Genomic DNA, 96,693 nt, shown 5'->3' with positions numbered 1-96,693 from the left:
CCGGCGACCAGGGTGTAGGTGGCCGTCCAGGTACCACCGCTGTTGGTGGCGGCCACGGCGCTACCGCCGCCGAAGGCGCTGAAGTCGAAGGTGACGGCGCTGATGGTGTCGGCATTGTTGTCGCCGCCGGCGGTGTTGTTCCAAGTGGCGGTGACGGTGTCGCCGATCTTGTAGGCGCCGCCGCTACCCGTGCCCCCACTGATGCTGATGTTGCCGTCGGTGGCGGTAGGGACAATGTTGTCCACCGAGAGGCCGGTGGTATCAGCCGTGGTACGGGTCCCGGTGCCATCGGTGGCACTGACCTTGACGTTGCGCGCGGTGGCGTCCACCGATCCCGCAGTGATGGTGTAGCTAGCCGTCCAGATGTTGCCGCTGTTGCTGGCCGTTACGGCGGTGCCGCCGCCGAATTGGCTGAAATCCATGGTCACGCCGGTGACGCCCGCATTGTTGTCGCCGGCGGCGGTGTTGTTCCAGGTGGCGGTAACAGTATCGCCAATCCTGTAGGTACCACCGGTGCCGCTACCGGTGGAGGTGATGTTGATTTTGGCGTCGGTCACCGAGGGGCCGACGACGGCCACGTCGGCAAGGGTGACGCTGCTGAAGGCGGCGCCAAAACCAGTGTCAAGGTATTTGGCGCTTCCATCTTTGGTGTTGATATAGACGGAGCCAGGATAGGCATAGCCAGTCACACGGATCATGTCGACGTTGGTGAATTTGCTGCCGGCAGCGCTGATTTCGGTGGCGAAATTCTTTGTGGCGTTGGAAGCACTGGGGACCGTGTAGGTGATGGAACCAGTGGATACGCCCCCACTCATGCCTTCAATTTGCAGCGTCATTCCGTCTCCGCCCAACCAGGTCATGGCCAGATCCTGGAGCGCAAAGCTGCTGCCATCCTGGCGGCGAATGACCAGATACTCCGTTTCTCGCGAATCGTCATCCAAGCGGCCGTCGCCGTTGGCATCCTTGCCTTCGCTATAGTTTTGACCAGAGTTATCGAGCGCGTGGTAGGCAGAGATGCCTCCGCCAGCGTAGCCCGCAGCAGGTGGGTTGAGCAGATAGACGAGACCGGCCTTGCTATGAGTGACCCGGTCCGTAAAGTAAACCTCAATGTTTCCGGCGCTACTGGCGGCTTCACCGCTAAGCAACTCCGCGCCAAGGCTAGGGCCAGTACCGCCGCTGTCCACCGTGGCGCCGACAACACTCAAGGTTTCGGTCGCCAGCCGGTGGTCGTAGCCATTGACGGCCAGGCTCTCGCCCACCAGTCCGGTGGTGGCTTCCAGAATCCAGTTGCCTTCGCCTTTCCAGAGGCCGGTGGTGTCCCGGGAGGCCGCCACGTCGGCGGCGGTGAGTTGGGCCAGGCGTTCGATGAAGGCTCCCCCCTTGGTTCCCTGGGCGACATCGCAACCGTAGAGCAGTAAATCGCCATCGGCCGTCAGGGCTTTGCCCAATTGGGCCAGCTCACGCCGCACCCCCTCGTCCTGTAATCGGGTGAGGTCAAGGTGCTCGCTGCCCAGGCTCAGTCGCCCTGCCTCGCCGTGGCTGAAGAGGTGGATGGCATCGTAGCCCTGGTGTCGGCTGGCCCACGCCGCCATCTGTGCCAGCCCGTCCTGGCCCGGGGCCAGAAGCACGACTTCCACCCCGGAGCGCACGCCTTGCACCAGGCTTTGGTAGTCGGGCAATCCGCTGTCGATGAACACCACTTCCCGGCGACCGCCGTTGAGGAGCGGCGCTGCCTCCCGGATCACCTGGGGGTCCAGCCCCGGGGCATGGGCTGCCTGCATGGCGTGGAGGGCATCGAGGGTTGGCAGGATCTTGCCGGCTGCTGCCTGGGCCGCTTCCGCTCCGGCGGCGCCGTCGAACATGAAACGCTGCTCCAGGGCCAGGGGCCGCAGGATGCTGCGGGGGGGGCGGCTGGCGGTTTCTGGCCTTGGGCTGGCGGGTTGGCCGCCATCCGGCGATGCGGCAGCGCGGCGGAACAGGGAAGGCAGGAGGGCGCGGGACAGGCGTTTCATGGGATATCTCCTGGGGAGATTAGCGGGGGTTGGCAGCAGGTGGCGTGATAAGCACTTTGCCGCTCATGCCGGCGACGAGGTCGTTGAACTTGCCGTCGATCACGGCATTGAGCTTGATGGACTGGCTGACCGGGTCCACCCGGGCGCCGATCCGCTGTACACGGGCCGGGTAGCTGCGCCCGGTTTCGTCAACACGAATTTCAAAGGCCGTGTCGGGCTTGAGCCAGGCCATCCAGCGGGAGGGCACCAGGAACTCCAGTTCCAGGGCGCCGTCGTCGATGATGTCCAGCAAGGCTTGGCCCGGTTGCACGAAGGTTTGCTCCCGCACTTTCTGTTCGGCGACGCGGCCAGCGTAGGGGGCCGTAACGTTGCATTTGCTCAGAATGGCCTGGCTGGCGCTGACTTCGGCCCGGGCCTTGGTCAGCTCAGCTTCCGACGTTTCCAGTTCGACCTTGCTGACGGAGTACAACTCGGCCAGACGGCGGTTGGCCTGCCATGCCGTATTGGCCGCGGCCAGGGCGCCCTTGGCCTTGCTCAGCTGGGCCTGTTGCAGGGTGCAGTCGAACTGGATGAGCAACTGCCCCGCCTTGAACGGGCTGCCTTCGGCGACGGGCAGGCGGTTGATCTTGGCGCCGATTTCCGCCGCCAGGGTGGTGTAGCGACGAGGCGTCAGACGGGCGCGAATGTCCCGCTTTTCCAGCACGCTGGCCTCAACCGCATCCCGGATCGGGGGGGCGGCGGCCGGCCGTGGCAGCTCGTTGGCCAGGGCCTGGCTAAGGCAGCCGCCCAGTAGCAGCGCCAGGAGCAGTGCCGGACGCCAGGATCGCCCGGCCGGGTCGATGGTTGGAGCGGCGGGACCAGGCATCGTCACTCCGCCTTGGCCTGGGCCGGCGCGTCCGGCAGGGGAGGCAGCTCCCCCGCCTGCCATTGCTTCAGGGCTTCGCCCACTGCCTGGGTAAGATCGGCCAGGGGCATGGCGTCGCTGCCTTCCACCCGGGGTTCCAGGCCCAGGGTGGCCTGGAGGCGGGAGGCGGCGGTGTTGGCGTCGGAGAGCGCCTGGTAGCGGCGCAGGGTGGAAAGGATGGCAGCCGTCTGATGCGCCACCCGCTCGAGGCGGGTCTGCTTGTCGGCTTTTTCCTGGTAGGCGATGTGTTCAGCGATGCGGCCATCCACCTGAGCCAGGTTGTCGGCCCGCTCGAATTGCAGGGCAGCGTTGGCGTAATGCAGGCGGGCGATGTGCAGCTGGGTCAGCACGGCGATCTGGGTGGCCATGCGCTTCTGGTCGGCCAGGGCGACGCCGGCATCAGCCAGCCGCATCTGGGCCGGGGCGGCCAGGAGTCCCAGCAGGTTGAGGGACACCTGCGCCCCGGCTTCACGCCAGACGTCGTTGATCAGATAGTCGTCGTCGCTGCGCTTGAGGGCGTAGGTGAAGGAAATGCCGGGGAAAAGCTTGAGCATGGTCCGGCGGGTTTCCTCCTGAGCGATACGGGCGTTGTAGAGGCTTTCGCGCAGGTCCGGATTGAGCATCAGGGCCTGGGCCTCCAGTTTTTCCACCGGCACCTGAAGCCAGGCCGTGCTGAGATTGCCGCTCGGTTCCACCACCTTGATCTGCTGCGCCAGGGGCAGGTTGGTCAGGGAGGCCAGTTCCACCCGGGCGGTGGCCAGTTCCTGCTGGATGACGCCGAGCATGCGCAGGTTTTCCAGCAGTTGCCGCTGGTAGCGCAGGGACTCCAGGGGCGGCCGCAGGTTTTCCTTTTCCGCCTTGCGGGCCAGGGCGATGGCGCTGTCGGCTTCCTTGATGGTTTCCCGCAGGGTGCCCTCCAGCTTGTCGGCGGCGACGACGCGCCAGTAGGCGGTGCGGACATCCTGTACCAGGTTGTGCAGGGCTTTGCGGCGGCGCTCGGTGGCCACCAGCACCCGGTCGGCATTCTGCTTGGCAGCGTAGTAGCTCTGGCCGAAGTCCAGCAGGCTCCAGGAGAAGCCGAGGTCGGTGGAGGTGGCTTCACGGCTGCTTGAAATGTAGGGATGGGCCAGGGAGGGCAGTCCGGTGACCGAGTCCTCGCTACGGGTGATCAGGTCCTTGTTGCGGTAGCGGTAGCCGGCGGAGGCCACCAGCTTGGGCAGCATGTCGAAGCGGCCGGCTTCGAAGGTGCCGTAGGCGACGGCTTCCTCCATGGCCTTGAGGCGACGTTCGGCGTTGTACTTGATGGCTCGGGCAATGGCTTCCTCGAGGCTGAGGGCGCCGGTGAGAGGCTCCACATCCTGGGCCAGACGCGCCTTGTCCGCCTGGGTGGTGGCCTGGATCTGGGCGGGTTCCAGGACCTGGGGCTCCAGGGTGGCGCAGCCGGTGAGGCCCAGGGCCAGGGTCAGGGCGAGCAGTGGCTTGGCCTGGCGGGGGAGGGCCGGCGTGATGGCGGAATGATTGGGCATGGTGGCGGGCTGGGAAGTTGAGGAGGTGTCCAAGGCCGGCCCGGCCGTGCTGCTAGAGTCAGCAATACGGCTGGTTTTTCACCAGGCGGCGGCAATGAAAGGAGGGGCTGCGGCGGCGGTCCGGAGATTCGATCCGGCCTATGCCAAACGATGAAAGCCGGCCTGAAACACGGTTTTCAGTGTATTCGACCGTGGATGGCCGAAATAGCTATCAGAAATGACAGTGTGGAGTAGCGCAACGCCCCAAAATGGGGCGCTGCACCACGGAAGTTTCGAGCGAGGAAGGGCAGTTCAGATGAGGATCAGGCCGCTCTGGATGGCAGCGGCGATGGCGGCCTGGCGGGTCGGCGCCCCCAGCTTCTTGCGGGCGTTGGTGAGGTGAAAATTGACTGTCGGCTCGGCACAGCCCAGGACCTGGGCAATGCTCTTGGAGCTTTTTCCGGCGGCGGCCCAGCGCAGGCATTCCTCTTCCCGCGTGGTCAGCTTGCGGGCTTTCTCCTGCTGGAGGGGGAAGGCAAAGCGCTTGGCGCTTTGGGAGACCACATCGCGCAGCAGCAGGATCTCCGGCAACAGGCCCAGGATGTGTTGCTGGAAGGTCGAGTCAGGTTCGGTATCGTGAGACAGGCACATTTGCCCATACGTCCCCTCCGGGCCGTGGGCCGGCACGCTGATGCCGGCACGCAGACCGAAGGCACAGCCCTCCTGGTACACCCGCCGCTGTTCCGGGCCGGCAAAGGCCTCGGGGCTCCAGAGCAGGGGAATGGTGTTGTTCATGCAATGCACCACCTTGTAGTCGAAGGCCACATAGCCCCGGCCGAAGTAGCGCTCCAGCCAGGGAGCCGGAAAGGAGCTGCGGACCCAGGCTGTGGACAGGGCGGACTTGGCGTGAGGGATGGTGCCGTAGAGGCAGTACTCGAAGCCCAGGCGGCGGCTGTGGGCGAAAAAGGCGGCCACCCAGGCTGCTTCATCAGCAGCTTCGAGGAGGTCGGCGTAGCGTTCCAGGGAATCCATTGGGGGGCTCAAACTAAGGAGTGGGCCGTCAGGGATGCAACAGGGCCAAGGCATCATTAAAGCGCAAAACGATAAGTTAAACGACCTTGGAATTCTTACAGCTTGCCGCCGGGGCTTTTGTTTGATCCATGGAAAGTACCGCCCCTTGGGTCTTTCCGCCGCCGCTGTGAAGGGTGAAGATGCTCCTTGCAAACTGTCGTATTGATAACGCAACGCTCCCTTTTCAGGGTGGGGGCCTTTCTGTTAGCTCCCTACTTCCCTGTATGCGTGCTGCGTACGCTATGTGTGTTACGGGTAAAAAAGGCCCGGCCAGGGGCGCCCTATTGGGCACCTCTGGCCGGGCCTTTTTGGGCTGTTGCCGGACCGCTTCGACTTACTTGGACTTGCTCAGCTGGCCCAGGTCGCGCACGGCGCCCTTGTCGGCGGAGGTGGCCATCAGGGCATAGGCCTGCAGGGCCTTGGAAACGACGCGGCCGCGCTCTTCCGTGGGCTTCCAGGCCTTGTCGCCCTTGGCATTTTCCTCGGCGCGACGGGCTTCCAGTTCGGCATCGGAAATGGCCAGGTGGATGCGACGGCCGGGGATGTCGATCTCGATGGTATCGCCACTGCGTACCAGGCCGATGGCGCCGCCCTCGGCCGCCTCCGGGGAAGCGTGGCCGATGGAGAGGCCGGAGGTGCCGCCGGAGAAGCGACCGTCGGTGAGCAGGGCGCAATCCTTGCCCAGGCCGCGGGACTTCAGGTACGAAGTGGGGTAGAGCATTTCCTGCATGCCGGGGCCGCCCTTGGGGCCTTCGTAGCGGATCACCACCACGTCGCCGGCCACCACTTCGCCGCCGAGGATGGCAGTGACGGCGGAATCCTGGCTCTCGTAGACCTTGGCCTTGCCGGTGAATTTCCAGATGGATTCATCGACGCCGGCAGTCTTGACGATGCAGCCGTCGAGGGCGATGTTGCCGTGCAGGACGGCCAGGCCACCTTCCTTGCTATAGGCGTGGGCCACGTTGCGGATGCAGCCGTTGCTGCGGTCCTGGTCCAGCTCGGTGTAGCGGCGGTCTTGGCTGAAGGCGGTCTGGGTGGGAATGCCACCGGGGGCGGCGCGGAAGAATTCCAGGGTGCGCTGGGAGCCGGCCCGCTGCACGTCGTAGGTGTCGATGGCTTCACCCAGGGTGTGGCAATGCACGGTGGGGGTGTCGCGGTGGATCAGGCCGCCGCGGGACAGTTCGCCCAGGATGGCCATGATGCCGCCGGCGCGATGCACGTCCTCGATGTGGTAGTCCTGGGTGGCGGGAGCCACCTTGCACAGGCAGGGCACCTTGCGGGAGATGGCGTCGATGTCGGCCATGGTGAAGGTAACGCCGGCTTCCTGGGCGGTAGCCAGAAGGTGCAGCACGGTGTTGGTGGAACCGCCCATGGCTACGTCCAGGGCGAAGGCATTCTCGAAGGCCTTGTGGTTGGCGATGGCACGGGGCAGCACGGAGGCGTCGTTCTCTTCATACCAACGCTGGGCCAGGCGCACGATGCGGCGGCCGGCTTCGAGGAAGAGACCCTTGCGGTCGGCGTGGGTGGCTACCAGGGTGCCGTTGCCGGGCAGGGAAAGGCCCAGGGCTTCGGTCAGGCAGTTCATGGAATTGGCGGTGAACATGCCGGAACAGGAGCCGCAGGTGGGGCAGGCGGAACGCTCGAATTCTTCGACTTCCGCATCGGAGCAGTTGGTATCACCGGCCTTGATCATGGCGTCGATCAGATCGACGGCGATGGTCTTGCCTTCCCACTTCACCTTGCCGGCTTCCATGGGGCCGCCGGAAACGAAGATGGTGGGGATGTTGACCCGCATGGCGGCCATCAGCATGCCCGGGGTGATCTTGTCGCAGTTGGAGATGCACACCATGGCGTCGGCACAGTGCGCATTCACCATGTATTCCACGGAGTCGGCGATGAGGTCGCGGGAGGGCAGGCTGTAGAGCATGCCGTCGTGGCCCATGGCGATGCCATCGTCGATGGCGATGGTGTTGAATTCCTTGGCGATGCCGCCGGCGGCTTCAATCTCCCGGGCGACCAGCTGGCCCATGTCCTTCAGGTGCACGTGGCCGGGCACGAACTGAGTGAAGGAATTCACCACGGCAATGATGGGCTTGCCGAAATCGCCGTCCTTCATGCCGGTGGCGCGCCACAGGGCGCGGGCGCCGGCCATGTTGCGGCCGTGGGTGGAGGTGCGGGAACGATAGTCGGGCATGAGGAGGCTCCTGGAAAACAAACCGCGCCGAAAACTCCGGGCGCGGCGGGGTCGATACGGGTTGATACAAGCCGAGGCAATATAATGCCGATTTTAGCCCATCCCATCAGACCATGCTGGTACATCCCCAGTTCGATCCCATTGCCCTTTCCTTTGGCCCCCTGGCCGTGCGCTGGTATGGCCTTATGTACCTGGTGGCCTTTGCCGCCTTCTACACCCTCGGCCGGCGGCGTATTCAGCAGCGGCCCACAGCCGGGTGGAGCCTGGAGCAGCTGGACGATCTGCTCTTCTGGGGTGTGCTGGGCGTGGTGCTGGGCGGGCGCCTGGGCCAGGTGCTCTTCTACGAACCGGGCTACTACTTCGCCAATCCGGGGGAGATCCTCGCGGTGTGGAAGGGCGGCATGTCTTTCCACGGCGGCTTCCTGGGGGTGCTGGTAGCCATGGCCTGGTGGGGGCGTAAAAATGGCAAGTCCTTCTTCACCGTCACCGATTTCATCGCCCCCCTGGTGCCCCTCGGCCTGGCTGCCGGACGTATCGGCAACTTCATCAATGGCGAACTGTGGGGCCGGGTGGCCGATGTCGGCCTGCCCTGGGCCATGGTTTTTCCCCAGGTGGATGGCCAGCCGCGCCATCCTTCCCAGCTCTACCAGGCCGGCCTGGAAGGGTTGGCCCTGTTTGCCCTGCTCTGGTTCTACTCTGCCAAGCCCCGGCCGACCGGCGCCGTCTCCGGCGTCTTCCTTATCGGCTACGGCGCCTTCCGCTTCATCGCCGAATTCTTCCGCGAGCCGGATGCAGGCATCTTTGGTCATAGCTACGCCATCAGCATGGGGCAGTGGTTGTCCCTGCCCATGGTGCTGATCGGCGTCTTCTTCCTGCTGCGGGCCCGGCGCCAGCCTTGACTTGCCCGAGGGCTTCTCTACCATCGGGGCATCAGGCAACCCTGCCGCCCCGAGAAGAAGGAGAAGCCCCATGGCCACCGCCCCCAGCAAATCCTCCCCGGCCCTGCCGACCAAGCAACTGGCCCGCTTGCGCGAGCAGCTGAAGGAATGTGCCGCCGGCCTCGGCGGTGAAGTTTCTGCCCGCACCCGGGCCGCCCAGCTGGCGGAAACCTATCTCGGCCTCAGCGACGCTGGCCGCCACGAGTTCCTGCGCCTCATTGCCCTGGAGTTCGGGCCCGATCCAAAGCGCGTGGCCACTGCCCACGCCGCCTACCAGCAGGCCGTCGGCACGCCCGGCCAATGGGATGCGGAAGCCGCCCTGCGGGGCGCCATGCGCTCCTCCCGCATCCGCATCCTCACCCAGTTCAATGCCATCCCTCAGGGCGTGAAATTCCTGGTGGACCTGCGGGCCGACCTGCTGCGCTACCTGGATAAAGACGCTGATCTCAAGGCTCTCGACCGGGAGCTGGAGAACCGTCTCACCTCCTGGTTCGACGTGGGCTTCCTGGAAATTTCCCGCCTCACTTGGCAGGCCCCGGCGGCCCTGCTGGAAAAGCTCATCCAGTACGAAGCGGTGCACGAAATCCGCTCCTGGAAAGACCTGAAAAACCGCCTCGATTCTGACCGCCGCTGCTACGCCTTCTTCCACCCGCGCATGCCTGCCGAGCCCCTCATCTTCGTCGAGGTGGCATTGGTCAATAAGCTCTCCGACTCGGTACAGCACCTGCTGGATGAAGACGCCCCCACCGCCGACCCCCACCGGGCCGACACCGCCATCTTCTATTCCATCTCCAACACCCAGGTGGGCCTGCGCGGTGTTTCCTTCGGCAATTTCCTGCTGAAGCGGGTGATTGAGGACTTGCAGCGGGACTTCCCCCGCCTCAAGACCTTCGCCACCCTCTCGCCCCTGCCCACCCTCCGCCTGTGGGCCGACCGTAATCCGGATATCTTCGCCGCCTGTTTTGCGCCGGACCTGGCCAAGCTCGCCAAACAGGCCGGCATCGCCGACGCCGAAGCCCTGCGGGCCCTGCTACCCAAGGGGGAATGGGCTGAAGATGCCCGTCTGGCGCGGCTCATCGAGCCGGGGTTGATCCGCCTGGCGGCCCGCTATCTCGTCACTGCCAAATCCGGTGAAAAGCCTCTCGACCCGGTAGCCCGCTTCCACCTGGGCAACGGTGCCCGCATCGAGCGCCTCAACTTCCTCGCCGACACCGCCCCCAAGGGCTTCAAACAGTCCTACGGGATGATGGTGAACTACCTCTATGAACCGGGCGACCTGGAAGAAAACGTCGAAGCCTTCATGCGCGAAGGCCGGGTAGTGGCGGTGGCCGCAGTGCGGCACGCGGCGAAGGGGTAGTTTTTCTTAGGCAGCGGCGGTTTGTTGATTAGTACATTGATGGGAGTGCCCAGTGAAAAAGACCCCAGATATTCATCATCAAGGGCATACGTATTCAGGAACCTATCAAATACGGGGGGAAGAACTTGTGGTTTTCCATAACGGAGTCACTAAGACGGCAATGCTTCACGGGGCTAATCCAGCTTCATTCTCTGGACAACTGCTGTATGAAATTGTTGTGCGTGATGGAAACGGAAAACCGAACTGAAAGACGGCAAGTGCCAGAAAAGGCTGTCCATACATAGTCGTTCTGCGCAGAATTTAGCCTCAAACGTTCTAAACAAAAGCCCCGCACTGTTTCCACTGCGGGGCTTTTTTCTCTGTATCTTGTGTGGCAAAAAATCAGCGCCGCCGGCTGCCACTCCCCCCCAGAATCGACCCCAGCACTCCGCGAATGATCTCCCGTCCGATCTGGGAGCCGATGGCGCGGGCGGCGCTTTTGGCGACGGTGGTGATGACCGAATCGGATTGCCGGCCCCGGCTGCTGGTCTGTCCACCACCGAGGATGTCGCCCAGGCTGCCGAAGATGCCGCCGCCGGCCTGGGGCGGTTGCGCCGGGATGTTTTCAGAGGCGGGTGGTGCGGCCTGGGGGCTGCTCTGGGCGGTGCGGCCCTTGAGGATTTCGTAGGCCGATTCCCGATCCACAGTTTCTTCGTAGTGACCGTACAGCACCGAGCTGCGGATGGCCTGCTGGCGCTCTTCGACGGTGAGGGGGCCGATGCGGGAGGCGGGGGGCAGGATGAAGGCCCGTTCCACCACGTTGGGCCGGCCCTTTTCGTCGAGGCAGGAGACCAGGGCTTCGCCGACACCCAGTTCGGTGATGGCCGCTTCGGCGTCGAAGGCCGGGTTGGCGCGCAGGGTCTGGGCGGCGGATTTGACGGCCTTCTGGTCCCGCGGGGTGAAGGCGCGCAGGGCGTGCTGCACCCGGTTGCCGAGTTGGCCGAGGACGGTGTCGGGAATGTCCAGGGGATTCTGGGTGACGAAGTACACGCCGACGCCCTTGGAACGGATCAGGCGCACCACTTGCTCCACCTTTTCCAGCAGGGCCGGCGGGGCTTCGTTGAAGAGCAGGTGGGCTTCGTCGAAGAAGAAGACCAGCTTGGGCTTTTCCAGGTCCCCCACTTCCGGCAGGTGCTCGAACAGTTCGGCCAGCAGCCACAGCAGGAAGGTGGCGTAGAGGCGAGGCGCGCCCATCAGCTTGTCCGCCGCCAGGACGTTGACCACGCCTTTGCCGTTGTCGGTTTGCATGAGGTCGGCGATGTCCAGCATGGGTTCGCCGAAGAAGCTGTCGCCGCCCTGTTCGCCGAGGCTGAGGAGGGAGCGCTGGATGGCGCCGATGGAGGCGGCGGAGACGTTGCCGTATTCACTGGTGAATTCCTTGGCGTGCTCGCCCACGTGCTGCACCATGGCCCGCAGGTCCTTCAGATCGAGCAGCATCAGGCCCTGGTCGTCGGCGATCTTGAAGACCAGTTGCAGCACCCCGGTCTGGGTATCGTTGAGGTTGAGCAGGCGGGCCAACAGCAGGGGGCCCATGTCGGAAATGGTGGCCCGCACCGGGTGGCCTTGCTGGCCGAAGACGTCCCAGAAGACGGTGGGGAAGGCAGTCGGGCTCCAGTCGGTCACGCCCAGGCCGTGTAGCCGCTCTTCCAGCTTGGGCGAGGTCTTGCCGGCGGCGGCCAGGCCCGAGAGGTCGCCCTTGGCATCGGCCAGGAAAACGGGCACGCCGATGCTGGAGAAACGCTCCGCCAGCACCTGCAGGGTGATGGTCTTGCCGGTGCCGGTGGCGCCGGTGATGAGGCCGTGGCGGTTGGCCAGGGCGGGCAGGAGGGCCAGGTCGGTAGTGGCGTGGCGGGCAATGACTAGGGGTTGGGCCATGGGTTTGGGTCCGGGGGCTATGCTAGAATTCTCCGATTCTATCAACAGTTTTTCGCTACGAGGTTAGCCATGGCCGGACACTCCAAATGGGCCAATATCCAGCACCGCAAGGGCCGTCAGGACGCCAAGCGGGGCAAGGTCTTCACCAAGCTGATCAAGGAAATCACCGTCGCCGCCAAGATGGGCGGGGGCGATCCGGCCATGAATCCGCGCCTGCGCCTGGCCATGGAAAAGGCCAAGGGCGAATCCATGCCCAAGGACAACATCGACAACGCCATCAAGCGCGGCACCGGTCAGCTGGAAGGCGTCAGCTACGAGGAAATCCGCTACGAAGGCTATGGCATCGGCGGCGCTGCGGTAATGGTGGACTGTCTCACCGACAACCGGGTGCGTACCGTGGCCGATGTGCGCCATGCCTTCAACAAGTACGGCGGCAACATGGGCACCGAGGGCTGCGTTTCCTTCCAGTTCAAGCACTGCGGCCAGATGCTGTTCGCTCCGGGCGCTGATGAGGCGGCCATCATGGATGCAGCCATCGAGGCCGGTGCCGACGACATCGTCACCAACGACGACGGCTCCATCGAAGTGCTGACGCCGCCCAACGACCTGCTGAATGTCCAGGAAGCCCTGGAGAAGGCCGGCTTCAAGCCCGAAATGGCGGAAGTGACGATGAAGTCCCTGAACGAATCAGAGCTGACCGGGGAAGACGCCGAGCGCATGCAGAAGCTGCTGGACGCCCTGGAATCCCTGGATGATGTGCAGGAGGTTTACACCTCTGCGGTGATGGGCGAATAATCGGCCTCGTCTGCGGGTATCCCCCTGAAAAAGCGGCGCCAGGCGCCGCTTTTTCTTTGCCCCCCGATTTTGTTTCGTTCCCCTTTCCGGCCATGTCACCGGAGGGGCTTTCGGTCATTGTCGCTACCTTTCGCGAGGCGTTGCGTGCGCAAGTTCCTGCCCTTCCTCTTTGTCCTGCTGTGGAGCACCGGCTTCATCGGTGCCAAGTACGGCCTGCCCTATGCGGAACCCCTGACTTTCCTCGGTGCGCGCTACCTCCTGGTGCTGGCCCTCATGCTTTCCGTTGCCCTGCTTTTTCGGGCCCCCTGGCCGGCGCAGCGGCAGGACTGGCTGCATATCGGCTTTTCCGGCGTGCTGCTGCATGGGGTCTATCTCGGCGGCGTCTTCATGGCCATCCAGCGCGGGCTGCCGGCGGGCATCACGGCCCTGGTGGTGGGCATGCAGCCCCTGCTGACGGCCCTGGGGGCCGGCTGGCTGCTGGGGGAGCGGGTCAGCCGGCGCCAGTGGCTGGGCCTGGCCCTGGGGCTGGGCGGCGTTGCCCTGGTGGTTTCCGGCAAGTTCGGCGCGGCGGCGGGCGGGCCGTTGGCCTCCGCCCTCTTGCCGGCGCTTGCGGCCCTGTGCGGCATTACCGTCGGCACCCTGTACCAGAAGCGCTTCTGCCCCAGTTTCGACCTGCGCTCCGGGGCGGTCATCCAGTTCCTGCCGACGGCTCTGCTGACCCTGCTGGTGGCGGGCGCCACCGAACAGCAGGAGATCGTCTGGAGCGGCACCTTCATCTTTGCCCTGTTATGGCTGGTGCTGGTGTTGTCGGTGGGGGCCATCAGCCTGCTCAACCTGCTCATCCGCAGCGGTAGTGCCGTGAATGTGGCCAGCCTGTTCTATCTCACCCCGCCTACCACCGCCCTTATCGCCTGGGCCGCCTTCGGCGAAACCCTGTCGGGAGCGGCGTTGCTTGGCATGGCCCTGGCCGTGGCCGGGGTTTATCTGGCCCGGGCAGCCCCACGTCAGTAAGCATCGGGTACACTTCGGGCAACGTCCGGGGGGGCGGATTTCGTATCTAGGGGGCGTTTTATGGACGAGGGGCGACAGGGACGCGATTTCGCGCACGCTTTCCGCTTCGCTTGCTATGTGGTGGCCGGCCTCGGCGTGTTGTCTGCGCCGGCCCGGGGGGAGGAGGAGGTCTTCTTTGCCGACCTGCCGGTGGTACTCAGTGTTTCCCGCCTGGCCCAGCCCCTGGCGGAGGCGCCGGGGGCGGTGACGGTGATCGACCAGGAACTGATCCGCGCCTCCGGTGCGCGCCAGCTCTCCGACGTCATGCGCCTGGTGCCCGGCATGCAGGTGACACCGCGCAGTCGCGATGCCGGTCGGGTCACCTACCACGGACTTTCCGAAGAATTCCCCTCCCGCCTGCAGGTGCTGGTGGATGGGCGCTCCCAGTATTCCCCCTTGTACCAGGGCGGGGTGAACTGGAACCTGATTCCCGTGGCCCTGGAGGACATCGAGCGCATTGAGGTGCTGCGGGGCTCCAATTCGGCGGCCTACGGCGCCAATGCCTTCCTCGGTGTTATCAACATCATCACCCTCTCCGCCAGCCAGGCGCGGGGCGCCAGCGCCTCCGTGAGCAGTGGTAGCGGTGGCCTGCACGACACCTTCGTACGCTGGGGCGGCGGTACGCCCGGAGCAGATTTCCGCATGACCTTCCGGGAGCAGCAGGACAACGGCCTGGATAAGGTATTTGACGACCGGCGCAACCAGGTCTTCGACCTGCGGGCCGACCTGCACGTCTCCGACCGGGACGAGGTCCAGCTCAACTTCGGCAACACCCGCAACGTATCCGGCAGCGGCAAGATCCCCGACCCCTGTGATCCGGCCCACGAATTCCACATGCGCAACACCGCCCTGTCGGCGGGCTGGCGCCGGGCTATTTCGGCGGACAGCGAACTCAAGGCCGATTACACCTTCACCGATGAATCGGCGGACGACAGCCATCTGGAGATCTGCGGCAGCGACCGCTTCAACGTCAATTACGGCGGCCGTGCCCGCCGCCACGACCTGGAAGTGCAGCACATCCTGGCCCCGGCCCCCGATATGCGCCTGGCCTGGGGCGGCGGCCTCCATGCCGAATCCGTGCGCATGCCCTTCTTCTTCTACGGCAACGTCAGCCACAGCCGCCAGTCCCAGCGCCTCTTCGCCAACCTGGAGTGGCAGGTGGCCCCCCGCTGGCTGCTCAACCTGGGCGGCACCCTGGAGCGGGACAGCTTGGCGGGCTCCATGCTGGCGCCCCGGGCGGTGCTGCATCGCCACCTGGATGAGCAGAACACCGTGCGGGTCGGCGTTTCCCGGGCCTTCCGCCCGCCCTCCCTGTTCGAGGCCAAGGGCGACTGGCGCTGGGTGCCCCTGGGGGGCGGCGCCACCGACTACGATTTCATGGCCCGGCAGGGCCTGCGGGCCGAGCGGGTGGATAGCCGGGAAATCGGCTATATCGGCGAGTTCCGCCCCTATCGCCTGTCCCTAGACGTGCGCGCCTTCGAGGAGCGCATTCCCAACCGTATCCAGGTGCTGCCCCGCTATCTGGAAGCGCCCTGGTGCACCAACCCGGACCCGACCCAGTGCGATCGGGCCGATTACGCCGCCAACGGCGAAGCGGTGAAGATTCGCGGCATCGAGTACCAGCTGCGTTGGCAGCCCCTCAACAACACCCGCTTGCTGCTGAACCAGGCTTTCGTCCAGGTCCGGGCCCATTTGCTGGATGTGGAGGTGGATGACGATCCTTCCAACTTGGCCAAGATTTCCCGTCACACCCAGGCGTCGGCTCCCAGCCACAATACGACCCTGATGCTGATGCAGAAACTGCCCTATGACCTGGAACTGGCGGTCAGCCACTACTACGTTGGCGACATGCGCTGGACCCGCAATACCCATGTGGCCTCCTACCACCGGGCTGATTGGCGCCTGGCGCGGCGCTTCCAGGCCGGTGGGCAGAGCATTGAAGTGGCCTACACCGGGCGCTCCAGCATCGACAGCCACCCGGAATTCCGCGATTCCCAGGTGGTGACGCCCCGGCATTTCGTTTCCATGCGGCTGGATTTCTGAACCCATGGTCCGTATTCTCGGCATCGACCCCGGCCTGCGCTGCACCGGCTTTGGTCTCATCGACAAGCAGGGCAGCCAGCTGATCTACGTCAGCAGCGGCTGCATCCGCACTGACGAGAAGACCACCCTGCCGGAGCGCCTGGCCGTTATCTACCGCGGCATCCGGGAGATCGTGGAAACCTACGCTCCCCAGCAGGCGGCGGTGGAAAAGGTGTTCGTCAACGTCAATCCCCAGTCCACCCTGCTCCTCGGCCAGGCCCGGGGGGCAGCCATTACTGCCCTGGTCTCCACTGATCTGCCGGTGGGCGAATACACCGCCCTGCAGGTCAAGCAGGCGGTGGTGGGTAACGGCAAGGCGGCCAAGGAGCAGGTGCAGCACATGGTGCGACGCCTGCTCAGCCTGCCCGGCGACCCGTCGCCGGATGCGGCGGATGCCCTGGCCTGCGCCATTGCCCACGCCCACGGCGGCCAGGGCCTGGGCGGCATCGCCACGGTGGGCCTGCGGGTACGCGGTGGCCGCCTGATGGAGGCGCCCCGCACGGCGGCGTCGACCTCCCCTCCCATTGCGAGAAAGAAGACATGATCGGAAGACTCACCGGCCTGCTGGCCGAAAAGAATCCCCCCCAGGTGGTCCTGGACGTGCAGGGTGTCGGCTACGAGGTGGATGTGCCCATGAGCACCTTCTACAACCTCCCCGGCAACGGCGACAAGGTGACCCTGCTGACCCACTTCGTGGTGCGGGAGGACGGCCATTTCCTCTTCGGTTTCCTCACCGAAGCGGAGCGTTTCGCCTTCCGCCAGTTGATCAAGATTTCCGGCGTCGGCCCGCGCATGGCGCTGTCCATCCTCTCCGGCCTGTCGGTGAACGACCTGGCCGGCGCCGTGGCCCGCCAGGAGGCCGGCCGCCTGACCAAGGTGCCGGGCATCGGCAAGAAGACGGCGGAGCGCCTGCTACTGGAACTGAAGGACAAGCTGGCCCCGGTGGTGGGCGGCGGTGCCGCGGCCAGCCTGGTGGTGCACGATGACCAGGCCGACATTCTCAATGCCCTGCTGGCCCTGGGTTACAACGAGCGGGAGGCTGGGGCTGCCCTCAAGCAGTTGCCGGCGGGTGCCGGTGTTTCCGACGGTATCCGCCAGGCCCTCAAGCTGCTGGCCAAGCCCTGAGGGGGCGGCGGGGTTAGAATGCTGCCTTCCGGGCTTTTGGCCCCAGTGCCTTTCCGACTCCAGCCATGATCGAAACCGACGCCTTTGATTCCTCCTTCGACGCCGAACAGGGCGGCCTTTCCGGCCGTCTCATCGGCGCCGAAAGCAAGTCTTCCCAGGAGGAGGCCATCGAGCGCGCCCTGCGGCCCAAGCGCCTGGCCGACTACGTGGGCCAGGCCAAGATTCGGGAACAGCTCTCCATCTTCATTCACGCCGCCAAGCGGCGTAGCGAGGCCCTGGACCATGTGCTGCTGTTCGGCCCGCCGGGCCTGGGCAAGACCACCCTGGCCCACATCGTTGCCGCCGAAATGGGGGTGAACCTGCGCCAGACCTCCGGCCCCGTGCTGGAGCGGGCCGGCGACCTGGCCGCCATCCTGACCAACCTGGAACCGCACGACGTGCTGTTCATCGACGAAATCCACCGTCTCAGCCCGGTGGTGGAGGAAATCCTCTATCCGGCCCTGGAAGACTTCCAGATCGACATCATGATCGGTGAAGGACCGGCGGCCCGTTCGGTGAAGCTGGACCTGCCGCCCTTCACCCTGGTGGGCGCCACCACCCGGGCCGGCATGCTGACCAACCCCCTGCGGGACCGTTTCGGCATCGTCGCCCGCCTGGAGTTCTACAACGCCCAGGAGCTGACCCATATCGTTACCCGCTCGGCCCAGCTGCTCAACGTGGCCATCGAGCCGGAAGGCGCCCTGGAAATCGCCCGCCGCTCCCGCGGCACGCCCCGTATCGCCAACCGCCTGCTGCGCCGGGTGCGGGATTACGCTGAGGTCAAGTCCGACGGTATCATCACCCGGGAAGTGGCCGACGCCGCCCTCTCCATGCTGGACGTGGACCACGGCGGCCTCGACCTGATGGACCGCAAGCTGCTCTCCGCCGTGATCGACAAGTTCGCCGGCGGCCCCGTCGGTGTGGACAACCTGGCCGCCGCCATCGGCGAGGCCCGGGATACCATCGAGGATGTGCTGGAGCCCTACCTGATCCAGCAGGGTTACCTGCAGCGCACCCCCCGGGGCCGCATCGCCACACCGGCCATCTATCGCCACCTGGGCCTGGAAGCGCCGGGCCAGCCCGCCCCGACGCCGGACCTGTGGGCGCCCAAGGGGTCGTGAGAGCCGCTGTTACAGACTGTCATCGTGCCCTTGCCCCGAGCCCCCTAAAATATCGCCCATGAGTGCGTCTGCCACCGAACTGACTTCAGCCACCGATGGTGCCTTCACCATTCCGGTCCGCGTCTATTACGAGGATACGGATGCCGGCGGCGTCGTCTATTACGCCAACTACCTGCGTTTTTTTGAGCGCTGCCGTACCGAATGGCTGCGCAGCATCGGCCATCACCAGGCCGACCTGCTGGCCGACCAGGGCATTGCCTTCGTCGTCCGTGCCGTGGCCTGCGACTACCAGCGTCCCGCCCGCCTGGACGACCTGCTGACCATCGGCCTGCAGGTGGAAAAGCTCGGCCGGGCCCAGATCGTCTTTCGCCAGTTCGCCCGCCGCGCCGAAGGCGGCGACGACCTGGTCACCGCTACCGTCCAGATTGTCTGCGTCAAGCTGGACGCCATGAAAACCACTCCCATCCCCGAATTCCTGCGCGAGAAACTGGAAGCCCTGCAATGAACGTCACTCAAGACCTCTCCATCCTCTCCCTCATCACTCAGGCCAGCGCCGTTGTCCAGATCGTCATGGCCCTGCTGGCCGGTGTCTCCTTCATGTCCTGGTACTACATCTTCCGCAAGGTCTACGCGGTGAAGAACGCCCGGGCCCAGACCGAGCAGTTCGAGCGGGATTTCTGGAGCGGCGGCGACCTCAATCGTCTTTATCAGAACGCCGCCGAGCAGCGCCACGAGACCGGCGCCATGGAGCGGGTGTTCGAGGCCGGCTTCCGGGAATTCACCAAGCTGCGTAACCAGAAGAACCTGGAAGCCAAAGATGTGGTGGACGGTTCCCGCCGCGCCATGCGCGCCACCTACCAGCGGGAAATCGACGACCTGGAATCCCACCTGGCCTTCCTCGCTTCCGTCGGCTCCGTCTCCCCCTACATCGGCCTCTTCGGCACGGTCTGGGGCATCATGCACGCCTTCCGTGGCCTCTCCAACGTGGGCCAGGCCACCCTGGCCTCCGTCGCCCCCGGTATTGCCGAAGCCCTGGTGGCCACGGCCATCGGCCTCTTCGCCGCCATTCCCGCGGTGCTGGCCTACAACCGCTTCGCCCACGACATCGACCGCCTCTCCACCCGCTTCGAGAGCTTCATGGAGGAGTTCTCCAACATCCTGCAACGCCAGATGCGCTAAGGGGCTGGAGTCATGCGTCCCCGTCGTCTGAAAAACGAAATCAACGTCGTTCCCTACATCGACGTCATGCTGGTGCTGCTGGTCATCTTCATGGTGGCCACCCCCATGATGCAGACCGGCTCCGTGGATTTGCCCAGCACGGGCAAGTCTTCCGCCGTACCCACCAACCCCTACCGGGTGATCGTCAAGGCCGATGGCGCCCTCGCCGTACAGGACCCGAAGGGCAAGGAAAAGGCCGTCGAGCGGCGCCAGCTCAATGAACTGCTGGCCGATGCCCTGGCGGCCGACCCGGAGCTACCGGTGCTGGTGGTGGGCGACAAGGCCGCCCGCTACGACGCGGTGCTGGAGGTGCTGGACCAGATCAAGCAGCAGAACGTGAAGCGGGTCGGCCTGGAGACGGTGCGCAAGTGAGTACCCGAATGAACGCCGACACGGACATGCCCTTCGAACGGCGGGAGGAGCCGGGCAAGCGCAAGGCCCTGATCCTGGCTGTCCTGGTCCATGCCCTGCTGGCCGGCTTTCTCTTCTTCGGTATCCGCTGGCAGACCAAACATGAGGCCGTGGAGGTGGAGCTGTGGAGCGACGTGCCCCAGGGCGCCTACAAGCCGCCTGCTCCGGCTCCCGAGCCGAAACCCGAGCCTCGCCCTGAACCGAAGCCGGAGCCGCGGCCGGAACCCAAGCCCGAGGTAAAGCCGGAGCCCAAGCCGCTGCCCAAGCCGGATATCGCGGTGAAGGAAGAAAAGAAAAAGCCCGAGCCCAAAAAGGAAGAGCCGAAGCCCGAGCCCAAGCCGGAGCCGAAGAAGGAAGAAAAGAAGCCTGATCCCCGGGATCTGATGAAGGAGCAGCTTGAGCGGGAAGAGCGGGAGCAGAAGCAGCGTCAGCGTGAACAGGCACTGAAGGACCAGCTCAACCGTGAAATGTCCTTGCAGCAGGCCGCTGGCAAAGAGTCGGCCGCCGCTTCCGCCCGCAGCAAGGGTCTGGCCTCCTATGTGGACAAGATTCGCGCCAAGGTGCGGGGCAATCTGGGTTTTGTCAGCGTCAATGGCAATCCCACGGCCAAGTTCAGCGTTACCCAACTGCCCAGCGGCGAAATCATCAATGTCCGCATGACCCGCTCCAGCGGTGTGCCGACCTACGACAGCGCCGTGGAGCGCGCCATCCTCAAGTCGTCGCCCCTGCCCCTGCCGGATGACAAGTCCGCCTTTCACCGGGAGCTGGAGCTGACCTTCTGCCCCCAGGAAGCCTCCGGCGGCTGTCCCCAGTAACGGAGCCGGCGGGTTGGCCCCGTACGGTTTCGTTACCTTTCGTTACGCGGTGTTTCCATGGGCTTTGGGTATAATCGGCCCTTTTTCCGGCCAGGTTTTAGCCCGATGACCGTGACTGCGCGCCTCTTTGCCCGAGTTTTCCTGGGGATTTCCCTGCTGTTGGCCCTGGGCGCTGCCCGCGCCCAGCTCTCCATCGAGATTACCGGCGCCGGCGCCCACCGCCTGCCCATTGCCATTGCCGATTTTGCCGGTGAGCCTGGGTATTCCCGAGCCCTGACCTCGGTGATCCGCGCCGATCTGGAGCGCAGCGGCCTGTTCCGCCTGGTGGAGCCGGGGGCCGTGCCCATCAGTGAAAACGACGCCGTGGATTTCAACGGCTGGAAGAGCAAGGGCGCCGATACCTTTGTCGGCGGCAGCCTGGTGGCCGAAAGCGCTGGTCGCTTCGAGGCCCGCTTCCGCCTCTACGACGTTTCCAAACAGGCTTCCCTGGGCGGCGTGGCCTTTGTCACCACCCCCAACATGCTGCGCGCCGCCGGCCACCGCATCGCCGACTATATCTACGAAAAGCTGATCGGCGAGAAGGGCTACTTCTCCACTCGCATCGCCTACGTGGTCAAGCACGCCGGTCGCTACGAGCTGCAGATTGCCGATGCCGACGGCCAAAATGCCCAGCCGGCCCTGGTTTCCAAGGAACCGATCATTTCCCCCGCCTGGTCTCCCGATGGCGGCCGCCTGGCTTATGTGTCCTTCGAGAACAAGAAGCCGGTGGTCTACGTGCACACCCTGGCCACCGGCCGGCGCACCGTGGTGGCCAACTTCAAGGGCTCCAACTCCGCTCCGGCCTGGTCGCCTGACGGCCGTCGCCTGGCGATTGTCCTTTCCAAGGATGGCGGTTCCCAGATTTACCTCATCAATGCCGACGGCTCCGGTGCCCAGCGCCTGATGAGTTCCTCCGCCATCGATACCGAGCCTCAGTTCTCCCCGGATGGCGAATCGGTGTATTTCACCTCCGACCGTGGCGGTGCCCCCCAGATTTACAAGGTTTCCGTGGGCGGCGGCGCCGCCCAGCGCGTTACCTTCGAAGGCGGCTACAACGTGACGCCCCGCCTCTCGCCGGATGGCCGCAACATGGCCTTCATTTCCCGTAATGGCGGCCGCTTCCAGCTGGCCATCATGGATCTGGCGAGCAAGCAGGTGCAGATCCTCACCGACTCCCACAAGGATGAGTCCCCCAGTTTTGCCTCCAATGGCCGCATGATCCTGTTCGCCACCGAAATGGGCGGCCGGGGCGTGCTTTCCGCTGTTTCGTCCGATGGTCGGGTCAAGCAGCGCCTTTCGGTCTCCGCCGGCGATGTTCGCGAACCGGCGTGGGGCCCTTATCTGAAGTAACGCGACGCAGCATCTGACGCAGTACCCTTTACCCCCTAGGAGTTCCGAAACATGCGTAAACTGGCCCTTCCCGCCCTCATCGCTTCCCTCTTCGTCCTGGCCGGCTGCGGCAGCCAGCCCGCTGCTCCCGAGCAGTCCGGCGCCGGCGTCGAAAACCGCAGCGCCACCTCCGTCGGTGTCGGCAGCGGCGATGTGGGCATGAAGCCCTACAACGACCCGAAGAACGTGCTCTACAAGCGCAGCGTTTACTTCGACTACGACAAGTTCGACATCAAGCCCGAATACAAGGATCTGGTGGCTGCTCACGCCAAGTACCTGGCCGCCAACAAGGGCACCAAGGTGCTGATCCAGGGCAACACCGACGAACGCGGCTCCCGCGAATACAACCTGGCCCTCGGCCAGAAGCGTTCCGACGCCGTGAAGAAGGCCTTCTCCCTGCTGGGCGTCAGCGAAGACCAGCTGGAATCCGTGAGCCTGGGCGAAGAGAAGCCGAAGGCTGAAGGCAACGACGAAGCGGCTTACGCCGAAAACCGTCGCGCCGACATCCTGTACAGCGGCGAGTTCTGAGCATGATGCGCCGGCTCCTGCCCTCGGTGGCGCTCCTGGCTGCCCTCTGGGGGGCCGGGCCGGCTCAGGCCGGGCTTTTCGATGACGATGAAGCCCGGCGCCAGATCAACGATCTGAAGGCCCAGACGACGGAGCGCCTGGATGCGGCTTCCCGGGCCCAGATCGAGCTGTCCAACCAGATCGAGGCGATGCGCGCCGAACTGGCCAAGCTGCGCGGCCAGGCCGAAGTGCTGACCTACGAACTGGAAGCCGCCCAGAAGCGCCAGAAGGATTTCTACATCGACCTGGATACCCGCCTGCGCAAACTCGAAGGCCCCGCGGCCCCCGGGGCGGCGACGCCGCCCGCCGGCGAGGAAGCGCCTGCCGCTGCCGCTCCGGCGCCGGTGAAGGCCGACCCGGCCCAGGAATCCCGGGATTACGAAGCCGCCCTGAACCACTTCAAGGCAGGCAAGTACAAGGAATCCGCAGTGGCCCTGGAGGCCTTCGTGAAGACCCATCCGAGCAGTTCCCTGGCCCCTTCCGCCCAATACTGGCTGGGTAACAGCCACTACGCCCTGCGCGACTGCAAGAAGGCGGTGGAGGTGCAGAACGCCCTGGTGGCCAAGTGGCCCGATAGTGCCAAGGCGCCGGATGCCCTGCTCAGTGCAGCCGCCTGCCAGCAGGAGCTGGGGGATGCCAAGGGGGCGAAGAAGAGTCTGGAAGCCCTGGTGGCCAAGTACCCGAGCAGCCAGGCAGCCGAACAGGCGCGCCAACGGCTGAAGAAGAAGTAAGCCGGATCGTTCCGGCCGCATCGCAGTCCCACGCGGGGAACGGTTGCCGTTCCCCGCGGTCTTTTCCGCAGTCCCTTTGTGCCCTCCCTTCCGCCGTGCGCCAACATGACGGGTTTTTGCCGGATTCGCCCATGAGTACCACCACGCTGAAGATCAGCGAAATCTTTTACTCCCTGCAAGGGGAAACCTCCCGCACCGGCCTGCCGACGGTCTTTGTGCGCCTGACCGGCTGCCCCCTGCGCTGCACCTGGTGCGATACGGAATATTCCTTTTCCGGTGGCACGGTCATGGCGCTGGACGACATCCTGGCCGAGGTGGCGCGCCATCCCACCCGCCGGGTCTGCGTCACCGGTGGCGAGCCCCTGGCTCAGAAGAACTGCCTGCCCCTGTTGGCGGCCCTGTGCGATGCCGGCTGCGACGTGTCCCTGGAAACCAGCGGTGCCCTGGATGTGTCGGGCGTGGATGTCCGGATATCGAAGATCGTGGATCTGAAAGCCCCCGGTTCCGGCGAGGTGGAGCGCAATCTCTGGTCCAACCTGCAGTACCTGACGCCCCATGACGAGCTGAAGCTGGTGCTGGCCGACCGGGCCGATTACGACTGGGCCGTGGCCCGCATTGCCGAGCACGGCCTGGCTGGCCATTGCCCCATTCTCATGGCGCCGGTGCAGGGCCGCCTGGAACCCGGGCAACTGGCCGACTGGATACTGGCGGACGGCCTGGAGGTGCGGCTCCAGGTGCAACTGCACAAGCTGCTTTGGGGTAACATGCGAGGGAAATAAGGGGGGGCTTGGCCCCTCGCCAGGAGACCGCCATGAGCCAGGAACGCCGCCACTTCAGCCGCATCCACTTCCTCAGCAATGCCCATCTGACCACCGCCGGGGGCGGTCGCCATATCGGCCAGATTCGCGACCTCTCCCTCAAGGGGGCCCTGGTCGCCATGGCCGAGGGTTGGCAGGGCCGTTCGGGAGAGGGCTGCAAGCTGGAGATTCCCCTCAACCACAGCGACGTGGTGGTGGTCATGGAGGGCTATCTGGCCCATGTGGAAGGCAATGTGGCAGGGGTACACTGCGAGAGCATCGACCTGGACAGCATCAGCCACCTGCGCCGCCTGGTGGAACTCAACCTGGGCGATGCCGCCCTGCTGGACCGGGAGCTTTCTTCCCTGGTCAGCCACGACTGAGCGTAACCGGCCAGGGCGCAGCATCACATTTACGCCAGCCGGCCGAAATACCCGGAAATGAAAAAGGCCGACGCCCCTGGGGCGTCGGCCTTTTGTTTTGCTGTAGCCGGATTCGCGGACCGAGTTACTCGCCGCGTACCAACAGCACGGAGCAGGTGGCGCGGCGGACGACACGCTCGGCCACGCTGCCGACGAACAGGCGTTCCAGGCCGCGGCGGCCATGGGTGCCGAGGATCAGCAGGTCGGCCTGCCAGGCTTCGGCGGTGTCGGCAAGAATTTCGGAAACGTGCTTCTTTTCCGAATCCACTACCTTCAGTTCCGGAGTGAGGCCCTGGGCGCGGACGCTTTCCGCCGCCTTTTCGAGGAAGGCGCCAGCCGCCTGGCGCAGATGGGACTCCACCTCGCCGATGGGCGTGGGGGCCAGGCTTTCCACGTTGGAGTGGGCCAGGATGGTTTCGTCGATGGCGTGGGCAATGCACAGGGCGGCGCCGTGGGCTTTGGCCAGGGCCGTGGCTTCGGCCAGGACCCGCTGGGTCATGAAGCTGTCGTCGATGGCGACCAGGATGCGCTTGTACATGGAATGTCTCCGCTGGTTGGGTCGGCGCTAGGGCTGAAGTCCGCTAGTGGGCCGAGGGGCGTACGTGTCGTGCGGCACGATACACCGGCCCGGGGACTGCCCGAAACGGGGATTTTCCCTAATCAGGCAGCGTCGCGGGGGGCGTCTTGAGCGCCAGCGGCAGACCGGCGGCTACCAGGGTGACCTGCTCGCAGCAGGCGGCGACCTGTTGGTTGAGGCGGCCCTGTTCGTCGCTGAACAGGCGCGATACGGGGTGCATGGGCACGATGCCCCAGCCCACCTCGTTGGAGACCAGAATGATGTGGCCGGGCAGGGTGGGCAGGGTCTCCGCCAGGGTTTGCAGGCCGCCCCGCAGGATCGGGCAGTCCACCGCCTGGCCGGCTTCGGCCTGGGCAGCCGCCTGGCCGGCGAAGAGTAGGTTGGTCAGCCACAGGGTGAGGCAGTCCACCAGCAGGCAGCGCCCCGGCGAGGCCTCCCGGGCCAAAGCGTCGGCCAGGGCCAGGGGTTCTTCCACCAGGCCCCAATGGGCCGGGCGGCGCTCCCGATGGTGGGCGATGCGGCGGTCCATTTCGCCATCCAGGGCCTGGGCCGTGGCCAGGTAAACCACTTCCAGGCCGCTGGCGGCGGCCCGCTGCTCGGCCAGGGCGCTCTTGCCGGAGCGGGCGCCGCCGATGATCAGTTCGCGCAGTGCTTTTTCCATGGCGCGAAGGGTAGCACAGGGCCGGGAGTGGTCAGGGGCGGGGGGTATAATCCTCGGTTTCCCGTTCTCCCTCTCGCCCTCTTCCGCCATGTCCCTGCCCGCCTTTGCCATTGCCGCTCCCGACGTCGACCTGATGCCCGCCCTGCGCCGCAAGATCGACACCAAGACCAAGCCCCTGGGCGCCCTGGGCCTGCTGGAGAACCTGGCCCTGCTCACCGGCCTGATCCAGCAGAGCCTGAGCCCCGAGGTGCGGCAGCCGGAAGTGCTGGTGTTTGCCGGCGACCACGGGGCCGCCAAGGCCGGAATTTCCGCCTATCCCCAGGACGTGACCTGGCAGATGGTGGAGAACTTCCTCGCCGGCGGCGCCGCCATCAACGTCTTCGCCCGCCTCAACGGCATCGGCCTGACGGTGGTGGATGCAGGCGTGGCCCATGACTTCGCCCCCCGGCCCGGCCTGGTGACGGCCAAAATTGGCCCGGGCACCGCCAACTACCTGGAAATGCCGGCCATGAGCGCCGCCCAGCGGGACGAGGCGATCGCCGCCGGCGCTGCTGTGGTGCGCCAGGCCGCTTCTCGGGGCTGCAACGTCATCGGCTTCGGCGAAATGGGCATCGGCAACACCGCCGCCGCCTCCCTCATCACCCATTGCCTGACCGGCGCCAGCCTGCCCGAGTGCGTGGGTCGCGGCACCGGCCTGGACGATGCCGGCCTCTCCCGCAAGCGCAACCTGCTGGCCCAGGCCTTGACCCGCTACCGCCACGAAGGCGGCGGCGACGACGCCCTGGAAGTGCTGGCCCAGTTCGGCGGCTTCGAGATCGCCCAGATGGTTGGGGCCTTCCTGGCCGCTGCCGAGGCCAAAATGCTGATCCTGGTGGATGGCTTTATCGTCACCTCGGCCCTGCTGGTGGCAGCCCGCCTGCATCCGGAAGTGCTGGCCTACTGCGCCTTCTGCCATAACTCCGCCGAACCCGGCCACCGTGCCCAGCTCGACCACTTCGGCGCCACCGCCCTGCTGGACCTGGGCCTGCGCCTGGGCGAAGGCACCGGTGCCGCCCTGGCCCTGCCGCTGGTGCGGGCTGCCGTGGCCTTCCTCAACGAGATGGCCAGCTTCGACTCCGCCGGCGTCAGCGGCCAGGAGGCCTGATTCCGTGGCAGCCCTGAAGCGGGAAATCGGCTATTTTTTCACCGCCCTGGGCTTCTTCACCCGCCTGCCGGTGCCCGCCTGGGTGGGCCATTCCGGCGAAGGGCTGCAGCAGGCAGCCCGCCACCTGCCCAGCGTGGGCCTCCTGGTGGGCGCCCTGGCGGCGCTCGCCGGCATGGCTGCGGCCCTGCTGTGGCCGCAGCCCCTGGCCGTGCTGGCGGCCATGGCCACCAGCCTCTACGTCACCGGCGCTTTCCACGAAGACGGCCTGTCCGACATGGCCGACGGCTTTGGTGGCGGCTGGACCCGGGAACAGGTGCTGGCCATCATGAAGGACTCCCGGGTCGGCAGCTACGGCGTCATTGCCCTGGTGCTGGCCCTGCTCGGCAAGTTCCTGGCCCTGCTGGAACTGCCTGCCGTCGCGCTGCCGGCGGCCTTGGTAGCCGGGCACGCCGTCTCCCGCAGCTGTGCTGCCAGCCTGCTCAAGACGCTGGATTACGCCCGGGACGAAGGTGCTTCCAAAGCCCGGCCCGTCGCCACCTGCCTGTCCTGGAGCGAACTGCTGTGGGTCGCCCTGGTCGGCTTGCTTGGCGCCGCCCTGCTGCTGCCTTTCCTTTCCCCGGCCGCCATCGGCCTGGGCCTGCTCCTGGCTCTCCTGGCCACCCTGTGGCTGGCCCGGCAGATGGCCCGCCGTCTGGGGGGCTATACCGGCGACTGCCTGGGGGCCACCCAGCAGGTGAGTGAGCTGGCCTTCTACCTGGGGCTGCTGTGCAGTCTCTAGACCTCTTCCTGATCCGCCACCCCTTACCCCGGGTGGCCGAAGGCATCTGCTACGGCCGTGCTGACCTGGATCTGGCGGAGCCGGTGGCGCCCCACGGTGCCCGCCTAGCAGGGCTGCTGCCGGCGGATGCCTCCCTCCACAGCAGCCCCCTGCGCCGCTGCCGCCAGCTGGCCGAAGCCCTGGGGCCTGCGCCCCGGCTCGATGCCCGCTTGCAGGAGCTGGACTTCGGCCGCTGGGAAGGCCAGGCTTGGGATGACATTCACCGCCAGGAGCCGGACGCCCTCGACCGTTGGGCCCAGGATACGGCGGGGGCCGCACCCCACGGCGGCGAGACGGCCCTGGCCCTGCAGACCCGGGTGCTGGACTGGCTGGCGGAATTGCAGGCCGCCCACGACAACGCCGGCGCCGCCGTCGTTGTGACCCATAGCGGTGTGCTCAAGGCCCTTTTCGGCCATTGGCTGGACTTGGCACCGGCGGACTGGCACCGCCTGCATTTTGATTTCGCCACCGTCAGCCAGGTGCGCCTCGGCAGTTACGGGCCACGGATTCTCGGCCTGAACCGGTAGAATTGCCCCCTTTACGGCGCCCCAGCCCCGGAGCGCCCGCTTCAACACGGATTGCACACCCCATGACGCCACAATCGAGTCGGGACATCTATCTGCGCCTGTTGCGCCACGTGCGCCCCTACTGGCGTGTCTTTGCCCTTTCCCTGCTGACCATGGCGGCGGCCGCTGCCACCGAGCCCCTCTTCCCCATGCTGATGAAGCCCCTGCTGGACACCGGGTTTGGCAGCGCGGCCGATGGCAAGGGTAGCTGGCTGCCCTATGCCATCGTCGCCATCTTTCTGACCCGGGGCCTGCTGGGCCTGGTGGCCGACTATTCCCTGGCCTGGGTGGGCCACAAGGTGGTGATGGATTTGCGCAACGCCATGTTCGACCGCCTGGTGCGCCTGCCGACCAGCTATTTCGAGAACCAGTCCTCCGGCGCCCTGATGTCCCGCATCGCCTACGACGTGGTGGGCGTTACCAGTGCCGCCACCACGGTGCTGACGGTGATGGTGCGGGATTCCCTCACCGTGGTCTGCCTGCTGGCCTGGATGGTCTATCTCAACTGGCAACTGACCCTCATCGCCCTGTGCATGATCCCCGCCGTGGGCTTTACCGTTGGCCGCCTTTCCAAGCGTCTGCGCAAGATGAGCCACGGCAGCCAGAACGCCATGGGTGGCATCCTGCACATCCTGGAAGAGGCCGTTTCGGCCCACAAGGTGGTCAAGGTCTTCGGCGGCCAGCGCCATGAGATCGCGCGCTTCCACCGCATCAATGCCGAGCAGCGCAGCTACAACATGAAGAGCACCCTGGCGGCGGCCGTGTTGGGGCCGGTGGTGCAGGTCTCCGCCGCCATTGTCCTGGCCATTATCGTCGGCATGGGGGTGCAGCAGGCCCAGAGCGACCAGGCCACGGTGGGGGGCTTCGTCTCCTTCATCACCACGATGCTGCTGCTGATCCCGCCCCTGAAGCGCCTCACCGACGTCAATGCCCAGCTGCAGAAGGGCCTGGCGGCGGCTGAATCAGTGTTCCTGATGATGGACGTGCCGGTGGAGGACAAGGGCGGTGCCCAGGCTCTGCCCCGGGCCAAGGGCGACCTGCACTTCGAGCAGATCACCTTCCAGTATGGCGGTGCCGAACGGCCGGCCCTGGACGGGGTGGATTTGCAGGTCAAAGCAGGGGAAATCATCGCCCTGGTGGGGGGCTCCGGCGGCGGCAAGACCACCCTGGCCAACCTCCTGCCCCGTTTCTACGACCCCAGCGCCGGGCGCATCCTGCTCGATGGCCGGGACCTGCGGGACTACGCCCTGGCCGATCTGCGCTCCCAGATCGCCCTGGTCAGCCAGGATGTGGTGCTGTTCAACGATACGGTGGCGGCCAACATTGCCTACGGCCAACTCGCCGAAGTGCCGCGGGAGCGCATCATCGCCGCCGCCGAAGCGGCCCATGCACGGGAATTCATCGAGGCCATGCCAGAGGGCTTCGACACCGTGGTGGGCACCAACGGCGGCAAGCTTTCCGGCGGCCAGCGCCAGCGCCTGGCCATCGCCCGGGCCATCTTCAAGGATGCGCCCATCCTCATTCTCGATGAGGCCACCTCGGCCCTCGACACTCAGTCCGAGCGGGCGGTGCAGGAGGCCCTGGAAAACCTCATGCAGAACCGCACCACCCTGGTCATCGCCCACCGCCTGTCCACCATCGAAAAGGCGGATCGCATCGTGGTGCTCAACCGGGGCCGCATCGTCGAAAGCGGCACCCACGCCGAACTGCTGGCCAAGGACGGCGCCTACCTGCGCCTGGCCCAGCTGCAAAGCCAGGGCGGGGAAGCCTAGCCACCACTGCCTGCCTGGAGAGGCAAGCTAGTCGCGGTTATTGCTGGCATTGCCGCTGGAAGCCAACAGGGGCGCGGATCTTCAATGAGGTCCGCGCCCCTGTTGGCTTTGCGGGGTGTCGGGGGCGCAGGGTGTGGCGTGCCGGTGATCCGATGAATGGCTGGGGAAGGGGAGGGTGGGCGAGGCAGGATTGGCCCGGCTTGATGGGCCCCAGCCATTCTTCGGCGGCTGGCGCGGTTTGCAGCGTGGCTCGCAAAAAATGGGGGGTACGGGGGGTAATGCCCGAAGGTACCGAATTGCTCGAAGGTACCGATTCGGCGGCCCGGCGAAGGGTGCCGAACCGCCGCTGCTGCCGCGTGAGGTGCAGAGGCCGTAGCTAGCCCGCCCCCGGCCGCGGTGCTGCGTCGGGGGGCGGGGCTTGGGAAGGGGATTAGTCCCGCTCGGCCTTCGGATCCCGGGCCAGGAGTTGCTCCACGGCCTCGGCGGCCGGCAGATCGTGGTGCAGAACGGCATCCACGGCCAGGGTGATGGGCATGTCGATATCCCGCTGGCGGGCCAGCTGTGCCACTTCCCGGGCGGTACTGACGCCCTCTGCCACATGACCCAGTTCGCCGAGAATCTGGCTCAGGGTCTTGCCCTGGCCGAGGCCCAGGCCGACCCGGCGATTGCGGGAGAGGTCGCCGGTGCAGGTGAGGATCAGATCCCCCATGCCGGCCAGGCCCATGAAGGTTTCCCGCCGTCCGCCCAGGGCTTCACCGAGGCGGGCGATTTCGGCCAGACCCCGGGTGACCAGGGCAGCCCGGGCATTGAGGCCCAGATTGAGGCCGTCGGCGATGCCGGTGGCGATGGCCAGCACGTTCTTCACGGCGCCGCCCACTTCCACCCCCACCACGTCGTCGTGGGCGTAGATGCGCAGGCGCGGCGTGTGCAGCTGGCGCGCCAGCTCGGCGGCCAGCTCGGCATCGAGGGAGGCTAGGGTGATGGCGGTGGGCTGCTGCCGGGCTACTTCATCGGCGAAGCTGGGGCCGGAAAGGGCGCCGCAGGGATAGGCCGTGCCCAACTCCTCGGCCACGATCTGGTGGGGCAGCTTGCCGCTCCCGGCCTCGAGGCCCTTGCACGCCCACAGCAGGGGAATCGGCCGGGCGGCGGAGACGGCCCCCAGGTCCTTGAGGCTGAGCAGGGACGGACGCAGGCCGGCCAGGGGCGTGGCCACCAGCAGCAGGTCGGCATCGGCGACGGCCCGGGACAGGTCGGAGGTGACTTCCAGCTCGCTCGGCAGGGCGGCCCCCGGCAAGTAGCGGGGATTTGCGCGCAGGCGGGACATTTCCTCGCCCTGGGCAGCATCCCAGGACCACAGGCGGACCCGGTGGGCCGCGGCAAAGGCGATGGCGAGGGCGGTGCCCCAGGCGCCAGCGCCGAGAACGGCAATATTCATAGGTATTCGATCACAGGAGGATCACGGCGCGGAGCGCGGGAATGACGGAGAAGGCAGGGCAGACGGGAGGCGCAAGGCAGCGGCAGGCCAAGGGCCCAGTGCCCTACAGGCCCCAGACTTGGTTGGCCCGCAGATAGCCGCTCTGGCCGTCCCGGTGCTTCACCTTGGCCCAGCCGGCCGGCCCGGTTTCCAGCAGTTCCAGGGCGACGCCCTTTTCTGCCTGGAACACCAGGGGAGCGGCGGCATCTGCCGACTGGCGCACTTCGGCCCGTTCCACCGTCACCTGCAGGGTGCGGCGTTCAGCCAGGGCGGCCCGCTCGATCCAGGCCAGGCCCCCGCCGGCATCCCGTACCTTGGCCCAGCCTTCGAGGCTGACCACCACTTCCACCGGGGTGTAGCGGCGGATGATGAACTGGGGCACACCCTTTTTCGACGGCGAGTCGTAGAGGATGGCTGCGGGGCCTTCCGCCGGTTCGACGGAGCGGAAGTCGGCCGCCAGGGCGCTGCCGGCCGACAGCCCGAAGGCCAGGGTGCAGACCAGGAATGCGCCGCGAACGGTGCAATGTTTGCTCATGGCAGGCCTCCGGGGCAAAAAGTCGCGCAACGGCAACGCAACGACAGGGCGGATCGGGTGGGTTACTGAATGGGGACTTCGCCGGCGCCACCGCTCTGCTCGGCTTCGGCCAGGCGGGCCATGTAGAGGGCCTCGAAGTTCACCGGCTGCAGCACTACGGGGGCGAAGCCGGCACGGGCGATGGCGCTGGAGATGACTTCCCGGGCGTAGGGGAAGAGCACGTTGGGGCAGGCGATGGCCAGCAGGGGCTCGAGGTTTTCATCGGGCACGTTACGAATCTGGAACACGCCAGCCTGGCCGGCTTCCACCAGGAACACGGTCTTTTCGTCTTCCAGTTTGGCGGTGACGGTGACGGTCAGCACCACTTCGAACATGCCGTCGCCCAGGCCCTGGCCTTCGCTGCGCAGCTGGATGTCCACCTGGGGAGATTCCGGCTCGAGGAAAATCTGAGGGGCATTCGGCACTTCAACGGAGAGGTCCTTGATGTACAGCTTTTCAATGGCGAAAACGGGGGCTTCGGCTTGGCTCATGGTGTGTGTTTCCAGTCGTTAATTTGAGGGAATTCCAGGGTGTTCAGGCTTCATCGGCCAGCAGGGGCAGCAGGCCGCCCGCCCGGTCGAGGGCATACAGGTCGTCGCAGCCGCCCACGTGGGTGTCACCGATGAAAATCTGGGGCACAGTACGCTTGCCGCCGGTCTTGGCCATCATTTCTTCGCGGCGCTCCGGCTCCAGGTCCACCCGGACCTTTTCGATGTCGGCGACGCCCTTGCTCTTGAGCAGCTGTTCGGCGCGGATGCAGTAGGGACAGACGGCGGTGGAGTACATCAAAACACGTTTCATGGCAGATTCCTCATGCTTCTTTCTTGGCGCGCTCGAGGGGCAGGCCTGCCCGCTCCCAGGCGCCGACACCGTCGGCCAGGCTGACGGTCTTGGTGAAACCAGCCTTCAGCAACAGATCCCGGGCCTTGGCGGAGCGTACGCCGGAGGCGCAGCAGGCGACGATGGGGCGATCCTTGAAGCCTTCCAGTTCGGCCAGGCGTTCCGACAGCTTGGCCAGGGGCAGGTGGTGGGCATCGGGCAGGTGGCCCGTGGCAAATTCGGCGGCATCCCGCACGTCGATCACTACGGCGTCCTGGCGGTTGATCAGCAGGGTGGCGTCCGTCACGCTGACGGACTTGCCGCCGCCCCGCAGGAAGGAAGCCAGCAGGGCCATGGCGCTGGCGAAGGCCAGGGCGACGATGAAAATGTTCTGCTTGATGAAATCCAAACGAAACTCCGTGGAAGGATGGATAAAAGCCGGGGAAGATTACCGCAAAGGGCTGCCCAAGGGGGCATTCTAGCGATCCGGCGACTCCGACGGGCCGCAAAACACCTCCCGCATCATGCCGATGAGCTGCAGGATGCGGCCGTCACCCACCCGGTAATAGACCCGGTTGGCGTCCTTGCGGGTGAGCAGCACGCCCTTTTCCCGGAGGATGGCCAGATGCTGGGAAATGTTGCTCTGGGAGGTACCCACGGCATCGACGATTTCCTGCACGCAGGCTTCCTGGTCGCCGACCACGCAGAGAATCTTCAGCCGTAGCGGATGGGCGATGGACTTCAGCGCCCGGGCGGCCAGTTCGATGTGTTCCTGCTTGTCGATCAGATTGACGGGGGCTTCCAACGTGGTGACTCTCCTGTGCGCCCGCCCGGGTCTGGCCGCTTTCCGGCACTAGGCAAACTCGGGGCAAACTCGTGGCAAGGGGCGAATTCATTATAAAATAAGCGGAGAAATCTAGCCTATCGGGCCCCGGGGCACTTTAATCCACGTCAACGGGGAACCTCGCCAGCCCACCCAGCCACCCGACGCCCCGCACACATGCCCCCAATCATCGCCCGCCGGCCCCGCTCCCGGAGAATCGGGTGAAATCCAGCCGTCGCCCGATGCCGCTGTCAGCGGCGATGCTGCTCTGCATGCCCCTCGTCCTGCTGTCGGTCACTGGCGGCCAGGCCCTGGCCGCCGGCAAGCCCCGGGAGGCTGCAGCCGCCAAGCCGGCAAGCAAGCCCGCGAGTAAAGCTACCCCCACCAAAACGCCCGCCAAGGCCGCCGTGAAAGCCGCGCCGCCGGCCAAGGGGATGGCCAAGCCTGTGCCCCACAAGGCGGCCGGCCCCAGCTCGGCGGCCAAGGCGGCGCCGGCACGCAGCGAAAATCGTAGCGAGCCCCGCAACGAACCCCGGCGCAAGGGGGCTGCCGTGGCCGGAGCCGCGGTGGCGGCCGGTGCCGGCGTCGCCGTAGGGGCCAAGCTGGCGGGGGGGGGCAATCCCGAACACCAGGCGGAATCCTCCAAGGCCGACCTCAAGGAGCTGCAGGGGCGTATCGACAGCCTGCGCAAGGAGGTGGCCAGTGCCGAGGAATCCCGTGCTGATGTGGCCGACCAGCTGAAGGATGCGGAAAAAGGCATCTCCAACCTTTCCCGGGATCTGCGTCAGTTGGCCGGGCAGCGTGGTGATTTGCAGGCCAGCCTGCGCCAATTGGCCAGCCAGGCCCGTGAGATGGAGGGCACCCTGGCCGGCCAGCGCAGCCAGCTGGAGCAGCTGCTCATCCGCCAGTACATGGATGGGGGCGACGGTTCCGACCCCTTGCGCCTGCTGCTTAACGGCAGCGACCCTAACCAGACTGCCCGGGATCTCTACTACCTTTCCGCCGTGGCCCGGGCCCGTAGCGAATTGCTGCAGCAGATTGGCAGCAGCCTGCGGCAGAAGAAGGCACTGGCGGAAGACACCCGCAACCGGGAGAACGAGCTGGCCGAAGTGGAAAATCGCCAGAAAGAACAGCATCAGCAGTTGTTGAGCCAGAAAAACCAGCGCCAGGCCACCCTGAGCAAGATTTCCCAGCAGATTGAGGCTCGGCGCAAGGAAATCGGTGCGCTGCAGCAGGATGAAAAGCGCCTCACCCGCCTGATCGATGGCCTCTCCCGCATCATCGCCCAGCAGGCGGCGCAGCAAGCGGCCCAGCAGGCCGCCCGGGCCCGGGCTGAAGCCAAGGCCAAAGCGGCCGCGGAGCGCCCTGGCCAGGCCGCTCCTGCCCCCAGTCAGTCCGCCGGGGTGGCCAACGAGAAGACGCCGGAGGCGGGCCTGCCGCGCTTCAATGGTGACTTTGCCCGCCTCAAGGGCAGCCTGCGCCTGCCGGTACGCGGCACCGTCAGCAATCGCTTCGGTTCCGCTCGCCAGGAGGGCAGCTCCTGGAAGGGGCTCTTCATCCGCGCCGCTGGCGGTAGCGATGTCCATGCCGTGGCGCCGGGCCGGGTGGTCTTCGCCGACTGGATGCGGGGCTTCGGCAACCTGCTGATTCTCGACCATGGCGATGGCTATCTGACCATCTACGGCAACAACGAATCCTTGTACAAACACGTCGGCGAAACGGTGAAGCCGGGGGACGTGGTGGCCGTCGTGGGCAACAGCGGTGGCAACCCGGAATCCGGTTTATACTTTGAGCTTCGCCATCAAGGCCAGCCGCTCGACCCGCTGAAATGGGCGAGCTTGAAGTAGGAGACTTTTCGTGAAGATGGGCAAGCCGTTCAAGCAGGTGGGATTGATCGGTGTCGGCATGGTGGCCGGCATCCTTCTGTCCGTGCAGATTTCCGCCATGGCCGAGAAGGACACCCGGGCCGGCCTCCCCGTGGAAGAGCTGCGCACCTTTGCCGAAGTCTTCAATGCCATCAAGCAGGGCTACGTGGAGCCGGTGGAGGACAAGAAGCTCATCACCAATGCCATCTCCGGCATGCTGGGCAACCTGGATCCCCACTCCTCCTATCTGGATGCCGACTCCTTCAAGGAACTGCAGGTCGGTACCCAGGGCGAGTTCGGCGGTCTGGGCATTGAAGTCGGCATGGAAGACGGCTTCGTCAAGGTCGTCTCCCCCATCGAAGATACCCCCGCCTTCCGCGCCGGCCTCAAGGCCGGCGACCTGATCGTCAAGCTGGACGATACCCCGGTCAAGGGCATGACCCTTTCCGACGCCGTCAAGCGCATGCGCGGCAAGCCCAAGACCCCCATCACCCTGACCATCGTGCGCAAGGGCGAGCAGAAGCCCATCGTCGTTACCCTGAACCGGGAAGTGATCAAGGTGCAGAGCGTCAAGTCCAAGCTGGCTGAGCCCGGCTACGGCTACGTGCGCATCACCCAGTTCCAGGAAAACACCGGCCCGGCCCTGGTCAAGCACCTTGCCGACCTCTACAAGGAAGGCGCCCTGAAGGGCCTGGTGCTGGACCTGCGCAACGACCCGGGTGGCCTGCTCAACGGTGCCGTCGGCGTTTCCGCCGCCTTCCTGCCGGCCAAGGCCCTGGTGGTGGCCACCGATGGCCGCACCCCGGATGCCAAGCATCAGTACTTCGCCAGTGCCGACGATTACCTGCGGGGCAACAAGGACGACTACCTGAAGAACCTGCCCGCCGAAGTGAAGAAGGTGCCCATGGTGGTGCTGGTGAACGGCGGCTCCGCGTCTGCCTCCGAAATCGTTGCCGGCGCCCTGCAGGATCACAAGCGGGCCATCGTCCTGGGCACCCAGACCTTCGGCAAGGGCTCCGTGCAGACCGTGCTGCCCCTGCCCGGCAACACCGCCATCAAGCTCACCACCGCCCGCTACTACACGCCCAATGGCCGCTCCATCCAGGCCAAGGGCATCGTACCGGACATCACCGTGGAAGAGAGCGCCAACGGCGCCTCTGCCGAGCGCCTGCGGGAAGCTGATCTGGAACGCCACCTGATCAACGACAAGGAAAAGGAAGCCTCGCCCCGCAGCAGCCTGAAGGATACCAAGGACAGCAAAGACAGTAAGTCCAACGGCAAGAAGGGCAAGGACGAGGAAGACAAGGCCGACACCCCGCCGCCGGTGGAGCTGGCTTCCAAGAGCGACTACCAGCTGAACCAGGCCCTCAACCTTCTCAAGGGTCTGCAGATCATGCAGAATAAGCCGTAAAGCAATACACCTCGGGGAGAGGGCCATGAAACGAGTCGCCGCCACGCTGTCGCGCCGTCTGGAAACCCAAAAGAAGCGGGAAATCCTCTTTTCCCGCTTCCCCCCCGGCCAGGTGCCTGAAGCCGCCGATCTGCTGACTGGCCTGGAGAAGCTGGAAGCCGCCCCCGAGCTGGAAAAGCGGGCTGTGGCCGTGGAATACGACCTCACCGACTACACCCTGGAAGGCCTGGAAGCCGGCTTGGTGGACCAAGGCTTTCACCTGGACAACACCCTGATGAGCAAGCTCATGCGGGCCCTCATCTACTACGTGGAAGAAACCCAGCTGCACAACCTGGAAGCGCCGGAGCGGCCCATCAAGTCCTCCTCCGAAGCCTACGCTCAGGCCTGGGAGCGCCACCCCCACGGCGACCACGACGATACCCCGCCCGAATGGCGGGAATACAAGTAAGCCAGATACCTCCCACCCCAGGGCCGCCCCATGCGGCCCTTTTATTTTGCCCGCCATGAACGACCAGCAACTACTCCGCTACAGCCGCCACATCCTCCTTGACCCCATCGGTATCGAGGGGCAGGAGAAATTCCTGGCCGCCCGGGTCTTGATCGTCGGTGCCGGTGGACTGGGTTCCCCGGCCGCCCTTTACCTGGCCGCGGCCGGTGTGGGCACCCTGGCCCTGGCGGATGGCGACACGGTGGACCTGACCAACCTGCAACGCCAGATTCTCCACACGGAAGCCGCCGTGGGACTCCCCAAGGCCGAATCCGGGCGGGACAGCCTGCAGCGCCTCAACCCGGAAGCCCGGGTCGAGGTCATCGCCCGTCGTCTCGAGGGCGAGGATTTGGAAGCCGAGGTGGCCCGTGCCGACGTGGTGCTCGATTGCTGCGACAACTTTGCCACCCGCCATGCGGTGAACCGGGCCTGCGTCAAGCTGGGCAAGCCCCTGGTCTCCGGCGCCGCGGTGCGTTTCGACGGCCAGATCAGCGTCTTCGACCCACGCCAGCCGGCGGCCCCCTGCTACCACTGCCTCTTCCCCGAAGGGGAGGATGTGGAGGAAGTGCGTTGCGCCACCATGGGGGTTTTTGCCCCCCTCACCGGCATCATCGGTACCCTGCAGGCCGCTGAGGCCCTCAAGGTGCTGGCGGGCTGCGGCCAGACCCTGGGCGGGCGTCTGCTGCTGCTCGATGCCCTAACCATGGAATGGCGTACCGTGCGCCTGCAGCGGGACCCGGGCTGCCCGGTGTGCGGCGGCCAGGCGGGCTAGGGGAAGACAGAAGGAAGGCGGCCGGCTGCTCGCCACCTGATCCACGGCGGGGCGCAGGAGAGGCGCTTGGCGTGTGGCGGCTAGCTCCGCAAAACCACCTGGGGAGGCAGAAGGCACGCGCCCATGCCTGGAGCGCCGCGCCCAGCTTGGGTTGCCAGGGCGATGCAAGGAAGAATGGCGTCCCTATTGCCTCTTCGGGGTGTTCTTACAGGGATGCTTGTGGGAATGCTGGCTTGGCATGCCGCCAGGCCAATGGGCTGTCGATCTACGGCTTCGTCACGAGATCAATCCGTCCGTTCCGGCGCCCGGGGGCGCTATCAGGCCAGACGGGCGAGAATGCGCAGATCGTCGCCGACCTGGCGTACATCGTGCCAGACCAGGCGTTGCTGCTGTTCCAGGGAGGTCAGTTCGGGCAGGCCGAAGAGGCCTAGGGCTGGATTGCCCAGCAGGGTCGGCGCCAGATAGAGCAGCAGTTCATCCACCAGGCCGGCGGCCAACAGGGCGCCATTGAGGCCGGCGCCGCCTTCCCCGTGCAGTTCGTTGATGCCCCGTCGGCCGAGTTCCGCCAGCAGTGCAGGTAGATCGACCCGGCCAGCGGCATCGGGCAGGTGCAGCACCTCGGCACCCCGCGCGGCTAAGGCAGCGGCCTTGGCCGCGTCGGCATTGGCGGTGGCGATGAGCACCGGCCGGCCATCCAGCAGGTGGGCGCCGGGGGGCGTTTCCAGGCGGCTATCCACCACCACCGGGATGGGCTGGCGTTCCGTGGTCACGCCCCGCACGTTAAGTTGGGGGTCATCCGCCAGCACGGTGCCGCTGCCGGTGAGGATGGCGCAGGCCCGGGCGCGCCAGCGGTGGCCGTCCTGCCGGGCGGCGGCGCCGGTGATCCACTGGCTCTGGCCATTGGCCAGAGCGGTACGGCCATCCAGGCTGGCTGCCGCTTTCAAGCGCAGCCAGGGGCGCCCCCGGGTCATGCGGGAGACGAAGCCGAGATTGAGTTCCCGGGCCTCCTTTTCGAGGATGCCGGAGAGGACGTTGATACCCGCCTGGCGCAGGATTTCCAGGCCGCGACCGGCCACCAGGGGATTGGGATCGGGCATGGCTGCCACCACCCGGCTGATGCCGGCGGCCACCAGGCCTTCGGCGCAGGGTGGGGTGCGGCCGTGGTGGCTACAGGGCTCCAGGGTGACGTAGGCGGTGGCGCCCCGGGCAGCCTCGCCAGCCGCCCGCAGGGCGTGGACTTCGGCATGGGGTTCGCCGGCCCGCACATGCCAGCCTTCCCCAACCACTTGCCCGTCCTTGACCAGGACGCAGCCGACCCGGGGATTGGGCGCGGTGGAATGGAGTCCCCGGGCAGCCAGGGCTAGGGCCCGGGCCATGTGGGCGTAGTCGGCAGCAGTGCCGTGGGCGGGCATGGGCGGAGCGGGGAGCGGTGGCGGGGGGATTATTCGTCGCGGGGGCGACGGCCGGGCTTGGCCGGGGTGACTTCGCGGATGGCGTGGGAGAACTCGTCCACATCCTCGAAGTTGCGATAGACCGAGGCGAAGCGCACGTAGGCGATCTTGTCGAGCTTCTTCAGTTCCCGCATGACCATCTCGCCGACCTTCTCGGAGGGGATTTCCCGTTCGCCGAGGGCCAGCAGCTTTTCTTCGATGCGGGTGATGGCCCCGTCCACCGCTTCGGTGGTGACGGGGCGCTTGCGCAGGGCCAGCCACAGGCTGGCGGAGAGCTTGTCCCGGTTGTAATCCACCCGGGAACCGTTTTTCTTGACCACCTGGGGCAGGCGGATTTCCGCCCGCTCGTAGGTGGTGAAGCGCTTGTCGCAGTGCGTACAGCGGCGGCGGCGGCGGACGATGTCGCCGTCTTCATTGATGCGGGTGTCGACAACGGTGGTGTCGTCGGCGCCGCAGAAGGGACATTTCATCGCCCGGCCGCCTGTGGGGGCTTACTTACCGTAGACCGGGAACTTGCTGCAGAGCGCCGCCACCTTGGCGCGCACGGCGGCCAGGTTGGCTTCGTCGTTGGGCGCGTCGAGCACGTCGGCCACCAGGTGGGCGATCTGCTCGGCTTCGATCTCGGTGAAACCACGCGTGGTCATGGCCGGGGAACCGATACGGATGCCGGAGGTGACGAAGGGCTTTTCCGGGTCGTTGGGGATACCGTTCTTGTTCACCGTGATGTGGGCACGGCCCAGAGCGGCTTCGGCGTCCTTGCCGGTGATCTTCTTGGCGCGCAGGTCGATCAGGAAGACGTGGGATTCGGTACGGCCGGAGACGATGCGCAGGCCGCGCTCTTCACCCAGCACCTTGGCCATGACGCGGGCGTTGTTGATCACCTGCTCCTGGTAGGCCTTGAACTCGGGGGATGCGGCTTCCTTGAAGGCCACGGCCTTGGCGGCGATGACATGCATCAGCGGGCCGCCTTGCAGGCCGGGGAAGATGGCGGAGTTGAGGGCCTTCTCGTGCTCGGCCTTCATCAGGATCACACCGCCGCGGGGGCCGCGCAGGGTCTTGTGGGTGGTGGAGGTCACCACGTCGGCGTGGGGCACCGGGTTGGGGTAGAAACCGGCGGCGATGAGGCCGGCGTAGTGGGCCATGTCCACCCAGAAAATGGCGCCGACTTCCTTGGCGATCTTGGCGAAGCGCTCGAAGTCGATGCGCAGGGCGTAGGCGGAGGCGCCGGCGACGATGATCTTCGGCTTGTGCTCGCGGGCCAGGGCTTCCATCTTGTCGTAGTCGATCTCTTCCTTTTCGTTGAGACCGTAAGAGACGACGTTGAACCACTTGCCGGACATGTTCAGGGCCATGCCGTGGGTGAGGTGGCCGCCTTCGGCCAGGCTCATGCCCATAATGGTGTCGCCGGGCTTGGCGAAGGCCATCAGCACGGCCTGGTTGGCCTGGGAACCGGAGTTGGGCTGCACGTTGGCGGCTTCGGCACCGAACAGCTTCTTCAGGCGCTCGATGGCCAGTTGCTCGGCCACGTCCACGTATTCGCAACCGCCGTAGTAGCGCTTGCCGGGGTAGCCTTCGGCGTACTTGTTGGTCAGCTGGGAGCCTTGGGCTTCCATGACCGCGTTGGAGACGTAGTTTTCAGAGGCGATCAGCTCGATATGGTCCTCTTGGCGACGATTCTCGTCTTCGATCGCCTTCCAGAGTTCGGGGTCGACTTTCGCCAGGGTATCGTTTGCGGAAAACATCGGTGCTGCCTCTCAAGCCGTTGAAAAAGGCGAAAATTGTACCATGGGCGGAAGGTGTCCAGCCCCCGGGGGAAATCCCCCACCCGGCTCAGGCCGGCAGTTCGTCCAGGGCGCCGCCGGCTTCCAGGTGCCGGGTACAGCCCCAGAGGACGATGCGCCAGGTGCCATCGGTGCCCTTCTCTAGCCAGGTGATGCCGGCGTTGGGAATGGTGAAGTCCCGCGGTGCCGCCAGGGGCAAGCCCCGCACGTGGCGGTTGATTACATCCAGCACGCCGCCGTGGCAGACCAGTAGCAGGGTTTCGCCGCCATGGCTGGCGGCCAGGGCCTCCAGGCAACCGGTGACCCGGGCCGAGAATTCGCTCAGGCTCTCGCCGCCGGGGATCGGCGCAGCCGGCTGCCGCGCCTCGAAGGCGGCGTAGGCTTCCGGGTGGCGCTGGCTGGCCTCGGTGTAGGTCAGCCCTTCGAACAGGCCGTAACGCCGCTCCCGCAGGGCCGGCCGCAGGCGCACCGGGCGCCCCAGATGGGCAGCGATGGCTTCGGCCGTGACCCGGGCTCGGGAAAGATCGCTGCTATACACCGCGGCAAAGGCCCCTTCCTCCTCCAGGCGACGGGCTGTCGCCCGGGCCTGGCGCAGGCCGGTGGGGTTGAGGTCGATATCAATATGGCCCTGGATGCGCCGTTCGGCATTCCAGAAGGTTTCGCCGTGGCGAACGACGCAGATACGGGTAGGGGACATGGCATTCCTCGGCGACGCCTTGCCGGCGTCCGGACAGTGGAAAAAACCCTCATGGCGAAGCAGTCATTGCCAGGGGAATACGGCTGAAAAGCCCCGGCCGGCTAGGGTTTCCACCAATGCCCCGGACTTTCCCCCTGTGCCATACTCGCCGCGCATTTTGCACGACTCCGTACGCGGCCGCCTGGGCGGCCCGCGCTGCGGTAAAAGCGTTCAGGCGAAGCCGCAGGAGGACTTTGCCCGGCCACAAGCCGCACATGACGCAACGGGGCCCAAGAAGCCCGGCATTTTAAGACATCTCTGGAGGAACCCATCGTGACCTTTCTGCTCAGCGTCTCCCGCGGGATCGACGCCCTCAATGAGCGTGTTGGTAAAGCCGTGATCTGGTTGGTGCTGGTCATGACCATCATCAGTGCCGGCAACGCTGTCATGCGCTACACCATCAATTACAGCTCCAACGGCCTGCTGGAAATCCAGTGGTACCTGTTTGCCGTGATTTTCCTTTTCAGTGCCGGCTACACCCTGCTGCGCAACGAACACGTGCGCATCGACGTGGTGGCGGGCAAGCTCTCCCCCCGCGGCCAGGCCTGGATCGACATCATCGGCACCCTGCTATTCCTGATGCCCATGGCCATCCTCATCATGTACCTGTCTTGGCCCATTTTCATGAATGCCTGGGATTCCGGAGAAATGTCCTCCAATCCCGGCGGCCTGATCCGCTGGCCGGCTCGTCTGATGATTCCCGTCGGCTTCCTGTTGCTGGTGCTGCAGGGCTTCTCCGAACTGATCAAGCGCTTCGCCTTCCTCAAGGGGCTGATTGCCAACCCCATGGAAAAGCATAAGGGCCCCTCCGCCGAGGAAGAACTGGCGGCCGCCATCCAGGCACGCAAAGAGGAGGCCAAATAATGGAATTCCTGATTAACAACATGGCGCCGATCATGTTCGGCGCCCTGGTCCTGTTCCTGTTGTTCGGCTATCCAGTGGCTTTTGCCCTGGCCGCCAACGGCATGGTCTTCGGCTTCATCGGCATGGAACTGGGCCTGCTCCACCCCGCCCTCTTCCAGGCCCTGCCGGAACGGGTCTTCGGCATCATGGCCAACGACACCCTGCTGGCCATTCCCTTCTTCACCTTCATGGGCCTGGTGCTGGAACGATCAGGCATGGCGGAGGATTTGCTCGACACCATCGGCCAGCTCTTCGGCCCCATGCGCGGTGGCCTGGCCTACGCGGTGATTTTCGTCGGCGCCCTGCTGGCGGCGACCACCGGAGTGGTGGCGGCCTCGGTGATCTCCATGGGCCTGATTTCCCTGCCCATCATGCTGCGCTACGGCTACGACAAGCGCCTGGCCTCCGGCGTCATCGCTGCCTCGGGCACCCTGGCCCAGATCATTCCGCCGTCCCTGGTGCTGATCATCATGGCCGACCAGTTGGGCAAGTCCGTGGGCGACATGTACGAAGGCGCCATGGTGCCGGGTCTGGTACTCACCAGCCTGTATGTCGGCTACGTGGCTCTGCTCACCATCATCAAGCCCAATGCCGCCCCGGCCCTGCCCCTGGAAGCCCGCTCCTTGCGTGGCGCCAAGCTGCTCGTGCGCGTACTCACCACGCTGGTGCCGCCGCTGGTGCTGATCTTCCTGGTGCTGGGTACCATCTTCCTGGGTATTGCCACGCCCACCGAAGGCGGCGCCATGGGGGCTGCCGGCGCCCTGATCCTGGCCCTGATGCGCCGTCGCCTGTCCGTCTCCCTGCTCAAGCAGGCCATGGATACCACCGCCAAGCTGTCTTCCTTCGTGGTCTTCATCCTGGTGGGTTCCACGGTGTTCGGCCTGGTCTTCCGCGCGGTGAACGGCGACCTGTGGGTGGAGCACCTGCTGACTTCCCTGCCGGGTGGCCAGCTGGGCTTCCTCATCGTGGTGAATATCCTGGTCTTCGTGCTGGCCTTCTTCCTGGACTTCTTCGAACTGTCCTTCATCATCGTGCCCCTGTTGGGACCGGTGGCGGAAAAGCTGGGCATCGACCTGATCTGGTTCGGCGTGCTGCTCGGGGTGAACATGCAGACCTCCTTCATGCACCCGCCCTTCGGCTTCGCCCTGTTCTACCTGCGTTCCGTGGCGCCGGCCTCGATCAAGACGACGGACATCTACTGGGGCGCCGTGCCGTTCGTCTGCATCCAGATCATCATGGTGGCCTTGATCATCATCTTCCCCGGCATGATCAGCTACGGTGACCCGGCCCACCACACGCCCACCCAGCAGGAGTCCGAGGCCATGGACCTCAACTCCCTGATGCAGCAGCAGGAAGGCGGTAGCGCTGAATCGGGCGAGGAGCCCCAGAACGAACTGCTCAAGCAGCTGCAGCAGAACAACAACTAAGCGACCGAATCATCCCTAATTGGCCCGCCGGCAACCCCGGCGGGCTTTTTTTCGTCTGAGGAATGGGGGGTAGATCGGAACTAGGCCCCCATGGTTAGGAGAGAAGTGCTGGGCAGAAGAAGGGGGCAGCCGATCAGTCAACTCCCTGATATTGATTGATGAAAGTCCTACCGAGCCGTCTTTTGCGACTGCTAACCTAGCTTTCATCCAATAACGATGGATTTATCGTGGAACTTCCGAATCCCACCGACTCCCTCCGCAGCCGCTTGATTCAGGCGGCGCTTGATTGCTTTCTGGCAGACGACTATCACCATGTCACCACCCGACGCATTGCCGAATGTGCCGGGGCCAACGTCTCGATGATCCGCTACTACTTCGGCAGTAAAGAGGGGCTGTACGAAGAAATGATTCGCGAGACATTGAGCCCGTTGCTTGAGGTGCTGGACGGTCCGTTGCTGGCTTCCACTGCCGGATTTTCAGAATTCCTCGGCCTGTACTATCGGACGATGTTAGCCCGCCCAGAGTTTCCCAAACTGATCCTTAAGGTACTGGCGCTCCGGCATGGCCCAGGTCGTCGGTTTATTCAGCAGTTGCTGGAGCGTGGCCGTAGCCGTGGTGCGCGCAAGGTTGCCGACCTGAAAGCACAGGGAGCGGTTGCGCCGGCCATCGATCCCGACATTCTGCGGCTGGCATTCGTGAGCCTGGCGATGACCCCCATGTTGCTCAAAGATATTTTTGAGGAGCAGATGGAGCGCCCCATGAATGCGGCGTTCCTGGAGAAATTGGCTGCGTTCAATGGCCACCTGTTCGCAGCCGGTTTGGCGCCAGCAATTTCAGTGGAGAAAGGAGAGGGTGTATGACGCTCCAGTTGCATTCAGGCGCCGTGCGCCGATTCGCCAAGGCCATGAAATTCGGCAACTGGCTACAGTCGCTGCCCAACAAGGTGATACCGGCGCCATTCCGCTTGATCCAGATTGGCTCAGCCTACTGGCAATCGAAAGCCCTCGCCGTGGCTGCCCGGCTGGATATTGCTACCGTGCTGGGGGCGGATACCCTGGAGGCATCGGTGCTGGCACGGCGTGTCGACGCGAATGCTGATGCGCTTGGGCGTCTCATGCGGATGCTGGCAGCCATGGGCGTTTTTGAGGAGGTTGGTCCCATGGCATTTCGTAACAACAAGCTTTCCCGCTGCCTTGCCAGGAGCCACCCGCAAAGTGTTCGTGCCATGATTCTGATGCATAACTCAGATGCAATGAGCTGCCCGTGGTTTGAGCAGCTGGAAGCAGGGATTCGTAGTGGTACGCCTCCGTTCCAACTGAGTCACGGGGAGGAGTTGTTTGATTACCTGGATCATCATCCTGACCTTGACCAGCTCTTTTCTGAAGCGATGGATAGCGTCGAGTCCTTGGCAGGAGATGGCTTTGCCACTGACCTGGATTGGGGGCAGTTTGATCGCGTCATCGATGTCGGTGGGTCTCGCGGGACCAAGGCCCTGGCCATCCTGAAACAACACCCAAATCTTCGCGCACTGATCGTCGATCGTCCCCAGGTGGTAGCAGAAGCGCAACGCTATTGGGCATCTCACCCTACGACGGGAGTAGAACGTCTTCGCTTTCAGGTCGGGGATCTGTTCGAGGCCATTCCTGCAGCCACCGGACCGAAGGACATCTATTTGCTTTCGGCGGTCCTGCATAGTTTCGACAACGGCACCTGCATCAGGGCACTGAAGAAACTGGGCGAGGCCATGGGGAGCAGCTCAGCCCGAGCAGCGGTGCTAGAAATGGTGCTTCCGGAAACTGGGGCCGACATCGCTAGCGCCTCCTTCGATATGCAGATGTTTGCGGGCTGTCGCGGGCGCGAACGGACTATGACCGAGTGGCACTCCGTTATTAAGGGGGCGGGCCTGGTGCTGGAAGAGGTCGTACGCTTACGCTCCCTTGGCAGCATCCTGGTGCTGCGCAGACCGTGAGGTGCTATGCGGGCAAACCCAGCTGCTTGTGCCGCACCGCAACACCTCACCGCCGGCTCGACGTTGGCAGGCGAATCAGGCAATTCGATGCCCCTCGTGAAAAGACGCAGCACTACATCAAAACAATGTCGTACTGCTCCTGGGTGTAGCTTGCTTCGGCCTGGAGGGAGATGGCCTTGCCGATGAAATCCGAGAGCATGGCCAGGGACTGGGATTCTTCGTCCAGATACAGGTCGATCACCGGCGGGGCTGCCAGAATGCGGTATTCCCGGGCATTGAACTGGCGTGCTTCGCGCAGCAGCTCGCGCAGGATTTCGTAGCAGACGGTACGGGCGGTCTTTACCTCGCCACGGCCGCCACAGGTCGGACAGGGCTCGCACAGCACGTGGGCCAGGGATTCCCGGGTGCGCTTGCGGGTCATCTCCACCAAGCCAAGGGCGGTGAAGCCGTTCACCGTCATCTTGGTGTGGTCCCGGGCGAGAGCCTTGTTGAATTCGGCCAGCACCGCATCCCGGTGTTCCGTGTTCTCCATGTCGATGAAGTCTACGATGATGATGCCGCCCAGGTTGCGCAGGCGCAGCTGGCGGGCGATGGTCTGGGCCGCTTCCAGGTTGGTCTTGAAGATGGTGTCGTCGAAGTTGCGCACACCGACGAAGCCGCCGGTGTTCACGTCGATGGTGGTCATGGCCTCAGTCTGATCGATGATCAGGTAGCCGCCGGATTTCAGATCGACGCGCCGGGCCAGGGCCTTCTGGATTTCTTCCTCCACCCCGTGCAGGTCGAAGAGGGGCCGCTCCCCGGTGTAGTGCTCGAGCAGGGGCAGCACCGTGGGTGTGTATTGCTCGGCGAATTCCCGCAGCTTCTGGAAATTTTCCCGGGAGTCGATGACGATGCTCGAGGTTTCCGGATTGACGAAGTCCCGCAGCACCCGCTGGGAGAGGGAGAGTTCCTGGTACAGCAGGGAGGGTGGCGCTACCCGCAGGGATTGTTCCTTGATGCCGCGCCAGGTCTTGCGCAGGTATTCGATGTCGTTGGCCAGTTCTTCGTCCGTGGCGCTCTCGGCCATGGTGCGGACGATGAAGCCGCCGTTCTCGTCGGCCGGCACCAGGCGGGTCAGGCGCTCCCGCAGCTGTTCCCGTTCCTGCTCGTCCTCGATGCGCTGGGAAACGCCGATGTGCTTTTCCTGGGGCAGGTACACCAGCATCCGTCCGGCGATGGAAATCTGCGTGGACAGGCGCGCGCCCTTGGTGCCGATGGGGTCCTTGATGACCTGCACCACCAGGCTCTGGCCTTCGGTGAGGATGCGTTCGATGGGCCGGGCGCCGTCGCCGTCACGGTCCCGCTCGCCCTTCTCACCGCGCTCGCCGCGTTCGCTATGGCGCGGCAGCCAGATGTCCGCCACGTGGAGAAAGGCTGTGCGCTCCAGGCCCACGTCGATGAATGCCGACTGCATCCCCGGCAGGATGCGGACTACCTTGCCGAGATAGATGTTGCCGACGATACCGAGGGAGGCCGTGCGCTCGATATGCAGTTCCTGGGCGACGCCCTGGTGCATCACCGCCACCCGGGTTTCCTGGGGGGTGAAATTGATGAGGATTTCTTCAGGCATAGGAAGGGTGGGAAGGCAGGTAAAATTCAGGTTTTGCCCCATTCTACCCCAATGCCCCAAGCCTCCCCCGACACCGCCAATCCTGCCGCTCCGGTCACCCGGCGGGCCCCCGAACTACTGGCCCCCGCTGGCACCCGGGCCATGATGGACAGCGCCTTCGCTTTCGGCGCCGATGCCGTCTATGCCGGCCAGCCCCGCTACAGCCTGCGGGTGCGCAACAACGATTTCGGCAACATGACCGTCCTGGCCGAAGCCCGCCAGGCCGCCCGGGACCTGGGCAAGCAGTTCTATCTGGTGAGCAACATCTTCCCCCGCAACGCCAAGGTAAAGACCTATCTGGCCGACATGGCGCCGGTCATGGAGATGGCGCCGGATGCCCTGATCATGGCCGACCCGGGCCTCATTGCCATGGTGCGGGAGCAGTGGCCGGAGATGCCCGTACACCTTTCCGTCCAAGCCAACACGGTGAATTACGCGGCAGTGCGCTTCTGGCAGAGCCTCGGCATTTCCCGGGTCATCCTCTCCCGGGAGCTATCCCTCGACGAGGTGGCGGAAATCCGCCAGGAATGCCCCGACATGGAGCTGGAAGTGTTCGTGCACGGCGCCCTGTGCATCGCCTATTCCGGCCGCTGCCTACTCTCTGGCTACTTCAATCACCGTGACCCGAACCAGGGCACCTGCACCAATTCCTGCCGCTGGGACTACAAGGTGCACCCGGAGAATGAGGCCACCGATGGCCGGCCGGAAACCAAGATGTGGCTGCTGGAAGAGCGCCAGCGCCCCGGCGAGCTGATGCCCATCGAGGAAGACGAGCACGGCACCTACATCATGAATTCCCGTGACCTGCGCGCCATCGAGCACGTGCAGCGGCTGGTGGAAATCGGTGTCGATTCCCTGAAGATCGAGGGCCGCACCAAGTCCCCCTATTACGCCGCCCGGGCCTGCCAGGCCTATCGCCGGGCCATTGACGACGCGGCTGCCGGGCGTCCCTTCGACCCGGCCCTGCTGGCCGACCTGGAAGGCCTGGCCAACCGGGGCTACACCGACGGCTTCTACCAGCGCCACCACGATGCGGAGTACCAGAATTACCTCAAGGGCCATTCCGAGTCCGAGCGCAGCCTCTATGTCGGCGATGCGATCCGCTTCGACGCCGAGCGGGGCCTCATGGAAGTGACGGTGAAGAATCGCTTTGCCCTGGGTGACCAGTTGGAAATCATCCACCCCGCCGGAAATTGCATCGTTCCCCTGAATCGCCTGGAAAACCGGGCCGGCGAAGCCATCGAAGTGGCGCCCGGCAGCGGCCACACGGTCTGGCTGTCCCTGCCGGCGGAATACCAGGGCGCGTACATCGCCCGCCTGCTCCAGGCCTGAGGCGCCTCGTGCCCCACCTGACGGCCTACATCTCCGGCCACGGCTTCGGCCATGTGGCTCAGACCGGGCCGGTCCTCAATGCCCTGCGGGAAATGCGGCCGGATGTGGCCCTGACGGTGGTCAGCAGCGCCCCGCCTGCCGTACTGCGCCAGCGTATTGACGGCGATTTCACCCTGGAGCCCCGGGCGGCGGATTTCGGCTTCGTCATGGAAGATCCGTTCCGCATCGACCGCGCCGCCAGTGCCCGGGCCTATCAGCAATTTCACGCTGACTGGCCAGCCCGGATCGCGGCGGAGGCCGCCTGGCTCCAGGCCCGGCGTACCGATCTGGTGCTGGCCAACGCTGCCTACCTGCCCCTGGCGGCGGCCCGCTCGGTAGGCATTCCGGCCTGGGGCCTCAGCTCCCTCAACTGGGCCGGGCTGTTCGCCTTTGTCTATGGCGGAGAAGCGTGGGCCGCCCCCATCCACCGGCAGATGCTGGAGGCCTACGCGGGCGCTAAGGCCTTTTTCAAATTGCAGCCCGCCATGCCCATGGACGATCTGCCCAACAGTCGCTGGAGCGGCCCGGTGGCCCGTCTCGGCCAAAGCCGGCCGGCGGCCCTGCGCCAGGCCCTGGGCTTGCCCGCCAGTTGCCGGGTGGTGCTGGTGGCCCTGGGCGGCATTGCCTCCCGTCTGCCTATTGCCGACTGGCCGGTAACCCCGGACCTGTTCTGGCTGGTACCGGCCGCCTGGCAACCGGCCCGGCCGGACATGGGGGCCTTCGAGTCGCTGCAATGGGATTTCACCGAGTTGCTGGCCTCGGTGGATGCGGTGGTGGGCAAGCCCGGCTATGGCACGTTTGCCGAGGCCGCCTGCAACGGCATCCCCATGCTTTATGCCCGCCGGCCGGCCTGGCCGGAACAGGATGTGCTGATCGACTGGCTACGGCAGACGGCGCGTTGCGTCGAGGTGCCGGAAGCACGTCTGGAGAAAGGGGCGCTGGCCTCCGATCTGGCGGCCCTGTGGCACCAAGAGGCGCCGCCCCGGCCTGAGCCCACGGGGGCGCGGGAGGTGGCGGCAGCCCTGGCGGCCGGGCTGCCGATGTAAGCGCCGGTTAGTCGGAAGTGTGTCTCAGTGGAGACTTAGGGAGGCCTTGGCGCCCCCTTGTGGCGGCCCCCAAGGAGGTCTCAGAGGGGGTAGCCGGCCTTCTTCAGCAGTTCGCCTGTTTCGCACAGGGGCAGGCCCATGACGCCGGTGTAGCTGCCTTCGAGATGGGAAACGAACATGCCGGCCTTGCCCTGGATGCCATAGGCGCCGGCCTTGTCCATGGGCTCGCCGCTGCTGACGTAGCGGCTGATCTCGCTCTCTTCCAGGGGGCGGAAGTGCACGAAGCTCTCGGAGAGAATGGTTTCGATATGGCCGCTCCAGGCCAGGGAAACGGCGGTGAGTACGCGGTGCCGGCGACCGGAGAGCAGCTCCAGCATGCGCCGGGCATCGGCTTCATCCGTCGGCTTGCCGAGAATCTCGCCGTCGCACTCCACCGTGGTGTCGGCCGCCATGATGGGCTGCACCGCCTGACGGCGCCAAACCACCAGCTTGAGGCCATGCTCGGCCTTGGCCCGGGCGACGCGTTTGACATAGTCCACCGGGTCTTCACTCGCCAGCACGCTTTCATCCACGGCCCGGTCGGCCCGGGGGGGATTGCGGAAGAGCAGGGTTTCGAACTGCACGCCCATGAGGGAGAGCAGCTCCCGCCGACGGGGGCTGCGGGACGCCAGGTAGATGCGGGGGCCGAGAGGAATGGTCATGATGACGTGGGCGGAAGGGCTTCAGCCTTCCCGATGGTAAGGATGGTTACGGATCACGCTCACAGCCCGGTAAAGCTGCTCGCACAGGATCAGCCGGGCCATGGCGTGGGGCAGGGTCAGGCTGGAGAGGCGCAGCATGGCGCCACCGTTCTGGCTGGCCTCGGCTTTCAGCTCCGGGTCCAGGCCGTCGGCACCACCGATCAGCAGGGCGATGTCGCGGCCTTCGCCCATCCAGCCTTCGAGGCGGGCGGCCAGTTTGACCGTGGTCAGGTCCTCGCCCCGCTCGTCCAGGGCGACGATGCGGCAACCGGCCGGCAGGGCGGCGCGGATGCGGGTCTTCTCCGCCGCCAGCAGTTGCTCACGGGTTTTCGAGCCCCGGGGCTCGGGCTTGATTTCGACGACGCTGACGGCCATCTCCCGGGGCATGCGCTTGATGTACTCGGCGCAACCGGCGGCCACCCAGTCCGGCATCTTGTGGCCCACGGCGACAATGCAGAGTTTCATGATGGATGGGGAGGAAAGGCGGCGCCGAAAGCAGGGAGAGGGTCAGTGCGCCGGAAGGGATCAGGCGGCGGCGCTGCCACCCTGGCCGGGGGACTTATGGCGGACCGGCGCCTTGGCGCCCCACAGTTCTTCCAGGTTGTAGTAGGCGCGCACAGCAGGTTGCATGACATGGACGACGATGTCGCCCAGGTCCACCAGCACCCATTCGCCGGTTTGCTCGCCTTCGACGGAGAGCACTTCGCCGCCGGCTTCCCGCACCTTTTCCTGGACGCTGCGGGCCAGGGCCTTGACCTGACGGTTGGAGTCGCCGCTGGCCACCACCACCCGGTCAAAGAGGGAGGTGATCTTGCTGGTATCGATGACTTCGATGTCCTTGCCCTTGATGTCTTCAAGGGCGTCCACGACGAGGGCTTGCAGTTTGCTCAGTTCCATCAGGTGCCTAAATTACGGGGTTGGAGATAAAGTTGCTGCGCCCGAATATAAGCGAACACCGCTTCGGGCAGCAAATAACGGGGGCTGCGGCCCGCCGCCAGCAGCTGGCGGATCTGGGTGGCGGAAATGGCCAGAGGCGTCATGGGGAAGGTGACGATGCCGCCTCCCGGGCGCTGCGCCAACTCGCCGGGGGCGCAGCGGCGGGCCTGGAATTCGGTGGCCAGCTCAGCCGGCAGGGCGGCCGGGTCGATGGAAAAGCCTGGGCGGTAGACCACGGCCACATGGGCTAGTTCGAGGATGTCCCGCCAGCGGTGCCAGGTGGGCAGACCGGCAAAGGCGTCGGCGCCGGTGAGCAGCACCAGGGGGGTGGCAGCGCCTCGTTCCTGGCGCAGGCGCTCCAGGGTCAGCACGGTGTAGCTCTTCTCCTGGCTGAAAACCTCGGCCCCATCCACGGCGAAGGCCGGGTTGTCCGCCACGGCGCAGCGCACCATGGCCAGGCGCTGTTCTGGCCCGGCCGCCGGCATCTCCCGGTGGGGCGGCTGGCCGGCGGGAATCCACAGCACCTGGTCCAGCGCCAGATGCTCCACGGCCTCCTGGGCCAGGCGCAGGTGGCCGTGATGAATCGGATCGAAGGTACCGCCGAAAATGCCGACGAGGCAGCCCTCAGGCATGGCCGCCGTCGTCTTCGTCATCCACCCGGGCTTCAAAGGTGGCCGGGGTGTCCACGAAGACATCCCGGTAACTGACGTAGAAGCTGGCCACCAGGGTGGGCGCCAGCACCAGGATCAGGGGCACCATGACGAGGGCTGCCGCCAGTCCGCTGCCCAGGAAAAGCCCCAGCAACCCCATGGCCAGGGCCGGTATGATGCCGCACCAGAGCAGCAGGGACACCCCGTAGGCCAGGAACGGGCGCCAGTTGCGCAGGCAGGCGAAGAAGCTGAAAAACAGGGCCTTGCCCACCCCCAGCCGGTGCCACGCCGCCAGCATGGGGGCGAACCAGAAGGCCATCACCAGGGGCACCACCAGCAGCATGGCCAGCTGGGTGGCGACGAAAAACGCGGAGTCCTCAATGCCCTCTTCCGGCGGCTTGCCGCCGAGGAACATCAGGCGGAACAGCTCCCCCCCATCCACCAAGGAGGTAATGCCAAGGATGGAAAGGGTGCCGCACAGATAGAGCCCGCCCAGGGCCACCAGCACGGCCGCCTGGGGGCGGATGCCGGAGGCGAGGGACTGGGGCGTTACCGCCAACCCCCGGTCCAGGGCCCGGCAGGCATTCATTAGCACCAGGGACAGGGTCGGCATGGCCAGGTAGGAGACCAGGCTGCCCAGCAGCGGCACGCTGCCCACCAGGGCCAGGAACAGCCAGTAGGCGAGCAGCAGCAGGCTGAGGATGGCGGGATTGCGGCGGAAGACAGCGTAGCCGCCGGCCAGCCAGCGCCAGCCGTGACCGGCGGGAAGATTCAGGGCCTGCATGATTTAGGCGGAGGGAAAGATATCCCGGTAGGAGGCATAGATGCCGGCGAAGGACACGGGCAGCAGCACCAGGAAGCCCAGGCCCATGGGCAGGGCCGCGATGAAGAAGAGGATGCCGAGGATCAGGCCGAAGACGGTGAAGGCCAGGAAATTCTTCAGGCAGGCCTGGAAGCTGGCCTTGAGGGCGGCCACCGGCGCCATGTGGTTGAAATAGACCAGGGCCGGGGCGAACCAGAAGGCCATGAAGAGGGGCACGGCCAGGGCCAGGCTGATGAGGATGGCCAGCAACACCCCGGCGATGGCCACGCCCAGGCCGCTGGCGCTACCCGCGGCGGCACCGCCCATCAGGGAGCCGCCGCCGATGATCATGCCCACCGCCAGAATGGCGAACCAGCCCAGCATGTAGAAGAGGCCCAGGAGGATAAGGTTGGTGGTTTCCCGGGAGAAGCCGGCGAACAGGTCCCCCAGTTCCGCCTTGTCGTTGCCTTCTTCCTGGCGGCGCACTGCCTGCAGGGCGCCGGCCACCAGCAGGGGCAGCATCAGGTGGGACGCCAGGGCCCCCAGCACCGGCACCATGGCCACGGCCAGGGTCAACACCAGGAAGACCAGGGCCAGCACCAGCCAGGGGCCGGGGGCGGCCAGGAAAAGGTTCCAGCCGAAACGCAGCCATTCGATGCCGGCCCCGGCGGGCACGACGCGGCTGTCGCCATCGAAGGGAGGAGGTGCCATGGGGAAGGCGGGCGTGGAATCCGGGGTGTCGGCTGACATGGGGAACTATCGGGAAAATGGGGAGAAATTCAGGAATGGCGCCATGCTAACGGCACGACGGGGGGTTGGCAATCGCCGCTCCCCTGTGGGGGCCTCGCTGCAACCGGCTCGTGGGGGCCGGAAATTGGCGGAGCACGGCCGGGGAAGGCACGGGGCGGTGCGCGCTGCGAGGCTCAATTGAGCCAGGGTGCCGTTGTGTGGCGATGGGTTTCAAGCAGGCGCTGGAAGGGCGTGGGATCCTTCACCAATACCTGCTGGCCTTCCCGGGGCTGCTGCTGGTCCTGCAGGCGGGAAAGCCAGAAACGCAGGGCGGCGCGGCGTAACAGCCGGGGCCAGGCCGCTGCCTCCGCAGCCAACAGGGGCCGTTGGGCGTGATAGGCCGCCAGCAGGGCCCGGGTGCGGTCGGCATGCAGTTGACCGGCGTCATCCAGACACCAGTCGTTGGCGGCCACCGCCAGGTCAAACAGCAACTCGTCTTCCCCGGCGAAATAGAAATCCAGCAGGCCCGACAGGCGGTATCCGTCAAACAGCACGTTATCCCGGAACAGGTCGGCGTGGATGACGCCCCGGGGCAGCACGGCATGGGCGGCGCTCTGGTCCGCCAGTTCATTCGTCAGGAGTGCGGTCGCTACCGGCGCCAGCAGGGGCAAAAGCCGCCCAGCTGTTTCCCGGCACCAGCCAAGCCCTCGGGGATTGGGCTGGGGGGCGGGAAAATCGGCTGCTGCCAGATGCAGGCGGGCCAGGGCATCGCCCACGGCCGCGCAATGTATAGCGTCCGGCGCCACCACCTCATGGCCCGGCAGGCGGGTGAACAGTGCCGCCGGCTTGCTGGCCAGGGGGCGCTGAATTCGCCCGGCCAGATCGGCCAGGGGCGCGGGACAGGGCAGGCCCCGGGCCGCCAGATGGGCCATGAGCGCGAGATAGAAGGCCAGCTCGTCTGCCCCCAAGGTTTCGAAGAGGGTCAGGACCCACTGGCCCCGGTCGGAGCTGACGCGGTAGTTGGTGTTCTGGACGCCGGCTTCGATGCCGGCAAAGCCGAGGAGCCGGCCGGCCTGGCCGGCTTCCAGCCAGGCGGCGAGCTGCTCCGCCGTTACGTGGGTGAAAACGGACACGGAGCCGCAGGCGAAGCGTGGTGCGTGGCCGTCGGCGCCCTTAGAAGGTGCCGATCACCCACATGGGCACGCGCACGCCCTGGTCCAGATTGTCACGGCGGGAGAAGGTGCCGTCGCCCTGGTCGTCCACCAGGTAGTAGGGCACGCCGTGGGTGGGGGTGACCCGGATCATGTAGAGCTTGCCGTTGACCCGGAACTCTTCGACGGTGTCGTTATCCCGCTTCTTGATGGTCACCTGGGGTTCCAGGGCGGCATCGAAGGGCGCCATTTCGGGGGGCGGCGGGGGGACGGCCGGCAGGGGCTGCAGATCGCTGCGAGCGGCCTGGGCCAGGGCGCCGCCAGCGGCGAACAGACAGAGCGTGGCGGCGAGAAGGGAAAGACGGCGCATGAAAGGAGCCCTTGCAAAGAAGACCGTGGGGAGGCCGGATTTTATTACAAATTGAGCAGCATCTCCCGCTCGTCCGGCAGGGGGGCGAAGCCGCGGGTTTCGTAGTGTTTGAAGATGGCTTCGACAATTTGTTCCGGCTCGTCGATCACCTGGATGAGCTCCAGATCGTCGGGGGAAATCATGCCCTCGCCCACCAGACGGTCCTTGAACCATTCCAGCAAGCCGCGCCAGAAGGGCTCGTGCACCAGGATCAGCGGAATCTTGCGGCTCTTGCCGGTCTGGATCAGGGTCAGGGCCTCCAGCACCTCGTCCAGGGTGCCGAAGCCCCCGGGCATCACCACATAGGCGCTGGCGAATTTGACGAACATGAACTTGCGCGCGAAGAAGTGGCGGAAGGACTGGGAAATGTCCTGGTAGGGATTGGCGGCCTGCTCGTGGGGCAGCTGGATGTTGAGGCCGACGGAGGGGCTCTTGCCGTGGAAGGCGCCCTTGTTGGCCGCTTCCATGATGCCGGGGCCGCCGCCGGAGATAACCGAGAAGCCGGCATCGGAGAGCAGGCGGGCGGTCTTTTCCGTCAATTCGTAGTAGGGCGATTCCGGCGCGATGCGGGCGCTGCCGAAGATGGAAACAGCCGGTCGGATGGCCGCCAGCCGCTCAGTGGCCTCGACGAACTCTGCCATAATGCCGAAGATTCGCCAGGATTCCCGGGCCGACATGTTGTTGGTGACGCTATCGGGGTCCGCCAGGGGCGGCAGTTTGGATCGTTCGCTCATTTTTTTGTCTTCTGGATTTGTTTTTATGCCCATGCTTCTGCTGGTGGACGGCTCGTCCTACCTTTACCGCGCATTCCATGCCCTGCCGGACCTGCGCAACAAGGCGGGAGAACCGACCGGCGCCATCTACGGCGTGCTGAACATGCTACGCCGCCTGGAAAGCGACTACAAGGCAGAAGGCGTCACCTACAAGGCCGTGGTCTTCGACGCCAAGGGCAAGACCTTCCGCGACGACTGGTACCCGGAATACAAGGCCCAGCGCCCGCCCATGCCCAACGACCTGGTGGCCCAGATCGAACCCCTGCACGCCGCCATCAAGGCCTCCGGCTGGCCGTTGCTGATGGAAGAGGGCGTCGAGGCGGACGACGTCATCGGCACCCTGGCCCGCCAGGCCGAAGCCGCCGGCATGGATGTGGTCATCTCCACCGGCGACAAGGACCTGACCCAGCTGGTCAGCCCCCGGGTGCGCTGGGTGAATACCATGAGCAACGAAGTGCTGGACGAGGCCGGCGTCACCGCCAAGTTCGGCGTGGAACCGGGACGCATCGTGGATTACCTGGCTCTCATCGGCGACACGGTGGACAACGTCCCCGGCGTCGCCAAGGTGGGGCCCAAGACCGCTCTCAAGTGGCTGGAACAGTACGGCACCCTGGACAACATCATGGCCAATGCCGAGGCCATCGGCGGCGTGGTGGGCAACAACCTGCGCCAGGCCCTGGACTTCCTGCCCCTGGGCAAAAAGCTGGTGACCGTGGTGTGCGATCTGCCGCTGCCCGAAACCCCCGCCACCCTGGCCCCCCGCCCCGAGGACAAAGCCATCCTGGCGGAGATTTTCAGCCGCTACGAATTCAAGACCTGGCTGCGGGAACTGCAAGGTGACAGCGCGGCTGCCAGCGATGCCGAGGCCGGTGATGCGGCGGCGGCCCCCGCCGCCCCGGCCGGTGCCCACCGCCAGCATTACGAAACCATCCTCACCTGGGAGGCCTTCGAGGTCTGGCTGGCGAAAATCCAGGCCGCCCCCCTGACCGCCGTGGATACCGAAACCACCAGCCTGGACCCGCTCTCCGCCCGCATCGTCGGCATCTCCTTTGCCACCGCCCCGGGCGAGGCCGCCTATATTCCGGTGGCCCACAACTACCCGGGCGCCCCCGAGCAGCTGCCCCGGGAGCAAGTATTGGCGCGGCTCAAGCCCTGGCTGGAATCCAGCGCCCACGCCAAGCTGGGCCAGAACCTCAAATACGACCAGCACGTCTTCGCCAACCACGACATCGCCCTCAAGGGCATCGTGCACGACACCCTGCTGCAGTCCTACGTGCTGGAGAGCGACAAGGGCCACGACCTGGAACAACTGGCCCGCCGCCACCTGGGCCTGGACACCATTCCCTACACCGCCATCTGCGGCAAGGGCGCCAACCAGATCGGCTTCGACCAGGTCGCCATCGACCAGGCCAGCGAGTATTCCGCAGAGGATTCCGACATCACCCTGCGGGTGCACGACACCCTGCACCCTGCCATCGCCGCCGACGAGAAGCTCAACCGGGTCTATCGGGACATCGAAATGCCCGCCCGGGAAGTGCTCTTCGCCATGGAGCGCCACGGCGTGCTCATCGACAGCGGCCTGCTGCAGGCCCAGAGCAACGAACTGGGGCGCAAGCTGGTGGAGCTGGAAGCCCGCGCCGTGGAAATCGCCGGCCAGCCCTTCAACCTCAATTCGCCCAAGCAGCTGGCGGAAATCCTGTTCACCCAGCTGGGCCTGCCGGTGGTGAAGAAGACCCCGGGCGGCGCCCCCTCCACCGATGAGGAAGTGCTTTCCGAACTGGCCCTGGACTACCCACTGCCCAAGGCCCTGCTGGAGTACCGGGGCCTGGCCAAGCTGAAGAGCACCTACACCGACAAACTGCCGCGCATGGTCAATCCCCATACCGGCCGGGTGCACACCAGCTTTTCCCAGGCCGTGGCCGTCACCGGCCGCCTGGCCTCCAGCGACCCCAATCTGCAGAACATTCCGGTGCGCACCGCCGAAGGCCGCCGCATCCGCGCCGCCTTCATCGCCCCGGCCGGCTGCCAGATCGTCTCCGCCGACTATTCCCAGATCGAGCTGCGCATCATGGCCCACCTCTCGGGCGACCATGGCCTGCTCGACGCCTTCGCCAAGGGTGAGGACGTGCACCGCGCCACGGCGGCGGAAATCTTCGGCATCACGCCCCTGGAAGTCACCTCGGAACAGCGGCGTTACGCCAAGACCATCAACTTCGGCCTCATCTACGGCATGAGCGCCTTCGGCCTGGCCCGCTCCCTGGAAATCGAGCGCAGCGCCGCCCAGACCTACATCGAACGCTACTTCGCCCGTTACCCCGGCGTCGCCCGCTACATGGAAGAGACCCGGGAACTGGCCAAGCGCCAGGGCTACGTGGAAACCGTCTTCGGCCGCCGCCTGTGGTTGCCGGATATCCGCGCCAGCCAGGCCGGCCGCCGCCAGGGCGCCGAACGGGCCGCCATCAACGCGCCCATGCAGGGCACCGCCGCCGACGTGGTGAAGCTGGCCATGACCGCCGTGCAGGACTGGCTGCTCGGCAGCGGCCTGGCCTCCCGCCTGGTGCTGCAGGTGCACGACGAACTAGTGCTGGAAGTGCCGGAGGCGGAAATGGCTACGGTGCAGGAAGCCCTGCCCCGCCTCATGGCCGGCGTCGCCCAGCTGGCCGTGCCCCTGCTGGTGGAAGTGGGCCACGGCCCTTCCTGGGACGCCGCCCACTAGCCTGAAGCCCGGCGCGGGCCTAGGCTGATCAGCATTTAACGAGTTGATTGGCCGGCGGCTTGCCGGCCAGTACCGAGCGATTCCCGGCCCGCGTTCCGCCGGCCTGCCACCGTCACCCTTGCGGCGCTACGCCTGCTGTACCGCTCTGCTTACCCGGATTGGCACCGGGCAGCGCGATATGCTCAATGCGCTGGAAGGCAATAGGGGCGCCATTCTTTAACCCCCCATCCCGCTCAGCCAGCTAACACGCCATTTCCCAGGAGGTGATGCCGGAGATGCCCGTCCTTCCTGCCGCTCCGGGCAGGCATCCCGGATGCAGTCTTACCCCCCGGCACCCGCTTCCTTGCGGCAGCGCTTTTCCTTCAGCACCGTCGCCACGGTCCGCCCCACTTCCGCCACTTCGCCGGGGAAGGCCCGGGCATAGGCTTCCCGGGCGGCGCGCACCCGTTGCAGGCGGGGTTCCAGGCTGGTTTCATCCAGCAGCTCGCCGAAATCCCCGCCGCCGCCATGGAGCCGGGCCAGCACCTGGGCGCCCAGGGCCGGGGTGTAGTGGGAGGAATCGAAATAGCCCCGCATCAGGGTCTGGCGATCCCCCAGGGGCGGCACGGCCTCGCTGGTGAGGGCATCGTAGCCACCGAAATCCCACAGGGGGTAAGGCGTCTGCCCCGCGGCCCGGGCCGCGTCGGCGTTGAGGCGCACCAGCTGGCGCTTCCAGTCTTCCCACTGTTCCCACAGGCCCACCGCCCGCAGGGTTTCCCACTGGCGTGCATGGGAGGGGGAAATGAACAGCTTGAGCCGCACCCCGCGCTGCTGGGCGAGGCGCAGCAGGGCCGCCAGGTCGGCCATGGGCTGGCGGCCATCCCGGGCGTTGCTGAAGGCGAAGCGGCAGTGGGGCGGCGGCAGGTAAAGGTCTTCCACGTAGTAGCGTTCGCTGGCGTAGAAGCTGCCGCGGTGGCCGTCCTCCGCCTGGATGGCGGCCTCGAAGCCGATGCGCAGGCCCTGGGGGGTGTAGACGGTGTCCCGGGGCTTCAACTGGCGGCGGCCGACGCTGCGCAGGCTGTCGGCCACGGCGGTGCTGGAAAAAAGCAGCTGCAGCGGGCGCCAGGGGGCGTAGTTGGCCTCGCTCTTGTCGTCCATGGGGCGCAGGTGGGCGTTGGCGGCGAAGAAATCCAGGCCGATCAGCACCTCCTCCGGCGGCTTGTTTCCACCTCTTTCCAGGAGCTCGCGGAAGATGGCCAGGGTTTCGTCGTAGGTCTGGCGGTCATAGGCCAGGTTGAGGGCGCCCGCTCCCAGGTGCGGGTCCGCCGGATCAATGCCGCGGTCGGTGCGGGAGCTGCCGAGAATGGCGATCCGGGGCTGCTGCCGGGCCAGGCCGACGATCTTGAAGATGCGCGCCTGCTTCACCTGCCGCGGCTTCAGGGCATTGAGCCCCTCCCGGCGGGGCGTGCCGTAGAGGCCATAGGGGTCCACCAGGGCATTGCCGGCCGCGGCCAGCAGGGCTAGGCCCAAGGCGGCGAACAGGAGTTGCTTGAGGTAGGCGGCCATGGTAGGTCAGAACTGGAAATAGAGGAATTCGGAGGCCCGGGAGAAGCCGAAAACGCTCCACACCGCCAGCAGTGCCAGACCCAAGGCCCAGGCGCCATGGGGCCGCCATTGCCACCAGCGGTGGGGCCCTGCAGCCAGGGCCGGCGGCGGCAGGGGGCCGTCGTAGGTGGGCCGCCAGGGGGCAAAAATCTGGCTCAGGTTGGGGCAGCAGAAGACCAGCAGCAGGCCGCCGGCAATCAGCAGCCGGGCCTTGCCCAGATCCACGGCGGAAGCCGCCAGGGCGGCTCCGCTGGCGTGGTCGGGGGACATCGAAAGAACGGGGAACATGGCCTGCAGCATGAGGCCGGCGGCCGGCAGACTGTCGGCACGGAAGAAGACCCAGGCCACCACGACGGCGAGAAAGGTCAGGGCCTGGCCGGCCAGCCGCTCCCAAAGGGGGGGCGAGATGGCTTTCCCATGGCGGCCCCGCAGGGCGCGCCAGCCGTGGTTGATGATCAGGTAGGCGCCGTGCAGGCCGCCCCACACCACGAAGGTCCACGCGGCGCCATGCCACAGCCCGCCCAGCAGCATGGTGATGAAGAGGTTGGCAAAGCGGCGGAAACGTCCGCGCTGGCTGCCGCCCAGCGGAATGTAGAGATAGTCCCGCAGAAAGGTGGACAGGCTGATGTGCCAGCGCCGCCAGAATTCGATGATGCTGCCGGCCCGGTAGGGGGAATAGAAGTTGAGGGGCAGGCGGATGTTGAAGAGCAGGGAAAGGCCCACCGCCATGTCCGAATAGCCGGAGAAATCGAAATACAGCTGCAGCGTGTAGGCCAGGGCCCCCACCCAGGCCTCGCTACTGGCGGGCAGGGCGCCCTCGCCGGCGGCGGCGAAGACCGGCGTGGCGAATTCGGCGAAGGTGTCGGCCAGCAGTACCTTCTTGGCCAGGCCGAGGATGAACAGGGAACTGCCCACGGCCAGGTGGGTCGGCTGCAGGCGGTAGGTCGGCGCCAGACCGAACTGGGGCATCATCTGCTTGTGGTGCAGGATGGGGCCGGCCACCAGATGGGGAAAGTAGGTGACGAAGAGCAGGTAGTGGGCCGGGTTGCCCTCCCGCACCAGGCCTCGGCGCACATCCACCAGATAGGCGATCTGGGTGAAAGTGAAAAAGGAAATGCCCAAGGGCAGCACCAGTCCCAGGGGCGCCCACTCCTGCCCCAGCAGGCTGGCGGCCGAGGCGAGGAAGAAATCGGCGTACTTGTAATAGCCCAGCAGCAGCAGGTTGGTGCCGACGGCCAGGGCCAGCAGTAGCGAGGTGCGCCGGCCGTTTCCCGTTTTGTCCTCGCGCTGGCGTTCCCGGGCCAGCCAGTTGCCCATGCCGTAGTTGAAGGCGATGGACCCCAGCAGAAGCAACAGGAAGCGGCTGTCCCAAACCCCGTAGAACACCAGGGAAGCGGCCCCCAGCCACCACGCCGCCCAGGCCGGCCGGCGCGCCCCGAGCCAGTAGAAACCGGCGAAGACCACCGGCAGATAGGCGAAGAGGAAGGCGTAGGAATTAAACAGCATGGGGGCGGCGGTGCATCGGGACCCTGGCGGGATAGCGCGGCGGTCTGACCCGGCCCCGCCCTAGTGCCGCGGCGAGAGGCTGGCGGAGGGGCGGAAGCCCAGCAGCAGCCCGGTGAACCAGGCGAAGAACAGGGCCTCGGCGTGGTCGAAGAGGAAGGAGTTGAACAGGTTGCCGACGGCAAAGGCCACCAGGAAACCTCGCAGCAAGAGGCGCTCACCAGGGTCCAGCAGCCGGCCCCGGCGCCAGGCCAGGATGAACACCGCCAGCAGCAGGAGCAGCCCTGGCAGGCCGAGTTGGGCCGTGGTCAGCAGGTACTGGTTGTGGGGATTGTTGGAGACCCGGGCCTCGGTCTGGGCAATCTCCGCGGCGTAGGCGGCCTCGAAGCCGCCGGTGCCGACGCCGCTCAGGGGGTGGTCGGCGATGATGCGCAGGCTGGTGGCGGCAAACTGCATACGCAGGCCCATGGAGCTTTCATCGGCCCGGCCGTACTGCCATGTCTGCACTTCGGCCACGCCTTCATGCAGGCGCTTCACCAGGGGGGCCTGGGGCGCCAGGGCCACGGCCGCCACCCCGGCAGCAAGCGCTACGGCGGAAACCGCCACACCCCGCCAGCGGAAGCGGGCAATGAACAGATAGGCGGCCAGCCCGGCCACCGCCACCAGGCCGGTGCGGCCATCGGTCAGCAGCACGTTGCCCAGAGCCGCCAGGGCCAGGGCGCCGAGCAGGGCCTGCAGCCAGCGTTCCCGGGCATACAGCGCCTGGATGAGGAAGAAATAGCCGCCCAGGGCGATGAAGAAACTATGGGTGATGCGGGCCTTGAACACCACCGGATTGGCGGCGCTCCAGCCCTCTTTCCAGCCCGGTGGCACCAGGCCGAGCCAGAGCCCGTAGGAAAGGGCCAGGATCAGCAGGGTGGCCAGGCCAAAGCCCCACAAAGCCTCCCGCCGCCGCGTTTCCGGCAGGGGCAGGGAGATCAGGCAAAGGGCCAGGATCAGGTTGGCGTACTTGCCGAAATATTTGCCCTTGTCCGCCCATTCGCCCAGCCCCCAGGCCAGACCCAGGGCCGCGAGCAGCAGCAGGGCGCCAATGGCCAGGGCCGGCGGATTGGCGCTGAGCCGCTCCCACTTGCCGCGCCAGTCCCCGGCGACGCACCAGGCCACCACCAGGGCCAGCAACAGGAGGTTATCCAGGGCGGTGGAGATGGGCAGGCTGAAGCCGAGCAGAAAGGCCAGCCAGCCAACGGCGGTGACGGAGCGGGAGGGCGCGGACGAGGTGAACACGGGGGGAGCTTTCCTCAGAAGCGGGCCTTGCTGTGACGGCGCCGGAATTCGCGGAACTGGCCGGCGATGGCCTTGTTGCAGGCATCGAAGTTGAAGTTCTGCTTCTGCAGGGGCTTGTGCACGTCAATGACAAACCACTGGGAGAGGTAATCCAGCAGCTTGAAGGCGGTGGGGTTGGCGATGGACTCGGTATGCAGCTCGCCGTAGATCCAGGACACCCGGGACAGCACTTCCGGCGGAATGGCGGAGAGGATGTCCCACTCGGCCCCTTCGGTGTCGATCTTGATGATGTCCACCTGGGTGATATTGGAATCCTTGAGCACGTCGGCTACCGCCCGCACTTCCACCTGCACGCCGGTGACACCTTCCTTCTGGGCGGTGAGGGAGAAATTGCCCTGGTTGCGCAGGTCGTCGGAGTTGGGTTGCAGGGTGAAACTGCCGTTCTCCTGGCCCAGGCCGTAGGGGTGCACGGTGACGGAGGAGACGGCGGCGGCGTTGTCCCGCAGCACCGCCACGTTGGTGGGCACCGGCTCGAAGGTGTGAATCTTGGCCTTGGGGAAACGGTGGGCCAGGTAGCGGCTGGTGACGCCGATGTTGCCGCCAATGTCGAGGATGGTGCCGTGGGGCACTTCATCCGGCAGCCAGTATTCGCCGGCGCCTTCCCGCTTCAGCAGGATGCTGTTGATGAGACCCAGGTCGGTGGTGCCGCGGCGGTAATGCACCGGCTTGCCGTCACCCCGGGTCCACACCATGGTGGCGCGGCCGGAAAGCTGAGGCTGTTGGCGGGCCGCATCGGCAAAGTCCTTGGCAAACTGGGTGTTGCCCGAGCGCAGCAGGGCGCGCAGCATTTTTCCGTTCATGAAGAGAAACCCTTTTTTTATGACTCCGACGGCGCCGGGGGCGCTCGGCTGAAAGTCGACCATCATAACCGATACGTTCCACGGAGCCGCGCTCCCCGGGCTGTTCTGCGGGGCGTTTGGGGCGTGTGCGGGGAGGGGGCCAGAGCTTTTTCGCAGGCAGCTGGCGTGCCGTCAGCCGCCTTGCCGCCGCAAGCTGCGCCCCGCCTCGGGGCTGGCCGAATTAGCTCGGAGCGGTGGCCGCGGCCCGGCCTGCGGCCCGCTTCCGTACCGACTCCTGCAACAACGCCTGCACGGCAGCAAGAACGGCTTCGGGTGCGATGTCGCCGACACTGGTGCCACCGGCCTCCGCTGTTGCCGTAACCAGCCGCTGGGGCACGCCGAGGGGATACCAGCGACCGGTTTTTTCCCGGCGGTTTTCAAACAGGGCCACCACCGGGCGGTCCAGGGCGGCGCAGATATGCACCGGCGCGCCATCGGGAGTCACCGCCAGATCCAGATTGGCGGCTACCGCGATCAAGTCGTCCACCGTCGGGGTGGGTACGAAATGGACGTTGGGCAAACCGGCCAGGGCCTGGCGCAGGGTGTCGGCCTGGGCATCGTCGCCGCGAATGAAGGGCTGGTCGGGCCGCCCCGGGGACCAGAGAATGGCCACCCGCAAAGGCCCTCCTTCTGCGGCCCCGCCCGTCTCGGCCAGGGCCCGGGCCAGGGTGGCCCAGTGGGCGGTGGGCCAGATGCGGGCCGGGTCCCGGGCCGTGACGAAGAGGCCCACCACCGGTGGCCCCGGTGACCAGGACTGGGCCGCCAGGCGGGCCGGGTCGGCCACCAGCTTCAGGTGCAGGGGGCCATGGCGTTCCGGTGGCAGATCGAGCAGGCGGAAGCCGGACAGGGCTTCGTGCTCGATGGTCCGGCTGGCCACATGTTCCGGGTTGCGATCGTCGAACTCCGTCTCCCGGTCGCGGAAGACGATGCGCCGGGCGCCTAGCTGGTGGGCGAAGGTGATGCTGCCCTGGTTGCGCCCGCCGTTGGGGATCACCACCAGGTCGAAACGCTCCTTGCGCAGGCGGCGTACCAGGCAGAGACGGTCCCAGAGCGCCCGCAGTTTGCCGGGGCGCTCGTTGCGCTCTGGCTGGCGGCTGTAGACGTAGGTGAATATCTCATCCACATCCGTATTGCCAGCCAGGGCCACCCGGTTGTAACGGGTGGCCAGGACGCACAGGCGGGCCTCCGGGTACTCCCGGCGCAGGGCGGCGAGCAGGGGCGTGGTGCAGATCATGTCGCCGAGAAAGTCGAGGCGGATGACCAGGATGTTCATGGGGGCAGCAGCAGGCACGGGGGCAGTCACAGCCAGCGGGTGTGGGCCGGGCGGGACAGGTCGATGTCCGCGAAGCCGTCGCCCAGGGCCAGGGTGTCTTCGCCGGTGCGGCCGGCATTGCGCCAGCGGGGCAGGCGGGAGCCATACATCTGCACCAGACCGCGCAGGGGGTTCTCCCGGGTGGCGCCGGGCAGGGGCACGATGCAGTCGGTAGCCTCGCCCAGGGCGTTGGCGGCCCAGTGGGAGTAGCCGGAAATGGGGGTGGCCAGCAGCACCGGGCAGCAGGCCAGGGCAAAGATGTCGGCCACCGGGTTGACCACGGAGGCGTGATCCTGACCTTTGTAGCCGTAGGGCGAGGGGGCGTCCAGGCTGACCACGGTGAGGCCGTCGTGCAGCTCGGCCAGGGCCTTGGGGTCGCCGGTGGAGGAGAGGAAGAAGACTACGTCCGGCTGTTGGCGCTGGATGGCGCGCATGGTTTCGGCGTACCACCAGACGGGTACGGCGGGCCATTCCCGGTCGATACGGTAGGTGCTTTCGTCCCCCAGTTCGTAGTCGCCCTGGCGCACGTGCACCCCCACCACCGGGCGCCCTTCCAGACCGGCGAAGGTTTGCTGCACCTGCTCCCGCAGATGGGGCGCCAGATGCAGGCGGCGAGCCGTTTCCAGGTAGATGGGGTCGAGGATTTCCGACGGGCCGTCGAGGGAGCGCAGGATGATTTTCTTGCCGCCCAGGCTGTCGAACAGAGCCCGGTCGCACTGCCGCACCCGCTGGGCGCCGATGCGGGCCAGCAGGCCCACCTTGCCGCGGCGGGTATTGTCCACCGAGAAAGAATCCAGCTCGTGCCAGTCCAGAATGATGTCGTGGCCGTAGGTTTTGGCGATGGCGAAGGCCAGGGGCAGGGTCTCCAGGCGGTTGGAGACGCCGACGAACTCGTCGATGTAAAGTTTAGGCATAAATTATGGGCACTCGCTGTTGGCACGCGCTACCGAGCCAATCTGCTTGGCCCTTTTGGCTGGCGGGCATTATAAACTAGCCGCCCCAGGCCCCTGTCATCACGCCCCTTCGGCTCCCTTTCCTCCCGCTTCCCGCTCGTTTCGTTTCATGACCCCGTCCTCCCCTGTGCCCGCTGCCATGTTCCATCCCTCCCCCCGGCGCATTCTCGTCATCTGCACCCGCCGCATCGGCGACGTGCTGCTGACCACGCCTCTCATGGGCAGCCTGCGCCGGGCCTGGCCGGAGGCGGAGGTGCACGCCCTGGTCTTCCGCGGCACTGAAGGCGTGCTGGCGGGTAATCCGGATATCGACCGCGTCATTGCCGTGCCGGAGCGTTCCCGCTGGCAGCAGCGCCTGAAGGAACTCGCCGGTCTGTGGAAGCGTTACGACCTGGCCGTTTCCGCCGTGCCCTCGGACCGGGCCCGCATCTACGGTTGGGCCTCCGCCCGGCACCGCCTGGGCTTTGCCGGCGAAGCCCCTGCCGAGGCCGGAGGCGAAGCACGAAACTTCTGGCTCGACGATGCCCTGCCCTTTGACGACCTGCACACCCATACGGTGGACATGGCCCTGCAACTGGCGGACCGTCTGGGCATTCCCCGCGTCGGCGAAGTGGTGCCGCCCCGGGGTGACGGCAGCCTGCCGGCGGGCGTCAGCGCGCCCTTTGCCGTGTTGCACCCCTACCCCAAATTCAATTACAAGATGTGGCGCCCGGAGGGCTGGGTGGCGTTGGCCCGGGCCCTGCAGGAACGGGGGCTGGCGGTATGGCTGAGCGGCGGCCCCGAGGCAGCGGAAGTGGACTATTGCCGCGCTATTGCCGCCGAAGCCGGTGTCGGCAGCCTGGCCGGCCAGCTCAGCCTGGCCGCCACCACTGACCTGCTGCGCCAGGCCCGCCTCTTCGTTGGCCCGGACACGGCAGCCAGCCATTTGGCGGCGGCCTGCGGCATTCCCACCCTGGCCCTCTTTGGCCCCTCCAACCCGGTCAAATGGGGCCCCTGGCCCGCCGGCTGGCAAGGCCCGGGCAGCCCCTGGGCCTTCGTCGGCAGCGGCCGGGTAGGCAATGTGCAACTGCTCCAGGGCGCTGGCGACTGCGTGCCCTGCCGCCTGGAAGGCTGTGACCGGCACACCGCCAGCTACAGCCGCTGCCTGACGGAAATGACGGCGGAACGGGTGATCGAGGCGGCTCTGGGCATGTTGTCGGATTGAGGGGCTGCCCGGCCGATGCGGGCTGTCCGTCACTCCGCAGCGGTGGAGGGGCGCGTCAGCCGCTGGCTGAGTTGGGCGGCCGGGACGGTCCCCAAGGGGGCTGGAAATAACGGGGAAGCCTGGAGCGCTCCCCGGAAATCCTGAAATTGGCCTGGAGAGGCAATAGGGGCGCGGGCCTGCCTCAAACGCCGCATCCCTCTTGGCCTGCAGCGGCAGTGCGGGCGAGAATGGCGTCCTGCTTACCTTCCAGGGCAATGAGCGATTGCCGGGGGGTCAGCTTCCGCCGGCAAACCCCAGCTGGCGCCAGGCCTCAAAGGCCATCACGGCGGCGGCGTTGGAGAGATTCAAGCTGCGCTGGCCGGGCAGCATGGGCAGGCGCAGGCGCCTTTCCGGCGGGAAGGTGGTCAGCACATCCGCCGGCAGGCCGGCGCTTTCCCGGCCGAAGACGAAGGCATCGCTTGCCTCGTAGCTCACCGTGTCGTAGCGCTGGGCGCCCCGCGTGCTCAGGGCGAAGAGGCGGCGCCCCTGCATCGCCTTCAGGCAGGCGCCCCAGTTTTCGTGGCGCACGATATGGGCGTATTCGTGGTAATCCAGCCCCGCCCGACGCAAATGCTTATCAGAAAGATCGAATCCCAAGGGCTGAACGAGATGTAATTCACAGCCAGTATTGGCACAGAGGCGAATAATGTTGCCCGTGTTCGGGGGAATCTCGGGCTGGAAAAGAATAATGGCGGGCACGGGGTGTTTTGGTTGCTTGAGCTATATCAAAAGTGTTACAACTCAGCTTGTTATCATGAGAAGCTAAAGTCGATTGGAGACGTTTTATGACGCGGCCGGAGAAAATCCGACTCGGCGACCTGCTGATTCAGCAGAACCTGCTGACCCAGGATCAGCTCAAGCTGGCACTGGAAGAGCAGAAGCTTACCGGCCGCAAGCTGGGGCGTATTTTCGTCGAAAGCGGCTACGTCAGTGAAGAGCAGATTTCCCAGGCCCTGGCCCGGCAGCTGCGCATTCCCTTTATCGACCTCAAGGTCGTCAACGTCAAGCCGGAGCTGACCCGCCTGCTGCCCGAGGCCCAGGCCCGGCGCTTCCGCGCCATCGCCCTGGAGGACCAGGGCGGCATGTTGCAGGTGGGTCTGGTGGATCCGACGGACCTGCTGGCCTATGACGAAATCGTTCGCCTGGTGCGCCGGGACATCACCCTGGCGGTGGTGACGGAAAGTCAGCTGCTCAACACCATCGACCGCATCTACCGCCGCACCGAGGAAATTTCCGGCCTGGCGAAGGAGTTGCAGGCCGAAATGGCCGATGTGCCCATCGAGTTCGGCGAACTCCTGGGCCTGACCCCGGGGGCCGAAGACGCCCCGGTGGTGAAACTGTTGCAGACGGTGTTCGAAGAAGCCCTGCGCACCCGGGCCTCGGACATCCACATCGAACCCCAGGAAAGCCGCCTGCGTATCCGCTTCCGTATCGACGGCGTGCTGCATGTGCAGACCGAGGCCGACCCCAAGATCGCCACCGCCGTGGCCCTGCGCCTGAAGCTGATGTCCGGTCTCGACATTTCGGAAAAGCGCCTGCCCCAGGATGGCCGCTTCAACATCAAGGTGCGCAACAACCCGGTGGACGTGCGGATTTCCACCATGCCCACCCAGTACGGCGAATCCGTGGTGATGCGGATCCTGGCCCAGTCCAACGGCATCCTCGGGCTGGACAAGATTCACATGCCCAGCCATGTCCTGGAGCGTCTGCGTCACGCCATTCATCGTCCCAGCGGTATCGTCCTGGTCACCGGCCCCACCGGCTCGGGCAAAACCACCACCCTGTACGCCGCCCTCTCCGAATTGAATACCACGGAGAAGAAAATCATCACCGTGGAAGACCCGGTGGAATACCGCCTGCCCGGCATCAACCAGGTGCAGGTGCACGAAAAGATCGACCTCTCCTTTGACCGCGTGCTGCGCACCTCACTGCGTCAGGATCCGGACATCATCCTGGTGGGCGAAATGCGTGACCAGCTCACTGCCGAAATCGGTATGCGGGCGGCCATGACCGGCCACATGGTGCTGTCCACCCTGCACACCAACGATGCCATCTCCACGCCCATCCGCCTGCTTGACATGGGGGTGCCCCGTTACATGGTGGCCCTGGCCTTGCAACTGGTGCTGGCCCAGCGTCTGGTGCGGGTCGTCTGCGATTCTTGCGGCGAGCCCCACGTGCCGGACCCCCATGAGCGGGAATGGCTGCGCTATGAACTGGGCGACAACGTCATGAACTACCGCTTCAAAAAAGGCGTTGGCTGCACCCACTGTGCCGGTTCCGGCTACCAGGGGCGTACCGGCGTCTGGGAAATGCTGGAAATGACCGGTGAAGTGGTGGAAGCCGCCAACCAGGACGATCCCGCCCTGTTCATGCAGGCGGCCCGCAAGCAGATGGCCGGGAACACCCTGCGCCGTGCGGCCGTCGCCCTGGCGGCGGAAGGCCGCACCACCATCGAAGAGGCCATGCGCGTGGCCAGTCAGACGGAAGACTAAGCGTGGCCAATTTTGCCTACCGCGGCCGGGATTCGGCCGGCAGCCCCACCGCCGGTATGCTGGAAGGCGCCAATGCCGCAGCCGTGGCCGACCAGTTGACCGCCCAGGGCATCACTCCCCTCGAAATCAAGCCGGCCGCCGCCCCGCGCAAGGAAGCCAGCGGTGCTGCCGGGATCACCCTTTTTGCGGAAAAGGTGCGGCATGTGGATGTGCTGCTCTTCTCCCGTCAGATCTACACGCTGCTGAAAGCCGGTGTGCCCATCATGCGGGCCCTGGCCGGGTTGCAGGAATCCTCTAATAACGGCGCCGTGAAAAAGGTGCTGCAGGAGGTGCGGGAAAGCCTGGATTCCGGTCGGGAACTGTCGGCTTCCCTGGCACGCCACCCCAAGGTCTTTCCCCCTTTCTACCTTTCCATGGTGCGGGTGGGGGAAATGACTGGCCGGCTGGAGGAAATCTTCCTCCGCCTCTTCTATCACCTGGACTTTGAGCAGTTCATGCGCAACCAGGTGAAGTCGGCCTTGCGCTATCCCAGCTTTGTTATCGCAGCCATGGTTGCCGCCATTGTGGTGGTGAATATCTGGGTCATACCGGCGTTTGCCCAGGTCTTCAAGGGCTTCAATGCCGAACTGCCCTTCATGACCCAGATTCTGATCGGCTTTTCCGACTTCATGGTGGCTGACTGGCCCTATCTGCTGGCCGGCGTGGTTGGCGCGGTGGCCGCCTTCTCGTCCTGGGTAGCCACGCCGGTGGGGCACTACCAGTGGGATCGCATCAAGCTGCGGATTCCCATTGCCGGCAAGATCGTGCTGAAGGCAACCCTGGCCCGCTTTTCCCGCAGTTTTGCCCTGGCCATCCGCAGCGGTGTGCCAGTGGTGCAGGCCATGACGGTGGTGGCCCAGACCGTGGACAACGTCTTCATCGCTGACAAGATCGAGAAGATGCGCGAAGGTGTGGAGCGAGGCGAATCCGTGCTGCGCACCGCCATCGCCGCCCGGGTATTCACCCCGGTGGTCCTGCAGATGCTGGCGGTGGGTGAAGAATCCGGTGCCCTGGATGACATGATGGAAGAAGTGGCCGACATGTATCAGCGGGAGGTGGAGTACGAACTGAAGAACCTCTCCCAGCAGATTGAGCCCATTCTCATCGTCGCTCTTGGCATCATGGTCCTGATCCTGGCCCTGGGCATCTTCCTGCCGATCTGGGACCTCGGGCGGGTGGCATTCAAGCGCTGAGCGCCATGAGAAACCGCCCTCGCGGCATGAGCCGTTTCGAGCTGCTGGTGGTCGTCTTGCTGCTGCTGGTGCTCGGGACCATTCTCCTGCATCGCTTGCGGGAAGTGCAGCGGGCGGCGGAGCAGGTCTCCGTCGTCGCCGTCCTTGATACCCTGCGGGCTGGTCTGTGGCTGGAAACGGCCGCTCGCGCCAATTTGCAGGGCGACAGCGGTCTCGCCCGTCTGGCGGAGGAGGACCCCTTTCCCCGCCTGGAAGGGAGTGTGGCTGATTATGTCGGGGTATTACCGGACGATATTTCCCAACTCAAGCGTGGGCACTGGTATTACGACGAAAAAAAACGGAAAGTCCTTTATTGGCCAAGGTTTTCCGAGAACTTTTTCACTAACGATATGACGTTCGGTGGAGTAGAGTTCAGAATACAAGTGCTGTATCGGGATCTTCCTGGAAAGGGCCGTATTTTCGAGGGCTTCCGCATCACCACCGAATGTGCCTGCGACTGGCTGCCCAAGCGTTACCGGGCACCGGGGGCGGGCAGATAGCCGGATTATTTTTAAGGAAACACTATGGTAAAAGCGACTAAGCAGGGCGGCTTCACCCTGATCGAACTGATTGTGGTCATCATCATTCTCGGCATCCTGGCCGCCGTGGCCTTGCCCCGTTTCGTCAACCTCCAGGTCCAGGCTCGCCAGGCCAAGCTGCAGGGGGCTGTGGCCTCCGTCAAGGCAGCGTCTGCTCTGTATCATGCTACTTGTCTGGCTCAGGCGGGTACCGGTGGAACGGCTTGTCCGGCTGATAACACCACTGCTTTGAGCATCGATATGGAAGGGGTGAATGTGGCCGGGGTGGCTCAGTATCCCACCGCTCACGTCAATGGGATTGTTGCCGCTGCCGGCTTGCAAGCCGATACGGTAGGCGGTGCCGGCATTGATTACATTCATTCCGGTGGTGCAACTACTGCTGGTAACGTGCTGACCATTGCTGTACCCGGCGGTACGGGCACTAATTGCCAATTCACCTATAAGGCTGCCGAATTGTCCGGCACGCGTGTGGTGGCCCCGATTGTTTCTCTGCTTGCAGCCAATTCTGTTTGTTCCTGATTTTTACCAAAGGAGTTCTACTGTGAAAAGCCAACAACAAGGTTTCACCCTGATCGAACTGATCGTGGTGATCGTTATTCTGGGCATCCTGGCCGCGACCGCACTGCCCAAGTTCGTTGATCTGGGTACTGATGCTCGCTCTGCCGTGATGAAGGGTGTCGAAGGCTCCATGCGTGGTGCCAATTCCATGATTTACGGTAAGGCTGCTGCTGCCGGCCAACTATCCGGCACGGTGAATAACTTTCAGATCGCGACTGGCGTGACCCTGAATATCACCAATGGTTATGCTGCCAATGCAACGGAACTGGCAAAGGCCATGGATCTGAGCTCGGATATCCTGCCGAACGCAGGCGGTACTGCTTTTGAGCACCAAAAGGCTGCTTCGAAGACCAACTGCTCCATCGGTTATGCAGCTCCGGCAACTGTCGGCGCTACTCCGACCTACACGCTGACCTACGCTGCTGCGACGACCAATTGCCAGTAAGCCTTAAGCTTTTATTACGGCAACCGGCGTAGAGATGGGCGGCCCAGGCGAGTCCTGGGCCGTTTTTCCTTGAGGTATCGTATGTACAAACATCGTGGCTTTACTCTGGTGGAGTTGATCACCACGATGATCTTGCTTGGCATTTTGGCAGCTTATGCCATCCCAAGATTTGGTGGTAGGCACGGGTTCGAGAGTCGCGGTTTCGCGGATCAAATGTTGACCGTGCTGCAAGATGCCCGTCGTACGGCCATTGCCCAGCACCGCTGGGTCTGCGTTGAGGCGAATGGCGCCAATGTCGCAGTTACTCGGGCGGCCAAGGCTGCTGATACAAGCTGCACTGTTTCGCTGACCAATCCAAACGCAAATGGCAATTACGTATTGCCAGTTCCAAGCGCTGTAGCGGCCTATACGATACCGCTGACGGTTAGCTTTGACCCTCTAGGCCGGCGTAGTGGCACGGCTGTATTCCCCATCAATGGGGTGGAGGGCAACTTCTCCCTGACCATCGAGGCGGAAACCGGCTATGTTCATTACTGACCGGGGCGCCGTCTGTCAATCAAAGCCTTCCGCTGGGGTACCCCAGAGGGGCTTTACCCTGATAGAAACCATCGTTTTTCTCTTGGTGGTGGGTATCGGTGTGGTGGGCCTCTTGTCTGCCATCAGTACGTCTGTCCGTTATAGCGCCGATCCACTGCCGCAGAAGCAGGCCCTGGCCATTGCCGAAGCCTTGATGGAAGAAATTACCTCCGCAGGTTTTACCTTCTGCCGGGCGGGAACGCCCAATTTTGAGGTGGCTACTGCCGCCGATGTAGCCAACTGCGGCGCGGGAAATGTAGAGGACGTTGGCATTGGAGGAGCTGAAGCAGGAGAGGTTCGGCCCTTTGATAACGTCAACGATTACGTCTCCAATTTTGACGTGGCTCCCATCGATATTCCTATTACCCCGATAGGGCTGGCAATGCCGGCTCCAGCAGGCTATAAGGCGACCCTGTCAATTGCTCAGGCAGGGCTGTTGAACATTGGAACAAGCGAAGCCTTGCTAATAAGCCTGACGGTCACCGGGCCGAACAACACACGGGTGGTGCTGGATAGCTATCGCACCCGCTACGCCCCGCGGGTGTCGCCATGAAACGCCCTCAGCATGGCTTTACCCTGGTGGAGGCGATTGTCGCCATGGTGGTTATGGGCATCGCCGCTGCCCTGGTGGGGATGTTCATCCGCTTCCCGATTGAAAGCTATTTCGATACGGAGCGCCGCGGCCGCCTGACGGATCGTGCCGACACGGCCCTGCGGCGCATGGCCCGGGATTTGCGCCTGGCCCTGCCAAATAGTGTGCGGGTCATGACGTCGGGGGGCGCCCATTACATTGAGTTCATGCAAACCCGCACCGGGGGGCGTTACCGGGTAGATCCCGCCAGTTATGGCGCTGGTGCGGTGAAGAACGAGCTGGATTTCACCAGCAACGACAAGAGTTTCCAGGTAATTGGAAATACCCCCATTTGGGTTGCTGGGGATTATTTGGTTATAGCCAATCTGGGGGAGAACTCCGGCTCTGATGTGTACATGGGGCAGAACATCAGCCCAATCTCTGCCATCAGCGCCGCAGTCGCAGGAGGGGAAGTCACCTTTGGCGGTGCCACCGGGTTTCGTTTTCCCGTGGCGTCGCCGGGGTACCGTTTTTTCATCGTCGATTCCCGCGTGACCTATCGGTGCGATCCTGTTACCGGAGAGTTGCGCCGCTACTGGGGATATGGGATGCCGCCTGCTTCTCCGTCGGCGCAGGCCATTCCCCCAAATACCGCAACTAGCGCGCTCTTAGCCAACGGTGTTAGCGCGTGCACCATTACGTATGACTCCAATGTGGCAAACACGCGCACTGGGGTGATTTCGGTTTCCCTGACGCTGGCAGACCCGCAGGCCCCTGCTGAGGTGGTGACCCTCTTCCAGCAGGTTCATGTGAGCAATATTCCATGAGTTCAAGGCCTATATTGCTCTGCAGGCAGCGCGGTGTGTCCATTATCACTGCCGTGTTTTTGCTGCTCCTGTTTGCTGGACTCGCACTTTATATGCTGTGGATAACCTCGGCCCAGAACCGTGGTGCAGCACAAGATGTGCAAGGCGCTCAGGCCTATCAGGCTGCCAGGTCTGGGGTGGAGTGGGGCCTTTATCGATTGTTGCGGGATGGTCAGTGCGCTGCGACGACCTCGCTTACCTTTGCTGGGAGCAGTCTTTCCGAGTACACATCAACGGTGTCGTGTACGCGTACGTACGAAACTGATGAGTTGTTGGCGACAAATCCGGTGCGTGTTTATGAGATTGTGGCTACGGCCTGCAACCGGCCGGTAGGCGGTACATGTGTCGGCATTGACGCCAATGGGGCCGATTATGTTGAGCGCCAGATTCGTGTCAGCACCGAGTGTGTAGTCAATAACGGAATTCCTGCCGCTTGCCCGTAGGCTGAATGCTGGCGAGCAAGCTTTTCATGAGGAGAGTGTCGATGACGAAATCATTTGCAGGCTGCGTATTCGGCGCGCTGCTGTCCGTCGTCGTTCCCTTTGCCGCATACGGAGCAACGGTGACCGCCAGCCCCGCTGTTTGCGAGAATATGACCGGGGTCGGCTCTGTTGCCTGGACAAACCCTGGCCGTGCAACGGCCAGCGATGATAGCTATGCCACAGCTACGGTAGATGGTACGACTACGAATTACTTGTATTGCCACGACTACGGATTTGCTATTCCTGCGGGCTCGCTGATTAACGGTATCGCAGTGTATGTAGAAAGAAAATCCAACTCCACGTCAAATGGAGGTAGTCGGGACGCTGACCTGTTTATGGTGCGCGGCGGAACTACTGTGGGCTCCGATGGTATGACCACTACGTCCTACACCACGGCGGATGTAGTGGAGGCTCATGGTGGCGCTACGTCCACTTGGGGGGTTTCTCCTGCCTGGTCAGCTACAGATATCAATGCGGCCAATTTTGGTGTCGCGTTTGCTGCGACCAAGCCTAACAGCAGTGGCAGCTCTCATACTGTGTCGGTTGATCGTATTTACATTGTCATCACCTACACGCCTCCCCGGTCGTGCTCAACCGTCAAGACGGGCAACTGGTCTGACGCCACAGTATGGAATTGCGGCGCAGGGCCGGGGGATGGGCCGCCTACGGCGATCGATAGCACAACCATCAACAACCATACGATAACGCTGAACGCAGACGCCGCAGTTGCAACACTGACCAATAATGGCACCCTGCAACGCACCGCCACAACTAGTCGTACCATCACCGTTAGCGGTGACTTCACAAACAATTCATCTGTTACCAACACCGCCAGCAGCGGTACCCTGACCATCAATGTCGGCGGGAATCTCAGTAACAATGGTTCCGGCATTTCGACCAATGCCCTCACGGTGAGCGGTAATGCGACCATCAATGCCGCCTTGACGGTCACCGGAACTTTCTCCGCGAGTGGCGACGTGGTGAAAAACGGGAATAACGCATTTTCGGTCGGCACGCTGACCATGCAGAAAAGCGGTACTCAGGAACTGACTTTATTCAATGGCACCAATTCAATTGGCGCCTTGACTGTCGCCAGTGGCAGTTCGGTGTCTGCAATCACCTACTCTGTCTTTAACATCACGGGGAATGTCACCAATAGCGGGACCTTGTCCCTGCCCAATGCCGATGTGACTTTCAATGGCACGGCAGCCCAGAGTATTGGTGGAACGGCAGACTCCACCATCGGCAGCCTGATCATGAACAACAGTGCCGGCCTGACGCTGAATCGGAGCCTGACCGTCAACAAGGTACTGACCCTGACCAATGGCAAGGTGACGACCGGGACCTATACCCTCAACGTAACCGGGAAGAACTGCTCGGACCCTGCGGTATCGGGGGGAAGCACCAGCAGTTACGTGATTGGCAATCTCCGCCTCCTCTTCCCCGCCTACAACGCCAGTTGCACCTATCCGATTGGCGGTGCAAGTGCCTATGCGCCCATTACCGTAACCTTCCCCTGGTTCAATGGCATAGCCGGTGGCACGCTCATGGCCTACACGACGGGTGGTCAGCACCTCTTTGTCGATAACTCGGGGATCGATTCCAGCAAGAACGTCAATCGCTACTGGACTCTGGGCGCTACGGGCGACACCCTCACCTCGTTGCCGGTGGATGGAAAGTACGATGTGCAGATCGGCTTCCAGTCTTCCGAGGTGCTGGGTGGAGGCAGCATTCCCACGTTCAAGGTGGCCCGCTACGACACCAGCGGTGCCTGGATCGCTCCTGCCGGAACGACTACCACAGGCAGCCCCCTGAATAATGCAGTTTCAACAGAGAACAGGGGCTTCGGTAGCTTCGTGGTCGGCCCTCCGGGGCAAGGCTGCTCCCCTCCCAGCAATACGCCCAGCGACGTATCCGTGACATGCGTGTGCGATAAGTTCATTCTGGGGACTGACCGGGCTGCACTGAATCCTTCCCCCATTTTTGGTGCCAACTGGCGAGCCACTGAGAGCGATGGGACGGGGATTCTGCCGTATATCGCCTCCAGCGGCTATTTGCGGCTGACCCCAAATGAGGGTTACCGGGCCAAGGCCGCCACTGCCCCCGGGATATTCCCCGCTGCCGGTAACTACATATCGGTCGATTTCAAGCTCTATGCCTATGGCGGTAGTGGCGCGGATGGTATCGCCGTCACGCTCTCTGATTATGCTGTCCCGGCCGTGCCGGGGGCGTACGGTGGCTCTCTCGGGTACGCGCAATACGATGGTGGCCGTCCTGGTTTTGCCGGCGGGTGGATTGGGGTGGCCATGGACGAATACGGCAACTACCAGAACCCGACTGAAAGTCGTAAATTGGGCCCCGGTTTTGTGGTTGATTCCGTTGGTGTTCGAGGTTCAGGCTCGGGGACAACCGGTTATCCGTGGCTAGGAGGAACCGCAACCCTGAGCCCCGGGATTGACGCGTCGGGTTCTACCCCCGCGCCAGGTCATGCCTATCAGGTAATCGTGGACGCCCGCAAGGAGCCGGTTAGTACGGCCGTGCTGGTCAATCGGGATACTGGCAGCGGTTACACCAACCTGGTGAATATCCCTAATGTCTATACCACGGCTGCCAAGACGACTTATGGCTATACCCAGGCGCCGGTGCCGACCAACTGGCAAATTTCCTTTACCGCGTCCACCGGGGGCTCGAACAATTATCACGAGATTTCTGCGCTGAGAATCTGTGCGCAGTACATGTATCCGCCGGGGGGAAGCGTCTCCGATGGCTTTTCGGCGATTGATGAAGCATATGGGGTGGCTGGGGGCACGGGGGCGAGCGCTGATGCGGTAAAAATTCAGCAGTACATGACCGGCGACATCTATACCAAGCTGGTGGGAGTGCCTTTCAAACTGAATGTGGCTGCACTATTGAAAGGTGCCAAAAACAAGGGATATGCCCCCGCTGGGGTGACCAAATATGTCCAGTTGAAGCTGGTTAACAACAGCGACAAGGTCTGTGCCGTGAATACGGATGGAAGCTGTCCTAGTGCTTGCATCACCAAACCCGCTATTTCCTCACAGGTTCTTTCCTTTCTCCCGAATCCGACCCAGGCCAGCGGTGATGTCCAGTCTGCTGCCATTACCCTCAATACGGCCTACAACAATCTAGCGGCGGTGATGCGTGAATGTACTGACAGTACTTGTACTGCCTTTACTAGTACGCCAGGTGCCTGTTCTGTCGACCAGTTTTCGGTTCGCCCCCAATCGGTATCTCAGGTCGTCACGACCGATGCAACCAATACCTCGGTCGGTGGTACGCCGACTTTCAAGGCCGGGTCTGACGGATTTTCCTTGGAAGCAACCATTCCAGGGGTGGCTGGTGTGGCCAGTGGCTATACCGGGGTGTTGAAAATCGATAATACGGCGGTACAGGCAGTGGCTCCTGCCAGCATGGCAACGGGGTCCATCCTGAAAACCGGCTCCATCGGCGGCACGTTTGAGGCCGCACAATCCGCAATTGGTAGTGCGACCGGTAAGGGCTCGGCATTCACCTACAGTGAAGTCGGTGCGTTCCGGTTGATTGGCGTGCCTGTAAGTGGAGCGGGGTCGGATCCATCGGCGCATCGAGGTGTATTCGATGGTGTGATGGGGGATACGGAATGCTTGGGGCTGCCTAATGAGAGCGAGCCAGATCGTATCAAGCGTTGCGATAGCTACCGCACGGCAACCTGGACTGGGGTGGATAGCATCACCACTAAAGGCGATTGCGTTCCAGATAATTTTTCGAATACAAAAAATGCTGACGGGAAGTACGGCTGCAACTTCGGTCTGACTACCACCAGCGCGACGATGGGCCGCTTTATTCCCCACCACTTCGAGCTATCCGGCGTCGCCGTTACCAACCGCTCCGATTTGGCAGCGTGCACAACGTCCGCCTTTACCTACATGGGCGAGCCGCTGGCGTTGGCCTTTACCCTGACGGCCAAGAACGGCACCAATACGACGGTGGAGAACTATGATCAGGGTTTGTCGGATGGGGGAACGCCTGCAGTACTCTATTCAAAGTTGCCTGTTGCCCAATGGCTGAGCATCAAGGCCTTGAAGCCCTCGGCGGATATCCAGGCGGGCTATCTGAATCTCTGGGCGATGGACAACGTGTCGTCGGCCCCGGTGGCGATTCCCAACGCGGTGGACCGTTTTAGTACGACGTTGGGTGCCCAATCTTCAGATTGCACCACCCCCGCAGCGCCCGCCATCATCGCCAACCGGTGGTGCAAGGGGGTTGCCAACTTCCGCGGCAGCTTCACTTTGGCGAGAAACAAGGATGCTGCCAACCTGGTCAAGCCCGATGGGCCGTTCGAGACCTTTACCCTGGGCCTTGCGCCCCAGGATGCGGACGGCATCACGCTGGCCTCAGACAAGCTGGATATCGATATCGACCTGGATGCCAGCAAGGTCAAGGAGCGTCGTTACCTTGGGCAAAGCAAGCTGCGTTTTGGCTTGCTGAAACTGACGACGGCCTATGGGTCCGAGCAGTTGCCCCTGAGTGTGCCGATCGAAGCCCGTTACTGGAATGGCACGGGTTTCATTCTGAATGAGGATGATGCCTGCACCATTCCCGCGCTGGCAGCGGCCAACGTGGCTTGGTCGCCAGACGACAAGGTTACGCTGACACCCGATATCAAGTACTCCGTAACCCAGCCGGGGAAGGGGCGGATTGTGCTGCCGACTCCCGACACCACCAAACGCTCTGCTTTCCGGGTCTGCCTGGATATCAGCAGCGAAGGTACCTGCAAGCGGACTACCGGTGGTGCTGAAGCGGCCTTCGGCTACCTGACCGGCCCCTGGGACGGTAGTAACAATTTCGATCGCGATCCTTCGGCCCGGGCCGTCTTCGGTTTAAGCCGTGGGGCCTATCTGTACTACCGGGAACTGTACTAAGGTATGAATAAATTCATATCAATTAAGGCAGTATCCTGGTATTTTGCAGTGAAATATTAAGTTAATTATGCCTCTGTCTTTTTCTCTCCCATTTCTCACCAAATCCTCCGCTCCCCGGGTCGAAGGTTGGCTGGCGGTTGCTCCCCGGGCTGACCGGGTAGATTTGGCCCATGTCATGCCTCGGCCCGGCGGCTTGCCGGAACTAGTGCTGCTGGAGTCCTACGCCACTGGCGGCGATCTGGGAGGTGCCTTGGCGCGCTTGCGCAAGGAACGGCGCTTGGCCGGCTATCGGTGCACTGCCCTGTTAGGGTCTGGCGACTACCAGATTCTTCAGGTCGAGGCCCCCAATGTGCCGGATACGGAACTGCGGGATGCCTTGCGCTGGCAGATCAAGGACATGCTTGCCTACCCAGTGGAAGAGGCTACCCTGGATGTTCTCGAAATCCCCGGGCAGCAAGGCAGCGGGCGTCCGCGCCAGGTTATGGCCGTGGTTGCCAGCAACGCTGTTCTGGCACCAGTGATTCGCGCTTTCCATCAGGCCGGCTTGAATCTGGAAGCCATTGATATTCCCGATGTGGGGCAGCGCAATATTGCCGCCCTCGCTGAGCAGGATGGCCGCGCCCTGGCCGCGCTGGCCTTTGATGGCGATGGCGGTCTGCTGACCATCACGGCCAAAGGGGAGCTCTACGTCAGCCGTCGTATTGATGTCACCTGGCAGGCACTTGCCGCGGCCACCGATGAGCGCCGTGAGCAACTGTTCGAGCGGATCGTGCTGGAAGTGCAACGGACGCTGGATACCTTTGACCGGCAATACAGCTATGTCCCCATGGGGGGGCTGTTGCTGCTGGCAGTCCCTGAAGCCGAGACCTTGCGGGCAGCCCTGGCGCCCAATGTTTACGTTCCGGTCGAGGTGATGGATTTGTCGGCTGCACTCGATTTTCCGAAAGTTCCTGAATTGCGTGTCACCGAACGGCAGGCCCAGTGCCTGAAGCTGATCGGGGCTGCTTTGCGGCAGTAGGCGTGCGGGAGTTCATGTGAGTCAGCAAATCAACTTGTTCAACCCCTCCCTCATTCCCCAACGGGAATGGGCGACGGGCCGTAATGTCCTGTACTTCGCCGGTGGCCTAGCCGTCTTGTTGTTGGTGGTGGGCATCGGTGCTCGCTGGCATCTGGCATCCACCAGTCAGGAAGCCATTGCTGCCGAACAGGCGCTTAGCCAGACCCGCAGCCAGTTGGAGTCGGCCCAGCAGGCGCTGGCCGCCAAGCGTATTCCCCTCGACAAGGACGCCGAGCTACTCAAGTTGCAGCAGGACGTGACGGACCGAGAACAGATCTTGGCCCTGCTTGAGCGAGGTTCCCCCCAGGAAGGTATGGGTTTTGCCGACTATTTCCGCGGCCTGGCCCGTCAAAGCCTGGCAGGCCTGTGGCTGGTCGGCTTCAGTGCCGAATCCGGCGGTAACGGTCTGGAGATTCGTGGGCGGATGACGGATCAGTCCCTCTTGCCCGAGTACATCCGCCGTCTCAATCACGAGCGGGCTTTTGCCGGACGGGAGTTCGCCGCACTGGACGTTCGTCAGCCCCCCCTGGATAAAGGTGATGCCGCCGCAGTGGCTGCTGCCCAGAAATTGCCCCCCTATGTGGACTTTGTCCTGAAACCCTTGCGTTCAGGAACTGCCGGGGCCGCCGACCGTGGAGAAAAGGCGGGCGACAAGGATGGCAAGGGAGGTGCGCAATGAAGGAACAACTGCAGGTGTGGTTGGCTCGCTTTGACGCCCGCCCTGAGCGGGAGCGGTGGGCCCTGGCCATTGCCATTGTCGCCGTTGTTTACTTCATCGGTGACAGTCTCCTGGTCTCCTCGCCGCTGTTGCGTGGCCGGGCCCAGGCGGCGCTGGTGACCCAGTATGAATCCGAACGGGCCACTCTAGCCAACCAGCTGACGGCAACCCAGGCCGAGCTGGCCAGTGCCGGCGTGCAGCGAGACAAAATGCGCCAGGAACTGCAGGCCCGCCGGAGCGAACTCGACGGCAAGCTGAAGGCCCTGGATGGCACCCTGGTGACCCCACAGGCCGCTCCGGCACTGCTGGAGCGCCTGATGGGGCGTCGCAAGGGCTTGCAGATGCTGGGTTTGCGGACCCTGAGCCCGGTTCCCGTGTTGGCGCGACCCCAGGCAGCAGCTGAGGCCAGTAATGACGGCATGAACGTCTATCGCCATGGCGTGGAAATTCGCCTCGCCGGCAACTATCTGGATCTGCTCGGCTATCTTGCCGATCTGGAGGCGGTGCCTGAGCGCTTGTTGTGGGAGGGCGTCAATCTCACCGTGGATGCCTACCCTCGTTCCGTCCTCACCCTGCGGGTGTATACCTTGAGCCTGGACAAGGCCTGGCTGGTGCTATGAGACGAATCCTGATATTGCTGCTGGCCATCTTCAGTGCGGCACCGGCGGGTGCCCAAAGCAGTGAAGTGCTGCCCGACCCGACGCGCCCCCCGGAAAGCCTGATTGCCGCAACGGCAAGTGGTGGAGAAGGTGTGGTGGCGAGCGGCCCGGTGTTGCAGTCTGTCGTGCTGCGGCGGGGAGCCTCCGTGGCCGTGATTAGCGGTCAGACTGTGCCGCTGGGCGGTAAGGTTGGCGAGAGCGTCCTCGTGAAGATTGCGGAGAATGAAGTGGTGCTGCGCGGCAGCCTCGGAACCGAGGTGCTGCGGATGACACCTGAAGTCGATAAAACGGTTGTTGCTGAACGCCCCCGTTCGGGCGGGCGTCGGAAGTAAAGGGGTATTGGTTATGAAGCATGCGTTCATTGGCCTTCTGGCGGCTTTTCTGCTGGGTGGGTGCGTGACCACTGGCGGCCGACCGGGGGAAACTCACGAGCGTATCAAGGGAGAAATGCAGAGTGCGGTGGATGGTCAGCGTACCCCCAATGCAGATGCGGTGAACCAGGCTTTGCTGCCGCCGTTGCAGATCGATGTGCCGAAGGCTGCGGAGGCGGTGGAGCCCCGCTTCGATCTGGTGGTCAGCAATGCACCGGCAGCCCAGGTTTTCATGGCGCTGGTGTCCGGCACCCGTTACAGCATGCTGGTCTCTCCTGAGCTGGCCGGTACGGTGACGGTGAACCTTAAGAATGTTTCGGTGCGTGAAGCCCTGGAGACCCTGCGTGATATCTACGGTTACGACTACCGCATCCAGGGAACGCGTATTAGTGTTTTGCCGAACACCCTGCAAACCCGCGTCTTCCAGGTGAATTACCTGGCTGGCCGCCGTCAGGGCTCCAGTGATGTGCGGGTGACTTCCAGTTCCATCAGCGTGGTATCTCCCGGTACTTCGGGTAGCGGTAGTGCCACCGGCACTGCTGCCGGCCAGCCTGCCGCCGGGGCTCCCGGAACTCCTGGCGGCTCGACAACACGGGCTGCTGACAGCAGCCGGGTTTACACCACCCAGGATGCGGATTTCTGGAAGGAACTGAATACGGCACTGGGGGCCATCGTCGGCAACGAGCAGGGGCGCGGGGTGATCCTCAACGCCCACTCTGGGGTGATCGTGGTGCGGGCGATGCCCAATGAATTGCGCAATGTGGAGAACTACCTGCGCGCCACCCAGTTGATCATCGAGCGTCAGGTGATGCTGGAAGCCAAGATCATCGAAGTTTCCCTGAGCGAAGGCTTCCAGTCAGGGGTCAATTGGTCCGCCTTCTCCAAGAAGACCAGCCGCATGACCATCGGTACCGTGGCGCCCGGAACGACGCTGGGTACGACGGGTGCGATCGGTGATGGCAACGTTGGCGTAGTGCCGGGTTCCGATGGTGGCCTGGCTACGTCTTCCGGTGGGCGCGGCTTCTTCGGTCTGGCTTTCCAGACCTCCAATTTTGCGGCGCTGCTGAATTTCCTGGAAACCCAGGGTACGGTCCATGTGCTGTCCAGCCCCCGTATTGCCACGCTGAACAATCAGAAGGCCGTGCTCAAGGTAGGGACGGACGAGTACTACGTCACCAACGTCAGTACTACCACCGTTGCCGGGACTGGCAGCACTAACACCACGACGCCGAGCGTCACCCTGCAGCCCTTCTTCTCCGGCATTGCCCTGGATGTGACGCCCCAGATCGACGAAAACAACACCATCACCTTGCACGTCCATCCGGCCATCAGCGTCGTCAAGGAAAAGGAAAAGGTCATTAATCTGGGGTCCCAAGTTGGGTCGATGACCCTGCCCCTGGCCACCAGCACGGTCAATGAGACCGACAGCATTGTGCGGGTCCAGGACGGCAACATCGTGGCCATCGGCGGCCTGATGAAGCAATCCCAGGTGGATGACCGTTCCGGTCTGCCGGGCACTACCGGCCCGGGCTTCTTCGGTGCCTTGTTCGGCCAGCGTGCCAAGTCCCTGGCCAAGCAGGAACTGGTGATCCTGATCAAGCCAACGGTGATCCAGAACGAGGCTGACTGGCAGCCGGACCTGCGCAACACCCAGTCCCGTCTGCAGGATTACGCACCGGCTGTGGCGCCCCAGTATTGATGCGCTTCCATCGAGGTCACGGGTGTACCTGAAGCACTTCGGGCTGTTGGAGCTGCCCTTCGGTATTACCCCGGATACCAGCTTCATCTACGGTTCCACCGCCCACCAGGAGGCGCTCAATACCCTGCTGGTGGCCCTGCGGGCCGGGGAGGGCTTCGTCAAGATCACCGGCGAGGTCGGCACCGGCAAGACGCTGCTGTGCCGACGTTTGCTGCAGGCCCTCGGCAACAAATTCGTCACTGCCTACCTGCCCAATCCCAACCTGGAGCCCCGCACCCTGTATCTGGCCCTGGCCGAGGAATTGCGCCTGGATGTGCCGGTAGATATTGACCAGTATCACCTGCTAAAGGCCCTCAACAAGCGGCTCCTCGATATCGCCCGGACCGGCAAGGCTGCCGTGGTGTGCATCGACGAGGCCCAGGCCATGCCGGTGGAGAGCCTGGAAGCGCTGCGCCTGCTTTCCAACCTGGAGACGGAGAAGCGCAAGCTGCTGCAGTGGGTGATCCTGGGGCAACCGGAACTCGATGCCAAGCTGGCTCGGGAAGACATCCGCCAGCTCCTGCAGCGCATCACTTTCCACTATCGTCTCAGTGGCCTGGCTCGCAAGGAAGTGGCGGATTACGTCAGCCATCGTCTGCGCGTGGCGGGCTACCGTGGCGATTCCCTCTTTTCCGACGCCGCCGTGAAGTTGCTGCATCGGGCCAGCGCCGGCACCCCACGCCTGATTAACATCCTCTCCCACAAGGCCCTGCTCGCCGTATTCGGTGAGGGCTCCTTCCAGGTCAAGCGCAAGCACGTCAAGGCAGCCGTTCGGGATACCGAAGGGGCGGCGACCTTGCGTTTCTGGTGGTAAGGCCATGAGCGTCATCAATCAAATGCTGCAGGATCTCGACGCCCGCCGGGCTGAAGATCAGCGCAAGGGGCTACCCAACGAAGTGCGGCCGCTGCCGGGGCGCAACCGGAATTCCGAAACCCCCTGGCTGGGGCTGAGCCTGGTATTGCTGGTAGCGGCGGGACTGGGGGGAGGGGCCTGGTACTACCTGGGGGCTCCGGGTGGATTCGCTTCGCTCCCTTCCGGGGGCGCAGCCACATCGGCTGTCACCGGGGCTGGGCAGGTGGTTGCTCCAGCGGCAGTGCCCGCATTGGTGGCCGCACCTGCAACAGTTTCCGCCATTGCCGAAGCACCGACTGCCGGGGTGGCCACGCCCCCGCTGCTGTTCAAGGAAGATGATTTTCCGGCCAGCCTGCGCTTGTCCGACATTCTCTCCGGTAGCCCATCCCGTTCGTCGGCGGGGCGAGATAGCCGACCAGTGCCGGCGGCGGTTCCTGCCAGCCCTGCTCCCAGTACGGTTGCCAGCAGTGGGCCGGCAACCGTCAACGGGCCAATCGGCAAGGTACCGGAAGGTGTTTTGGCCGGCCAGGCGGCGCCCCGGGTTGCTGAAGCGCCGGGAGCCACTGCAGCTTCTGCCGCTCCCACCACTGCGCCGGTGCCATCCGGCCCGGTGCGGATCGAGAAGACGCCCATGCAGCCCTCCTCCCAGGAGCGCGCTGAAGCGGAATATCGCCGGGGCGTGGCCGCCATCAACCAGGGCGCATTGAAGGAAGGTGCAGATGCCCTGCGCCAGACGCTGAAGCTGGATGGACAACACGCCGCGGCCCGCCAGTTGCTGCTGCGTCTGCTGCTGGAGCAGCGCAATCAGGACGAGGCTCGCAGCCTGCTGGAAGAGGCGGCCCGCCTGCAACCGGGGCGCTATCAGTGGGCCCTGGCCCTGGCCCGGCTGCAGGTGGAGCGGGGCGATGCAAGCGCCGCCTGGCAGGCTTTGCAGGGCTCCATGGCGGCCGGGGCGGGTAATGCCGATTATCAGGGGCTCAGCGGCAATGTGTTGCAGCGCCTGGGGCGCCATCGGGAATCGGCCGAACATTATCGGGCGGCCTTGCGCATTGCTCCCGGCGAAGGGCGCTGGTGGCTTGGCTTGGGCCTGGCTCTGGAGGCCGATGGCAACGCGGCCGAAGCGCGTCAGGCCTTTCTCAGTGCCCGCTCCTCCGGCTCCCTGACCGCCGACATGGTCGCCTTCGTCGATCAGCGCCTGCGTTAAGGGCTGATGGCCGACGTGGCCTGCCGGGGCGGAAGTACCTTCTCATCCAGGATCGGCAGCAGGGTGCCCAGTTCGGGATAGCGTTGGCTCAGCGCCTGCCATTGGGGGCGAATTCCACCGACCAGATCAGGATAGAGGCGCATCGCCATGCGCAGCATGATCTCTGCCTCCCGCGTTTGCCCGGCCAGAGCCAGCAAGACCGGGTACTTGAATACCAGCCGATCCACCGGAGAAAAGCGCAGGGCGCTTGCCGTGATGCGCAGCTTGTCTGGCAGGTTGTCCCTGCTGATGGGCGCCAGGGTGGCGTAGTAAAGCTCGATGTAGTGAGGGAACAGGGAATCCTCGTGCAGGGCTTCCAGGCGCTGGTGTACCTGGGGCCAGCTGACTTGCGCCGTGGGCGTGGCGGGCTGCAGGTTCAAGGTGTCTTCCAGGCGCCCATAGTCCCGGTAGAGATTGCCGAGAGTCCAGAGCGCCAGCAACAGCAGGAGCCCCTGGCCGGGGCGACCCAGCTTCTCCAGGCTAACGGAAATGGGGCTGGGTACGAGGGCTCCCAGAATCAGGGCGGTGGGGCCAAGGAAAAATGCATACCAGAGCGGGTATTCCAGCTGGCTGTGATGCCGATCACTGTCAGTACCGCCAGGCCCCACCAGTGGGCCAGCCCCCAATCCTGGCGCAAAAATTCCCGTGCCAGGGCCGTGCCGACGACCAGCAGCAACAACAGGCTGCCGATGCCGAATTCTGCCAATAACTGGAGAAGGAGGTTGTGGGCATGTTCCGCCGCACCCGGCAACGTGCCAGGTGGCAGAATTCCGGCCAGGGCGAAGGTCTGCCAGGAATACTGGCCGATGCCGACGCCGAGCCAAGGGGCGCTGACGAAGCTGCTCCAGGCAACCTGCCACAGGCCAAAACGGATGGAAGTGCCGCTGACCTCCTGGAACAGGCGATCGCCGCTGGTAGCAACATGAATGTCAGCGAAACTGAGCAGATGCTTGCCCAGGGAAAACAGCAGGATGAAACCGGCAAGCCACAGCGTATGGCGCAGTAGTGGGGCAGGCAGGCGGCCGCGGCGGGCCATCAGGTAGGTGAGGGCGGGAATGGCAGCCGCGTAGAGGTAGACCGTGCGCGAGGTACTGAGCAGGGCTGCGCCGCTCAGCAGCATGGCGAGGACGGCGAAGGCCAGGGTGCCCAGCCGCTGCCGGCCGTGCAGATAAATCACTGATACCACGCCGAGCCAGAGATAGTTGGCGAACTGGTTACGCTGCCCCAGATTGCCGAAGACCTGCTCGCCCAGGGCGGGGAACAGCCACTCCCGGCCAATGGCCGGGCCATGGAACTGCAGCAGTACCAGCAACAGGCTGATGCCGCCTCCGCCGAGAAATCCCCAGGCCAGCGCCTCTGCCAGTGCCTCCAGTCCCGCCTCCCGGGCCAGCACCCGGCCCAGCAGGGCCATCAGCATGGCCCACAGCAGATACAGGGCGAAGATCAGCCCCTGGTGGATGATCAGCACCTGCCCCGCCAGTAGCTGAAACAGGAAAAGCAGGATCAGGCCCAGGGGGATGAGGGCAACCACCGGCAGGCGCAGGTCGCGACGGGCCTCGGTGCTGAAGAAGTAGGTCATGGCCAGGCAACCCAGAGCTGCCGCCCACCACTCGCCATAAAAGGAGGGGATGGGATTCAGGTGATGGGGATTGATGAAGGGAAACAGGGCCATCGCCCCCAACAGGAGCAGCGCCAGGCGGTGGGGCCGGCGGAGGGTGCACAAGAATTGCGCTAGGGTATGGGCGAGGGCATTCATCATGTGTGATGGCAGGTTCTGGCGACGGCGAGGACATCCACCCGGAGGGCGCCGTGCAGTTTGAGGGTACGGGCGCATTCGTTCAAGGTGGCGCCGGTGGTCATGACATCGTCGAGGAGCAGGATGCGCCGACCCGTCAGCATTCCGGGGCAGTGGAAGGCACCGCGGATGTTGGCGTGGCGCTCCGCCAGCGGCAGCTCGGCCTGGGGGCGGGTCGCAAGCTGGCGTCGGCAAAGCTCGGGCATGACCGGCAGGTTGAGGTGCGGCCCCAGGTGCCGGGCGACTTCCCGGCTCTGGTTGAAACCCCGTTCCGCCAGCCGCTGTGGGTGCAGCGGCAAGGGCACGAGACAATCCCAATCTGTGCTGTGGGCGAACAGCATGGGGGCCAGCCGGTGACCGAACCAGGCTGCCAGTCCCAGCTCATTTCGGTACTTGAGGGCGTGGAGGAGGGCATCGAGGGGATGCTCATAGCGCCACAGGGCCCAGGCCCGGTCGAAATGGGGTGGGTGGCGCAGGCAGTGGGCGCACCATTGGCCGCTGCAGTCAGGTTCGGCACAACGAGGGCAGGCCCCCGGGCCCAGATGGGGCAGGTCGGCCTCGCAGGCCTGGCAGACCAGGGGGCTGTGGTCGTGCTCACCACAGAGCAGGCAGGAGCCGGGCAGCAGGCCATCCAGCACCGCGCCGGCAGCCTGGCGGAGGAGGCGACGGCTTTGGGCTACAATTGACATTTACCCTGCCGTCCGCGATTATTCATAATTATGAGCCATACTTAATAGTATGGATACCAGTAGGGTTATTCGCAAAGGTTTTGCCATGAACGCAGTTGCCGCAGCAGTTTCCGACACATCCTCCACCCCTTGCGGCGCCTCCGCCGAGCAGGCCAAATGGACGCTGCCCCAGGTACAGGCCCTGTTCGACCTGCCGTTCATGGATCTCGTCTTCCGCGCCCAGCAGGTGCATCGGGAAAACTTCGATGCCAACGCCATCCAGCGTTCCACCCTGCTGTCCGTGAAGACCGGCGGTTGCTCCGAGGACTGCGGCTACTGTTCCCAGTCCGCCCGTTATAACACGGAGGTGGAGCGCGAAGCCCTGCTGCCTCTGGACGACGTGCTCAAGGCCGCCCAGGCCGCCAAAGACCGGGGCGCTTCCCGCTTCTGCATGGGCGCCGCCTGGCGCGGCCCGAAGGACAAGGACCTGGACAAGGTCACTGAAATGATTTCCGCCGTCAAGGCCCTGGGCCTGCAGACCTGCGTCACCCTGGGTATGCTCAAGGACGGCCAGGCCGAGAAGCTGAAGGAAGCCGGCCTCGACTACTACAACCACAACCTGGATACGGACAAGGAATTCTACGGCCAGGTGATCAAGAGCCATTGCCACGAAGACCGCATCGACACCCTGGACCAGGTGCGGGATGCCGGCATCAATGTCTGCTCCGGCGGCATCATCGGCATGGGCGAAACCCGCAAGAACCGGGCGGCCCTCATCGCCCAGCTGGCCAATCTGCCCAAGGCGCCGGAATCCGTGCCCATCAACAACCTGGTGCCGATCCCCGGCACTCCCCTGGCCAACGTCAAGCCGGTGGATGGCATCGAATTCGTGCGCACCATCGCCGCTGCCCGCATCACCATGCCTACCTCCTACGTGCGCCTGTCCGCCGGCCGTCACGAGATGAGCGAAGAACTGCAGACCCTCTGCTTCCTGGCCGGCGCCAACTCCATCTTCTACGGCGAAGCGCTCCTGACCACCGGCAACTCCCAGGCCGACCAGGACGATGCCATGTTCGCCAAGCTGGGCCTCAAGCCCATCTGATCGCTCCATGACGCAGCCGGCGGCCCCCCTGGTGGACTGCCGCCAGGTGCGGCGGACCTTCGCTCGTGCGGCGGCCGGCTACGATGCCGCCGCCTTCATCGCCCAGGAAGTTGGCGGGCGCATGGCGGAGCGGCTGGATTACGTCCGCCTCGAACCCCAAAAGATTCTCGACCTGGGCTGCGCTACCGGCGCCAGCCTGGCCGGCCTCCAGGCCCGTTATCCCGACGCCCTGGTACTCGGCGCCGATGCGGTGCCCGCCATGCTGGCCGAGGCCCGCCGGCGCCATCCGGCCAGCGGCCCGGTGATTTCCCGCCTGCCGACCTGGTTGGGCGGTGGGGCCCGAGGCCCGGGCCTGCTGGCGGCTGACGCCCTGGCCCTGCCACTGGCTGCCGGCAGCCTTTCCCTGCTTTGGTCCAACCTGATGCTGCACTGGGTGAACGACCCGGAGCCGGTGCTCAAGGAATTCCACCGCAGCCTGGAGGTGGGCGGCCTGCTGATGTTCTCCACCTTCGGTCCGGATACGCTGAAGGAGCTGCGCTCCGCCTTCGGCGATGGCTATGCCCATACCCAGCGCTTCATCGACATGCACGACTGGGGCGACCTGCTGGTTCATTGCGGCTTCGCCGATCCAGTGATGGACATGGAAGTGCTCACCCTGACCTACCCAGATTTCGATGCCCTGGCAGCGGAACTCAAGGCGGCTGGCGATACCTGCGCCATGACGGCCCGCCGCCCCGGCCTGATGACGCCCCGCCAGTGGCGCCGCGCTGCCGAAGCCTTCGGCCGCCAGGCCAAGGACGGCCGCACAGCGGTCACGGTGGAAGTGGTCTACGGCCACGCCTGGAAAACGGCACCCAAAAAGATCGCCGATGGTCGCAGCATCGTTCGCTTCGACCGCCCCAAGCCCGGCCATTCCTGATTCCGCAGGCCTCGGTCGGCGGTGTCACCACTGCAGGCAGCAGCTGCGTTGCCTCCCGAAAATCACCTGAAGAGCGCCTGAATAACACCCAACATCGCCTGGAAACCAAGGCGGGGCGCGGGTCTTTGTCAAACCCCGCGCCCTGCTTGCCGCTCCGGGGTGTTTGTGGGAAGAATGGCGTCCCTATTGCCTCTGCGGCCGATGCCAAAGGGAGGTGCCAAAGGGAGTGCGGTGACGATCTTGCGCCCGGCGTGACCTGGCGCCCGATGTTGGAGCCATTTGCCGGCACCGGCCTTCCCCTTCCGCTGTCCTAACCCGGCCGCCCTTGCAGCTGCACCTTTCGCCGGTGGAAGCGTTGCAACAGGCCGAGGGCTTGCTGCTGTTCGGCCATGGCTTCGGCCCGGGCGAAATGGCGACGGGCTTCCCGGGCCTTTTCCCGTTGCAGCAAGCATTCCCCCTTCAGCCAGACCACGTCGGCGATGCAGTATTCGTCTTCATTGACCACCGCCTCCTGGATGGTCACGTCGATCAGGGCTTCTGCCTCGCTCCAGGCGGACTGGGCCACCAGGGCCCGGGCGGCGATCCAGCGCGAGGTGGTGATGCCGGCCTGGTAGGCCAGCTGCATCTGGGCGGCGGCGCCGAAAAGAGGCCGGTTGTCTTCCAGCACCCCCAGGCGGGCCTGGGCCCACAGCAGGAAAAGGCTATTGACGCTTTCCCACAGCGGTAGCCCGTACTGCCGGGCCAGGGAAAGGCCCTCGCTGGCCTGGGCCAGCACCGTCTCCACATCTTCCCGGCACCAGTGCATGGCGACAGAGAAAGTGAGGGCGAAGCACAGGGCGTGGGTGCGTCCCCCTTCCCGCGCCAGGGCGACGCTTTGCGCTGCCACGGCGCAGCCTTCCGCCTCTTCCCCCATGAACCACAGGTTCCAGCCGAGAAAGGCCCGGCAGGTCACCGCCGGATCGTCCACGCAGTAGCGGATGCGGTCCCGGGGCAGCAGGCGGCTGGCTAGGTCGGCGCCTTTTTCTTGCCAGCTGCGGGCTTCGGCCAGCTGGCCCCGCCAGAAAAGGGAATTGCCGAGGGCGAAGCTGGCCATCAGCCGCTCGATGTCGGTCTGGGCCAGGCTGGCTAACTGGCGGGCAATGTTCAGCCCTTCCACCTCGCCCTGGGAACTGCCGCCCATGTAGCGCCCGCTGAGGGCGGCAAAATAGGTCTGGCGGCGGCTGCCTTCCAGGGGCATGTGCCGCCCCAGTTCGTCCGCCACCTGGGAGAACAGCCGGTGGGCTAGGGGGGAGCCGAAGCCCTGGGCCAGCTGGGCGGCGTAACCGCGGCGAATCTGTACCGCCTGGCGTTCGGCCAGGGGGGCGTCCCAGGCTTCCAGCATCTTGTCTGCCTCCTCGAAGCAACGCAGGGCGTCGGCGGCGAATTCCCGCGCCATGGCGGCAGAGCCGGCGTGGTTCCACCACAGGGCGGCTTCCTTCCAGCAGCGCCCGGCACTGAAATGGCGGGCCACGGCTTCCGCCTGGGGCGCCTCGGCTTCGAGGAAAAGGTAGGCGGCGTGACGGTGCAGGGCCTGCTGCTGCCCCGGGGGCAGGCTTTGGTAGGCGGTGTCGCGGATGAGGGCATGGCTGAATTCGTAGAGGTCGTCGTCGAGGGCGACGACCAAGCGCTGCCCGATGGCCGCCTCCAGGGCGGCTTGCACCGGCGCATCCGGCAGCAGGGCGCGCAGCAGCTCCAGGCTGAAGCTGACGCCGAGCACGGCGGCGCTGCGCAGTACGTCCTTGGCCGGCCCCAGGCGATCCAGCTCGCTTTGCAGGAGCTCTTCCACCGGCTGCCGGTGGTCGATGCCTTCCAGCCAGTCCTTGGCCAGGCGCTCGATGAAGAGGGGAATGCCGCCACAACTGCCGGCAATGCGCTGGCGTTCCTCCGGCGGAATGTGGGCGGCCCGGTCGGCAGCGGCGACCAGGGCCAGGGCTTCGCCCGGGTTGAGGGGCGGCAGGTCGAAGTGTCGGGTGAGGGCGGGCGGGCTATCCGCCAGCATCTCGGCGCGGCCGGTGAGCACCAGCAGCACTGGCCTGTCGCCCAGGCTTTTGACGAACTGGCCGAGCAATTCCAGGGTGGTCAGGTCACACCAGTGCAGATCGTCCATCACCAGCAGGGTCGGGCGCCGTTCGATCAGGCAATCCACCAGGCCCAGGAGGGCGCTGAAGGCCGTACTCTTGGCCTGGATGCCGCTGCTACCCATGGCGCTTTCGGCCATCAGCACGGCCAGGGCTTCCCGGTGTTCCGGGGTCAGCCGGGGGTAGGCCTGGGCGAGAACCTGCTCGGTCTTCTCGCGCCGGCGGCTTGGCCCGTCGTGGCGCTCAATGCCGGCCAGAGCCTCCAGGCTGGCCAGCACAGCGGCCAGGGGATGGTGTTGCAGTTCGAGACGGCAGGCGATGTGGCGCACCTGGCCACCAAGCATATCCACCTGCCGCGACAGTTCTGCCGCCAGGCGCGTCTTGCCCATGCCGGCGGGGGCGCGGATCAAGGCGATGCGCGACTTGCCGGCCCGAGCGTCGTCCCAGAGGGCCAGCAACTGGCCCAGCTCCCCCTCCCGGCCTGCAAAGGGCAGGCCGCTGCGGGCGCTCTGGCGGGCGCGCGGGGGGCGGTGCCCGGTGAGGTTGAAGGTTTCCAGGGGAGCTGCCGTACCGGGCAGGGTCCGGCTGCCGGCGGGCCGGAAGGCAAAGTCCGGCCCGGCCTGATCGGCCACGGCGCCATTGACCAGGGTTTCACCGGGCGCAGCGGACCAGCCCAGCAGCATGGCCAGATCGGGGATTTCCCCCAGCAAGTGGGGGGCGGTGGCGTTCCCCTGATAGAGCATACGGCCGTGGCAGACGCCCATGCGCGGCGTCATGGCCCGGGCCGGGCCGGAGCGGATTTCCTCCGCGGCGATCAGGGCTCGCTCCACCGAACGCTCCAGGGCCGGCGGCAGGCCGAACACAGCGAGAATGCCGCGGCCGATGGTGGAGGCGACGCGGCCGCCCCGCCGGTGGATCAACTCCTGCAGGGCCGCCATGAATTCGCCGTCGGCCGCCATGCCGCTATCCGGTGCCAGGCAGAAATCACAGTAGAGGGCCGTCAGCCCCCGTAGTTCGGGTAGCTGGGGCAGCGCGGCGGAGGGCAGGCCATCGGTCCGGTCCGCCAGCTGGCGTTGCAATTCCTCCCGCAGGCGCAGCAGGGCATTGCCGGGGGCGCTGCCACCTTCCTGCTTCAAGGCCCGTTCCAGCTGGGCGAAGGTGGCCAGGGCACCATCCAGATCGCCCTGCTCAGCCAGCAAGGTCATCAGCGTCAGGTGGCGGGCTTCGTCGCAGGGCGCCAGTTGCACCAGCAGGCGGGCGGGTGCCAGGGCTTCGGCCAGATGGCCGGCCTCCCGCCGGGCTTGCAGGAGGCGCTCCAGCAGGCTGGCGGCACGCCCGGCCATGTCCCGCCGCACCGCCAGCAGCCAATCCTCGAATTCGCCCGCATTGTTTAGTTGCAGGCCGGCCATGAATTCCCCTGTCAGGTGGGCCAAACCATTCGGTAAATCATGCAGCCAGGGCGCTTCCGGGGGGCGCTCGGCGCTTTCCTCAAGCAGCAGGTGGACATCCACCCGCAGCCCGGGGCCGGGCTGGAGGCGGATGGCCTGATCGTCCTTCTCCAGGGGGCCGGCGCCTGTCGGCGTATTGAGCAGGGCCGCCAGGTTGTTGAGGACCTGGCGCAGGTTGGTGCGGGCCGCGGCCAGGGGCAGATCGGGCCAGAGCAGGGCCGCCAGCTTTTCCCGGGGCTGCCATAGGCCGCTGTGAACGGCCAGGTAGGCCAGCAAAGCCAGACCCTTGCGGTATTTGATGCGGCCGCTGATGTCGACGCCGTCACGGCACAGCCGGGGCGGGCCGAGGAGATCCAGTTGCAGCTTGCAGGCAGCGGCAGGGGGGCTAGCGGAAGGCGCGAGGGACATGGCGGGGCGGCTTTGGGGGCGTTTGGGGCATGAATGCCCCAGGCGTTGGGCAAGGTGGCGGACGGAGGCGGCGATCAAAAATGTCGAAACAGGGGCCGGAGGAGAAATCGGAACAAGGGACAGGTAAGGAGCCGCTTGCCCGGAGGCGTAGTAACGGCGCGCCCCAGCGCCCCTGAAATGCCAATCTGAAGGAGGCATCTTACGCCTCTCTTACGCTGGTGCTTCATGATGTTGGCAATGCTGCCATAGCTTCGCCATTACTTCGCCATTGCACGGGCACGGCCAAGCCATGGCCCGATACTGCTGCCCGCTCCGTTGCCATTGACCTTCCGCCCCGAGGCCCCCATGAACCACACCTACCGACTCGCCTGGAACGAACAGAGCCAAAGCTACGTAGCCGCGCCGGAAAGTGCCCGGGGCCGAAGCAAGGGAGGACGGGCCTCCCGGGGCGGGCGTCGCCTCAAGCCCCTGGCCCTGGTGGTGGGCAGCCTGCTGGCCGGTACCGCCCTGGCAGCCCCGCCGGCCGCCAATGCCCTGCCCACGGGCGGGCAGGTCGNTGGCCGGCCAGGCCGCCCTGGCCCAGAACGGCAACCAGCTGACC

93 protein-coding genes are annotated in these 96,693 nt (G+C 65.0%); 54 read left to right on the top strand and 39 right to left on the bottom strand.

The window, feature by feature from the left end; genetic code table 11:
* From AZSI13_RS08820 to ilvD, 5 genes are all read right to left on the bottom strand, one after another.
* On the bottom strand, nucleotides 1-2,012 hold a 2,012-nt coding region (locus tag AZSI13_RS08820; RefSeq protein WP_114149340.1), incomplete at its 3' end, for a DUF4347 domain-containing protein.
* 19 nt (nucleotides 2,013-2,031) lie between these two features.
* Nucleotides 2,032-2,877, bottom strand: a complete 846-nt coding sequence (locus AZSI13_RS08815; RefSeq protein ID WP_109040804.1) for an efflux RND transporter periplasmic adaptor subunit — start codon at nucleotides 2,875-2,877, stop codon at nucleotides 2,032-2,034.
* Between the two features lie 2 nt (nucleotides 2,878-2,879).
* Entirely contained in the window at nucleotides 2,880-4,442 is a 1,563-nt protein-coding gene (locus tag AZSI13_RS08810) for a TolC family protein (protein ID WP_109040803.1), read from the bottom strand.
* Between the two features lie 291 nt (nucleotides 4,443-4,733).
* Nucleotides 4,734-5,453 carry a LuxR family transcriptional regulator gene (locus AZSI13_RS08805; RefSeq protein ID WP_165833419.1) on the bottom strand — a complete coding sequence of 240 codons (720 nt, stop codon included), beginning with the start codon at nucleotides 5,451-5,453 and terminating at the stop codon, nucleotides 4,734-4,736.
* A 373-nt stretch (nucleotides 5,454-5,826) separates the two neighbouring features.
* The gene (gene ilvD, locus AZSI13_RS08800) at nucleotides 5,827-7,686 is read right to left on the bottom strand and encodes a dihydroxy-acid dehydratase (protein ID WP_109040801.1); all 1,860 of its coding nucleotides are present in this window, start codon (nucleotides 7,684-7,686) and stop codon (nucleotides 5,827-5,829) included.
* A gap of 113 nt (nucleotides 7,687-7,799) precedes the next feature.
* Between ilvD and lgt the strand changes: the two genes are divergently transcribed.
* The 3 genes from lgt to AZSI13_RS17285 all read left to right on the top strand — a co-directional run bounded on the left by lgt (nucleotide 7,800) and on the right by AZSI13_RS17285 (nucleotide 10,228).
* A complete protein-coding gene (gene lgt / locus AZSI13_RS08795; protein WP_109040800.1) occupies nucleotides 7,800-8,585 on the top strand; it encodes a prolipoprotein diacylglyceryl transferase in 786 nt (261 codons plus the stop codon).
* 70 nt (nucleotides 8,586-8,655) lie between these two features.
* Nucleotides 8,656-9,981: a malonyl-CoA decarboxylase gene (locus AZSI13_RS08790; RefSeq protein ID WP_109040799.1), complete on the top strand. Its 1,326-nt coding sequence runs from the start codon at nucleotides 8,656-8,658 to the stop codon at nucleotides 9,979-9,981.
* Nucleotides 9,982-10,033: 52 nt separating this feature from the next.
* Complete coding sequence (locus tag AZSI13_RS17285; protein ID WP_133247298.1) at nucleotides 10,034-10,228, top strand: hypothetical protein; 195 nt, start codon at nucleotides 10,034-10,036, stop codon at nucleotides 10,226-10,228.
* A 134-nt stretch (nucleotides 10,229-10,362) separates the two neighbouring features.
* On the opposite strand, the gene AZSI13_RS08785 is transcribed toward AZSI13_RS17285, so the two are convergent.
* Complete coding sequence (locus tag AZSI13_RS08785; RefSeq protein WP_109040798.1) at nucleotides 10,363-11,895, bottom strand: helicase HerA-like C-terminal domain-containing protein; 1,533 nt, start codon at nucleotides 11,893-11,895, stop codon at nucleotides 10,363-10,365.
* Nucleotides 11,896-11,964: 69 nt separating this feature from the next.
* Here AZSI13_RS08785 and AZSI13_RS08780 point away from each other — a divergent pair, with 69 nt between their 5' ends.
* The 15 genes from AZSI13_RS08780 to AZSI13_RS08710 all read left to right on the top strand — a co-directional run bounded on the left by AZSI13_RS08780 (nucleotide 11,965) and on the right by AZSI13_RS08710 (nucleotide 24,457).
* Entirely contained in the window at nucleotides 11,965-12,690 is a 726-nt protein-coding gene (locus AZSI13_RS08780) for a YebC/PmpR family DNA-binding transcriptional regulator (RefSeq protein WP_109040797.1), read from the top strand.
* 144 nt (nucleotides 12,691-12,834) lie between these two features.
* On the top strand, nucleotides 12,835-13,701 hold the full coding sequence (locus AZSI13_RS08775; RefSeq protein ID WP_109040796.1) for a DMT family transporter: 867 nt from the start codon (nucleotides 12,835-12,837) through the stop codon (nucleotides 13,699-13,701).
* Between the two features lie 60 nt (nucleotides 13,702-13,761).
* Nucleotides 13,762-15,783: a TonB-dependent siderophore receptor gene (locus AZSI13_RS08770; RefSeq protein WP_109040795.1), complete on the top strand. Its 2,022-nt coding sequence runs from the start codon at nucleotides 13,762-13,764 to the stop codon at nucleotides 15,781-15,783.
* 4 nt (nucleotides 15,784-15,787) lie between these two features.
* Nucleotides 15,788-16,366: a crossover junction endodeoxyribonuclease RuvC gene (gene ruvC / locus AZSI13_RS08765; RefSeq protein WP_109040794.1), complete on the top strand. Its 579-nt coding sequence runs from the start codon at nucleotides 15,788-15,790 to the stop codon at nucleotides 16,364-16,366.
* A complete protein-coding gene (ruvA, locus tag AZSI13_RS08760; protein WP_109040793.1) occupies nucleotides 16,363-16,947 on the top strand; it encodes a Holliday junction branch migration protein RuvA in 585 nt (194 codons plus the stop codon). The genes ruvC and ruvA overlap by 4 nt, the downstream gene beginning before the upstream one ends.
* 65 nt (nucleotides 16,948-17,012) lie before the next feature.
* Nucleotides 17,013-18,107, top strand: a complete 1,095-nt coding sequence (gene ruvB / locus AZSI13_RS08755) for a Holliday junction branch migration DNA helicase RuvB (RefSeq protein ID WP_109040792.1) — start codon at nucleotides 17,013-17,015, stop codon at nucleotides 18,105-18,107.
* A 58-nt stretch (nucleotides 18,108-18,165) separates the two neighbouring features.
* On the top strand, nucleotides 18,166-18,612 hold the full coding sequence (ybgC, locus tag AZSI13_RS08750; RefSeq protein WP_109040791.1) for a tol-pal system-associated acyl-CoA thioesterase: 447 nt from the start codon (nucleotides 18,166-18,168) through the stop codon (nucleotides 18,610-18,612).
* Nucleotides 18,609-19,286 (top strand): protein TolQ, encoded by a 678-nt coding sequence (gene tolQ / locus AZSI13_RS08745; RefSeq protein WP_109040790.1) that lies wholly within the window; start codon nucleotides 18,609-18,611, stop codon nucleotides 19,284-19,286. The genes ybgC and tolQ overlap by 4 nt, the downstream gene beginning before the upstream one ends.
* A gap of 12 nt (nucleotides 19,287-19,298) precedes the next feature.
* Nucleotides 19,299-19,697, top strand: a complete 399-nt coding sequence (locus AZSI13_RS08740; protein WP_109040789.1) for an ExbD/TolR family protein — start codon at nucleotides 19,299-19,301, stop codon at nucleotides 19,695-19,697.
* An 8-nt stretch (nucleotides 19,698-19,705) separates the two neighbouring features.
* Nucleotides 19,706-20,551 (top strand): energy transducer TonB, encoded by an 846-nt coding sequence (locus AZSI13_RS08735; RefSeq protein WP_109040788.1) that lies wholly within the window; start codon nucleotides 19,706-19,708, stop codon nucleotides 20,549-20,551.
* Between the two features lie 105 nt (nucleotides 20,552-20,656).
* The gene (gene tolB, locus AZSI13_RS08730) at nucleotides 20,657-21,940 is read left to right on the top strand and encodes a Tol-Pal system beta propeller repeat protein TolB (RefSeq protein WP_109040787.1); all 1,284 of its coding nucleotides are present in this window, start codon (nucleotides 20,657-20,659) and stop codon (nucleotides 21,938-21,940) included.
* A gap of 51 nt (nucleotides 21,941-21,991) precedes the next feature.
* Nucleotides 21,992-22,507 carry a peptidoglycan-associated lipoprotein Pal gene (gene pal, locus AZSI13_RS08725; RefSeq protein ID WP_109040786.1) on the top strand — a complete coding sequence of 172 codons (516 nt, stop codon included), beginning with the start codon at nucleotides 21,992-21,994 and terminating at the stop codon, nucleotides 22,505-22,507.
* Nucleotides 22,508-22,509: 2 nt separating this feature from the next.
* Nucleotides 22,510-23,277 (top strand): tol-pal system protein YbgF, encoded by a 768-nt coding sequence (gene ybgF / locus AZSI13_RS08720; RefSeq protein WP_109040785.1) that lies wholly within the window; start codon nucleotides 22,510-22,512, stop codon nucleotides 23,275-23,277.
* A 131-nt stretch (nucleotides 23,278-23,408) separates the two neighbouring features.
* On the top strand, nucleotides 23,409-24,056 hold the full coding sequence (queE, locus tag AZSI13_RS08715) for a 7-carboxy-7-deazaguanine synthase QueE (RefSeq protein WP_109040784.1): 648 nt from the start codon (nucleotides 23,409-23,411) through the stop codon (nucleotides 24,054-24,056).
* A 32-nt stretch (nucleotides 24,057-24,088) separates the two neighbouring features.
* Nucleotides 24,089-24,457 (top strand): PilZ domain-containing protein, encoded by a 369-nt coding sequence (locus AZSI13_RS08710; protein WP_109040783.1) that lies wholly within the window; start codon nucleotides 24,089-24,091, stop codon nucleotides 24,455-24,457.
* Between the two features lie 124 nt (nucleotides 24,458-24,581).
* Here the strand turns inward: AZSI13_RS08710 and AZSI13_RS08705 are convergent, their stop codons facing one another.
* Entirely contained in the window at nucleotides 24,582-25,034 is a 453-nt protein-coding gene (locus AZSI13_RS08705; RefSeq protein WP_109040782.1) for a universal stress protein, read from the bottom strand.
* A 118-nt stretch (nucleotides 25,035-25,152) separates the two neighbouring features.
* Complete coding sequence (cobU, locus tag AZSI13_RS08700; RefSeq protein ID WP_109040781.1) at nucleotides 25,153-25,734, bottom strand: bifunctional adenosylcobinamide kinase/adenosylcobinamide-phosphate guanylyltransferase; 582 nt, start codon at nucleotides 25,732-25,734, stop codon at nucleotides 25,153-25,155.
* Between the two features lie 88 nt (nucleotides 25,735-25,822).
* Here cobU and cobT point away from each other — a divergent pair, with 88 nt between their 5' ends.
* From cobT to msbA, 4 genes are all read left to right on the top strand, one after another.
* Nucleotides 25,823-26,878: a nicotinate-nucleotide--dimethylbenzimidazole phosphoribosyltransferase gene (gene cobT, locus AZSI13_RS08695; RefSeq protein ID WP_201262342.1), complete on the top strand. Its 1,056-nt coding sequence runs from the start codon at nucleotides 25,823-25,825 to the stop codon at nucleotides 26,876-26,878.
* Between the two features lie 4 nt (nucleotides 26,879-26,882).
* Entirely contained in the window at nucleotides 26,883-27,656 is a 774-nt protein-coding gene (locus tag AZSI13_RS08690) for an adenosylcobinamide-GDP ribazoletransferase (protein WP_109040780.1), read from the top strand.
* A complete protein-coding gene (gene cobC, locus AZSI13_RS08685) occupies nucleotides 27,644-28,222 on the top strand; it encodes an alpha-ribazole phosphatase family protein (protein WP_109040779.1) in 579 nt (192 codons plus the stop codon). The genes AZSI13_RS08690 and cobC overlap by 13 nt, the downstream gene beginning before the upstream one ends.
* Before the next feature lie 62 nt (nucleotides 28,223-28,284).
* Nucleotides 28,285-30,033, top strand: coding sequence for a lipid A export permease/ATP-binding protein MsbA (msbA, locus tag AZSI13_RS08680; protein ID WP_235609717.1), 1,749 nt, complete (start codon nucleotides 28,285-28,287; stop codon nucleotides 30,031-30,033).
* Nucleotides 30,034-30,463: 430 nt separating this feature from the next.
* On the opposite strand, the gene AZSI13_RS08675 is transcribed toward msbA, so the two are convergent.
* The 6 genes from AZSI13_RS08675 to AZSI13_RS08650 form a co-directional block, all read right to left on the bottom strand.
* The gene (locus AZSI13_RS08675; RefSeq protein ID WP_109040778.1) at nucleotides 30,464-31,468 is read right to left on the bottom strand and encodes an NAD(P)H-dependent glycerol-3-phosphate dehydrogenase; all 1,005 of its coding nucleotides are present in this window, start codon (nucleotides 31,466-31,468) and stop codon (nucleotides 30,464-30,466) included.
* Nucleotides 31,469-31,571: 103 nt separating this feature from the next.
* Nucleotides 31,572-32,042, bottom strand: a complete 471-nt coding sequence (locus AZSI13_RS08670; RefSeq protein ID WP_109040777.1) for an SH3 domain-containing protein — start codon at nucleotides 32,040-32,042, stop codon at nucleotides 31,572-31,574.
* Between the two features lie 62 nt (nucleotides 32,043-32,104).
* Complete coding sequence (gene secB / locus AZSI13_RS08665) at nucleotides 32,105-32,572, bottom strand: protein-export chaperone SecB (protein ID WP_109040776.1); 468 nt, start codon at nucleotides 32,570-32,572, stop codon at nucleotides 32,105-32,107.
* A gap of 43 nt (nucleotides 32,573-32,615) precedes the next feature.
* A complete protein-coding gene (gene grxC, locus AZSI13_RS08660; protein ID WP_109040775.1) occupies nucleotides 32,616-32,882 on the bottom strand; it encodes a glutaredoxin 3 in 267 nt (88 codons plus the stop codon).
* Between the two features lie 10 nt (nucleotides 32,883-32,892).
* Nucleotides 32,893-33,309: a rhodanese-like domain-containing protein gene (locus AZSI13_RS08655; RefSeq protein ID WP_201262341.1), complete on the bottom strand. Its 417-nt coding sequence runs from the start codon at nucleotides 33,307-33,309 to the stop codon at nucleotides 32,893-32,895.
* Nucleotides 33,310-33,378: 69 nt separating this feature from the next.
* On the bottom strand, nucleotides 33,379-33,705 hold the full coding sequence (locus tag AZSI13_RS08650) for a helix-turn-helix transcriptional regulator (RefSeq protein WP_109040774.1): 327 nt from the start codon (nucleotides 33,703-33,705) through the stop codon (nucleotides 33,379-33,381).
* A 290-nt stretch (nucleotides 33,706-33,995) separates the two neighbouring features.
* On the opposite strand from AZSI13_RS08650, the gene AZSI13_RS08645 reads away from it, so the two are divergent.
* Genes AZSI13_RS08645 through AZSI13_RS08630 form a run of 4 tightly spaced genes read left to right on the top strand, consistent with a single transcriptional unit; the run spans nucleotide 33,996 to nucleotide 38,258 of the window.
* Nucleotides 33,996-35,570 carry a murein hydrolase activator EnvC gene (locus AZSI13_RS08645; protein ID WP_109040806.1) on the top strand — a complete coding sequence of 525 codons (1,575 nt, stop codon included), beginning with the start codon at nucleotides 33,996-33,998 and terminating at the stop codon, nucleotides 35,568-35,570.
* 16 nt (nucleotides 35,571-35,586) lie between these two features.
* Nucleotides 35,587-36,999, top strand: a complete 1,413-nt coding sequence (locus AZSI13_RS08640) for a S41 family peptidase (RefSeq protein WP_109040805.1) — start codon at nucleotides 35,587-35,589, stop codon at nucleotides 36,997-36,999.
* Nucleotides 37,000-37,024: 25 nt separating this feature from the next.
* The gene (locus AZSI13_RS08635; protein ID WP_109040773.1) at nucleotides 37,025-37,447 is read left to right on the top strand and encodes a hypothetical protein; all 423 of its coding nucleotides are present in this window, start codon (nucleotides 37,025-37,027) and stop codon (nucleotides 37,445-37,447) included.
* A gap of 55 nt (nucleotides 37,448-37,502) precedes the next feature.
* Nucleotides 37,503-38,258 carry a molybdopterin-synthase adenylyltransferase MoeB gene (locus AZSI13_RS08630; RefSeq protein ID WP_109040772.1) on the top strand — a complete coding sequence of 252 codons (756 nt, stop codon included), beginning with the start codon at nucleotides 37,503-37,505 and terminating at the stop codon, nucleotides 38,256-38,258.
* A 317-nt stretch (nucleotides 38,259-38,575) separates the two neighbouring features.
* Here the strand turns inward: AZSI13_RS08630 and ribD are convergent, their stop codons facing one another.
* The 4 genes from ribD to AZSI13_RS08610 form a co-directional block, all read right to left on the bottom strand.
* The gene (gene ribD, locus AZSI13_RS08625; RefSeq protein ID WP_109040771.1) at nucleotides 38,576-39,670 is read right to left on the bottom strand and encodes a bifunctional diaminohydroxyphosphoribosylaminopyrimidine deaminase/5-amino-6-(5-phosphoribosylamino)uracil reductase RibD; all 1,095 of its coding nucleotides are present in this window, start codon (nucleotides 39,668-39,670) and stop codon (nucleotides 38,576-38,578) included.
* Nucleotides 39,671-39,699: 29 nt separating this feature from the next.
* On the bottom strand, nucleotides 39,700-40,179 hold the full coding sequence (nrdR, locus tag AZSI13_RS08620; protein ID WP_109040770.1) for a transcriptional regulator NrdR: 480 nt from the start codon (nucleotides 40,177-40,179) through the stop codon (nucleotides 39,700-39,702).
* Between the two features lie 21 nt (nucleotides 40,180-40,200).
* Nucleotides 40,201-41,451, bottom strand: a complete 1,251-nt coding sequence (gene glyA, locus AZSI13_RS08615) for a serine hydroxymethyltransferase (RefSeq protein ID WP_109040769.1) — start codon at nucleotides 41,449-41,451, stop codon at nucleotides 40,201-40,203.
* 88 nt (nucleotides 41,452-41,539) lie between these two features.
* Nucleotides 41,540-42,187, bottom strand: coding sequence for a histidine phosphatase family protein (locus AZSI13_RS08610; protein ID WP_109040768.1), 648 nt, complete (start codon nucleotides 42,185-42,187; stop codon nucleotides 41,540-41,542).
* 312 nt (nucleotides 42,188-42,499) lie between these two features.
* On the opposite strand from AZSI13_RS08610, the gene AZSI13_RS08605 reads away from it, so the two are divergent.
* The 4 genes from AZSI13_RS08605 (at nucleotide 42,500) to AZSI13_RS08590 (ending at nucleotide 46,525) form a co-directional block, all read left to right on the top strand.
* Nucleotides 42,500-43,090, top strand: a complete 591-nt coding sequence (locus AZSI13_RS08605; protein ID WP_109040767.1) for a TRAP transporter small permease subunit — start codon at nucleotides 42,500-42,502, stop codon at nucleotides 43,088-43,090.
* Nucleotides 43,087-44,556 carry a TRAP transporter large permease subunit gene (locus AZSI13_RS08600; RefSeq protein ID WP_165833423.1) on the top strand — a complete coding sequence of 490 codons (1,470 nt, stop codon included), beginning with the start codon at nucleotides 43,087-43,089 and terminating at the stop codon, nucleotides 44,554-44,556. The genes AZSI13_RS08605 and AZSI13_RS08600 overlap by 4 nt, the downstream gene beginning before the upstream one ends.
* Before the next feature lie 227 nt (nucleotides 44,557-44,783).
* A complete protein-coding gene (locus tag AZSI13_RS08595; RefSeq protein WP_201262340.1) occupies nucleotides 44,784-45,416 on the top strand; it encodes a TetR/AcrR family transcriptional regulator in 633 nt (210 codons plus the stop codon).
* On the top strand, nucleotides 45,413-46,525 hold the full coding sequence (locus AZSI13_RS08590; RefSeq protein WP_109040764.1) for a methyltransferase: 1,113 nt from the start codon (nucleotides 45,413-45,415) through the stop codon (nucleotides 46,523-46,525). The genes AZSI13_RS08595 and AZSI13_RS08590 overlap by 4 nt, the downstream gene beginning before the upstream one ends.
* Nucleotides 46,526-46,637: 112 nt before the next feature.
* Here the strand turns inward: AZSI13_RS08590 and rng are convergent, their stop codons facing one another.
* Nucleotides 46,638-48,134, bottom strand: coding sequence for a ribonuclease G (gene rng / locus AZSI13_RS08585; protein WP_109040763.1), 1,497 nt, complete (start codon nucleotides 48,132-48,134; stop codon nucleotides 46,638-46,640).
* Between the two features lie 51 nt (nucleotides 48,135-48,185).
* Between rng and yegQ the strand changes: the two genes are divergently transcribed.
* Both yegQ and AZSI13_RS08575 read left to right on the top strand, forming a co-directional pair.
* A complete protein-coding gene (gene yegQ, locus AZSI13_RS08580; protein ID WP_109040762.1) occupies nucleotides 48,186-49,505 on the top strand; it encodes a tRNA 5-hydroxyuridine modification protein YegQ in 1,320 nt (439 codons plus the stop codon).
* A gap of 8 nt (nucleotides 49,506-49,513) precedes the next feature.
* Nucleotides 49,514-50,590: a hypothetical protein gene (locus AZSI13_RS08575; protein ID WP_109040761.1), complete on the top strand. Its 1,077-nt coding sequence runs from the start codon at nucleotides 49,514-49,516 to the stop codon at nucleotides 50,588-50,590.
* Nucleotides 50,591-50,670: 80 nt separating this feature from the next.
* Here AZSI13_RS08575 and AZSI13_RS08570 read toward each other — a convergent pair whose 3' ends face one another.
* The 9 genes from AZSI13_RS08570 to AZSI13_RS08530 form a co-directional block, all read right to left on the bottom strand.
* The gene (locus AZSI13_RS08570) at nucleotides 50,671-51,291 is read right to left on the bottom strand and encodes a nucleoside triphosphate pyrophosphatase (RefSeq protein ID WP_109040760.1); all 621 of its coding nucleotides are present in this window, start codon (nucleotides 51,289-51,291) and stop codon (nucleotides 50,671-50,673) included.
* 21 nt (nucleotides 51,292-51,312) lie between these two features.
* A complete protein-coding gene (gene rlmH / locus AZSI13_RS08565) occupies nucleotides 51,313-51,795 on the bottom strand; it encodes a 23S rRNA (pseudouridine(1915)-N(3))-methyltransferase RlmH (protein WP_109040759.1) in 483 nt (160 codons plus the stop codon).
* Nucleotides 51,796-51,855: 60 nt separating this feature from the next.
* Nucleotides 51,856-52,227, bottom strand: a complete 372-nt coding sequence (gene rsfS, locus AZSI13_RS08560) for a ribosome silencing factor (protein WP_109040758.1) — start codon at nucleotides 52,225-52,227, stop codon at nucleotides 51,856-51,858.
* On the bottom strand, nucleotides 52,227-52,919 hold the full coding sequence (nadD, locus tag AZSI13_RS08555; protein WP_235609716.1) for a nicotinate-nucleotide adenylyltransferase: 693 nt from the start codon (nucleotides 52,917-52,919) through the stop codon (nucleotides 52,227-52,229). Before nadD ends, rsfS begins: the two co-directional genes overlap by 1 nt.
* On the bottom strand, nucleotides 52,891-53,700 hold the full coding sequence (locus tag AZSI13_RS08550) for a BPSS1780 family membrane protein (protein ID WP_109040756.1): 810 nt from the start codon (nucleotides 53,698-53,700) through the stop codon (nucleotides 52,891-52,893). Before AZSI13_RS08550 ends, nadD begins: the two co-directional genes overlap by 29 nt.
* 3 nt (nucleotides 53,701-53,703) lie before the next feature.
* The gene (locus AZSI13_RS08545; protein WP_109040755.1) at nucleotides 53,704-54,468 is read right to left on the bottom strand and encodes a BPSS1780 family membrane protein; all 765 of its coding nucleotides are present in this window, start codon (nucleotides 54,466-54,468) and stop codon (nucleotides 53,704-53,706) included.
* A gap of 173 nt (nucleotides 54,469-54,641) precedes the next feature.
* Nucleotides 54,642-55,580 carry a homoserine kinase gene (locus AZSI13_RS08540; protein ID WP_109040754.1) on the bottom strand — a complete coding sequence of 313 codons (939 nt, stop codon included), beginning with the start codon at nucleotides 55,578-55,580 and terminating at the stop codon, nucleotides 54,642-54,644.
* 40 nt (nucleotides 55,581-55,620) lie between these two features.
* Complete coding sequence (locus AZSI13_RS08535; RefSeq protein ID WP_109040753.1) at nucleotides 55,621-55,968, bottom strand: DUF2782 domain-containing protein; 348 nt, start codon at nucleotides 55,966-55,968, stop codon at nucleotides 55,621-55,623.
* 44 nt (nucleotides 55,969-56,012) lie between these two features.
* A complete protein-coding gene (locus AZSI13_RS08530) occupies nucleotides 56,013-56,741 on the bottom strand; it encodes a TIGR00730 family Rossman fold protein (protein WP_109040752.1) in 729 nt (242 codons plus the stop codon).
* A 25-nt stretch (nucleotides 56,742-56,766) separates the two neighbouring features.
* On the opposite strand from AZSI13_RS08530, the gene polA reads away from it, so the two are divergent.
* A complete protein-coding gene (polA, locus tag AZSI13_RS08525; RefSeq protein WP_109040751.1) occupies nucleotides 56,767-59,496 on the top strand; it encodes a DNA polymerase I in 2,730 nt (909 codons plus the stop codon).
* A 321-nt stretch (nucleotides 59,497-59,817) separates the two neighbouring features.
* Here polA and AZSI13_RS08520 read toward each other — a convergent pair whose 3' ends face one another.
* The 6 genes from AZSI13_RS08520 to AZSI13_RS08495 form a co-directional block, all read right to left on the bottom strand.
* Nucleotides 59,818-61,041, bottom strand: coding sequence for a hypothetical protein (locus AZSI13_RS08520; RefSeq protein ID WP_109040750.1), 1,224 nt, complete (start codon nucleotides 61,039-61,041; stop codon nucleotides 59,818-59,820).
* Nucleotides 61,042-61,047: 6 nt separating this feature from the next.
* A complete protein-coding gene (locus tag AZSI13_RS08515) occupies nucleotides 61,048-62,586 on the bottom strand; it encodes an MBOAT family protein (RefSeq protein WP_109040749.1) in 1,539 nt (512 codons plus the stop codon).
* A 60-nt stretch (nucleotides 62,587-62,646) separates the two neighbouring features.
* Entirely contained in the window at nucleotides 62,647-63,867 is a 1,221-nt protein-coding gene (locus AZSI13_RS08510; RefSeq protein WP_165833417.1) for an O-antigen ligase, read from the bottom strand.
* A 14-nt stretch (nucleotides 63,868-63,881) separates the two neighbouring features.
* Nucleotides 63,882-64,727 (bottom strand): FkbM family methyltransferase, encoded by an 846-nt coding sequence (locus AZSI13_RS08505; RefSeq protein ID WP_165833415.1) that lies wholly within the window; start codon nucleotides 64,725-64,727, stop codon nucleotides 63,882-63,884.
* A gap of 220 nt (nucleotides 64,728-64,947) precedes the next feature.
* Nucleotides 64,948-66,057, bottom strand: coding sequence for a glycosyltransferase family 9 protein (locus AZSI13_RS08500; RefSeq protein ID WP_201262339.1), 1,110 nt, complete (start codon nucleotides 66,055-66,057; stop codon nucleotides 64,948-64,950).
* Between the two features lie 8 nt (nucleotides 66,058-66,065).
* Nucleotides 66,066-66,992, bottom strand: a complete 927-nt coding sequence (locus AZSI13_RS08495; protein WP_109040745.1) for a hypothetical protein — start codon at nucleotides 66,990-66,992, stop codon at nucleotides 66,066-66,068.
* Nucleotides 66,993-67,140: 148 nt separating this feature from the next.
* Here AZSI13_RS08495 and AZSI13_RS08490 point away from each other — a divergent pair, with 148 nt between their 5' ends.
* Nucleotides 67,141-68,235 carry a glycosyltransferase family 9 protein gene (locus tag AZSI13_RS08490; protein WP_109040744.1) on the top strand — a complete coding sequence of 365 codons (1,095 nt, stop codon included), beginning with the start codon at nucleotides 67,141-67,143 and terminating at the stop codon, nucleotides 68,233-68,235.
* Between the two features lie 273 nt (nucleotides 68,236-68,508).
* Here the strand turns inward: AZSI13_RS08490 and AZSI13_RS08485 are convergent, their stop codons facing one another.
* Nucleotides 68,509-68,973 (bottom strand): tRNA (cytidine(34)-2'-O)-methyltransferase, encoded by a 465-nt coding sequence (locus AZSI13_RS08485; protein WP_109040743.1) that lies wholly within the window; start codon nucleotides 68,971-68,973, stop codon nucleotides 68,509-68,511.
* Nucleotides 68,974-69,059: 86 nt separating this feature from the next.
* On the opposite strand from AZSI13_RS08485, the gene AZSI13_RS08480 reads away from it, so the two are divergent.
* The 17 genes from AZSI13_RS08480 to AZSI13_RS17275 all read left to right on the top strand — a co-directional run bounded on the left by AZSI13_RS08480 (nucleotide 69,060) and on the right by AZSI13_RS17275 (nucleotide 87,596).
* Entirely contained in the window at nucleotides 69,060-70,766 is a 1,707-nt protein-coding gene (locus AZSI13_RS08480) for a GspE/PulE family protein (protein ID WP_109040742.1), read from the top strand.
* A gap of 2 nt (nucleotides 70,767-70,768) precedes the next feature.
* On the top strand, nucleotides 70,769-71,998 hold the full coding sequence (locus tag AZSI13_RS08475) for a type II secretion system F family protein (protein ID WP_109040741.1): 1,230 nt from the start codon (nucleotides 70,769-70,771) through the stop codon (nucleotides 71,996-71,998).
* Between the two features lie 26 nt (nucleotides 71,999-72,024).
* Nucleotides 72,025-72,537, top strand: a complete 513-nt coding sequence (locus AZSI13_RS08470) for a hypothetical protein (protein WP_109040740.1) — start codon at nucleotides 72,025-72,027, stop codon at nucleotides 72,535-72,537.
* Nucleotides 72,538-72,561: 24 nt separating this feature from the next.
* Nucleotides 72,562-73,095: a prepilin-type N-terminal cleavage/methylation domain-containing protein gene (locus AZSI13_RS18315; protein WP_109040739.1), complete on the top strand. Its 534-nt coding sequence runs from the start codon at nucleotides 72,562-72,564 to the stop codon at nucleotides 73,093-73,095.
* Nucleotides 73,096-73,117: 22 nt separating this feature from the next.
* Nucleotides 73,118-73,579, top strand: a complete 462-nt coding sequence (locus AZSI13_RS18310; protein WP_109040738.1) for a type II secretion system protein — start codon at nucleotides 73,118-73,120, stop codon at nucleotides 73,577-73,579.
* Nucleotides 73,580-73,660: 81 nt separating this feature from the next.
* Nucleotides 73,661-74,116: a prepilin-type N-terminal cleavage/methylation domain-containing protein gene (locus AZSI13_RS08455; protein ID WP_109040737.1), complete on the top strand. Its 456-nt coding sequence runs from the start codon at nucleotides 73,661-73,663 to the stop codon at nucleotides 74,114-74,116.
* A complete protein-coding gene (locus tag AZSI13_RS08450; protein WP_109040736.1) occupies nucleotides 74,103-74,708 on the top strand; it encodes a prepilin-type N-terminal cleavage/methylation domain-containing protein in 606 nt (201 codons plus the stop codon). Before AZSI13_RS08455 ends, AZSI13_RS08450 begins: the two co-directional genes overlap by 14 nt.
* A complete protein-coding gene (locus AZSI13_RS08445; protein ID WP_109040735.1) occupies nucleotides 74,705-75,553 on the top strand; it encodes a type II secretion system protein J in 849 nt (282 codons plus the stop codon). The genes AZSI13_RS08450 and AZSI13_RS08445 overlap by 4 nt, the downstream gene beginning before the upstream one ends.
* 35 nt (nucleotides 75,554-75,588) lie before the next feature.
* Complete coding sequence (locus AZSI13_RS17280; protein WP_133247297.1) at nucleotides 75,589-76,035, top strand: agglutinin biogenesis protein MshP; 447 nt, start codon at nucleotides 75,589-75,591, stop codon at nucleotides 76,033-76,035.
* Between the two features lie 41 nt (nucleotides 76,036-76,076).
* Complete coding sequence (locus tag AZSI13_RS08435; protein ID WP_133247296.1) at nucleotides 76,077-80,996, top strand: DUF6701 domain-containing protein; 4,920 nt, start codon at nucleotides 76,077-76,079, stop codon at nucleotides 80,994-80,996.
* Nucleotides 80,997-81,171: 175 nt separating this feature from the next.
* Entirely contained in the window at nucleotides 81,172-82,014 is an 843-nt protein-coding gene (locus AZSI13_RS08430; protein ID WP_133247295.1) for an agglutinin biogenesis protein MshI, read from the top strand.
* A gap of 16 nt (nucleotides 82,015-82,030) precedes the next feature.
* Nucleotides 82,031-82,732, top strand: a complete 702-nt coding sequence (locus tag AZSI13_RS08425) for a hypothetical protein (protein WP_133247294.1) — start codon at nucleotides 82,031-82,033, stop codon at nucleotides 82,730-82,732.
* Nucleotides 82,729-83,391 (top strand): hypothetical protein, encoded by a 663-nt coding sequence (locus tag AZSI13_RS08420; RefSeq protein WP_109040730.1) that lies wholly within the window; start codon nucleotides 82,729-82,731, stop codon nucleotides 83,389-83,391. Before AZSI13_RS08425 ends, AZSI13_RS08420 begins: the two co-directional genes overlap by 4 nt.
* Nucleotides 83,388-83,762 carry an MSHA biogenesis protein MshK gene (locus AZSI13_RS08415; RefSeq protein WP_109040729.1) on the top strand — a complete coding sequence of 125 codons (375 nt, stop codon included), beginning with the start codon at nucleotides 83,388-83,390 and terminating at the stop codon, nucleotides 83,760-83,762. The genes AZSI13_RS08420 and AZSI13_RS08415 overlap by 4 nt, the downstream gene beginning before the upstream one ends.
* Before the next feature lie 13 nt (nucleotides 83,763-83,775).
* A complete protein-coding gene (locus AZSI13_RS08410) occupies nucleotides 83,776-85,500 on the top strand; it encodes a secretin N-terminal domain-containing protein (protein WP_109040728.1) in 1,725 nt (574 codons plus the stop codon).
* Between the two features lie 22 nt (nucleotides 85,501-85,522).
* Nucleotides 85,523-86,353 carry an ExeA family protein gene (locus AZSI13_RS08405; RefSeq protein ID WP_109040727.1) on the top strand — a complete coding sequence of 277 codons (831 nt, stop codon included), beginning with the start codon at nucleotides 85,523-85,525 and terminating at the stop codon, nucleotides 86,351-86,353.
* A gap of 4 nt (nucleotides 86,354-86,357) precedes the next feature.
* On the top strand, nucleotides 86,358-87,596 hold the full coding sequence (locus tag AZSI13_RS17275) for a tetratricopeptide repeat protein (protein WP_133247293.1): 1,239 nt from the start codon (nucleotides 86,358-86,360) through the stop codon (nucleotides 87,594-87,596).
* Here the strand turns inward: AZSI13_RS17275 and AZSI13_RS08395 are convergent.
* From AZSI13_RS08395 to AZSI13_RS08385, 3 genes are read right to left on the bottom strand one after another with little or no spacing between them, the layout of a single operon-like run.
* Entirely contained in the window at nucleotides 87,593-88,243 is a 651-nt protein-coding gene (locus AZSI13_RS08395) for a Wzy polymerase domain-containing protein (RefSeq protein ID WP_165833413.1), read from the bottom strand. The genes AZSI13_RS17275 and AZSI13_RS08395 overlap by 4 nt on opposite strands.
* Nucleotides 88,153-89,358: an O-antigen ligase gene (locus AZSI13_RS08390; RefSeq protein WP_133247292.1), complete on the bottom strand. Its 1,206-nt coding sequence runs from the start codon at nucleotides 89,356-89,358 to the stop codon at nucleotides 88,153-88,155. The genes AZSI13_RS08395 and AZSI13_RS08390 overlap by 91 nt, the downstream gene beginning before the upstream one ends.
* A 32-nt stretch (nucleotides 89,359-89,390) precedes the next feature.
* Nucleotides 89,391-90,119: a ComF family protein gene (locus AZSI13_RS08385; RefSeq protein WP_109040723.1), complete on the bottom strand. Its 729-nt coding sequence runs from the start codon at nucleotides 90,117-90,119 to the stop codon at nucleotides 89,391-89,393.
* An 85-nt stretch (nucleotides 90,120-90,204) separates the two neighbouring features.
* On the opposite strand from AZSI13_RS08385, the gene bioB reads away from it, so the two are divergent.
* Together bioB and AZSI13_RS08375 are read left to right on the top strand one after the other, a co-directional pair.
* The gene (bioB, locus tag AZSI13_RS08380; protein WP_109040722.1) at nucleotides 90,205-91,200 is read left to right on the top strand and encodes a biotin synthase BioB; all 996 of its coding nucleotides are present in this window, start codon (nucleotides 90,205-90,207) and stop codon (nucleotides 91,198-91,200) included.
* A 7-nt stretch (nucleotides 91,201-91,207) separates the two neighbouring features.
* Nucleotides 91,208-92,119 (top strand): methyltransferase domain-containing protein, encoded by a 912-nt coding sequence (locus AZSI13_RS08375; RefSeq protein ID WP_109040721.1) that lies wholly within the window; start codon nucleotides 91,208-91,210, stop codon nucleotides 92,117-92,119.
* Between the two features lie 310 nt (nucleotides 92,120-92,429).
* Here AZSI13_RS08375 and AZSI13_RS08370 read toward each other — a convergent pair whose 3' ends face one another.
* On the bottom strand, nucleotides 92,430-96,092 hold the full coding sequence (locus AZSI13_RS08370) for an AAA family ATPase (RefSeq protein WP_165833411.1): 3,663 nt from the start codon (nucleotides 96,090-96,092) through the stop codon (nucleotides 92,430-92,432).
* A gap of 345 nt (nucleotides 96,093-96,437) precedes the next feature.
* Between AZSI13_RS08370 and AZSI13_RS08365 the strand changes: the two genes are divergently transcribed.
* Nucleotides 96,438-96,693 (top strand): ESPR domain-containing protein (locus AZSI13_RS08365; protein ID WP_201262338.1); only part of this gene is annotated, 256 nt, incomplete at its 3' end.

The sequence above is a fragment of the Azospira sp. I13 genome (assembly GCF_003112695.1).
GTDB lineage: Bacteria > Pseudomonadota > Gammaproteobacteria > Burkholderiales > Rhodocyclaceae > Azospira.
The sequence above is the reverse complement of the archived record's forward strand: the minus strand, read 5'-3'. Positions and strand labels throughout refer to the sequence as shown.

What these genes read in the sequence shown, in the direction of transcription:
- AZSI13_RS08370 (WP_165833411.1), bottom strand. Translation starts at nt 96,092, where the DNA reads ATGTCCCTCGCGCCTTCCGCTAGCCCCCCTGCCGCTGCCTGCAAGCTG.
- ilvD (WP_109040801.1), bottom strand. Translation starts at nt 7,686, where the DNA reads ATGCCCGACTATCGTTCCCGCACCTCCACCCACGGCCGCAACATGGCC.
- AZSI13_RS08630 (WP_109040772.1), top strand. Translation starts at nt 37,503, where the DNA reads ATGAACGACCAGCAACTACTCCGCTACAGCCGCCACATCCTCCTTGAC.
- tolQ (WP_109040790.1), top strand. Translation starts at nt 18,609, where the DNA reads ATGAACGTCACTCAAGACCTCTCCATCCTCTCCCTCATCACTCAGGCC.
- yegQ (WP_109040762.1), top strand. Translation starts at nt 48,186, where the DNA reads ATGCCCCAAGCCTCCCCCGACACCGCCAATCCTGCCGCTCCGGTCACC.
- AZSI13_RS08550 (WP_109040756.1), bottom strand. Translation starts at nt 53,700, where the DNA reads ATGCAGGCCCTGAATCTTCCCGCCGGTCACGGCTGGCGCTGGCTGGCC.
- AZSI13_RS08590 (WP_109040764.1), top strand. Translation starts at nt 45,413, where the DNA reads ATGACGCTCCAGTTGCATTCAGGCGCCGTGCGCCGATTCGCCAAGGCC.
- AZSI13_RS08375 (WP_109040721.1), top strand. Translation starts at nt 91,208, where the DNA reads ATGACGCAGCCGGCGGCCCCCCTGGTGGACTGCCGCCAGGTGCGGCGG.
- AZSI13_RS08810 (WP_109040803.1), bottom strand. Translation starts at nt 4,442, where the DNA reads ATGCCCAATCATTCCGCCATCACGCCGGCCCTCCCCCGCCAGGCCAAG.
- AZSI13_RS08545 (WP_109040755.1), bottom strand. Translation starts at nt 54,468, where the DNA reads ATGTCAGCCGACACCCCGGATTCCACGCCCGCCTTCCCCATGGCACCT.
- ybgF (WP_109040785.1), top strand. Translation starts at nt 22,510, where the DNA reads ATGATGCGCCGGCTCCTGCCCTCGGTGGCGCTCCTGGCTGCCCTCTGG.
- AZSI13_RS08445 (WP_109040735.1), top strand. Translation starts at nt 74,705, where the DNA reads ATGAAACGCCCTCAGCATGGCTTTACCCTGGTGGAGGCGATTGTCGCC.
- AZSI13_RS08450 (WP_109040736.1), top strand. Translation starts at nt 74,103, where the DNA reads ATGTTCATTACTGACCGGGGCGCCGTCTGTCAATCAAAGCCTTCCGCT.
- AZSI13_RS08535 (WP_109040753.1), bottom strand. Translation starts at nt 55,968, where the DNA reads ATGCGCCGTCTTTCCCTTCTCGCCGCCACGCTCTGTCTGTTCGCCGCT.
- AZSI13_RS08420 (WP_109040730.1), top strand. Translation starts at nt 82,729, where the DNA reads ATGAAGGAACAACTGCAGGTGTGGTTGGCTCGCTTTGACGCCCGCCCT.
- ruvC (WP_109040794.1), top strand. Translation starts at nt 15,788, where the DNA reads ATGGTCCGTATTCTCGGCATCGACCCCGGCCTGCGCTGCACCGGCTTT.
- nrdR (WP_109040770.1), bottom strand. Translation starts at nt 40,179, where the DNA reads ATGAAATGTCCCTTCTGCGGCGCCGACGACACCACCGTTGTCGACACC.
- AZSI13_RS08505 (WP_165833415.1), bottom strand. Translation starts at nt 64,727, where the DNA reads ATGAACGGAAAAATGCTGCGCGCCCTGCTGCGCTCGGGCAACACCCAG.
- rlmH (WP_109040759.1), bottom strand. Translation starts at nt 51,795, where the DNA reads ATGAAACTCTGCATTGTCGCCGTGGGCCACAAGATGCCGGACTGGGTG.
- tolB (WP_109040787.1), top strand. Translation starts at nt 20,657, where the DNA reads ATGACCGTGACTGCGCGCCTCTTTGCCCGAGTTTTCCTGGGGATTTCC.
- AZSI13_RS08480 (WP_109040742.1), top strand. Translation starts at nt 69,060, where the DNA reads ATGACGCGGCCGGAGAAAATCCGACTCGGCGACCTGCTGATTCAGCAG.
- AZSI13_RS08435 (WP_133247296.1), top strand. Translation starts at nt 76,077, where the DNA reads ATGACGAAATCATTTGCAGGCTGCGTATTCGGCGCGCTGCTGTCCGTC.
- bioB (WP_109040722.1), top strand. Translation starts at nt 90,205, where the DNA reads ATGAACGCAGTTGCCGCAGCAGTTTCCGACACATCCTCCACCCCTTGC.
- AZSI13_RS08515 (WP_109040749.1), bottom strand. Translation starts at nt 62,586, where the DNA reads ATGCTGTTTAATTCCTACGCCTTCCTCTTCGCCTATCTGCCGGTGGTC.
- AZSI13_RS08640 (WP_109040805.1), top strand. Translation starts at nt 35,587, where the DNA reads ATGGGCAAGCCGTTCAAGCAGGTGGGATTGATCGGTGTCGGCATGGTG.
- pal (WP_109040786.1), top strand. Translation starts at nt 21,992, where the DNA reads ATGCGTAAACTGGCCCTTCCCGCCCTCATCGCTTCCCTCTTCGTCCTG.
- AZSI13_RS08635 (WP_109040773.1), top strand. Translation starts at nt 37,025, where the DNA reads ATGAAACGAGTCGCCGCCACGCTGTCGCGCCGTCTGGAAACCCAAAAG.
- AZSI13_RS08735 (WP_109040788.1), top strand. Translation starts at nt 19,706, where the DNA reads ATGAACGCCGACACGGACATGCCCTTCGAACGGCGGGAGGAGCCGGGC.
- AZSI13_RS18315 (WP_109040739.1), top strand. Translation starts at nt 72,562, where the DNA reads ATGGTAAAAGCGACTAAGCAGGGCGGCTTCACCCTGATCGAACTGATT.
- AZSI13_RS08610 (WP_109040768.1), bottom strand. Translation starts at nt 42,187, where the DNA reads ATGTCCCCTACCCGTATCTGCGTCGTTCGCCACGGCGAAACCTTCTGG.
- AZSI13_RS08710 (WP_109040783.1), top strand. Translation starts at nt 24,089, where the DNA reads ATGAGCCAGGAACGCCGCCACTTCAGCCGCATCCACTTCCTCAGCAAT.
- rng (WP_109040763.1), bottom strand. Translation starts at nt 48,134, where the DNA reads ATGCCTGAAGAAATCCTCATCAATTTCACCCCCCAGGAAACCCGGGTG.
- AZSI13_RS08675 (WP_109040778.1), bottom strand. Translation starts at nt 31,468, where the DNA reads ATGAATATTGCCGTTCTCGGCGCTGGCGCCTGGGGCACCGCCCTCGCC.
- msbA (WP_235609717.1), top strand. Translation starts at nt 28,285, where the DNA reads ATGACGCCACAATCGAGTCGGGACATCTATCTGCGCCTGTTGCGCCAC.
- AZSI13_RS08430 (WP_133247295.1), top strand. Translation starts at nt 81,172, where the DNA reads ATGCCTCGGCCCGGCGGCTTGCCGGAACTAGTGCTGCTGGAGTCCTAC.
- AZSI13_RS08705 (WP_109040782.1), bottom strand. Translation starts at nt 25,034, where the DNA reads ATGTACAAGCGCATCCTGGTCGCCATCGACGACAGCTTCATGACCCAG.
- AZSI13_RS08470 (WP_109040740.1), top strand. Translation starts at nt 72,025, where the DNA reads ATGAGCCGTTTCGAGCTGCTGGTGGTCGTCTTGCTGCTGCTGGTGCTC.
- glyA (WP_109040769.1), bottom strand. Translation starts at nt 41,451, where the DNA reads ATGTTTTCCGCAAACGATACCCTGGCGAAAGTCGACCCCGAACTCTGG.
- lgt (WP_109040800.1), top strand. Translation starts at nt 7,800, where the DNA reads ATGCTGGTACATCCCCAGTTCGATCCCATTGCCCTTTCCTTTGGCCCC.
- AZSI13_RS08570 (WP_109040760.1), bottom strand. Translation starts at nt 51,291, where the DNA reads ATGACCATTCCTCTCGGCCCCCGCATCTACCTGGCGTCCCGCAGCCCC.
- AZSI13_RS08770 (WP_109040795.1), top strand. Translation starts at nt 13,762, where the DNA reads ATGGACGAGGGGCGACAGGGACGCGATTTCGCGCACGCTTTCCGCTTC.
- nadD (WP_235609716.1), bottom strand. Translation starts at nt 52,919, where the DNA reads ATGACGAAGACGACGGCGGCCATGCCTGAGGGCTGCCTCGTCGGCATT.
- AZSI13_RS08455 (WP_109040737.1), top strand. Translation starts at nt 73,661, where the DNA reads ATGTACAAACATCGTGGCTTTACTCTGGTGGAGTTGATCACCACGATG.
- cobT (WP_201262342.1), top strand. Translation starts at nt 25,823, where the DNA reads ATGTCCCTGCCCGCCTTTGCCATTGCCGCTCCCGACGTCGACCTGATG.
- queE (WP_109040784.1), top strand. Translation starts at nt 23,409, where the DNA reads ATGAGTACCACCACGCTGAAGATCAGCGAAATCTTTTACTCCCTGCAA.
- cobU (WP_109040781.1), bottom strand. Translation starts at nt 25,734, where the DNA reads ATGGAAAAAGCACTGCGCGAACTGATCATCGGCGGCGCCCGCTCCGGC.
- AZSI13_RS08815 (WP_109040804.1), bottom strand. Translation starts at nt 2,877, where the DNA reads ATGCCTGGTCCCGCCGCTCCAACCATCGACCCGGCCGGGCGATCCTGG.
- AZSI13_RS08490 (WP_109040744.1), top strand. Translation starts at nt 67,141, where the DNA reads ATGACCCCGTCCTCCCCTGTGCCCGCTGCCATGTTCCATCCCTCCCCC.
- AZSI13_RS08645 (WP_109040806.1), top strand. Translation starts at nt 33,996, where the DNA reads ATGCCCCTCGTCCTGCTGTCGGTCACTGGCGGCCAGGCCCTGGCCGCC.
- AZSI13_RS08385 (WP_109040723.1), bottom strand. Translation starts at nt 90,119, where the DNA reads ATGTCAATTGTAGCCCAAAGCCGTCGCCTCCTCCGCCAGGCTGCCGGC.
- ruvA (WP_109040793.1), top strand. Translation starts at nt 16,363, where the DNA reads ATGATCGGAAGACTCACCGGCCTGCTGGCCGAAAAGAATCCCCCCCAG.
- AZSI13_RS08530 (WP_109040752.1), bottom strand. Translation starts at nt 56,741, where the DNA reads ATGAGCGAACGATCCAAACTGCCGCCCCTGGCGGACCCCGATAGCGTC.
- AZSI13_RS08780 (WP_109040797.1), top strand. Translation starts at nt 11,965, where the DNA reads ATGGCCGGACACTCCAAATGGGCCAATATCCAGCACCGCAAGGGCCGT.
- AZSI13_RS08805 (WP_165833419.1), bottom strand. Translation starts at nt 5,453, where the DNA reads ATGGATTCCCTGGAACGCTACGCCGACCTCCTCGAAGCTGCTGATGAA.
- AZSI13_RS08495 (WP_109040745.1), bottom strand. Translation starts at nt 66,992, where the DNA reads ATGCCTAAACTTTACATCGACGAGTTCGTCGGCGTCTCCAACCGCCTG.
- AZSI13_RS08785 (WP_109040798.1), bottom strand. Translation starts at nt 11,895, where the DNA reads ATGGCCCAACCCCTAGTCATTGCCCGCCACGCCACTACCGACCTGGCC.
- AZSI13_RS17275 (WP_133247293.1), top strand. Translation starts at nt 86,358, where the DNA reads ATGAGCGTCATCAATCAAATGCTGCAGGATCTCGACGCCCGCCGGGCT.
- AZSI13_RS08415 (WP_109040729.1), top strand. Translation starts at nt 83,388, where the DNA reads ATGAGACGAATCCTGATATTGCTGCTGGCCATCTTCAGTGCGGCACCG.
- AZSI13_RS08410 (WP_109040728.1), top strand. Translation starts at nt 83,776, where the DNA reads ATGAAGCATGCGTTCATTGGCCTTCTGGCGGCTTTTCTGCTGGGTGGG.
- AZSI13_RS08740 (WP_109040789.1), top strand. Translation starts at nt 19,299, where the DNA reads ATGCGTCCCCGTCGTCTGAAAAACGAAATCAACGTCGTTCCCTACATC.
- rsfS (WP_109040758.1), bottom strand. Translation starts at nt 52,227, where the DNA reads ATGGAACTGAGCAAACTGCAAGCCCTCGTCGTGGACGCCCTTGAAGAC.
- secB (WP_109040776.1), bottom strand. Translation starts at nt 32,572, where the DNA reads ATGAGCCAAGCCGAAGCCCCCGTTTTCGCCATTGAAAAGCTGTACATC.
- ribD (WP_109040771.1), bottom strand. Translation starts at nt 39,670, where the DNA reads ATGCCCGCCCACGGCACTGCTGCCGACTACGCCCACATGGCCCGGGCC.
- AZSI13_RS08790 (WP_109040799.1), top strand. Translation starts at nt 8,656, where the DNA reads ATGGCCACCGCCCCCAGCAAATCCTCCCCGGCCCTGCCGACCAAGCAA.
- ybgC (WP_109040791.1), top strand. Translation starts at nt 18,166, where the DNA reads ATGAGTGCGTCTGCCACCGAACTGACTTCAGCCACCGATGGTGCCTTC.
- AZSI13_RS08520 (WP_109040750.1), bottom strand. Translation starts at nt 61,041, where the DNA reads ATGGCCGCCTACCTCAAGCAACTCCTGTTCGCCGCCTTGGGCCTAGCC.
- AZSI13_RS08670 (WP_109040777.1), bottom strand. Translation starts at nt 32,042, where the DNA reads ATGAGCAAACATTGCACCGTTCGCGGCGCATTCCTGGTCTGCACCCTG.
- ruvB (WP_109040792.1), top strand. Translation starts at nt 17,013, where the DNA reads ATGATCGAAACCGACGCCTTTGATTCCTCCTTCGACGCCGAACAGGGC.
- grxC (WP_109040775.1), bottom strand. Translation starts at nt 32,882, where the DNA reads ATGAAACGTGTTTTGATGTACTCCACCGCCGTCTGTCCCTACTGCATC.
- polA (WP_109040751.1), top strand. Translation starts at nt 56,767, where the DNA reads ATGCCCATGCTTCTGCTGGTGGACGGCTCGTCCTACCTTTACCGCGCA.